Source organism: Arthrobacter sp. ISL-95, assembly GCF_018613695.1.
Classification (GTDB): domain Bacteria; phylum Actinomycetota; class Actinomycetes; order Actinomycetales; family Micrococcaceae; genus Arthrobacter.
Map to the genome: position 1 here is coordinate 1 of NZ_JAGGPR010000001.1, position 112,781 is coordinate 112,781.

General features: G+C 61.3%; 107 protein-coding genes, 7 tRNA genes, 1 other RNA gene, 1 pseudogene and 1 riboswitch (1 of these 117 running past the window's edge). Of the genes and pseudogenes, 79 read left to right on the forward strand and 37 right to left on the reverse strand.

Translation table 11 applies throughout. The features are described from left to right. Window positions 1-420 precede the first annotated feature (420 nt). The 8 genes from J7I86_RS00005 (at window position 421) to J7I86_RS00040 (ending at window position 7,590) form a co-directional block, all read left to right on the forward strand. Complete coding sequence (locus tag J7I86_RS00005; RefSeq protein ID WP_214814685.1) at window positions 421-840, forward strand: DUF3052 domain-containing protein; 420 nt, start codon at window positions 421-423, stop codon at window positions 838-840. Beyond that, on the forward strand, window positions 837-1,334 hold the full coding sequence (locus J7I86_RS00010) for a peroxiredoxin (protein ID WP_214814687.1): 498 nt from the start codon (window positions 837-839) through the stop codon (window positions 1,332-1,334). Before J7I86_RS00005 ends, J7I86_RS00010 begins: the two co-directional genes overlap by 4 nt. 2 nt (window positions 1,335-1,336) lie before the next feature. Next, window positions 1,337-2,293: an NAD-dependent protein deacetylase gene (locus J7I86_RS00015; protein ID WP_309476636.1), complete on the forward strand. Its 957-nt coding sequence runs from the start codon at window positions 1,337-1,339 to the stop codon at window positions 2,291-2,293. Between the two features lie 67 nt (window positions 2,294-2,360). Then, window positions 2,361-2,433: transfer RNA gene (locus J7I86_RS00020), tRNA-Val, on the forward strand. A 112-nt stretch (window positions 2,434-2,545) separates the two neighbouring features. Beyond that, complete coding sequence (locus J7I86_RS00025) at window positions 2,546-2,836, forward strand: hypothetical protein (protein ID WP_214814689.1); 291 nt, start codon at window positions 2,546-2,548, stop codon at window positions 2,834-2,836. Between the two features lie 223 nt (window positions 2,837-3,059). Further along, entirely contained in the window at window positions 3,060-3,854 is a 795-nt protein-coding gene (locus tag J7I86_RS00030) for an IclR family transcriptional regulator (protein ID WP_214814691.1), read from the forward strand. A gap of 143 nt (window positions 3,855-3,997) precedes the next feature. Next, entirely contained in the window at window positions 3,998-5,356 is a 1,359-nt protein-coding gene (locus J7I86_RS00035) for an MFS transporter (RefSeq protein WP_214814693.1), read from the forward strand. Window positions 5,357-5,532: 176 nt separating this feature from the next. Next, entirely contained in the window at window positions 5,533-7,590 is a 2,058-nt protein-coding gene (locus J7I86_RS00040; RefSeq protein WP_214814695.1) for an acyltransferase family protein, read from the forward strand. Between the two features lie 8 nt (window positions 7,591-7,598). On the opposite strand, the gene J7I86_RS00045 is transcribed toward J7I86_RS00040, so the two are convergent. After that, window positions 7,599-8,666 (reverse strand): D-2-hydroxyacid dehydrogenase, encoded by a 1,068-nt coding sequence (locus J7I86_RS00045; protein WP_214814697.1) that lies wholly within the window; start codon window positions 8,664-8,666, stop codon window positions 7,599-7,601. A gap of 70 nt (window positions 8,667-8,736) precedes the next feature. On the opposite strand from J7I86_RS00045, the gene J7I86_RS00050 reads away from it, so the two are divergent. From J7I86_RS00050 to J7I86_RS00060, 3 genes are read left to right on the forward strand one after another with little or no spacing between them, the layout of a single operon-like run. Next, on the forward strand, window positions 8,737-9,645 hold the full coding sequence (locus J7I86_RS00050) for an NAD(P)-dependent oxidoreductase (protein ID WP_214814699.1): 909 nt from the start codon (window positions 8,737-8,739) through the stop codon (window positions 9,643-9,645). A gap of 53 nt (window positions 9,646-9,698) precedes the next feature. After that, the gene (locus J7I86_RS00055; protein WP_214814702.1) at window positions 9,699-10,469 is read left to right on the forward strand and encodes an SDR family NAD(P)-dependent oxidoreductase; all 771 of its coding nucleotides are present in this window, start codon (window positions 9,699-9,701) and stop codon (window positions 10,467-10,469) included. Further along, window positions 10,469-11,518, forward strand: coding sequence for an L-idonate 5-dehydrogenase (locus J7I86_RS00060; RefSeq protein WP_214814704.1), 1,050 nt, complete (start codon window positions 10,469-10,471; stop codon window positions 11,516-11,518). The genes J7I86_RS00055 and J7I86_RS00060 overlap by 1 nt, the downstream gene beginning before the upstream one ends. Before the next feature lie 4 nt (window positions 11,519-11,522). On the opposite strand, the gene J7I86_RS00065 is transcribed toward J7I86_RS00060, so the two are convergent. Further along, on the reverse strand, window positions 11,523-12,251 hold the full coding sequence (locus J7I86_RS00065; RefSeq protein ID WP_214814706.1) for a FadR/GntR family transcriptional regulator: 729 nt from the start codon (window positions 12,249-12,251) through the stop codon (window positions 11,523-11,525). A 221-nt stretch (window positions 12,252-12,472) separates the two neighbouring features. Here J7I86_RS00065 and gndA point away from each other — a divergent pair, with 221 nt between their 5' ends. After that, the gene (gndA, locus tag J7I86_RS00070; RefSeq protein ID WP_214814708.1) at window positions 12,473-13,909 is read left to right on the forward strand and encodes an NADP-dependent phosphogluconate dehydrogenase; all 1,437 of its coding nucleotides are present in this window, start codon (window positions 12,473-12,475) and stop codon (window positions 13,907-13,909) included. A gap of 102 nt (window positions 13,910-14,011) precedes the next feature. Next, the gene (locus J7I86_RS00075) at window positions 14,012-14,851 is read left to right on the forward strand and encodes an oxidoreductase (protein ID WP_214814710.1); all 840 of its coding nucleotides are present in this window, start codon (window positions 14,012-14,014) and stop codon (window positions 14,849-14,851) included. On the opposite strand, the gene epsC is transcribed toward J7I86_RS00075, so the two are convergent. The 3 genes from epsC to msrA form a co-directional block, all read right to left on the reverse strand. Further along, the gene (epsC, locus tag J7I86_RS00080; protein WP_024817122.1) at window positions 14,848-15,432 is read right to left on the reverse strand and encodes a serine O-acetyltransferase EpsC; all 585 of its coding nucleotides are present in this window, start codon (window positions 15,430-15,432) and stop codon (window positions 14,848-14,850) included. The genes J7I86_RS00075 and epsC overlap by 4 nt on opposite strands. Window positions 15,433-15,473: 41 nt before the next feature. Beyond that, on the reverse strand, window positions 15,474-16,409 hold the full coding sequence (cysK, locus tag J7I86_RS00085) for a cysteine synthase A (RefSeq protein WP_024817121.1): 936 nt from the start codon (window positions 16,407-16,409) through the stop codon (window positions 15,474-15,476). A 66-nt stretch (window positions 16,410-16,475) separates the two neighbouring features. Then, window positions 16,476-17,000 carry a peptide-methionine (S)-S-oxide reductase MsrA gene (gene msrA, locus J7I86_RS00090; protein ID WP_214814712.1) on the reverse strand — a complete coding sequence of 175 codons (525 nt, stop codon included), beginning with the start codon at window positions 16,998-17,000 and terminating at the stop codon, window positions 16,476-16,478. Window positions 17,001-17,145: 145 nt separating this feature from the next. Between msrA and J7I86_RS00095 the strand changes: the two genes are divergently transcribed. Next, window positions 17,146-18,057 carry a Nif3-like dinuclear metal center hexameric protein gene (locus J7I86_RS00095; RefSeq protein ID WP_214814714.1) on the forward strand — a complete coding sequence of 304 codons (912 nt, stop codon included), beginning with the start codon at window positions 17,146-17,148 and terminating at the stop codon, window positions 18,055-18,057. A gap of 89 nt (window positions 18,058-18,146) precedes the next feature. Further along, window positions 18,147-18,884, forward strand: a complete 738-nt coding sequence (locus tag J7I86_RS00100; RefSeq protein ID WP_214814716.1) for a zinc ribbon domain-containing protein — start codon at window positions 18,147-18,149, stop codon at window positions 18,882-18,884. A 30-nt stretch (window positions 18,885-18,914) separates the two neighbouring features. On the opposite strand, the gene J7I86_RS00105 is transcribed toward J7I86_RS00100, so the two are convergent. After that, entirely contained in the window at window positions 18,915-19,679 is a 765-nt protein-coding gene (locus J7I86_RS00105; protein WP_214814718.1) for a YaaA family protein, read from the reverse strand. Window positions 19,680-19,737: 58 nt separating this feature from the next. On the opposite strand from J7I86_RS00105, the gene rnpB reads away from it, so the two are divergent. The 4 genes from rnpB (at window position 19,738) to J7I86_RS00125 (ending at window position 23,160) form a co-directional block, all read left to right on the forward strand. Then, window positions 19,738-20,129, forward strand: an RNA gene (gene rnpB, locus J7I86_RS00110) — RNase P RNA component class A. A gap of 263 nt (window positions 20,130-20,392) precedes the next feature. Beyond that, on the forward strand, window positions 20,393-21,880 hold the full coding sequence (locus J7I86_RS00115; RefSeq protein ID WP_214814720.1) for a glyceraldehyde-3-phosphate dehydrogenase: 1,488 nt from the start codon (window positions 20,393-20,395) through the stop codon (window positions 21,878-21,880). A 73-nt stretch (window positions 21,881-21,953) separates the two neighbouring features. Next, window positions 21,954-22,163 (forward strand): hypothetical protein, encoded by a 210-nt coding sequence (locus tag J7I86_RS00120; RefSeq protein ID WP_214814722.1) that lies wholly within the window; start codon window positions 21,954-21,956, stop codon window positions 22,161-22,163. 196 nt (window positions 22,164-22,359) lie between these two features. Next, window positions 22,360-23,160 carry an HNH endonuclease family protein gene (locus J7I86_RS00125; RefSeq protein ID WP_214814724.1) on the forward strand — a complete coding sequence of 267 codons (801 nt, stop codon included), beginning with the start codon at window positions 22,360-22,362 and terminating at the stop codon, window positions 23,158-23,160. Here the strand turns inward: J7I86_RS00125 and J7I86_RS00130 are convergent. The 4 genes from J7I86_RS00130 to orn all read right to left on the reverse strand — a co-directional run bounded on the left by J7I86_RS00130 (window position 23,145) and on the right by orn (window position 25,553). Continuing rightward, the gene (locus J7I86_RS00130) at window positions 23,145-23,975 is read right to left on the reverse strand and encodes an acyltransferase domain-containing protein (RefSeq protein WP_214814726.1); all 831 of its coding nucleotides are present in this window, start codon (window positions 23,973-23,975) and stop codon (window positions 23,145-23,147) included. The two genes, J7I86_RS00125 and J7I86_RS00130, sit on opposite strands and share 16 nt — an antisense overlap. 3 nt (window positions 23,976-23,978) lie before the next feature. Further along, window positions 23,979-24,551, reverse strand: coding sequence for a peptide deformylase (gene def, locus J7I86_RS00135; protein ID WP_214814728.1), 573 nt, complete (start codon window positions 24,549-24,551; stop codon window positions 23,979-23,981). Window positions 24,552-24,709: 158 nt separating this feature from the next. After that, window positions 24,710-24,785: transfer RNA gene (locus J7I86_RS00140), tRNA-His, on the reverse strand. A gap of 132 nt (window positions 24,786-24,917) precedes the next feature. Continuing rightward, window positions 24,918-25,553, reverse strand: a complete 636-nt coding sequence (orn, locus tag J7I86_RS00145) for an oligoribonuclease (protein WP_214814730.1) — start codon at window positions 25,551-25,553, stop codon at window positions 24,918-24,920. 147 nt (window positions 25,554-25,700) lie between these two features. Here orn and mptB point away from each other — a divergent pair, with 147 nt between their 5' ends. Then, complete coding sequence (mptB, locus tag J7I86_RS00150) at window positions 25,701-27,257, forward strand: polyprenol phosphomannose-dependent alpha 1,6 mannosyltransferase MptB (RefSeq protein WP_214814943.1); 1,557 nt, start codon at window positions 25,701-25,703, stop codon at window positions 27,255-27,257. A 51-nt stretch (window positions 27,258-27,308) separates the two neighbouring features. On the opposite strand, the gene J7I86_RS00155 is transcribed toward mptB, so the two are convergent. Continuing rightward, window positions 27,309-27,995: a DNA alkylation repair protein gene (locus J7I86_RS00155; protein WP_214814732.1), complete on the reverse strand. Its 687-nt coding sequence runs from the start codon at window positions 27,993-27,995 to the stop codon at window positions 27,309-27,311. A 183-nt stretch (window positions 27,996-28,178) separates the two neighbouring features. Here J7I86_RS00155 and map point away from each other — a divergent pair, with 183 nt between their 5' ends. Further along, on the forward strand, window positions 28,179-28,946 hold the full coding sequence (map, locus tag J7I86_RS00160; RefSeq protein ID WP_214814734.1) for a type I methionyl aminopeptidase: 768 nt from the start codon (window positions 28,179-28,181) through the stop codon (window positions 28,944-28,946). On the opposite strand, the gene J7I86_RS00165 is transcribed toward map, so the two are convergent. Continuing rightward, window positions 28,863-29,372 carry a GNAT family N-acetyltransferase gene (locus J7I86_RS00165; RefSeq protein ID WP_214814736.1) on the reverse strand — a complete coding sequence of 170 codons (510 nt, stop codon included), beginning with the start codon at window positions 29,370-29,372 and terminating at the stop codon, window positions 28,863-28,865. The two genes, map and J7I86_RS00165, sit on opposite strands and share 84 nt — an antisense overlap. Before the next feature lie 63 nt (window positions 29,373-29,435). Next, window positions 29,436-29,990: a single-stranded DNA-binding protein gene (locus J7I86_RS00170; RefSeq protein WP_214814738.1), complete on the reverse strand. Its 555-nt coding sequence runs from the start codon at window positions 29,988-29,990 to the stop codon at window positions 29,436-29,438. 221 nt (window positions 29,991-30,211) lie between these two features. Between J7I86_RS00170 and J7I86_RS00175 the strand changes: the two genes are divergently transcribed. Next, window positions 30,212-30,284 (forward strand) — tRNA-Arg (locus tag J7I86_RS00175). Window positions 30,285-30,327: 43 nt separating this feature from the next. Here J7I86_RS00175 and J7I86_RS00180 read toward each other — a convergent pair. Next, window positions 30,328-30,765, reverse strand: coding sequence for an SRPBCC domain-containing protein (locus J7I86_RS00180; protein WP_214814740.1), 438 nt, complete (start codon window positions 30,763-30,765; stop codon window positions 30,328-30,330). 111 nt (window positions 30,766-30,876) lie between these two features. On the opposite strand from J7I86_RS00180, the gene J7I86_RS22565 reads away from it, so the two are divergent. Together J7I86_RS22565 and ettA are read left to right on the forward strand one after the other, a co-directional pair. Continuing rightward, entirely contained in the window at window positions 30,877-31,365 is a 489-nt protein-coding gene (locus tag J7I86_RS22565) for a DUF6993 domain-containing protein (RefSeq protein WP_286179072.1), read from the forward strand. 56 nt (window positions 31,366-31,421) lie between these two features. Then, window positions 31,422-33,104, forward strand: coding sequence for an energy-dependent translational throttle protein EttA (ettA, locus tag J7I86_RS00190; RefSeq protein ID WP_105693031.1), 1,683 nt, complete (start codon window positions 31,422-31,424; stop codon window positions 33,102-33,104). A 76-nt stretch (window positions 33,105-33,180) separates the two neighbouring features. Here the strand turns inward: ettA and J7I86_RS00195 are convergent, their stop codons facing one another. Beyond that, window positions 33,181-34,086, reverse strand: coding sequence for an acyl-CoA thioesterase II (locus J7I86_RS00195; protein ID WP_214814742.1), 906 nt, complete (start codon window positions 34,084-34,086; stop codon window positions 33,181-33,183). Between the two features lie 63 nt (window positions 34,087-34,149). Between J7I86_RS00195 and J7I86_RS00200 the strand changes: the two genes are divergently transcribed. Further along, on the forward strand, window positions 34,150-34,821 hold the full coding sequence (locus J7I86_RS00200; RefSeq protein WP_214814744.1) for a hypothetical protein: 672 nt from the start codon (window positions 34,150-34,152) through the stop codon (window positions 34,819-34,821). 3 nt (window positions 34,822-34,824) lie between these two features. Here J7I86_RS00200 and J7I86_RS00205 read toward each other — a convergent pair whose 3' ends face one another. Then, window positions 34,825-35,301, reverse strand: coding sequence for a globin (locus J7I86_RS00205; protein WP_286179074.1), 477 nt, complete (start codon window positions 35,299-35,301; stop codon window positions 34,825-34,827). Next, entirely contained in the window at window positions 35,294-35,992 is a 699-nt protein-coding gene (locus tag J7I86_RS00210) for a mechanosensitive ion channel family protein (protein WP_214814746.1), read from the reverse strand. Before J7I86_RS00210 ends, J7I86_RS00205 begins: the two co-directional genes overlap by 8 nt. An 87-nt stretch (window positions 35,993-36,079) precedes the next feature. On the opposite strand from J7I86_RS00210, the gene J7I86_RS00215 reads away from it, so the two are divergent. Continuing rightward, window positions 36,080-37,093 (forward strand): NAD-dependent epimerase/dehydratase family protein, encoded by a 1,014-nt coding sequence (locus J7I86_RS00215; RefSeq protein WP_214814748.1) that lies wholly within the window; start codon window positions 36,080-36,082, stop codon window positions 37,091-37,093. On the opposite strand, the gene J7I86_RS00220 is transcribed toward J7I86_RS00215, so the two are convergent. Together J7I86_RS00220 and pepN are read right to left on the reverse strand one after the other, a co-directional pair. Next, window positions 37,090-37,569, reverse strand: a complete 480-nt coding sequence (locus J7I86_RS00220; RefSeq protein WP_214814750.1) for an OsmC family protein — start codon at window positions 37,567-37,569, stop codon at window positions 37,090-37,092. The two genes, J7I86_RS00215 and J7I86_RS00220, sit on opposite strands and share 4 nt — an antisense overlap. Before the next feature lie 58 nt (window positions 37,570-37,627). Beyond that, window positions 37,628-40,189 carry an aminopeptidase N gene (gene pepN / locus J7I86_RS00225; protein WP_214814752.1) on the reverse strand — a complete coding sequence of 854 codons (2,562 nt, stop codon included), beginning with the start codon at window positions 40,187-40,189 and terminating at the stop codon, window positions 37,628-37,630. Window positions 40,190-40,319: 130 nt separating this feature from the next. Between pepN and J7I86_RS00230 the strand changes: the two genes are divergently transcribed. From J7I86_RS00230 to J7I86_RS00240, 3 genes are read left to right on the forward strand one after another with little or no spacing between them, the layout of a single operon-like run. Then, window positions 40,320-41,324, forward strand: coding sequence for a hypothetical protein (locus J7I86_RS00230; RefSeq protein WP_214814754.1), 1,005 nt, complete (start codon window positions 40,320-40,322; stop codon window positions 41,322-41,324). 43 nt (window positions 41,325-41,367) lie between these two features. Continuing rightward, a complete protein-coding gene (locus J7I86_RS00235; protein ID WP_214814756.1) occupies window positions 41,368-41,889 on the forward strand; it encodes a ribose-5-phosphate isomerase in 522 nt (173 codons plus the stop codon). After that, complete coding sequence (locus tag J7I86_RS00240; protein ID WP_214814758.1) at window positions 41,889-42,776, forward strand: Fpg/Nei family DNA glycosylase; 888 nt, start codon at window positions 41,889-41,891, stop codon at window positions 42,774-42,776. Before J7I86_RS00235 ends, J7I86_RS00240 begins: the two co-directional genes overlap by 1 nt. 73 nt (window positions 42,777-42,849) lie before the next feature. Here J7I86_RS00240 and J7I86_RS00245 read toward each other — a convergent pair. Then, window positions 42,850-42,920 (reverse strand) — tRNA-Gly (locus J7I86_RS00245). A 128-nt stretch (window positions 42,921-43,048) separates the two neighbouring features. On the opposite strand from J7I86_RS00245, the gene J7I86_RS00250 reads away from it, so the two are divergent. The 6 genes from J7I86_RS00250 to J7I86_RS00275 all read left to right on the forward strand — a co-directional run bounded on the left by J7I86_RS00250 (window position 43,049) and on the right by J7I86_RS00275 (window position 48,276). Continuing rightward, window positions 43,049-43,123: transfer RNA gene (locus tag J7I86_RS00250), tRNA-Pro, on the forward strand. A 69-nt stretch (window positions 43,124-43,192) separates the two neighbouring features. Continuing rightward, window positions 43,193-44,575 (forward strand): trigger factor, encoded by a 1,383-nt coding sequence (gene tig / locus J7I86_RS00255; protein WP_214814760.1) that lies wholly within the window; start codon window positions 43,193-43,195, stop codon window positions 44,573-44,575. A gap of 208 nt (window positions 44,576-44,783) precedes the next feature. Continuing rightward, window positions 44,784-45,395 (forward strand): ATP-dependent Clp protease proteolytic subunit, encoded by a 612-nt coding sequence (locus tag J7I86_RS00260; protein WP_017200592.1) that lies wholly within the window; start codon window positions 44,784-44,786, stop codon window positions 45,393-45,395. A gap of 39 nt (window positions 45,396-45,434) precedes the next feature. Next, window positions 45,435-46,094: an ATP-dependent Clp protease proteolytic subunit gene (locus tag J7I86_RS00265; protein WP_024816918.1), complete on the forward strand. Its 660-nt coding sequence runs from the start codon at window positions 45,435-45,437 to the stop codon at window positions 46,092-46,094. A 182-nt stretch (window positions 46,095-46,276) separates the two neighbouring features. Further along, window positions 46,277-47,566, forward strand: coding sequence for an ATP-dependent Clp protease ATP-binding subunit ClpX (gene clpX / locus J7I86_RS00270; protein ID WP_062069254.1), 1,290 nt, complete (start codon window positions 46,277-46,279; stop codon window positions 47,564-47,566). Window positions 47,567-47,613: 47 nt separating this feature from the next. Then, complete coding sequence (locus tag J7I86_RS00275) at window positions 47,614-48,276, forward strand: DsbA family protein (protein WP_396019833.1); 663 nt, start codon at window positions 47,614-47,616, stop codon at window positions 48,274-48,276. 10 nt (window positions 48,277-48,286) lie between these two features. Here the strand turns inward: J7I86_RS00275 and J7I86_RS00280 are convergent, their stop codons facing one another. Together J7I86_RS00280 and valS are read right to left on the reverse strand one after the other, a co-directional pair. Continuing rightward, window positions 48,287-49,162: an Fpg/Nei family DNA glycosylase gene (locus J7I86_RS00280; RefSeq protein ID WP_214814762.1), complete on the reverse strand. Its 876-nt coding sequence runs from the start codon at window positions 49,160-49,162 to the stop codon at window positions 48,287-48,289. A 347-nt stretch (window positions 49,163-49,509) separates the two neighbouring features. Next, entirely contained in the window at window positions 49,510-52,137 is a 2,628-nt protein-coding gene (valS, locus tag J7I86_RS00285) for a valine--tRNA ligase (protein ID WP_214814764.1), read from the reverse strand. A gap of 73 nt (window positions 52,138-52,210) precedes the next feature. Between valS and J7I86_RS00290 the strand changes: the two genes are divergently transcribed. Continuing rightward, window positions 52,211-53,002, forward strand: a complete 792-nt coding sequence (locus tag J7I86_RS00290) for an SDR family oxidoreductase (protein WP_214814766.1) — start codon at window positions 52,211-52,213, stop codon at window positions 53,000-53,002. Here J7I86_RS00290 and J7I86_RS00295 read toward each other — a convergent pair. Further along, window positions 52,999-54,063, reverse strand: a complete 1,065-nt coding sequence (locus J7I86_RS00295) for an endonuclease/exonuclease/phosphatase family protein (protein ID WP_214814768.1) — start codon at window positions 54,061-54,063, stop codon at window positions 52,999-53,001. The genes J7I86_RS00290 and J7I86_RS00295 overlap by 4 nt on opposite strands. 352 nt (window positions 54,064-54,415) lie before the next feature. On the opposite strand from J7I86_RS00295, the gene ileS reads away from it, so the two are divergent. Genes ileS through ndk form a run of 4 tightly spaced genes read left to right on the forward strand, consistent with a single transcriptional unit; the run spans window position 54,416 to window position 59,983 of the window. Next, the gene (ileS, locus tag J7I86_RS00300) at window positions 54,416-57,703 is read left to right on the forward strand and encodes an isoleucine--tRNA ligase (RefSeq protein ID WP_214814770.1); all 3,288 of its coding nucleotides are present in this window, start codon (window positions 54,416-54,418) and stop codon (window positions 57,701-57,703) included. 3 nt (window positions 57,704-57,706) lie between these two features. Further along, window positions 57,707-59,068 (forward strand): folylpolyglutamate synthase/dihydrofolate synthase family protein, encoded by a 1,362-nt coding sequence (locus tag J7I86_RS00305; RefSeq protein WP_214814772.1) that lies wholly within the window; start codon window positions 57,707-57,709, stop codon window positions 59,066-59,068. Window position 59,069: 1 nt separating this feature from the next. Then, entirely contained in the window at window positions 59,070-59,522 is a 453-nt protein-coding gene (locus J7I86_RS00310) for a DUF4233 domain-containing protein (RefSeq protein WP_214814774.1), read from the forward strand. Window positions 59,523-59,563: 41 nt separating this feature from the next. Beyond that, entirely contained in the window at window positions 59,564-59,983 is a 420-nt protein-coding gene (ndk, locus tag J7I86_RS00315) for a nucleoside-diphosphate kinase (RefSeq protein ID WP_214814776.1), read from the forward strand. A gap of 80 nt (window positions 59,984-60,063) precedes the next feature. Here ndk and J7I86_RS00320 read toward each other — a convergent pair whose 3' ends face one another. Beyond that, complete coding sequence (locus tag J7I86_RS00320) at window positions 60,064-60,732, reverse strand: vitamin K epoxide reductase family protein (RefSeq protein ID WP_214814778.1); 669 nt, start codon at window positions 60,730-60,732, stop codon at window positions 60,064-60,066. A gap of 471 nt (window positions 60,733-61,203) precedes the next feature. Between J7I86_RS00320 and J7I86_RS00325 the strand changes: the two genes are divergently transcribed. The 12 genes from J7I86_RS00325 to J7I86_RS00380 all read left to right on the forward strand — a co-directional run bounded on the left by J7I86_RS00325 (window position 61,204) and on the right by J7I86_RS00380 (window position 74,450). Continuing rightward, complete coding sequence (locus J7I86_RS00325) at window positions 61,204-64,323, forward strand: Rne/Rng family ribonuclease (RefSeq protein ID WP_214814780.1); 3,120 nt, start codon at window positions 61,204-61,206, stop codon at window positions 64,321-64,323. A 204-nt stretch (window positions 64,324-64,527) separates the two neighbouring features. Further along, a riboswitch (TPP riboswitch) is annotated at window positions 64,528-64,626 on the forward strand. Next, window positions 64,617-66,152, forward strand: coding sequence for a bifunctional hydroxymethylpyrimidine kinase/phosphomethylpyrimidine kinase (locus J7I86_RS00330; RefSeq protein ID WP_214814782.1), 1,536 nt, complete (start codon window positions 64,617-64,619; stop codon window positions 66,150-66,152). Its footprint overlaps the riboswitch before it by 10 nt. A 399-nt stretch (window positions 66,153-66,551) precedes the next feature. Continuing rightward, the gene (gene rplU, locus J7I86_RS00335) at window positions 66,552-66,860 is read left to right on the forward strand and encodes a 50S ribosomal protein L21 (protein WP_024816904.1); all 309 of its coding nucleotides are present in this window, start codon (window positions 66,552-66,554) and stop codon (window positions 66,858-66,860) included. 63 nt (window positions 66,861-66,923) lie between these two features. Continuing rightward, complete coding sequence (rpmA, locus tag J7I86_RS00340; RefSeq protein WP_003803426.1) at window positions 66,924-67,187, forward strand: 50S ribosomal protein L27; 264 nt, start codon at window positions 66,924-66,926, stop codon at window positions 67,185-67,187. A gap of 153 nt (window positions 67,188-67,340) precedes the next feature. After that, window positions 67,341-68,927 (forward strand): GTPase ObgE, encoded by a 1,587-nt coding sequence (gene obgE, locus J7I86_RS00345; protein WP_214814784.1) that lies wholly within the window; start codon window positions 67,341-67,343, stop codon window positions 68,925-68,927. Further along, window positions 68,917-70,098, forward strand: coding sequence for a glutamate 5-kinase (gene proB, locus J7I86_RS00350; protein ID WP_214814786.1), 1,182 nt, complete (start codon window positions 68,917-68,919; stop codon window positions 70,096-70,098). The genes obgE and proB overlap by 11 nt, the downstream gene beginning before the upstream one ends. Then, window positions 70,095-71,459, forward strand: coding sequence for a glutamate-5-semialdehyde dehydrogenase (locus J7I86_RS00355; protein ID WP_214814788.1), 1,365 nt, complete (start codon window positions 70,095-70,097; stop codon window positions 71,457-71,459). The genes proB and J7I86_RS00355 overlap by 4 nt, the downstream gene beginning before the upstream one ends. A gap of 82 nt (window positions 71,460-71,541) precedes the next feature. After that, window positions 71,542-71,781, forward strand: coding sequence for a hypothetical protein (locus J7I86_RS00360; protein ID WP_214814790.1), 240 nt, complete (start codon window positions 71,542-71,544; stop codon window positions 71,779-71,781). Continuing rightward, window positions 71,708-72,457: a nicotinate-nucleotide adenylyltransferase gene (gene nadD / locus J7I86_RS00365; RefSeq protein WP_309476637.1), complete on the forward strand. Its 750-nt coding sequence runs from the start codon at window positions 71,708-71,710 to the stop codon at window positions 72,455-72,457. The genes J7I86_RS00360 and nadD overlap by 74 nt, the downstream gene beginning before the upstream one ends. A 7-nt stretch (window positions 72,458-72,464) precedes the next feature. Then, a complete protein-coding gene (locus tag J7I86_RS00370) occupies window positions 72,465-73,775 on the forward strand; it encodes a hypothetical protein (protein ID WP_214814792.1) in 1,311 nt (436 codons plus the stop codon). Between the two features lie 78 nt (window positions 73,776-73,853). Beyond that, window positions 73,854-74,258, forward strand: a complete 405-nt coding sequence (gene rsfS, locus J7I86_RS00375) for a ribosome silencing factor (RefSeq protein WP_024816897.1) — start codon at window positions 73,854-73,856, stop codon at window positions 74,256-74,258. 116 nt (window positions 74,259-74,374) lie between these two features. Next, window positions 74,375-74,450, forward strand: a tRNA-Ala gene (locus J7I86_RS00380). A gap of 106 nt (window positions 74,451-74,556) precedes the next feature. Here the strand turns inward: J7I86_RS00380 and J7I86_RS00385 are convergent. Further along, window positions 74,557-75,147 carry a ScbR family autoregulator-binding transcription factor gene (locus J7I86_RS00385; protein ID WP_214814794.1) on the reverse strand — a complete coding sequence of 197 codons (591 nt, stop codon included), beginning with the start codon at window positions 75,145-75,147 and terminating at the stop codon, window positions 74,557-74,559. A 385-nt stretch (window positions 75,148-75,532) separates the two neighbouring features. Here J7I86_RS00385 and J7I86_RS00390 point away from each other — a divergent pair. Then, a tRNA-Ala gene (locus tag J7I86_RS00390) sits at window positions 75,533-75,605 on the forward strand. Window positions 75,606-75,669: 64 nt separating this feature from the next. Here the strand turns inward: J7I86_RS00390 and J7I86_RS00395 are convergent. Then, complete coding sequence (locus tag J7I86_RS00395; protein ID WP_214814796.1) at window positions 75,670-76,047, reverse strand: cupin domain-containing protein; 378 nt, start codon at window positions 76,045-76,047, stop codon at window positions 75,670-75,672. 176 nt (window positions 76,048-76,223) lie between these two features. On the opposite strand from J7I86_RS00395, the gene J7I86_RS00400 reads away from it, so the two are divergent. From J7I86_RS00400 to J7I86_RS00420, 5 genes are all read left to right on the forward strand, one after another. Then, complete coding sequence (locus J7I86_RS00400; RefSeq protein WP_214814798.1) at window positions 76,224-77,378, forward strand: methyltransferase; 1,155 nt, start codon at window positions 76,224-76,226, stop codon at window positions 77,376-77,378. A gap of 222 nt (window positions 77,379-77,600) precedes the next feature. After that, window positions 77,601-78,800, forward strand: a complete 1,200-nt coding sequence (locus J7I86_RS00405) for an ROK family transcriptional regulator (protein ID WP_286179075.1) — start codon at window positions 77,601-77,603, stop codon at window positions 78,798-78,800. Between the two features lie 101 nt (window positions 78,801-78,901). Next, on the forward strand, window positions 78,902-80,275 hold the full coding sequence (locus tag J7I86_RS00410; RefSeq protein WP_214814802.1) for an extracellular solute-binding protein: 1,374 nt from the start codon (window positions 78,902-78,904) through the stop codon (window positions 80,273-80,275). Next, entirely contained in the window at window positions 80,272-81,141 is an 870-nt protein-coding gene (locus J7I86_RS00415; protein WP_214814805.1) for a carbohydrate ABC transporter permease, read from the forward strand. The genes J7I86_RS00410 and J7I86_RS00415 overlap by 4 nt, the downstream gene beginning before the upstream one ends. Beyond that, window positions 81,138-82,016, forward strand: coding sequence for a carbohydrate ABC transporter permease (locus tag J7I86_RS00420; protein ID WP_214814807.1), 879 nt, complete (start codon window positions 81,138-81,140; stop codon window positions 82,014-82,016). Before J7I86_RS00415 ends, J7I86_RS00420 begins: the two co-directional genes overlap by 4 nt. Before the next feature lie 7 nt (window positions 82,017-82,023). On the opposite strand, the gene J7I86_RS00425 is transcribed toward J7I86_RS00420, so the two are convergent. After that, a complete protein-coding gene (locus tag J7I86_RS00425; protein WP_214814809.1) occupies window positions 82,024-82,257 on the reverse strand; it encodes a hypothetical protein in 234 nt (77 codons plus the stop codon). Window positions 82,258-82,342: 85 nt separating this feature from the next. Between J7I86_RS00425 and J7I86_RS00430 the strand changes: the two genes are divergently transcribed. The 8 genes from J7I86_RS00430 to metE all read left to right on the forward strand — a co-directional run bounded on the left by J7I86_RS00430 (window position 82,343) and on the right by metE (window position 91,205). Next, window positions 82,343-83,350: a MoxR family ATPase gene (locus J7I86_RS00430; RefSeq protein WP_214814811.1), complete on the forward strand. Its 1,008-nt coding sequence runs from the start codon at window positions 82,343-82,345 to the stop codon at window positions 83,348-83,350. A gap of 12 nt (window positions 83,351-83,362) precedes the next feature. Further along, window positions 83,363-84,316, forward strand: a complete 954-nt coding sequence (locus J7I86_RS00435; RefSeq protein ID WP_214814813.1) for a DUF58 domain-containing protein — start codon at window positions 83,363-83,365, stop codon at window positions 84,314-84,316. Beyond that, entirely contained in the window at window positions 84,306-84,776 is a 471-nt protein-coding gene (locus J7I86_RS00440) for a hypothetical protein (RefSeq protein WP_214814815.1), read from the forward strand. The genes J7I86_RS00435 and J7I86_RS00440 overlap by 11 nt, the downstream gene beginning before the upstream one ends. Then, entirely contained in the window at window positions 84,767-85,738 is a 972-nt protein-coding gene (locus tag J7I86_RS00445; RefSeq protein WP_214814817.1) for a VWA domain-containing protein, read from the forward strand. The genes J7I86_RS00440 and J7I86_RS00445 overlap by 10 nt, the downstream gene beginning before the upstream one ends. Then, window positions 85,720-86,757 carry a VWA domain-containing protein gene (locus J7I86_RS00450; protein ID WP_214814819.1) on the forward strand — a complete coding sequence of 346 codons (1,038 nt, stop codon included), beginning with the start codon at window positions 85,720-85,722 and terminating at the stop codon, window positions 86,755-86,757. The genes J7I86_RS00445 and J7I86_RS00450 overlap by 19 nt, the downstream gene beginning before the upstream one ends. Next, the gene (locus J7I86_RS00455; RefSeq protein ID WP_214814821.1) at window positions 86,754-87,461 is read left to right on the forward strand and encodes a hypothetical protein; all 708 of its coding nucleotides are present in this window, start codon (window positions 86,754-86,756) and stop codon (window positions 87,459-87,461) included. The genes J7I86_RS00450 and J7I86_RS00455 overlap by 4 nt, the downstream gene beginning before the upstream one ends. Window positions 87,462-87,818: 357 nt before the next feature. After that, a complete protein-coding gene (locus J7I86_RS00460; RefSeq protein WP_214814823.1) occupies window positions 87,819-88,787 on the forward strand; it encodes a methylenetetrahydrofolate reductase in 969 nt (322 codons plus the stop codon). An 81-nt stretch (window positions 88,788-88,868) separates the two neighbouring features. Further along, window positions 88,869-91,205 (forward strand): 5-methyltetrahydropteroyltriglutamate--homocysteine S-methyltransferase, encoded by a 2,337-nt coding sequence (gene metE, locus J7I86_RS00465; RefSeq protein WP_214814825.1) that lies wholly within the window; start codon window positions 88,869-88,871, stop codon window positions 91,203-91,205. Window positions 91,206-91,272: 67 nt separating this feature from the next. Here metE and J7I86_RS00470 read toward each other — a convergent pair whose 3' ends face one another. After that, the gene (locus tag J7I86_RS00470) at window positions 91,273-91,779 is read right to left on the reverse strand and encodes a DUF2004 domain-containing protein (protein ID WP_214814827.1); all 507 of its coding nucleotides are present in this window, start codon (window positions 91,777-91,779) and stop codon (window positions 91,273-91,275) included. A 50-nt stretch (window positions 91,780-91,829) separates the two neighbouring features. Beyond that, window positions 91,830-92,795 (reverse strand): LysR family transcriptional regulator, encoded by a 966-nt coding sequence (locus J7I86_RS00475; protein ID WP_214814829.1) that lies wholly within the window; start codon window positions 92,793-92,795, stop codon window positions 91,830-91,832. Between the two features lie 396 nt (window positions 92,796-93,191). On the opposite strand from J7I86_RS00475, the gene nrdH reads away from it, so the two are divergent. From nrdH to nrdF, 4 genes are all read left to right on the forward strand, one after another. Continuing rightward, entirely contained in the window at window positions 93,192-93,434 is a 243-nt protein-coding gene (gene nrdH / locus J7I86_RS00480; RefSeq protein WP_011775022.1) for a glutaredoxin-like protein NrdH, read from the forward strand. Between the two features lie 62 nt (window positions 93,435-93,496). Continuing rightward, the gene (gene nrdI, locus J7I86_RS00485) at window positions 93,497-93,967 is read left to right on the forward strand and encodes a class Ib ribonucleoside-diphosphate reductase assembly flavoprotein NrdI (RefSeq protein WP_159734007.1); all 471 of its coding nucleotides are present in this window, start codon (window positions 93,497-93,499) and stop codon (window positions 93,965-93,967) included. A gap of 11 nt (window positions 93,968-93,978) precedes the next feature. Beyond that, on the forward strand, window positions 93,979-96,120 hold the full coding sequence (nrdE, locus tag J7I86_RS00490) for a class 1b ribonucleoside-diphosphate reductase subunit alpha (protein WP_309476638.1): 2,142 nt from the start codon (window positions 93,979-93,981) through the stop codon (window positions 96,118-96,120). Window positions 96,121-96,241: 121 nt separating this feature from the next. Further along, on the forward strand, window positions 96,242-97,216 hold the full coding sequence (gene nrdF / locus J7I86_RS00495) for a class 1b ribonucleoside-diphosphate reductase subunit beta (RefSeq protein ID WP_011775019.1): 975 nt from the start codon (window positions 96,242-96,244) through the stop codon (window positions 97,214-97,216). Window positions 97,217-97,278: 62 nt separating this feature from the next. Here the strand turns inward: nrdF and J7I86_RS00500 are convergent. Beyond that, window positions 97,279-98,686, reverse strand: a pseudogene (locus J7I86_RS00500) (HNH endonuclease). A gap of 126 nt (window positions 98,687-98,812) precedes the next feature. On the opposite strand from J7I86_RS00500, the gene J7I86_RS00505 reads away from it, so the two are divergent. After that, a complete protein-coding gene (locus J7I86_RS00505) occupies window positions 98,813-99,787 on the forward strand; it encodes a dienelactone hydrolase family protein (RefSeq protein WP_214814831.1) in 975 nt (324 codons plus the stop codon). An 18-nt stretch (window positions 99,788-99,805) separates the two neighbouring features. Here J7I86_RS00505 and J7I86_RS00510 read toward each other — a convergent pair whose 3' ends face one another. Continuing rightward, window positions 99,806-100,894 (reverse strand): YhcG family protein, encoded by a 1,089-nt coding sequence (locus J7I86_RS00510; RefSeq protein WP_214814833.1) that lies wholly within the window; start codon window positions 100,892-100,894, stop codon window positions 99,806-99,808. Between the two features lie 60 nt (window positions 100,895-100,954). On the opposite strand from J7I86_RS00510, the gene J7I86_RS00515 reads away from it, so the two are divergent. Next, window positions 100,955-101,446, forward strand: coding sequence for a DNA alkylation repair protein (locus J7I86_RS00515; protein WP_214814835.1), 492 nt, complete (start codon window positions 100,955-100,957; stop codon window positions 101,444-101,446). A 67-nt stretch (window positions 101,447-101,513) separates the two neighbouring features. Next, the gene (locus J7I86_RS00520) at window positions 101,514-103,022 is read left to right on the forward strand and encodes an FAD-dependent oxidoreductase (RefSeq protein WP_214814837.1); all 1,509 of its coding nucleotides are present in this window, start codon (window positions 101,514-101,516) and stop codon (window positions 103,020-103,022) included. Here the strand turns inward: J7I86_RS00520 and J7I86_RS00525 are convergent. After that, window positions 103,019-103,996 (reverse strand): hypothetical protein, encoded by a 978-nt coding sequence (locus J7I86_RS00525; protein ID WP_214814839.1) that lies wholly within the window; start codon window positions 103,994-103,996, stop codon window positions 103,019-103,021. The two genes, J7I86_RS00520 and J7I86_RS00525, sit on opposite strands and share 4 nt — an antisense overlap. An 80-nt stretch (window positions 103,997-104,076) precedes the next feature. Between J7I86_RS00525 and J7I86_RS00530 the strand changes: the two genes are divergently transcribed. The 4 genes from J7I86_RS00530 (at window position 104,077) to J7I86_RS00545 (ending at window position 108,559) form a co-directional block, all read left to right on the forward strand. Continuing rightward, on the forward strand, window positions 104,077-104,565 hold the full coding sequence (locus J7I86_RS00530; RefSeq protein WP_214814840.1) for a VTT domain-containing protein: 489 nt from the start codon (window positions 104,077-104,079) through the stop codon (window positions 104,563-104,565). A gap of 31 nt (window positions 104,566-104,596) precedes the next feature. Then, window positions 104,597-105,400, forward strand: coding sequence for a thioesterase family protein (locus J7I86_RS00535; protein ID WP_214814842.1), 804 nt, complete (start codon window positions 104,597-104,599; stop codon window positions 105,398-105,400). After that, window positions 105,400-106,146 carry a lipoyl protein ligase domain-containing protein gene (locus J7I86_RS00540; protein ID WP_214814844.1) on the forward strand — a complete coding sequence of 249 codons (747 nt, stop codon included), beginning with the start codon at window positions 105,400-105,402 and terminating at the stop codon, window positions 106,144-106,146. Before J7I86_RS00535 ends, J7I86_RS00540 begins: the two co-directional genes overlap by 1 nt. A gap of 85 nt (window positions 106,147-106,231) precedes the next feature. Further along, a complete protein-coding gene (locus J7I86_RS00545; protein WP_214814846.1) occupies window positions 106,232-108,559 on the forward strand; it encodes an FdhF/YdeP family oxidoreductase in 2,328 nt (775 codons plus the stop codon). 6 nt (window positions 108,560-108,565) lie between these two features. On the opposite strand, the gene J7I86_RS00550 is transcribed toward J7I86_RS00545, so the two are convergent. The 3 genes from J7I86_RS00550 to J7I86_RS00560 all read right to left on the reverse strand — a co-directional run bounded on the left by J7I86_RS00550 (window position 108,566) and on the right by J7I86_RS00560 (window position 110,678). After that, window positions 108,566-109,198, reverse strand: coding sequence for an MBL fold metallo-hydrolase (locus J7I86_RS00550; protein WP_214814848.1), 633 nt, complete (start codon window positions 109,196-109,198; stop codon window positions 108,566-108,568). Beyond that, complete coding sequence (locus J7I86_RS00555) at window positions 109,195-110,280, reverse strand: S-(hydroxymethyl)mycothiol dehydrogenase (protein WP_214814850.1); 1,086 nt, start codon at window positions 110,278-110,280, stop codon at window positions 109,195-109,197. Before J7I86_RS00555 ends, J7I86_RS00550 begins: the two co-directional genes overlap by 4 nt. 140 nt (window positions 110,281-110,420) lie before the next feature. After that, entirely contained in the window at window positions 110,421-110,678 is a 258-nt protein-coding gene (locus tag J7I86_RS00560) for a mycoredoxin (RefSeq protein ID WP_018777778.1), read from the reverse strand. Window positions 110,679-110,845: 167 nt separating this feature from the next. On the opposite strand from J7I86_RS00560, the gene J7I86_RS00565 reads away from it, so the two are divergent. After that, window positions 110,846-111,592, forward strand: coding sequence for an SOS response-associated peptidase (locus J7I86_RS00565; RefSeq protein WP_286179119.1), 747 nt, complete (start codon window positions 110,846-110,848; stop codon window positions 111,590-111,592). A gap of 3 nt (window positions 111,593-111,595) precedes the next feature. Here J7I86_RS00565 and J7I86_RS00570 read toward each other — a convergent pair whose 3' ends face one another. Together J7I86_RS00570 and J7I86_RS00575 are read right to left on the reverse strand one after the other, a co-directional pair. Next, window positions 111,596-111,985 (reverse strand): hypothetical protein, encoded by a 390-nt coding sequence (locus tag J7I86_RS00570; protein WP_214814854.1) that lies wholly within the window; start codon window positions 111,983-111,985, stop codon window positions 111,596-111,598. Between the two features lie 46 nt (window positions 111,986-112,031). Beyond that, window positions 112,032-112,568 carry a TetR/AcrR family transcriptional regulator gene (locus J7I86_RS00575; protein ID WP_214814856.1) on the reverse strand — a complete coding sequence of 179 codons (537 nt, stop codon included), beginning with the start codon at window positions 112,566-112,568 and terminating at the stop codon, window positions 112,032-112,034. Between the two features lie 59 nt (window positions 112,569-112,627). Here J7I86_RS00575 and J7I86_RS00580 point away from each other — a divergent pair, with 59 nt between their 5' ends. Continuing rightward, window positions 112,628-112,781 carry the start of an FAD-dependent monooxygenase gene (locus J7I86_RS00580; RefSeq protein WP_214814857.1) on the forward strand. 902 nt of this gene lie beyond the right edge of the window, so only the first 154 of its 1,056 coding nucleotides appear in the window; its start codon is at window positions 112,628-112,630; the stop codon falls past the right edge of the window.

Consider the following 112,781-nt stretch of genomic DNA (forward strand, 5'->3'; position numbering starts at 1 on the left):
CTCCTGCAGCCACGTCCAACCTTCCTTTAGGCGCATGCATCGGCGCCTCAAGTCCGGCAGGGTAACTGCCCGTCGTGAACGCGTCGTGTGCGACATCTCTGTTTCAACAGCCCGGTCGGATGCGCCGGGCAGGTCTTGTGAGCGCTTGGCTGCCTGTGGAACTTCACGGGGCGATCGCCCTGCAGCCGTAGCGCTCATGGCCACTCTAGCTTTCTCGGCGTCGCGATGCGTAGCCGTGGGGCCCGAGGGGCGTTGTATGTCACACTCCCGCCGCCTCCGTGACGCAAAGCACGCAATCCTTGTGGACTCGAAACACCGTGTGGAATGCGGAATATGGCCGCTGGCTGGGACAATGGCTTGAAGCACACGCCCAAAGGGTGTTGGCTGTTAGTAATGGAAGTCACTGCAAAAGGAGGAAACGTGAGCGAGGCCGACGCCGCCACATCGGTAAAAGTGGCGGAAAGAATGGGTTTCAAAGATGGGGATCTGATTCAGGAACGCGGCTACGACGACGACGTCGATTTCGACTTGCGTGACGACATCGAAGATGTCACAGGCTCCGAGTTGTTGGATGAAGATGATCATGACGTCGTAGATGCTGTTGTTTTCTGGTGGCGGGACGGCGACGGTGACCTTGTTGATGCCCTCATGGATTCGCTCACCAACCTGAAGGAAGGCGGAGTTGTTTGGGTGCTGACCCCAAAGTCAGGCCGTGACAACTACGTATCTCCGGCGGATATCCAGGATGCCGCACCCACCTCCGGGCTGCACCTCACCACCTCGGCAGGCGTTTCAAAGGACTGGAGCGCCACTCGTTTGGTGCCCAAGAAGAACAAGTGACCGAAGTCCAGCAGGCACCTGCCTCTGTGCTCGCTCCCAAAACAGGGCAGCTTGCACCGGATTTTGAACTGCTGAATCAGTACGGCGAGCCTGTTCGCTTGGCCGACTTTCGGGGCCGAAACGTTGTTGTCGTGTTCTTTCCCTTTGCCTTCTCCGGCATTTGTACAGGGGAGCTCTGTGAGATTCGCGACAACATCGCTGCCTTCAAGGATACGAACGCCACGGTATTGGCTATTTCCGTAGACAGTAAGTTCGCCCAGCGGGCATACGCTGAGCACGAGCAGTTCGGCTTTGACCTGCTGGCAGACTTTTGGCCACATGGAGCGGTAGCAAGAAGCTACGGCGTCTTCGACGGGGCGAGTGGCATGGCGTTGAGGGGGACGTTCATCATCGACGCTGCGGGAGTTGTCCGCTATGTGGTTGTCAATCCACGAGGCCAGGCGCGGGACTTTGCCGAATATCGTCGGGCGTTGTCGTCCTTGGCGGAGCAGTAGTCGTGAGCCATCACAGCCCCGGAGTGGGAATGACCGGGTTCGCCAGCATGGCGCCCGCGCCGGTGGCACAGCTGACTCCGCGGGAACTGGACGAACTGAGGGCTGCCTTGGATCTTCTTGGGGGTAAGCGCTTGACTGTTCTCACGGGCGCCGGGTTGAGTACCGATTCCGGGATTCCTGACTACCGTGGCCCGGGCTCTGCGCCTCGGAACCCCATGACCTACCAGGAGTTCATTGGGAGTGAGGCCAGCCGTCGCCGCTATTGGGCACGGAACCACATTGGGTGGTCCCATCTCAGGCACGCCGATCCCAACGCCGGCCATGTTGCGGTGGCGCTCCTGGAGCGGCGCGGTTTGCTGACTGGTCTCATCACCCAAAATGTTGACAGGCTCCATGAGGACGCCGGAAGTGTCAACGTGGTGGATCTGCACGGCCGCTTTGACCAGGTGGTTTGTCTTGAAAACGGCCACACCTTCAGTAGGCGTTTGATTGCAGCGATCCTTGAAGAAATCAATCCCGGTTTCCTCGAAGCCGCGTTGGAGTCCGGAGTGGTGGAAATGGCACCCGATGCTGACGCTACAGTTGAGGATTCTGAGCTCATTACCTCGTTCGTTATGGCTGTTTGTCCCATATGCGGCGGAACGCTGAAGCCGGACTTTGTCTACTTCGGCGAGAACGTCCCCAAGGATCGTGTGGCCCGGGCTTACGAGATGGTGGACAACGCGGACGCCCTCTTGGTAGCGGGATCGTCGCTGACGGTTCAGAGTGGACTGCGCTTCGTCCGTCATTCAGCAAAAGCAGGAAAACCAGTGGTGATCATTAACCGGGGAACTACACGTGGGGATGAGTTTGCAGAGCTGAAACTGGATTTGGGAGTCAGCGGCGCGTTGGGCTACCTTGCACGCTCTTTGCCGGATCTTCCCCGGGCTCCTGAGCCGATTGGTGTTTCCCCTGGTTGATCATGTAGAGTCATTGTTCGTTGGTTGAAGCGCTGAGGAAGTTACGAAGCGCGGAGGCAGCGGTTTTGGGTCTTTAGCTCAGCTGGTAGAGCGCCACGTTTACACCGTGGATGTCATCGGTTCGATCCCGGTAGGACCCACCGAATAAACCCCGTCATTCAAGTCGTAAGGCTTGGACGGCGGGGTTTTTTGTGTCTCCGTTTCCCGTCCATGACTCTTTTAATGTCGGAGCATCGCCCTACGGTTCATTCCATGGAGCAGATATACATCCCCGCGGTTGAGCAAGGCGCACCGGCGGTAGTAGTGCGTGGAGGCCGGGAGTGGCGCATGGTGGTGGAACCTGTTCGATGGTTTGAGCGGGTTGCCTGGTGGGAGAAGTCCCGGCGGATGCCGCGAGGGCAGGGGCGGGTTGACGTTGAAGTCTGGCAGGTCCAGGTTCGCTTGGGAAACAACCTTGCGTCCGGCATCGCCACGTGGGAATTGGTGCGGGACGGTTCCGGTGGTGGCTGGTCCATCCGGGGCGAGGAACTCGCTGCGGCGTAGCCCTGGGCCGGGAAATGGATGAGCTCTCCACCGCGACTATTGGGGGATGCCGCGGTGGAGAGCTCGAAGATGAATATACAGAGAACTTTTGGCTTTGAAAAGTATGGCCCCCTCCCAGGTCGGAAGTGCTGTCGGTTACCGCCCTGCTCCGCCTTCTTCATTCCACTATGATGAGTAGTGTTCAGTAGATTGAACACTCTAATTGCGATGTTGAAGGAGAATCATGGCTGATTCCCGCTCTCCCCGTTCCGAAGGGCTGGGTGCCTCATCGCCGGCGCCTGCCGTCACCCGTGCCGCTGCGGTGCTGGAGGCACTTGCAGCGTCGCCTTCAGGCCGCTTGACGCTCAGCGATCTTTCTCGTGAACTTGGCATCCCCAAGTCGTCTACCTCGAACCTATTATTGGCCCTGGAAGAAGCTCGCCTCATCACCAGGCAGGGGGCGGACTTTGCCTTGGGCAGAAAGCTCGTTGAACTTGGAGCTGCCTATCTCAGCCGCCTCGACGAGGTCCAGGAGTTCTACAAATATTGCGAGCAGGCGCCCACACTCTCCGGGGAGACTGTGAGGATCGCGATGCTCGACGGCGACCACGTCATCTACCTAGCGAGATATGAGGGGCACCCTGCGGTCAGGTTGACGTCGAACATCGGCGACAAGATGCCTGTCTCGCTCTGCAGTGTGGGTAAAGCTCTGATTGCCCAGTTGCACGATCACGATATCGACTCAATGTTCCCGGATGGCATGGAGCTCCCAACCATGACTGCCAACTCCCTTAAGTCCGCCGAGGAGCTCAAAGCGCAGATTTCTGTCATTCGTCAGCGGGGATATGCCTTCGAGGACGAAGAATCCACGGTGGGTGTGGTGTGTCTGGCTGTGCCGGTCCCCACTCATGGAGCCCATGGCCCCAGCCTTGGCCTCTCCGTGACGGCGCTCAAGGCCACCTACTCCGAAGAACAAGGTGCGCTCATGGTCAAGGAATTGAAGGAGTTGGCGCGTTCCCTGGGCAACCCGATGGGCTAGCCTTGCGATCTCCTGCTAAATAAATCTGATTACAACCTTGGCACTGAGTTCAACACGCTGTACGCTGTTCATCATAGTGATCTTGGCGGTGATGCCATCACTATCTCGCTGGGCCAACGGGGGCCCGGGGTGATTTTGAGGGAGTGCTTGTGATAACTCGTGCAAATGAAAAGCTCGCAGCCGAGGCTGACGACGCTGTAGTTGAGCCGGAACAGCTCCGCAGGGCTACGTTGGCCAGCTCTGTAGGTTCCGCGCTGGAATACTACGACTTCTATATCTACGGCCTTGCGTCGGCGCTGATCTTCGGCCCGCTGTTCTTTTCACCGCTGGGCCCCGATGGTGCTCTCATTGCATCCTTCGCCACCTATGGTGTTGGCTTCGCTGCACGTCCCTTCGGTGGTTTGATCTTCGGCTACATCGGTGACCGCTTCGGCAGGAAGATGGTTCTCATCATGACCATCGCACTGATGGGAACAGCGAGCTTTGCCATTGGGCTGCTACCCACGTTCGAACAAGCTGGAATGCTCGGCGCTGTTCTGCTGGTCACCCTTAGGATCATCCAGGGACTGGGAGCAGGGGCGGAGCAGGCCGGCGCAACAACCCTGATTTCGGAAGTTGCACCGCGCCGCCGTCGTGGGTTCTACGCTTCGCTGCCGTTCGTCGGCATCCAGCTGGGCACGCTCCTCGGTGCTGGAACTTTTGCGCTCATCGCGATGGCAGACAAGTCGGTCCTCCAAGGCTGGCTGTGGCGTGTGCCTTTCCTGGCCAGCTTCATTCTGATCGCAGTGGCCATCTTCATCCGTCTCAAGCTCAAGGAAACCCCTGCGTTCCAAGAGCTCGAGAAGCACAAGAACGTGGTCAAGAACCCTATTGGCGCTCTCTGGAAGCACTCAAAGAAGAATGTGTTGCTTGGCATCGGTCTTCGCATGGGAGAGAACGGAAACTCTTCGATCTACTCCGCGCTGCTGGTCTCCTTCATGAGCATGCCGGCAGGTGTCTTTGCAGGCAACAACTCAATCGGTCCTGTCGGTTTGCTGATTGCCGCCGGCTTCGCCGCCGTCTTGGTGGTCACGTTCGGTGCACTGTCCGATAGGTTCGGTCGCGTTCCTGTCTACCGCTACGGTGCACTGTTCCAAGCGATCATCGCGGTCCCAGCCTTCTACCTGGTCACCTTGGGCAACGTCACATTGGTCTGGATTGTCATGGCGGTAGGCATCGCAATCGGTGTTCAGTCAATGCTCGGCCCCCAATGTCCGCTGCTGCCCGAACTTTTTGGATCGCAATACCGCTTCACCGGTGTCGCCATGAGCCGGGAGATCTCAGCGGTTCTGGCCGGTGGCCTGGCGCCGTTGCTGGGCGCGCTGATGTTGGCCGCCACCCATCACTCGTGGCTGGTCCTTGCCATCTATTCACTGGTCCTGGCGCTCATCTCCTTCGTGACCACGTTCTTCACGCCGGAGACTGCAGGCAGGGACCTGGTCAGCACCGAAGACGCGAAATAGCTTCCCCAGGAGCAGCCAAGCGAAGCAACGCCTGACAACCAATACCAACAGAGCGGCGCCCTCCATGCGGAGGGTGCCGCTCTTCCATGTCCGGGGACACAAAATGGGCGTGAAGAGCGTGATGGCAAAAGACGCGTGACAGTGCAGAATTGGTGCAGTGAATGAGGAGCGTGTGCATGACGGCTACCAAGGGCCTCGCATCACCGGAAAGTCCTGGGCGGGTCCGGGCAGGCGGCCGGGGTACTAATTTCCGGCCCGAGATTCAGGGCCTGCGTTCGCTGGCCGTGCTCATGGTTGTTTCGTACCACATCTGGTTCGGCCGGGTCTCTGGTGGGGTGGATGTTTTCCTGCTGATTTCGGCGTTCCTGATGACCCTGCAATTCGTGAGTCGCTACGAGGATGCCCGGCCGGTATCACTGGTGCGGCACTGGTTGCACCTGTTCTGGCGGCTGCTGCCTGCCGTCGTCGTGGTGTTGCTTGGAACGTTGGCGTCCACTTATGTGATCATTCCGCGCACGCGCTGGATTGAGATAGTCAGCCAAGGCTGGGCATCCCTGTTCTACGTTCAAAATTGGCTGCTTCAGCGGCAGGTAGTCAACTACTACGCGGCAGACCACAGCGTAGCGAGCCCTTTTCAGCATTTCTGGTCGCTGTCCATCCAAGGACAGGTGTTCATCATGTGGCCGGCCATCTTTGTTGCCACAGCCTGGCTGTGTCGGCGCCTCGGACTGCGGTATCGGGCTGTGCTGTTGGGAGTGTTCGGACTGGTTTTTGCCGTATCTCTGGCGTACTCGGTCTACTTCACGGCCGCCCATCAGGAACTGGCTTACTTCGATACCTTTGCCCGGCTGTGGGAGTTCGCCTTGGGCACCCTTGTGGCGCTGCTACTTCCGTATCTTCAGCCCGGCCGCGGTATGAGGAGCGTGCTGGGGTGGGTAGGAGTGGCGGCCATGTTGAGTTGCGGCGCTCTCCTTCAGGTCCAGACCGCCTTTCCCGGTTACGTAGCCCTGTGGCCGACGCTCGCAGCTGTAGCCGTCATCATTGCAGGACAATCGGGAAGCCGCTTCGGAGTTGACCGCATCCTTTCGTCCAAACTGTTGGTGGGGCTGGGATCTACCTCGTATGCCCTGTACCTGTGGCATTGGCCCCTGTTGGTGACCACTCTGGTATGGATGGGCAGGGATCATGCCGATGCTTTGACCGGTGCCTTGATTGTTGGTGCGTCCCTTTTGTTGGCGTTTCTCACCACGCGGTTTGTGGAGCAGCCACTGCGTGCATGGAGGTGGCCGGAAGCGAAACGACGTCGCCTGGCTTTGGCTGTGTTGGTTTGCCTGGCAGTGGCTGCGGCCCCGATGGCGCAGTTTGGATTTCAACAGCAGGCGGAGAAGGACCTCATTGCCAAGCAGGGCGCCGAGGATAACCCCGGGGCGCGGGCTTTGCTGCCCGGCTACCTTGACCGGGTTGGCGAAGGCGCGCGAACACTGCCTACCCCTGAGCAGCTCCCGGAGGATTGGGGAAAACTGGATGGCCCATGTACCGGTGACCTCCGGCCCTCGGATCCAGCGCTCTTTGCAGAGTGCCAGCAGAACGACGTCGGCGCTGACGCAGAGAAGACCGTTTTGGTCGTGGGTCAGTCCCATTCGCTGCAATGGCTCGGAGCAATCGGTCCGTTGGCAAAGGAACACCGCTGGCGTGTCCAATCCATCACGTTCGGCGCCTGCCCGTTCATGACCGAAACCGATGAGGTGGGGGACGAATGCAATGCCTTCAACAGGAACGTCCGGGAACACATCCGTGTCCATCGGCCGGATGCCGTCTTCCTGGTAGGCACGGCTGCTGTTCCCGACTCACCCGACGAGGACCTCACCTGGGGCCTTGACGAGTTGGTGGGTGAAATTACTGATCAAGGTGTGGAAGTTATCGCCATGCGGGACAATCCACGTTTCTCCTTCAGCCCCAGTGAATGTGCCATGGCTTCCGGAGTGGATGATCCGCATTGCCGCCCTGCCCTGTCCTCGGTGCTCGCAGAAACCAATCCGCTAAACCAGTTGGAGGGCACGTTCACGGGGTTGTCGATCCTGGATATGACGGACCTGATCTGTGACGGGAGATCCTGCCCGGGCATCGTGGGCAACGTGTACGTCTACCTCGACGACAACCACCTCTCGAGCACGTACGTCAGGACGATGACCGAGACGTTGTCCGAGAGGTGGTTTGACGCCACTGGATGGTAGCTGCCGGCCTAGTAGAAATGGACCGGATCAACGAGGTGGGGAAGTTCCCCGCCATCCAAGAATGTTCGCAGGTTGCTGCAAAAGCGTTCTGCGATGAGTCGGTTTTCTGCAGCGCTCAAGGCCGAGGTGTGTGGTGACACAAGGACTTTGGGGTGGTTCCACAGGGGGCTGCCCTGGGGGAGGGGTTCCACCGCGAAAACGTCGAGGCAGGCGTAGGAAACCTGACCGTTGTTCAGCGCCTCCAGTAAGGCTTCTTCGTCCACTACGGTCCCGCGGCCAACGTTGACGAATACGGTTCCTGGTTTCATGGCGGAGAAAAGCTGGCTGTTGAACAGCTTCTCCGTATACGGCGTGCCGGGCAGTGTGTTGACCACTGCGTCCGCCTCGGCCAGCAGGCCAGGCAGGCCTTCGTTGTCAGTGACCTGGTCGATCCCTTCAATGGCTTCGACGTTGCGCTTGGTTCCGCTGACCTTCATTCCCAGGGCCTGCGCGATTCGGGCGGTTTCCATGCCGATCTCACCGAGGCCCGTGATCACCACCCTTGATCCGTTGGCCAGCTTGGTGGGCGTCCTCAGTTCAGGCCAGACTTTGCCGGCTTGGTCTTGTGCCATTTCTGCGCTGCGCTTGAAGCCGTTGAGGATGCCGAAGGCTGAAAACTCTGCCAGGGGCAGCGCGTGGACGCCCGCGGACGTTGTCACGCGGAACTTCTGCAAGGTTTCGGTGTCGAGTCCGGAGGCCTTGACGGCGCCACCGGCTCCGGCTGCCATGGCGTGGATCCATTGCAGGTGGGGGTTGCTGCCGGCGATACGTGCCAGTCCGGCAGGGCTTTCGTTGGGGAATCCATACAGGATCTGCGCCCGGTTCAGCATGTCCCAGTAGCGTTCCTCCTGCTCCGGTGCGCGCTTGAAGGCGGGATCACCGGCGTGATCGGCCGGGAAGCGTTCCGGCGGTAGGAGCTCGGGTTCGTAGAGAACTGTTACGGAGGGATCTACGGCGCGGATCAGCTCTACATGCTCGGCTTCGAGGGGTACAGCGATGGCGATGGTAAGTTCATCAGTCGTCATAGTGTTCATCATACTGAATGGAGGCTAGGATATTGAACAGAATTCTGCAAGATGACCACAAAGAAGTGAGGGATTACCTGCTATGACAAGCAAACGGGTTGGCTTCGTCGGTTTGGGACTCATGGGGGCGCCCATGGCCTCAAACATCGCTAAGGCCGGTTGGAAAGTCACCGCTTGGAACCGCTCCGGCGCCGCCTTTGACCACCTCACCGTCCAGCGCGCGGCCAGTGTCGCTGAACTGCGCAATGAGGAAGTCATCATTTTCATGCTCCCCGACCTTCCCTACATCGAAGAAGCCGCGGCTGACTTGTTTGAGTCCTGGCGGAGCAATCCGCCGCGGCCGGGCACCACCGTCGTTATCATGAGCAGCGTTTCCCCTACCGCGGTCCAGCAGTTCGGCGAAACTGTTCAGCAGGCCTCCGGTGGAAATGCGGTGGTAGTGGATGCGCCGGTCAGCGGCGGCACCGCGGGTGCGCAAAGCGGAACCCTTGCCATCATGGTGGGCGCCACCCAAAGCCAGTTCGAAGAGCTCAAGCCCCTTCTCGAAACCATGGGAACCACGGTCCGGCTCATGGGGCCACTGGGATCGGGGTCGCTCGCCAAAGCCTGCAACCAACTCATCGTAGGAACCACGACGGCGGCCCTCGCCGAAGCAGCCGAACTCGCCGAACGCTCCGGTATGGATGTGGAGGCCCTCTACGAGGTCCTCTCCGGAGGGCTAGCCGGAAGCAAGGTCCTGGACAATGTTGGTCCCCGGCTGTCCGCCAAGAACTATGCCCCCACCGGACCGGCCAAGTTCATGCACAAGGACCTGGGGTTCGTGCTGACCAGTGCGGATGCCGTCGGTTCCGCGGTTCCCATGGCATCGGCGGCAATCGACCTGTACGCCGAACTCAAGCGCCAAGGACTCGGGGATCAGGACCTCGCCGTCGTCCGGCAAACCATCGCAAACCTCAGCCAAATCTCAAGCGCGTCGGCCGGCACCAATTAAACGGCCTGCACCAGCTGAATCGGTCAAACCCAAGAAGGAATGATGAATAAACCATGAGTGGACTTTTTGATCTGACCGGGCGGGTTGCCTTGGTCACCGGTTCCAGCCGCGGCATTGGCAACGCCCTTGCGAGGGGGCTGGCAGATGCAGGCGCCACGGTGGTGTTGAACGGCATCAGTCCGGAGCGTCTCGAAACAGCCCTCCAAGCCATGGACGTTGACTACCCGCAAGGGAGGATCCACAGCCGCGCGTTCGACGTCACCGATGCCACGGCCGCGGCTGTTGGAGTGGCATGGATTGAGGAGAACGTAGGACCGCTGGACATCCTGGTAAATAACGCAGGAGTTCAGCACCGTGTTCCCATGCTGGACCTTGACGTCAAGGACTGGGACCGGGTCATCACCACCAACCTGACAAGCGCCTTCCTTGTAGGGCGTGAAGTGGCCAGGCACATGATCCCCCGGGGACAAGGCAAGATCATCAATATCTGCTCAGTCCAGACAGACCTGGCCCGCCCCACCATCGCACCCTATGTGGCGGCGAAGGGTGGGCTCCGCAACCTCACCCGCGCCATGACCGCAGAATGGGCAGGCAGTGGACTGCAGATCAACGGCATCGCGCCAGGGTACATCCACACCGAGATGACCCAAAACCTGGTGGACGATCCCGATTTCAACTCTTGGATCCTGGGCCGGACGCCGGCCAACCGGTGGGGGACAGTGGCCGATCTTGCCGGGCCAACGGTATGGCTCGCCTCGCAAGCGTCCAACTTTGTTAATGGCCAGACGATCTTCGTCGACGGTGGAATGACGGTGGTGGTCTGATGAGCATCATTCTCCCGGTCTCCGGACCCGCCGTAGTTGCCCATGGCAAGGGCGATCTCAGGATCGAGGACATCCCACTGACCGCACCAGCCACTGATGAAGTGATTGTAGAGATTGCCTACGGCGGGATCTGCGGTTCCGACCTTCATTACTGGCTCCATGGTGCAGCAGGGGAGTCGATCCTCAAAGAACCCATGGTCCTGGGACACGAGATTGTAGGTGTGGTGGTCCAGCAGGCATCTGATGGCACCGGCCCTGCCGTAGGAACGCCGGTGGCTGTTCACCCTGCGACTCCTGCAGCCGGGAATGTCAGGTACCCCGAGGACCGGCCCAACCTTTCCCCGGGATGCACCTATCTGGGCAGTGCTGCCCGGTACCCGCACACTGACGGTGCGTTCAGTCGCTACGCCAACCTGCCATCAAGGATGCTTCGGCCGCTCCCGGAGAGCCTGGAGCTGCGGACAGCCGCGCTTGTGGAGCCTGCCAGTGTTGCTTGGCACGCTGTTGGCCGGGCAGGTGACGTCAAAGGAACGACCGCCCTGGTGATCGGCAGCGGCCCCATCGGTGCACTCGCCGTCGCCGTTCTGAAGCGTGCCGGCGCGGCCCGGATCGTCGCCGTCGACATGCATGACAAGCCCTTGGAAATAGCCCGGGCTGTTGGCGCCCATGAGGTCCTCAAGGGCGACGAAGCTGAGGCAATCGCGGCTGTGGACGCCGACGTCGTTATTGAATCCTCGGGAAGCCATTACGGTCTCGCTTCGGCCATCAAAGGTGCCACCCGCGGAGGCAAAGTGGTGATGGTGGGGCTTCTGCCCTCGGGACCCCAGCCAGTATTCATCTCTTTGGCCATCACCCGGGAGCTGGAACTGCTTGGCTCATTCCGCTTCAACGACGAAATTGACCATGTCATTGCTGCTTTGGCCGACGGTTCGCTGTTTGTGGACCCCGTGGTGACCCACGAATTTGACCTCTCCCGCGGACTTGAAGCCTTTGAGGTGGCAAAGAACTCAGCCGAATCCGGGAAGGTACTGCTGAACTTCCAGCAGTAGCTGTCTAGTTTTTGGTGACGGGGACGAACACGCGGGGCTGGTCATTCCAACTGGGTGCCAGCTCCGCAATGGTTTGCCGCATGATTTTGGCGGCAGCGTCGCGCGCCAAGGAACCGTCGCCTGCATCGATCGCATGGGCGACGTCCATGTGCCACTGCAGCGCCTGCTTTTGGGGATGTTCAGGCATAAGGCCGTGGACGGTTCTGCCGGTGAGGGTCTCCGTGACCTGGCCAATCAGGTTGGCGAACATTTCGTTGCCGGAGCCGGAGAGGACCAGCGCATGGAACCGGATATCGAGGTCCAGGAACCGGGCCATGTCGCCGGCATCGCCGGCTTCCTTCATGGCAAGTGAAATGTCCACCAACTCCTGCCGAAGACTTTCGGGTGCATTTCCTGCTGCCAGTTCTGCCGCTACAGGCTCGACGGCGGAGCGCAGTTCGGCAAGCGACCTCAATTGGGCGCCGCGCCCCTCGCCGGCAAGCCGCCAACGAATCACCAAAGGATCGAAAGGATTCCAGCGATGTGCCGGTAAAACCCGGATACCCACTCGTTTGATGGTCTCCACAAGTCCCAGGGACTGCAGAACACGGACAGCTTCACGAACCACGGAGCGCGAGACGTTGAGCTCGTCTTCCAAATGTTCGGCCAGCATGACATGGCCCGTGGGAAGGGCGCCACCGACGATTCTGGTGCCCAAGTGCTCTACGGCGCGGTGGTGGAGGCTGGTTGACATAGAGGTAAGCATAGTGGCGCGGCGACGTCCGGTGCGCCGGGGAATCCGGGGCAGCATCATAGACTGTTTATGACGCGGCACCGTTCCAAAACGTGGGCGCCGCTTTCCCGCACATGGCTGAAATACGTATGGTTTATTACAGCCCCTGGTTTTGAAATCGCTTCCTGCGTGCCCCATAGGGGAACGGGCGACTGTTTGTACACGAACGAATTGGAGTTTTGATGTCAGCACACATCGGTGTCACCGGCCTTGCGGTGATGGGCGCCAACCTGGCCCGAAACCTTGCCCGTAATGGCTTCACCGTGGCTCTCCACAACCGCTCCGTGGAAAAGACTGACGCCCTGCTTGAAAAGCACGGCACGGACGGCGACTTCATCCGCACGGAAACGCTGCAGGAACTTGTAGACTCCCTCGAAAAGCCCCGCCGTGTACTGATCATGGTTAAGGCAGGCGCTCCCGTTGACAACGTCATCGAGCAGCTCGAGCCCTTGCTGGAGGCCGGTGACATCATCATCGACGCCGGTAACTCGCACTACGAGGACACCCGCCGCCGCGAAGCCGCGCTGGCCAAGAAGGACCTCCACTTCGTCGGCGTCGGGGTATCCGGTGGCGAAGAGGGCGCCCTGAACGGCCCGTCCATCATGCCCGGTGGCTCCCGTGAGTCCTACGACGCCCTGGGCCCACTGCTGGAGAAGATTTCGGCAAAGGTCGACGGCGAACCGTGCTGCGCATGGATCGGCACCGACGGCGCCGGCCACTTCGTCAAGATGGTCCACAACGGCATTGAGTACGCCGACATGCAGGTCATCGGTGAAGCGTTCGACCTCCTCCGTTCCGGCGCCGGCATTGAGCCCGCTGAGCAGTCCAAAATCTTCGCTGAGTGGAACAAGGGCGACCTGTCCTCCTTCCTGATCGAAATCTCCGCCGAGGTCCTGGGACACGTCGACGCCAAGACGGGCAAGCCGTTCGTGGACGTCGTGGTTGATGCCGCAGGTCAGAAGGGCACTGGCCGCTGGACGGTCATCTCCGCCCTGGAACTAGGCTCCCCGGTGTCCGGCATCGCCGAGTCCGTATTCGCTCGTGCGCTGTCTTCCCAGACCGAGCAGCGCAAGCTTGGCCAGGAATTGCTTGCCGGTGAAGAAGCCACGGTGGAGATCCCCGAGACGTTCGTCGAGGATGTCCGGCAGGCACTGTACGCCTCCAAGCTGGTCTCCTACGCCCAGGGCCTGGACATGCTGACCTCCGCTGCCAAGGAGTACGGCTGGGACCTGAAGCTGGACGAAATCGCTTCGCTGTGGCGTGCAGGCTGCATCATTCGTGCCGAGCTGCTCAAGGACATCACCAAGGCTTACGCCGCTGAGGAAAGACCCGCAAACCTGCTGTTCGCGCCGGCCTTCACCAAGGCTATTGCCGAGGCACTTCCGGCTTGGCGCCGCGTAGTAGCCACAGCTGTCCAGCTGGGCATCCCGGTACCGGTGTTCTCTTCCTCGCTGGCCTACTACGACGGTCTGCGCCGCAAGCGCGTTGCCGCTGCCCTGATCCAAGGCCAGCGCGACCTCTTCGGCGCCCACACCTACGGTCGCGTGGACACCGAAGGAACGTTCCACACCCTCTGGGGCGAAGACAAGTCCGAAATCTCGGCAGTCGACACCCACTAGCAGCAGCTTCCCGCCAAAGGCCGGTTCCACCCAGTTACGCTGGGGTGGGCCGGCCTTTGCTGTGTCTCACTGTTTGCCGTACTTCACTGAAGGAGACCAGCCATGGCATCCCGCATTGCGCTTGTCACCGGGGCCTCCACCGGAATCGGATTTGACACTGCCCTTGCGCTCAGTGCGGTTGGCTTTACGGTCTACGCGGGCGCGCGCCGTGTGGAGAGAATGGAACCGCTGAAGCACCATGGCGTCACCATCCTGCCCTTGGATGTCACCTCGGAGGAATCTATGACTTCCGCGGTGTCGCTGGTTGAAGCGGCCCATGGGCGGATCGATGTCCTGGTCAACAATGCGGGCTATGGTTCCTACGGCTCACTGGAGGAAGTACCGCTGGCCGAGGGCAGGCGCCAGTTTGACGTCAATGTCATGGGCCTGGCAAGGATGACCCAACTGGTAATTCCGGGGATGCGCAGCCTCCGCTCCGGACGGATTATCAATGTCACCTCCATAGGTGGCAAAATCCATGAGCCGCTGGGCGCTTGGTATCACGGAACGAAGTTCGCGGTGGAGGGAATGAGCGATTCACTGCGGCTGGAGTTGAGGCCACATGGAATAGACGTGGTCATTATTGAACCGTCGGGAACAGATAGTGAGTGGGGCACCATAGCGGGGGAGGGCCTCTTGCTTACCTCGGGCAATGGACCGTACAAGGATCAAGCACACATTGTGGCCGCCGCGCTGGCTTCGACATCCGCAACCGGCCACATGGTATCTACGCCTGCGACGGTTGTAGCAAAAACCATTGTTCGAGCCGCAACGGCAAAACGCCCCAGGACCCGCTACCCGGTGGGTAGGGGCGCCTGGAGCGTCTTGGCAATGCGCAGAATTCTTCCGGACCGCGCCTTCGATGCTGTCTTTTGGAACTTCTACCGAAGGCTGGCCGGCTAGATCCGGTATTCGATGTAGTACTCCGCCGGATCCACGGCTGGTTTGGTTTCGGATCGTGCATCACGGTGTCGCCACGTTGCGGGGATGCCGGTGATGATGGATTCCGCTGGGGCGTCCTTGACCACCACGGCATTGGCGCCAATAGCACTGCCGGCACCGATAGTGATGGGACCCAGGACCTTCGCACCGGCGCCTATGGTGACGCGGTCGCCGATGGTTGGGTGACGCTTGACCTTGGCCAACGAACGGCCGCCCAGGGTTACTCCGTGATAGATCATCACGTCCTCACCGATCTCGGCAGTCTCACCAATCACCACACCCATGCCGTGATCAATGAAGAACCGCCGGCCGATAGTTGCGCCGGGATGGATTTCGATGCCGGTAAGGAATCTTGCCAACTGGGAAATGAGGCGCGCAGGAAAACGGAGCGCCGGATTTTGCCAGAGCCGATGCGTTATCCGGTGTGCCCAAATGGCGTGCAGGCCGGAGTAGGCGAAAAAGTTCTCAAAAGAGCCTCGAGCCGCCGGGTCGTGGGACCGGGCGGCGTCGAGGTCTTCCTTAAGCCTTGCGAAGAAGCTCACAAAGACCTTTCTACAGGAAATGAAGGCGTGCCGGCGTTGTGTTAGCCGCGGATGTCGTCGAACAGCACAGTGGAGATGTAACGCTCTCCGAAGTCACACACGACGGCAACGATCAGCTTGCCTGCGTTCTCAGGACGCTTGGCCAACTCCAAAGCACCCCACACAATGGCGCCGGACGAAATGCCGCCCAGGATACCTTCACGAGCGCCGAGTTCACGGGCTACGCGGACCGAATCTTCCAAGGTGGCGTCCAGAACTTCGTCGTAGACGTTGGTGTCCAGGATTTCCGGAACAAAGTTGGCGCCGATGCCCTGGATCTTGTGCGGGCCTGGGGCTCCACCGTTGAGGATCGCGGAGTCCTTGGGCTCAATGGCCACAATCTGCACGCCGGGCTTGCGTTCCTTGAGGACCTGGCCAACACCGGTGATGGTTCCGCCGGTACCTACCCCGGCAACAAAGATGTCTACTTCACCGTCGGTGTCTTCCCAGACTTCCTCGGCTGTGGTGGCACGGTGGATCGCAGGGTTGGCCTCGTTGGCGAACTGCTGCGCCCAAATGGAGTTCTCGGTGTTGGCAACAATTTCCTGCGCCTTTTCGACGGCGCCGCGCATGCCTTCGGATCCGGGCGTCAGGACGATCTCGGCGCCGTAAGCGCGCAGCATGACGCGGCGCTCAGTGGACATGGTCTCAGGCATGGTCAGGATGACCTTGTAGCCGCGCGCTGCACCCACCAAGGCCAGGGCGATGCCGGTGTTGCCCGAGGTACCTTCGACGATGGTACCGCCTGGCTTCAGGGCGCCGGACTTCTCGGCAGCATCAATGATGGCCACGCCGATGCGGTCCTTGACGCTGTTGGCCGGGTTGTAGAACTCGAGCTTGACTGCAACGGTAGCGTCGAGGCCCTCGGTGAGCCGGTTCAGGCGAACCAGCGGAGTGCGGCCGACCAGCTGCGTGACGTCGTCGTAGATCCTTGCCATGAAAATTACGCCTATCTCTGAAGAGGGAATGCTGAGGTCAGCCTAACCAGCGGGATCGAAACCCCGCTAAGCAGTAAGCCACGCAGAGTAATATTTCCTGGCCTTTGCCAACTTGGGGTTGATGATCACCTGGCAATACCCCTGATAAGGGAACTTTGCATAGTAATTCTGGTGGACTTCCTCGGCTTCATGAAACTCGGGAAGGCGGCTGACCTCGGTCACAATGGGATCGGACCAGAGGGACTGGGCGCGCTCGACTGCTTCCTCGAACAACACCTTTTCTTCCGTGGTTGTGTAGAACATTGATGAACGGTACTGGGTTCCGACGTCATAACCCTGGCGGTTCAACGTTGTGGGGTCGTGGAGGGCGAAGAACATGTCCAGGATGACTTCTTCGGGAACTACGGTTTCATCGAATGTCACCGCCACGACTTCCGCGTGACCAGTGGTTCCGGAGCATACTTCGTAGTAATCGGGATTGCGGACGTGGCCGCCGGTGTAGCCGGACACTACCGAGCTGACGCCGCGGGTCTTTTGATAAACGGCATCAAGGCACCAGAAGCAGCCGCCGCCAAGTACGAAAGTTTTCATGTTCTCTTCAATGGATCGGAGGGCCTGATGATTCCCGCTTCACCTTACGGGAGAATTACGGTACCGGGGAGGTACCACGGAGTGGAGGCAACCTGTTGGGGGCTCAGTAGGGAAGAAATCCGGCTCAGTAGGGAAGAATAAGAGCATGGAAGCAGTAAACACCCACATTTCCGATGTGGATTCCGTCGAAGAGGACGAAACAGCGGACGCCGGCGGTGATCCGACGCTCGGTCAGGTTTTGCTGGCTGTTGAGGAACTCTGGCCGGAGTCCCTGGCTGAAGACTGGGATGAGGTGGGCCTCGTTGTTGGCCGCCCGAATGCTCCCGTCACCAAAGTTCTCTTTGCAGTGGATCCCACGCTGGCCGTGATCGATGAGGCCGTGGAATGGGGAGCGGACCTGCTGATCACCCATCACCCACTGCTGCTCAAAGGGGTGAATTCTGTGGCAGCCACGTCAGCGAAGGGCCTTGCCGTGCACCGGTTGATAGAGGCCGGAACAGGGCTTTTGACCGTTCATACCAATGGAGATTCAGCCGTTGGTGGCGTTTCCGATGTCCTGGCTGACGCCTTCGGCCTGGAGAATGTCACTCCCTTGACGCCGGCGAGCAACGGCTTGCCGGAGGAAGGCATTGGCCGGGTCGGGGACCTCCCGGACCTCGAGACGCTCGGTGATTTCGCTGCCCGCGTCTTTGAAATGCTGCCCGCTGTGGCAGGGGGAGTCCGGGTAGCCGGAGATAAAGATGGCCTGGTCCGGCGCGTTGCCGTTTGTGGTGGAGCCGGAGACAGCTTGTTCGACGCCGTTCGGGCCAGTAACGCTGACGTTTACGTCACAGCAGACATGCGTCATCACCCTGCTTCCGAAGCCCGTGAAGGCGCCACCAATGGCCGGCCCTACTTGATCGACGTTTCGCATTTTGCCAGCGAGTGGCTATGGCTGCCTACTGCCGCTGAAGCATTGGGCAACGTGCTCGCGGACCAGGGCTACGACGTCGAGATCCGTGTCAGCGGCACCAACAGCGATCCTTGGGACTTCATACTCACTCCCGGCGGGGACTAGAGTCTAGAAGGACATGGACAGCCCTGACGGATAGTGGCGGTTCGGCCGGACCTGATCCCCAGGCCCGGTGGCTAACAGCGGAGGTAAGCGTGGCGAAAGCAGCACCGGCAGAACAATTGAAATTGCTTGAACTGCAGGGTCTGGATGCCAAGCTCAGGTCGCTTGCCGGCCGCCGGAAAGTTCTGGAGACCGATCCACGCATCACCGACCTCACGGATGCGCTGAGTGTGGCCAACGGTGAGCTTGGCGCGGCCAAGGTTGCCGTCCATGACGCCGAAGCCGAACTCAAGCGCGCGGAAGCCGATGTGGAGCAGGTAGCAACCCGTATTGAACGCGACGAGACCCGGCTCAACAGCGGCAGCGGCCTGTCCAAAGACCTTGTTGCCTTGCAGAGTGACATTGCCTCCCTCAACAAGCGTCGCTCGGACCTGGAAGACGTTGAGCTCGAAATCCTGGAACGCTTGGACACGTTGCGCGAGCGTCAGGCCGCCCAGCAGGCGATCGTTGACGACATCCAGGGTTCCTTTGGCAGCATCCGGGCTGAACTCGATGAAGCCATCGCCGAGATCGCGGCAGAAGAAACAGTAGTTCGCGGGCAGCGAGCCGTCTTCGCAGAATCCCTGGACGCGGGAATTCTTGCCATCTATGAAAAGACCATTGCCAAGCGGGGCGTCGGCGCAGCCCGGCTGTTCCACGGCAAGTCCGAAGGCTCCGGCATGATGCTCAGCCCCGGCGACCTCGCAGAGGTCAAAGCCGCAGCTGAGGACGATATTGTCTTTTGCCCGGATTCAGGTGTCATCCTGGTTCGCTCGGCGGAGTGGAACTGACTCAGCCCGGCTTCAGTTGCAGCGGCTAAGTCAACTGGACAGGATGATGTTCAGCGCGTGCGGCTTGCGGGCCGTGCCCTGAACGAGTTCCGTCGTCCAGATTTCGCGCGCAGCCTTCAGGAGCTGCTCCGGGGACGCCGGCGCCTTGCCGCGCCGGGTCAACAAGTGTCGTGCCAGTTCGCCGCGAGTGTGCTTGGCGAAGTGACTGACCACCGTCCGCTTACCGTTCGCCTCGTTGAAGACGTTGACGCTCACTGTCTGCGACGCCGGGGGAGTCCAAGCTGCGGCATAGGTGCTGGAGCGGCAGTCCACCAACAGTTCACCTTCGGCGCGTGAGGCGAGGGCAGCGTCAAGCTGCGGCTTCCAGTAGGTGGCGAGGCGGCCGACGTCGGGCAGTGCGGTTCCCATGGACAGCCGATAGGCGGGCACGTGGTCGCCAAAGCCGATTGCACCCCATAGGGCGGAGACCACCAGGATGGACTCGTTGGCCTTGCGGCGTTGCGCCGGTGTCATGCTGTTGTAGCACAGGGCGTCGTAGAGGACCCCTGAATAGACTTGATGCGCGGGTGCGGCCGGCTCGGCATGCAGCCGCGTATTGCGGTCGACGTCGTCCCGCAAGGAGGCCCCGACCCCCAGAAGCGCGAGTGCATCCTTATGCGCGCTCACCGTCCCCAGCGCTTCGAGCACCGTGGCCCGGTAGGGGTTCAGTTCAGGAAAGCTGAGCGAATCCCAGTTGATGGACGGGCCCGTGGCAGCGGGGGTCTTGCCTTCGGAAGGCGGCAGCAGAATCAGCACCAGTCGATATTACCGCCGGACTTTGGCACGTCCCGACGCCGGTAGACTGGACAACGGATGGGTCGACCAGGCGGTCGCGCGTCACGAAAGTGGCTCGAGGAACGTCCGGGCTCCGCAGAGCAGGGTGGTGGGTAACGCCCACTCGGGGTAACCCGCAGGCCAGTGCCACAGAGAACAGACCGCCTGCACGTTGTGATGTTTTGCATCACAGGGCAGCAGGTAAGGGTGAAACGGTGGTGTAAGAGACCACCAGCTCCCTGGGTGACCGGGGAGGCTAGGTAAACCCCACCCGGAGCAAGGCCAGACAGGACACGTTTGAGGGCTGCTCGCCCGAGTGTCCGGGTAGGCTGCTGGAGGGCGTCGGCAACGGCGTTCGTAGATGGATGGCCGCCACTCCCTTTCCGGTAACGGAAGGGATGACAGAACCCGGCGTATCGGTCGACCCATCCATTTATGACTCCCGCAAAACCGGCGTGTGAGTGATTTCACGCCGCCGGGCGTCTTCTACCCCCTCCTTCCGCCCTAGAATGGTTAGTGAACGTAGATGTTCTGCCGCCGGGACTGCGTTCGCAGCCGGCGGATTTTCTTTGCTCTCGTTCAAGGCGCTGTGGGTGGACCGAAGCCCGCCGGCGCATGTGCCGCAGGACTACTCCGGGCGGCCGCTGCCATCTGCATACGAGGACGTATGTGGTTGACCCAAGGAAGGTAGTTCTGTGAGCCAGACGTCAGATTCTTGTCTTGATAAGTGGATGGGCCGGGAGGCTCTCGCCGAGGCCATGATTCCGGTAATCGGCCGGTTGTACCGGGAAAACAATGTGGTCACGAGCATCCACGGCCGGAGCCTGATCAACAAGTCCACCATGAACATCCTGAAGGCCCACCGTTTCGCGCGCCGGATGAGCAACCATGAGCTGTTCCTGGAAGAGACTGCTCCGCTGCTGAACGCCCTCTCTGAATTGGAACTGGGCGCAGCAGCCATTGATATTGCACGCTTGACCGAGAAGTTCCGGGCCGAAGGCAACGGCGCCTCGCTGGATGAATACTTGCGGGCCGAGCTTGCAGAGATCGTGGGAAAGCGTGGCGCTGACGATCGCACCAGCACCGACGTCGTGCTCTACGGCTTTGGCCGCATCGGCCGCCTCCTTGCCCGCATCCTGATTGAGAAGGCCGGCGGCGGACACGGGCTGCGCCTTCGTGCGATCGTCGTCCGCAAGGGCGCTGAGAACGACCTCGTCAAGCGTGCTTCCCTGCTCCGCCGTGACTCCGTGCACGGTTCTTTCGAGGGCACCATCCGGGTGGATGAGGAAGCCAACACCATCACCGCCAATGGCGTGCAGATCCAGATCATCTACTCGGACAACCCGGCCACTGTGGACTACACCGCTTATGGCATCAAGGATGCCTTGGTAGTGGACAACACCGGCCGCTGGCGCGACGCCGATGGGCTTTCCCAGCACCTGCAGAGCAAGGGCGCAGCCCGCGTTCTGCTCACCGCGCCGGGCAAGGGCGAACTCAAGAACATTGTTCACGGCATCAACCACCGTGACATCTCCGATGACGACAAGATCGTCACCGCAGCATCCTGTACCACCAACGCCATTACGCCGGTGCTGAAGGCCATCAATGACAAATTCGGCATCATTCACGGCCACGTGGAGACGGTTCACTCCTTCACCAATGACCAGAACCTCATTGACAATTTCCACAAGGGTGATCGCCGCGGACGTTCCGCAGCATTGAACATGGTCATCACTGAAACCGGTGCCGCGAAGGCCGTAGCCAAGGCTCTCCCGGAACTTCAGGGCAAACTCACGGGCAATGCCATCCGTGTACCCACTCCGGATGTCTCCATGGCCATCCTGAACCTCAACCTTGAGAAGGGCACCACGCGGGATGAAGTCAACGACTTCCTCCGCGAAATGTCCTTGCACTCGGATCTCCGCAAGCAGATCGATTACATCGACTCCCCGGATGTTGTCTCCACCGACTTCGTTGGCTCGCGCCGCGCGGGCATTGTTGACGGCCTCGCAACGATTGCCAACGACAAGAACCTCGTTCTGTATGTCTGGTACGACAACGAATTCGGCTACTCCTGCCAGGTAGTTCGCGTCATGGAGGAAATGGCCGGTGTGAACCCGCCGTCGTTCCCGGCACGTGACGTGATAGCTCCCATCGCCGTGCTTGAAACAGCTGGAGCCTAAGAACTCTGAAGTATCCCCAGGTTTCCCGGCTGCGTCACTGGTATCAGCCGGGAAACCTGACCAAAATGGGTTCATGGAAAACGAATCAACGCTGGAACATGAAACCGCGCTTGAACACGCCTTGGACGTAGCAAAGGCCAACCACAAGCAAGCCCAAAAGCTCTTGGATCACGCCGTCGCAGCCAATGCGGCCGGTGACGTCACCGATCAGCGCGTAGAACAGCTGCGAAGCCTTCTCGCGGTGGCTACAGAGGACCTGCAGCGCGTAACCCGCGAGCAATAAGCCAACGGAGCACAACGCGGCCACCAAAGTACCCCACGGTAAGGGTGTGCCTACATTTGCACACCGTTACTTGTCCTCAACACCGTGACTGGTCCTCAACACTGTGACTTGTCCCCAACTCTGTGGACATCGGCTCTGAATGTCGGAGCTGTGTCCTACGCTCGTAGGACATTGCTTTCCCTCTGGATGGAGTCTCTTGAGTACCACTTGGTCTGCCTACAAACGCGCCCGCAGGAGGTCACGTCAAGCGTGGGCCATTCTTGGATTGGGCGCCGCAACCGTCGTCGCGGGCCTCTCCTGGTACTTCACCACCGGACAGTTCAATGCCGCTGAGCCCTGGGCGACCGGACCCAGCCAAGCTCCCGTCTTCAATCCTGACTGGATGAAGCCACTTCGGGGCGCGGCAGCTGTTACCCCTGAGAAGGCAAGCGATGCCTTGGAACGGCTCCCGGTAAAGGGGCGGGCGGCGAAGTCGGACTACGACAGGGCCGCGTTCGGCCAGGCCTGGGCAGACGCTGACCGCAATGGGTGTGATACCCGCAATGACATTCTGAGGAGGGACCTCGCTGGAGTTGAATTTTCGGAGGGTTCGTCCTGCAAGGTCTCCGGTGGTAGCTTCCGCGAACCCTACACAGGGGCGCAGGTAACTTTTCAAAGAGGTCAGAACACCAGCTCTGCTGTTCAAATCGATCACGTGGTGGCCCTCGCCGACGCTTGGCAGAAGGGCGCCCAGCAGCTCACTGTTCAGCAACGGCAAATGTTCGCGAACGACCCCCTGAATTTGATCGCTGCGGACGGCCCCGCCAATGTGAAGAAGGGCGCGGGTGACGCGGCGACCTGGCTGCCGGCCAATAAAAATTTCCGCTGTCACTATGTTGCACGGCAAGTCTCCGTAAAAGCGGCCTATCAGCTCTGGGTTACGCAGGCCGAAAAGGACGCCATGAAGAGGGTCCTGTCTTCCTGCCCGGAACAGCAGACCATTTACAGCGCCAGGTGACCGTGCCCGAGCTGCCAGGTGCCGCCGTCGTCGATCCGCTCCAGGACCACGCGCTGCAGTGAGGTTTCCCGTGGGAGCTTATCCAGGTCCTGGAGTCCCCGCTGCCTGAAGGTGAAGTAGATGGCGTCGGTAGGAGCATCAGTACAGCGATCCAGCGTGAAGCGACGGGCGAATGACGCGATGTTGCTTTCAGGCAGCCGCTTTACCAGGTACGGGTCCAACATCCATGAATCGCAGGTAGCTGTGCGAGCAGGCTTCTCAGGAAAATACTGTGGGAAGAAAGATCTGGCCTCCGTGAAACTGGCATCCACCAGGTCAGGGGAGAGGCCGCCGTCTTCGGGGATATGGACGCCAAGAACCCAGTCTAAGTCCTGGCTTTCGGCAGGCACCAGGTGGAACTGCAGACGGCCCAGCCGGAACAGATTTCCGGCCATATGCAACGTCAGCCAGGCCCAGGTATCCAGGCCAAACTGACCGTGGACCCGCCGGTTGAGCCGGAGCTGCAGACCCAGATCTGCCAAGGAAGCCGCCGACACCGCCGAGTCGATTCCAAGATCCAGATGGTATGCGTGAACTGACGGGGCAAACCGGAGGAGTGCCTCGATCCAGACACTCTCCACGGCGCTTTCATCCTGCCCGGCGCCGTCTGCCCGAATACTGTCTACCGGAAAGGTCCCTAGCCTCCCCTGCATTGCGGTGATCGCGCGCAGTACAGGCTCATCCGGAGGCGTGTCCAGAAGATGCGCACACTCAACCGCGTCTTCGCCGGTGATATCCAGGAGGTTGAAGAGCTTCGCGTGAGGGCTGGCGGCCATGGCTCAGTGTCCGAACGGATCGGGATCGACTCCAGGCATCCAGGTCAGGCCGGGCACGCCCCATCCGTTCCTCTTGGCCTGCTTGAGTGCCTTTTTCGAGTACCGGTCCACAAGGCGGTTGACATATAACTTGCCGTCCAGGTGGTCAAACTCGTGCTGTAGGATCCTGGCGAACCAGCCTGTCGCCTCGAAATCCAAAGGGTTACCGTCTCCGTCGAAGCCCTGAACCCGCGTCCATTCAGCACGCTGCAACGGATAGTATTCGCCTGGAAAGGAAAGGCATCCTTCAACGTGTTCATCGGGGTCGGGAAGTGCCCCTGAAACCTTGGAAAGCGTCAGCACCGGGTTGACCACCACGCCCTGCTCCGGAACGTCGTCATCGTTGGCATACTTATAGACAAAGAGCCGCTTGCCCACGCCGATCTGCGGAGCGGCGAGCCCAACCCCGTTGGCGGCGTCATTGGTCTCGAACATGTCTGCGATCAAGGTGCGGAGTTCGTCGTCGAATGCCTCCACCTCGCTTGCCCGGCGGTGCAGCACAGGTTCGCCCCAGATGGTGACTGGCAGGACGGTCATCTCAGTAATTCCTTCGTCTAGCGCTGTAGTGCGGTGGCGGCCCGGCCCGGTCGCGGCCTTGGCCAGGCGCGGCTCTAGCCCGCCCCGGGTTAAAAGCAAAGGCCGCACCGGATAACCGGTGCGGCCTTTGTGGAAACCGGCTCTGGAGCCAATCTCGGTGGGGTGAGCTACGGGGGTTGAACCCGCGACCTCCTGGACCACAACCAGGCGCTCTGCCAACTGAGCTAAGCCCACCATGTGCCTTTTGGGGCTGAACCGTTTGACCGGCTTTCCTTCAAGGCAACGACAAATAGCTTACCTGCTGTTTTGGGGTGCAAAGTCCACTTTTGCCGGTTTTGGCTAAAAAACCTCGAAAAATGGTGCAGATCACACCCTTTCGCTGGATTCCAAGGTCTCCGCGGTGGCAATGATGTCCTTGGAAATACGCTGTGCCGTGGCGGTGTCCGGTCCCGGCGCCGGCACGAAGACTGCCTGGCGGTAGTAACGAAGTTCGTCGATTGAGTCCTTGATATCGCCCAGCGCACGGTGGCCACCATGCTTGGAGGGAGACTGGAAGTAAGCACGCGGGAACCAACGGCGTGAGAGCTCCTTGATGGTGCTGACGTCGATGACACGGTAGTGAAGGTGTTCCACAATGTTGGGCATGTCCCTGGCCAGGAACATCCTGTCCGTTCCTACGGAGTTTCCGCCCAACGGAGCCTTGCGGGGATCCGGAACCCACTTTTCGATGTACTCAAGAACCTGTGCTTCGGCCTCGGCCAGGGTCTTTCCCTGCGGGAGCTCATCCAGGAGCTTGGAGCGGGTGTGCATGTCCCGCACGAAGTCGTTCATTTGCTCCAGTGCGGCATCATCGGGCTTGATGACGACGTCTACGCCGTCGCCCAGAATATTGAGTTCGGAATCTGTTACCAACGCTGCGACCTCGATCAAGGCGTCGTTGATGAGGTCCAAGCCGGTCATTTCGCAGTCGATCCAGACGATGCGTTCATTAGTAATAGGCACGCGCCCAGCCTATCGCTCAGTGGCTTCCAAGTGCTCCGATGGTACGATTTTTGAGCGCGGCAGTGTCGTTCATTCCTGTTGCCGAAAGCCCCCATGACGCAGAATTTTGACCCGAACACAGCGGGTGAACGATTGGATGACGACCACATGACGGTGCCAATACCCGCCGCCCAGTTGGCAGGGGCAGCAACGCCGTCAGCCGACGCCGTAGCCGGCGAGGTAGATAACGCACGTTCGCCATTAATCGCCGGTTTCATAGGTTCCATATTCATGGTGTTCGGTTCGTTGGGCGTTGGCTGGCTTGCACCGGTTTCCGAACTGCGTCGGTTGCCGCTCTTTATCTGGATGCGCACCGAGGGTGTGGGCGTTGGTCTATCCATTGTGCTGTTGGCCATCGGTGGCATGTTGCTGGTCCGCGCCTGGCTGCGACTGGGCCAACGCGTCCGGGTGTGGGGGCTGGAAGCCCGAAAGGCCACGCTGCAGGCCATAGTGGCCTGGGGCCTGCCCATGATGTTCACCGTCCCCCTCTTCAGTAGGGACGTTTACGCTTACATCGGCCAGGGCCGGTTGATGGTGGAAGGCATCAACCCGTATGAAAACGGTATATCCGCGTTGCCCAACTACTTCCAATTGGGTGCCGACAAGCAGTGGACAGAGGCGCCGGTACCCTACGGGCAACTGTTTCTCTGGATTGAACAGTTTGTAGTGTGGGTGACCAACGTTCAACCGGAAGCAAGCGTCATGCTCTTCCGTCTTGTCGCCGTCGTGGGGGTGGTCCTTTGCATTGTGTACGTGCCGAAGCTCGCGAAACTCCACGGCGTGAATCCTCACAGGGCACTGTGGCTCACAGCGGCCAACCCGCTCTTCCTTACTAACTTTATTGCCAGTGTCCACAACGATGCGTTGATGATTGGGCTGGCACTGGCAGGCCTTTATTACTGCGCAACCCGTCGCATCATTCCCGGACTGGTGCTGGTCACGCTGTCCATTTCGGTCAAGCCGATCACGGTGATATTCCTCCCCTTCATCGGACTTCTGTGGGCAGGCAAACACGCCTCCTGGCCGCGCAAATTCCTTTATTGGTTCCTGACAGCGGCGTTGAGCTTCGGACTTCTTTACGCATTGAGCTTGGTCAACGGCTTCGGATTTGGTTGGATCAACGGGTTGTCAGCGCCTGGAAGCGTAGCGATCTGGTATGCGCCCGTTGGTCTTCTCGGGTTGGCTGTCGCTTCGATTTCCAACGTTTTGGGGTTGGACGGCGACGTCATGGCCAAGGTTGTTTACGATGCCGGAAAGATCCTTATGGTTGCGGCCGCTGCATGGCTGATCTTCCGGGGGGACTACGACCGACTTATGCGGCGCCTTACGCTGGCATTTGCGGCCATTGTCCTGCTGGCGCCCATGATTCAGTCGTGGTACGTGGTGTGGTTGATCCCACTGTTTGCTGTGACCGGTATTCGCAACGACTGGCAGGTCAAGGCCCTGTACTTTGTTGTGTCATTCTTCATGGTCTACGCCATCTCGGACCAGTTGGATGTGTTCCCATACCTTCAGAGTGAAGACCTGGGCTTGGCGCTGTTGCTGGCCCGGATCGGCGCGGCCATCATTGCGCTGTTCTTCGCTATTTACCTGATCTTCATGGATCCGAAGACCAAGAGCTTGTTCCGGGTGCGGGACGAAGTAGGTTTGCGCCCTATTATCTGAGGCACGTCGTAGCTCAGTGCCTGCTGTTCCTCGCTCCTGCGATTCCTTGTTTTAGGTGGACTGCAACAGCCGTAAGGCCTCGCGGGTGGACAGCGGGCTCATGGTGGCCGCGTTGCTGGAAACGAAAGCCTTGACCCACGCAGGCTCTGTTTTGCTGTACTCGCGAAGCGCCCATCCGATGGCCTTGCGAATGAAGAACTCATTATCTGAGAGGTTCGAGGAGATAACCGCTTCCAGGAGGCCGGAATCAGTTTCCGACTTCGCCCCCAACTGTGCAGTGATAGCTGCCCGCCGGATCCACATGTCATCATCCCTGGACCATTGAAGAAGCGTCGGCGTCATGGTGGATCTGTGGGCGAGCAGGAGCCCACAGATCCGGTGCGCCACTCCGTCTACGAGGTCCCACCAAGCACCCGTCCGAATGATCTCTTCGTAGACGGGCAGCATCTGAAGGTCTTTCGTAACCATGCGCAGGCCCGTCAGGTCGATGGCTGCGTAACGCTCTTCACGGGCTTCAGCGTTGCGCCACAGCTCAAGAACGGCTTGTCGCAGGTCATCCGGCGATGTCGCGGGAAACTGCTTTGCTGCCGCTTTCACGATTTTGCGTACCTCGGGAACCCGGACACCCAAAGAAGGCATATCGGACTTCATATAGGCCTGCGCACCACGTCCGCGCTCAGCGTCAGCGGCCGAATGGAGAGCAGACCGAATGGAGTGCACCAGGACATTGTTGGTCATGCCACAACTCTAGGACGGGTGATGGATCAACAGGGTTCGAATGGTGGCCGAGGGAACCAAGGGCCTCGCTCCCACTGTGGGCCAGCCGTAGAGTGGGGCATATTCGGAAGCGCAGGTCCGCGTACGGTCAGTTGCTCCATTCACTCACCGCTGGCTCACGTCGGCAAAACCGGAGGAATCTCGATGTCAATACTGAAATCACCGGACCAGATTGCGTTGATGCGTGAAGCGGGGCGCGTTGTGGCTCATGCACTGTCCGCCGTGCGGGAGCACGCTGCCGTGGGTGTTTCACTTGAGGAGCTCGACGACGTCGCAGCCGCCGTGATCTCCGACGCCGGCGCAAAGCCCGCCTTCCTCGATTACCACCCGCGGTGGGCGGCAGTGCCGTTCCCCGGCGTGATTTGTACCAGCGTTAACGATGCCGTGGTGCACGGGATCCCGAATGGATATGTACTTGAGGACGGCGATTTGCTCAGCGTGGACTGCGGTGCCTTCCTGGAAGGTTGGTGCGGTGATGCTGCAGTCAGCTTTGTTGTGGGCACCGCAGTCCCGGAGGATCAGGGTTTGGTGGAAGCGACAGAAGCAGCACTTGCGCGCGGTATCGACGCAGCCCGCGTCGGCAACAAGATGGGCGACCTGGCCTATGCAATCGGCGGTGAGGCCAAACGTGCCGGCTTCGGGCTGTTGGCTGATCATGGTGGCCATGGCATCGGCCGGACAATGCACGCCGAACCTCCCGTTCCCAACCTTGGCCGGCCTGGCCGGGGCATGAAGCTCGAAGAAGGCCTGGTCATTGCCATTGAACCCATGCTGATCTTGGGCGGCAAGGACGACTACTACCACGACGAGGACGAATGGACTCTTCGTTCAGCAAACGGCCGGCGCTCCGCCCACAGTGAGCACACGATAGCTATCACGGCTGAGGGCCCGGTCATCCTGACGCTGCCATAGGCAACGCTTCCGGACCGCTGCGGCCAGCAACGCGGAGGATACGCCCGTGCGCCTGTGCTGAGGTGCCACGACGAAGCAACTAACCGCCCAGAGACTAGCGGGGTCTTCCGTGGGTGTAGCCGCCGTTGCCCCGAGTACCTGCGACCTTTTCAATCGCGGGTAACTTCGCCGGGGTTCTACTGCGCACCAACCGACTCGGCGTCCACCCCGGAACGCCAGGACGCCGGGCGCCGGACCTGTCCGGAACGCTGACTTCAGCAATACCCTACGGTCACCCGGCGATGAGCTGGCCCAGTCTTTGGCGGTAAGGGCGAACCACCGGCACCAGCACCGGGAGGGTTCGCCCTTGGTTCCGAACAGTTCCTCAACGGCCGCCCAGGTAGCCGGAGCCGTTTCGATCCTCGAAGCAGCATGGTTCTGTGCCATGGACCCAGAATAGGCCCGGCGTGCAGGGCTGGTCCCGCAGGCACCTGAGCCGTGGCGCGACGGTCAAACTCCGGCACCCACCAGTTCCCCGGTTGTGGTGTTGACCAGTAGCGGGCCGGTGCCGTCAGGGTTGTCCAGGTTGCTTGGGATGGACTCGTCTTCGGGCGGTACTGGCTGGTGGTCTTCGGAGTCCCACTCGTTGCTGCTGTCAGGAGTGCCGGGCGCTTCCACAGCAGGGGCCGAATCGGCAGGGGTTGAGGTGCCGTTCATTCGGGTGAAGTTGGCAGAGCCCCACATGAGGTCATGCCCTACTGATTCGGCATCGATTTCGGCCACATGGTAGACGCGGCCCTCATGTTCCCATTGCCGCAGGCGGAGCTTCCCAACCACGAGCACCCGTTGTCCCTTTTTGATGCTGCATCCAATGTGCCCGGCGAGGTAACGGAATGACTGGACTGTGTACCAGTTGGTGTTTCCATCCACCCAGGTGTTGGTAGTGCGATCGTAGCGGCGCTCCGTGGTTCCGAGGCGGAATGATGCAGTAGCCGTGCCCCGCGTTGTGGTGGAACTCTTGACCTCCGAGGCCACGAAGCCCCGGACGGTGATCATGTCATTCATTTGGTGGTCCTTCTCGGTGTAGGGAAGTGCCTGTCCGGCTCTTCCAGCTTCATCCAACGAAGACCGGCGGGGGAGTGCCTCATACGCGTATGTGAATAACCCCGGCCATACGACAGTTGTGGAGGAATAGAGGCAGTTGGGAGGGTGTGGCAAGTAGCTCACCGATCGCACTGTAAACTCTTTGTGGCGCCAGCGGCCCATGTTGGTAATGGCGCGAGTGCGCCCCAGTAGCTCAGGGGATAGAGCAGCGGCCTTCTAATCCGCCGGTCGGGGGTTCGATTCCCTCCTGGGGCACAGAAACATCCCCCTCGGAACAGCGTCCGAGGGGGATGTCACTTTAAGGCCTTGATTCAAGAAATTCCTTGAGATTCTGGAGTACCAACTCCCACATCCCAGTGGACTGCTCCACTTCCCTTTCACTCGAATTGTTGCCCTGCCTGATGGTCACTGTTGTTCCCTCAGACTCTTCGGTCACGTTGTAGGCCACAGTGTGGTAGTTCTCGGGAACGTCGGGGAGCCCCGACGCTGGACTGTAATGCGTGGTCTTCAGTAACTTCGGGGGATCGAAAGCAAGGATGACGCCTCTGTCCTGGTACGGCTTGCCGTCGTACTCGCCCGAGTACGTGATGGGATCGCCCACCCGCCATGTCGTGGTGACATTGGTTCCCAGGAAGTACTGCTGAATGAGCGTGGGGTCAGTCAACGCCTCCCAAACCTTTTCAGGCGGGGCAGCCACACTGGTCGATGCGACAGCATCCTGGATTTGTCCACTCATTGTGCAGCTCCACCTTCTGTCCGGCCCTGCGAAACCCATCTGAGGAAACGCTACGCCCGTCAGCACGCCAAGTGAATGGCACTCGTGTGCGAATGGCAGAATAGCTAGGTGATGAGCAGGCGAACCGCACAGGCAAACGGCAGGGCAGCAGAGGCAACGAAAGTTGGCGTGGCCGGAATGATGCTGATGATCGTTGCAGCCTTGGCGATGACGGCTTGCACGGCAGGGCCCGCGTCTTCAACCGTTCAGCCCACGGTTTCCCCCTCGAAGTCCGCCAGTCCGCAGGCCACCTCCACTGTTGATCCCGCTGTTGCGGCAACCACCTCGGCCGTGGAGTCCACGCTGAGAAGCTTGGTTGCCGGTAACCAACAGCCCGACCGGGAGACGTTGCGGGCAGCTTTGGTTTCTGCGGGCATCCCCAAAGACAATGTGGAGGTGTCCGTGAGCCGCACGCCCACCGGACTGGACGTCGACGCCATGGAAGCCGCAGCCCGGACGGGCGATAGTTGCATCATGGGGCAAATCCGCGATGGCGGGGTGGCGGTCACTGTGCTGCCCGTGTTGGCCTCGGGAAAATGCTTCGTGGGAGACGCCCGCTAGTTCCACCCCAGTGCTCGAATGTGAGTTATGTCCGCCTACCCATTAGATTTAAGGGCATGGCGGAATTCATTTACACGATGACCAAGGCTCGCAAGGCCGTTGGCGACAAACTTATTCTGGACGATGTCAGCATGTCGTTCTACCCTGGCGCGAAGATCGGCGTCGTGGGCCCGAACGGTGCTGGTAAGTCCACCATCCTGAAGATCATGGCCGGACTGGACACCCCTTCAAACGGCGAGGCCCGCCTGAGCCCCGGCTACACCGTGGGCATCCTCCTGCAGGAACCGCCGCTGAACGAGGAAAAGACCGTCCTGGGCAACGTCCAGGAAGGTGTTGGCGAGATCTATGGCAAGATCCAGCGCTTCAATGAGATCTCCGAAGAAATGGCCAACCCGGATGCGGACTATGAGACGCTCCTGGATGAGATGGGCAAGCTTCAGGAAGCCATTGACGCCGCGGATGCCTGGGATATTGATTCCCAGCTTGAGCAGGCCATGGATGCGCTGCGCTGCCCGCCGGCTGACTCCGATGTCACCGTCCTCTCCGGTGGTGAACGCCGCCGCGTAGCGCTGTGCAAGCTTCTCCTGCAGAAGCCTGACCTTCTGCTCCTTGACGAGCCCACCAACCACTTGGACGCTGAGAGCGTTCTTTGGCTGGAGCAGCACCTCTCCCAGTACCCCGGTGCAGTTCTTGCCGTGACCCACGACCGCTACTTCCTGGATCATGTGGCTGAGTGGATTGCAGAAGTCGACCGCGGGCACCTCTACCCGTACGAGGGCAACTACTCCACCTACTTGGAGAAGAAGAAGGCTCGCCTGGAGGTCCAAGGCAAAAAGGACGCCAAGCTGTCCAAGCGCCTTACCGAGGAACTGGAGTGGGTGCGCTCCAACGCCAAGGGCCGCCAGACCAAGTCCAAGGCCCGTCTTGCCCGCTACGAGGAAATGGCTGCAGAGGCCGATCGCACCCGTAAGCTGGACTTCGAAGAGATCCAGATCCCGCCGGGACCGCGCCTGGGTTCCCTGGTCATCGAGGCCAAGAACCTGAAGAAGGGTTTCGATGATCGAGTCCTGATCGATGGCCTCTCCTTCTCGCTGCCCCGCAACGGCATCGTTGGCGTCATCGGACCCAATGGTGTGGGTAAGTCCACGCTTTTCAAGACGATCGTCGGCATGGAGCCCTTGGACGATGGTGAGCTCAAGATCGGCGAGTCCGTGAAGATCTCTTACGTGGACCAGTCCCGTGGCGGCATCGATCCCAACAAATCCCTCTGGGAAGTTGTCTCGGAAGGCCATGACTTCCTCCAGGTCGGTCACGTCGAAATGCCTTCGCGTGCCTACGTGTCGGCGTTCGGCTTCAAGGGCCCGGACCAGCAGAAGAAGGCTGGTGTTCTGTCCGGTGGCGAGCGCAACCGCCTCAACCTTGCATTGACGCTCAAGCAGGGTGGCAACCTCCTGCTCCTTGACGAACCCACTAACGACCTCGACGTCGAAACCCTGGGTAGTCTTGAAAACGCTCTTCTCGAATTCCCGGGCTGCGCAGTGGTGGTTTCGCACGATCGTTGGTTCCTGGACCGGGTAGCTACCCACATCCTCGCCTACGAAGGTGACGACGAGAACCCCTCCAAGTGGTACTGGTTCGAAGGCAACTTCGACTCCTACGAAGAGAACAAGGTGGAGCGCCTTGGCCCCGATGCTGCCAAGCCGCACCGCGTCACGCACCGCCGCTTGACCCGCGACTAATTCATGTCGCTTGACAGGTAAAAACCAAGAAAGGCCGGTCCCGCTGGGACCGGCCTTTCTGCGTCATGGCCGCAGGCTACGGAATCCGGACCATGCCTTCCTGGGCCACGGTGGCAACATGCTGCCCTTCCCGGTTGAAGATACGTCCCGTGGCGAGTCCCCGGGCGCCCTGGGCGCTGGGGGATTCCTGGACGTAGAGCATCCACTCATCCACACGCACGGGACGATGCCACCACATGGCGTGATCGAGGCTGGCAACGCTCATCCCGGGCGTCATCCACGCCAGGCCGTGCTTACGGAGTATCGACTCCAGCAACGTGTAGTCGCTCGCATACGCCAGCGCTGCCCGGTGAAGGTTGGGGTCATCAGGCAGGGGACCTATGGTCTTCATCCACACTGCGTTGGTGGCTACGTGATCGGCGGGCGGTGACACGTACAGCGCCGGGTCGATGTGTCGGACGTCGAATGGCCGCTCCGAAGACATGTGCCGCGCCATGGGATGGTCGTAGTGGGATAGCAGCTCGGCCGTGCTGGGCAGGGATTCAGGATCGGGGATGCCTTCGGGCATCTGCGCCTGATGGTCCAAGCCGCTGTCCTCTACCTGGAAGGAAGCGATCATGGAGAGAATGGGCACACCGTCCTGGTAGGCGTGTACGCGGCGGGCGGAGAAAGACCGGCCGTCCCGAAGCCTCTCCACCCCGAAGGTGATGGGCTTGTTGGCGTCACCTGGACGCAGGAAGTAGCCGTGCATGGAGTGTGCCACCCGGTCCGGCTCCACGGTCCGCATGCCTGCAACCATGGACTGCGCCAGCACCTGGCCGCCGAAAACACGATGCCGGGGCTGCTTTTGGGACGGGCCCAGGAAGATGTCCTCATTGGTCCGGGCTCCGTCAAAATCACCAAGGTCCAGCAGGCTGATCAGCACTTCCATGGGGTCTTCTACGGGTGCTTCCACCTCGAGGCCAGCATTCGTCTCAGTCATGGTTCGACTTTAGACGCCGCCCCGACCCCTCTCAACCGGGGACATGCCGGTAGAGTCGATGATGTGACAGACGTCTTGACCCAGTCCTTCCGCTTCGCCGATCCCCGTGACCTCGCAGACCTGCGAACCTTTGTCACCAGGGCAAAAAGCATCGACGACGGCGCCATCCGCCTCCAGGCCGCGGGCACCGTCCTTGCCGCTTATGTGTGCGTGCTGAGGCCTCGCATCCTGGGCGAATCGACCCCCACCATCCTTGGCCTGAGGACCATGGCCCTCGCTGAGCCTGCCCACGCCGATGTCACCGTTACGCTCGCGTCCGTCCTGGACCGGTTGGCCCGGTCAGGGGTCGACGATGTGGAACTGCCCATCCCGCCGTCGACCGTTTCTGAGTCCTGGGCGGGGGTCGGCGCGCCCCGGACCGGGTGGGTACCCCAAGGATCAGTTTTGGACGCAGGCCTCAAGGCAGCTGCAGAGGCCGGCATCGCGGAGGTAGCCGGTGTCATTCCGGCGCTGGCGGGAGCTGCGGTGGTAAACACGGCCAGGGCGGCAGTGTGGGGCCGGGAGCTGCCCGGCCTGGACGAGCTGCCGGCAGGCGCTGCCTTCGCTGCCTTCGCGTTGGGTTTCCTGGGCGACGCCGAGCAGAAGGTCTTCCGCAATGGCCGCTGGTTCCGCCTGAGCGGACCCCGCGGCCATGTACTGGTCAGGACCGGGGCAGGCCTGGGACTCGGCTTCTAGAGACTAGGCGCCGGCTGAAGGGCTGTTGACCATGGTCAGCGCTGCCCGCTCCATGTAGTCCCACAGGGTGCCCTCATGCAGCGGCGAGAGCTCCAAAGAGTCCACGGCCGTCCGCATGTGGAACAACCAACGGTCCTTGGCTTCCGGGGTCACCCTGAATGGCATGTGGCGCATTCGCAGCCGTGGGTGGCCGCGTTCCTCGCCGTAAGTGGTGGGGCCGCCCCAATATTGCTCCAGGAACATGAGGAAGCGGCGCTTGGCCGGCCCGAGGTCTTCCTCGGGGTACATGGGCCGAAGCAAGGGGTCCGTGGCAACGCCGTCGTAAAAGGCGTCGATCAGCTTGACGAATGTCTCGTGCCCGCCAACTGCGGCGTAGAAGCTGTCCGTGTAGGCGGGCTGACTGAACGGATCGTTCTGCATCAGCTGGCGTCGGGGGCCGGTCTGCGGCGCCGGTGGCGGCCCACCTGCAGTGTTACTCATTGGACTTCTCCTCGGCTTTGGTGACGCGCGGTGCGCCTGCTGTGACGGGTGCAGCTACAGCGCCGTTTTGGTCGCTGGGGTCAGGTGTCTCCACCGGCACGTAGTCGCCTTGTGATCGGTTGCCCACGCGGAGGATTTCGCCGTTGCGCAGGTACCAGATGGCTCCGTCCTCAGCGCGGACCCTGGTAATGCGCAGGCCCACTGATTCAACGGTACCAATCACTTCGCTGGTTACAATTACGTCACCAATTCCATACTGGTCCTCAATGGTGATGAAGATTCCTGCGAGGAAGTCGCGAATCAATTGTTGGGCGCCGAAACCGATGGCAACACCAAGGATTCCTACGCTGGTCAGGAGCGGCGCGACGTCCACATTCATGTATTTGAGGACGTAGATGATGACGATCACCACTACCACGACGCTCACAAGGCTGGTCAGCAGTGTGCCGATGGTTTCGGCGCGCTGGGAGCGGCGTTCGTGATCCAGTGCGCGGATTGCGGGCTGCACCCATTTGAAGTGTGGCTTCTTGAAGAAAGAACTTCCCGCGGATACCCGCCGCGTGATGCGCAGGATGGTGAACCGTGCCACGATCCACACGGCCAGGCCTACGCCTACTGTGATGAGGATCGACATGAGGTCGATTTTTTCGGGTTCGATGTTGATCGTTTCCGCCAAGGGGATGGAGGTCAAGGTGGAATAGCTCCTTGTCGTCGGCCCGTGTTCGCCGGGCGCGGAACACTCTGTCCACCTATAACCCTAGCGCCGTAGCGTGACGGTATGCGCATCCTGGTCTTGGGCGGTACCGCCTTCCTGTCGGCAGAAATCGCACGGCAGGCCGTTGCTGCCGGACATGATGTCACCTGTTTGGCGCGGGGTACCTCAGCTGGCCCGCCCGACGGCGTCACCTGGGTGAGGGGCGACCGAGCCTTGGGTGCTGCGGCCTTCACGGACGTTGCCGGCGGTTGGGATGAGGTTGTGGACGTCTCCCGGGATCCCGTGCAGGCACGTGTGGCACTGGACGTGTTGGGGCCGGCGGCAGCTCATTGGACTTTCGTCTCCAGTTGCTCCGTGTATGCGGACCATTCGGTGCCCGGTGCGGACGAAAGCGCGGCACTTTTGGAGCCCTTGCCGGTTGGTCAGGCAGGCACCCCGGCAACCTATGGAGAGTCCAAGTCCGCGATTGAGCACATGACGCTTACAACCGTGGGGAATAAGGCCCACATCGTCCGCGCCGGCCTCATCGGCGGACCCGGGGATGGTACCGACAGATACGGCTACTGGCCGGCGCGATTCGCTGCGAACGCTGGCCCCGTGCTCGTTCCGGATATTCCGGATGACGCTACACAGATCATCGATGTCCGGGATCTCGCGGCCTGGATCCTGCAGTCCGCCGAAAAAGGACTCTCAGGTACCTTTAACGCCCTCGGAGATGTGGTTCGATTCGAGGACTACCTCGCGGAGTCACAGCGCGCGGCCGGAACACCAAAAGGAAACACGGACGCTGAGGACCTTGTCCGCGTTGATGAAGATTGGCTTGTGGGACACGGCATCGAATACTGGTCAGGACCGGATTCGCTGCCCCTCTGGCTGCCGGAAGGCCACGATGGCTTTCAGGCGCGGACCAACCGAGCGGCACGGGAGCGTGGCATGGCCCTGCGTCCATGGCAGGAGACTTTGGCGGCCACACTCGAGGATGAACGTCAGCGGGGCCTGGACAGGGACCGTAAAGCGGGACTGCGTCGTGAGACAGAACAGAGGCTTGTGGCACTCTGGCGGCTCGAACAGCGTTAGGCTGCGGCCGCCGTCGTCAGTGGTTCGTGGAGGACCGGGAAGTTGACGCTGCGGGCAATGAAGCACACTTGATTGGCTTCATGGTGAAGCTGTGGGACCAAATCTGCATGGGCGGGATCGGCAATGGTGACGTGCGGCTTCAGAGTGACGCTTTCGAACTGCCCGCTGCCGTCCCGGTTTAGCTTCATAAGGCCTTCGGCGTTGTCCTCATAGCCGGTTACTACCACCCCGTGCTTGACGGCCACATGGAGGAAGGACAACATGTGGCACTGCGAGAGGGCTGCCAGTAGCAATTGTTCCGGGTTGTACCGTGTCCGGTCCCCATGGAATGTGGGATCTGCGGAACCTTTCAACGTGGGAAGGCCACTGATCTCAACGTCATGATCCCGGGAGTACGCCCGATATCCGGCCGTGCCTTCGCCAAGGTTTCCGGTCCAGCGAACGGTCAGCGCGTAGTGGTGTTCGTTGAGGCCCATGCGGACAGTCTAGCCATGGAATGCCGGCTGCCCGCAGGGGCCTCAGGTGCTGCAGGGCTTAGGCGTCCGCTGCCCGTGCACGCAGGGCCCGGGCTACGCCGTCGCGGTTTTCCAGCATCATGCGGCGCAGTGCTGCGCTCTTCTGTGGAAGTCCGGCCAGGAATTCATCGGTGCGGTCCACCGTGGCTTGTGTCGTGAGTTGTGCCGGGTAGAGCCCTACCACGATCTGCTGGGCCAAGGCGTGTGTTCGTTCCTCGACGATTCCCGGGACGGCAGCGAAGTATTTCTCCGCGAAAGGCTCCAACAGGGCGGTGTCCGGAACTCGCATGAACCCGGCCACGGCTGAGGCTTGCAGGGCATTGGAGAGGTCTCCCTTGACCACGATTGCGTCCCAGGCTGCTGCCTTGGCAACAGGGGTGGGGATGGCTGCTTTGGCCAATGCTGCTGCATTTTGGCCTGTGGAAGTGTTGTCGCGTGTGAGCTCCTCATCAATACGGGCCTGGTCCTGCCGTCCACCGGCGACGAGTGCTGTAAGCAACTCCCAGCGCATGTCTTGATCGATGCTGAGGCCTTCGAGTGTTTCCGTGCCGTTCAGGAGGGCCTGAATACGGTCCATCTGCCCGCCGCTGCGTGCCAGCTGGGCATAGGACTTGGCGAATTGCAGTTGGGCATCCGAGCCCGCAGCAGCAGCGGATGCGAGCTCCCACAGCTTGTCTGCGGCTGCGATGGTGGTCTCGAGCTTGTGTTCTGCGGCTACGTAGTACGTCAGGGTGGTTGCGAGCTGACGCAGCTGGACCAGGATGACTGAAGAATCTGTTTCCGAAGCAATGTTCGCCAGAATCAGTTCCACGTAGCCGCGGGCAGGGGTTTCACCGTCGCGGGCAGCGTCCCAGGCCGAACCCCACACCAAGGTACGGGGCAGGCTGGTGGCGAAGTCCTTCAGGTGGGCTTTGGCAGTTGCCAGTGAGTGTTCATCAAGGCGGACCTTGGCGTAGGCGAGGTCGTCGTCGTTGAGCAGGATCAGGTCCGGCCGGGCCTTTCCAACCAAGGCGGCTACCTCGGTGCGGGGGCCATCGACGTCGAGTTCCTCGCGGTGGGTCCGTTCCAGCTTGCCGTCACCGGAGAGTGAGTAGAAGCCGACGGCGAGGCGGTGCGGGCGGAGGGTGGGCTGTTCATCGATTGCGGTCTGCAGGATCGCGAAACCGGTGATGGTGCCCTCGGCATCTACTGTCAGCTCCGGAGCCAGGGTGTTCACTCCGGCAGTTTCGAGCCACTGCTTTCCCCATGCGTCCAGGTCGCGGCCACTGGCTGCCTCGAGCTCCACCATGAGGTCGGCGAGCTCGGTGTTCTTCCAGGCATGCTTGGCGAAGTACGTGCGGACGCCGGCCATGAACTGTTCCGGGCCTACCCAAGCCACCAATTGGCGCAAGACCGAGGCGCCCTTGGCGTAGGTGATGCCGTCGAAGTTCACCTCAACGTCTTCGAGGTTGTTGATCTCGGCGAAGATCGGGTGGGTGGTGGGAAGCTGGTCCTGCTTGTACGCCCACGACTTTTCCACGGAAGCGAACGTTGTCCAGGCCTGGTGGAACTCCGTGTTCTCCACGGCGGCCAGGTGTGACATGTATTCGGCGAAGGATTCGTTGAGCCAGAGGTCGTTCCACCAGCGCATGGTCACCAGGTCCCCGAACCACATGTGCGCCAGTTCATGCAGGACCGTGATGGCACGGCGTTCAATCTGGGCGCCGGTGACCTTTCCCCGGAAGACATAGCCTTCCAGAATGGTCACGGCACCGGCGTTTTCCATGGCCCCGGCGTTGAACTCCGGAACAAACAGCTGATCGTATTTCTCGAACGGGTAGGGGAATCCGAATTGTTCCTCGAAGAACTCGAAGCCTTGGCGGGTCAGTTCGAAGATGTTGTCCGCGTCGAGGTACTGCATGAGTGACTTGCGGGCAAAAACTCCAAGCGGAATAACGCGGCCGTCGGAGCTGGTGACTTCGGAGCGGGTCGACTGGTACGGCCCGGCAATCAATGCCGTGATGTAGGAGGACAGACGAGGAGTGGAGTCGAACTTCCAAACCGAACGCGCCGTGCCGTCATCTGCAGCAGGCGCTTCAACCGGGACCGGCGTGGGGGAGTTGGAGGTCACGTCCCAATGCGACGGCGCCGTAACGGTGAACGTGAAGCTTGCCTTCAGGTCGGGCTGCTCAAAGACGGCGAACATGCGCCGGGAGTCGGGTACTTCGAACTGCGTGTAGAGGTAAACCTCGCTGTCAACAGGGTCAACAAAGCGGTGGAGGCCTTCGCCGGTGTTCATGTACGGAGCATCGGCCACCACCACCAGTTCGTTGTCCGCCGCCAGGTCCGGGAGCTGAATGCGGACGCCGTCGGAAACTTCCGAGGGGTCCAGTTCGCTGCCATTAAGGGTCACGCTGTGGACTGCCGCCGTGATGGCATCGATGAATGTGGACGAACCCGGCTCCGCAGAAAACCTGACAACGGTGGTGGAGCCGAAGGTTTCTGCTCCCTGGGTCAGGTCCAGGGTGACGTTGTACGAATCGACGTTGAGCAGTTCGGCGCGTTTCGCGGCTTCGTCGCGCGTAAGGTTCAGGCCTGGCAAGTGGTGCCTCCGAAGATTGGGATGGCCGGCCAGTCATGGCCGGACGCTGGTGTGAAGCCATTCTTTCACTGCGGGCCGGGAAGGCAAGGAGCGGGCACCACAGTGTCGCCCTAGGGAGTAGCGTTGGATCATGGCATCGTTCCGGGAAACCATCGATTTCCGTGCACTGAGGTTTGCGCTTGCCTTTCCGCTGCTGCTCGCCGTGGGGTTTGTGGTGTGCGCTCAGATGCTGCGCAACGACCTCCCCAATCCTGTTGCGGTGATGTGGAACGCCGACGGCGGCACCTCGTTCGCGCCGTTCGGCGCGTATGTAGCCGGAGGCGCTGCCCTCATCATCTTCTGCGGCTGGGCAGTCTTCCTCCAAGCGGTGTCATTAACCAGGCCGGTTGTTATGCGGCGCGTCATGATGGGCCTTGGCCTGACAGTGAGCCTCTTCATCACCTCGGTGGTGGCGGCCGGACTGGTGGGCCAATCCGGCCTGGCGGACGCGCGCGACTCCCACGTGGACCCGATTGTGCTGGCCATGGGCAGCGGCGCCGCCGTGGCTTTGGGTGTGGTGATGATGTTCGCGTTCAAGCCGGACCCGCGCTGGACCCGGGAGGATGACGTTGCACTCGAAGAAGAGTTGCGGCTTCTCGAGGATCCCGATCTCGCCCACGACACGCTCCGGCTGTGGGTGCATGCCCGGAGTTCCGTTTTCATCATGATCGTAGTCTCGGCGCTGTTCCCCGCCGCACTGATAGCGGTGGCTGTTCCTTGGCTCGGCGCTCTGGTTGCAGCGGCTGCGTTGGTCGGCGCTGGCTTCCTGTTCGCCAGGGTGCGGGCGGACAGGGGAGGGCTTCAAGTGTTCGCCGGCGGGATCGTGCGCGTCCTGACCGTCCCCGCCGTTGACATCGCTGCAGCAGCCCCCGCGGAGGTCAAGGCCGCAGATTATGGCGGGTGGGGCTGGCGGCACCACGACGACGCAACCGCGATGCTCGTTGGAAGCGGCCCGGCCGTCGTCGTAAGGAAACTTAATGGAGGCCGGGTGGCGCTCAGCGCAGGGACCCAGGCTTCGGCAGACAAACTCGCCGGAGTTCTCAACCGGGCGGCGCATCGGGCCCAGGGCGACGGGCAGGCCCAACACCCCGGGTAGCGGTACCCTAGGTAGCGCATCCCTCATCGTCGCGCCCGGCCACATGCCGTACCCGCCGCGCGCCAGAAAGAATGGACTTCCTGTGACTACACCCCGCGTCCACATCGCTACGGACCACGCCGGCATGGAACTCAGTGCCCACCTGGTCGGCCACCTCACGGCCAAGGGCTACGAAGTGGTGGATCACGGGCCCAAGGAGTACGACGCACTGGATGACTACCCTTCCTTCTGCATCAATGCCGGCCTTGCTGTAGTGGCGGACCAGAAAGCCGGCGTCCACGCTTTGGGCATCGTGCTGGGCGGCTCGGGCAACGGTGAACAGATTGCTGCGAACAAGGTCAACGGCGTTCGCGCCGCACTGGCTTGGAACCTCTCCACGGCAAAGTTGGCCCGCGAGCACAATGATGCCAACGTGGTAGCTGTTGGCGGACGCCAGCACACGGTCGAAGAAGCTACTGAACTCATTGAGGCCTTCCTGCAGGAACCGTTCAGCAACGATGAACGCCACGTTCGCCGCATCGGAAAAATTGCGGTGTATGAAACCACCGGCGAGATCGTTGAGTAGTGCCTGAGGGGCATTCTGTCCATAGGCTGGCCCGCCAATTCCAGGATGTTTTTGGGGGCCGGCGCTTGGACGTTTCCAGCCCGCAAGGCAGGTTTACTGCCGGCGCGGAGCTCCTCACCGGGCACATCATGGAGGACTCCATGGCCCACGGAAAGCAGCTCTTTCTCAGGTTTGACCATGAGCTCTTCCTTCACGTCCACTTGGGCCTCTACGGTGCCTGGAGTTTCGGTGGCGATGGTTCCTTTACGGGCGCGTCCAGCATCGGTGCTCCGCGTCGGATCGGCGAACGGGAAGCGGGACCTTCTTCCGACGCCGGTGAGTACACCGGCCCGCCCGCGCCCGTAGGTGCTGTGCGCGTCCGCTTGGTCTCAGACCATGGTTGGGCGGACCTCCGCGGTGCCACCACCTGTGCGGCAATAACGGCAGCGGAGGCCGCTGCCGTCTTGGCGCGTCTGGGCCCCGATCCGCTGCACAATCGTCAAGGCGACCGCAAGGAATTCATCCGCCGCCTGCGTCGCCGTAAGACAGCCGTGGCCCTGCTGCTGATGGACCAGTCCGTCCTGGCCGGCGTCGGCAACATCTACAGGGCCGAGGTACTGTTCCGGCAAGCAGTAGATCCTTGGACGCCGGGGAGCAGCATAGACGCCGAGACTGCTGGTCGCCTCTGGGATGACACCGTGGACAGCATGTCCGACGGCGTCCGGGATGGACGCATTGTTACAACGCCATCCGCGCTGTGGACAGGCGGCGGTGGTGTAGCGCCCGACGCCGATGCACACTTTGTTTATAAGCGGAACGGCCTGCCCTGCCGCACCTGCGGGACGCTCGTGGGGATGACGGAAATCGGTGCCCGCAAACTGTATTGGTGTCCGGGCTGCCAGGTGTAGGAATCCGTTCCTGGACAACGAGCTTCCAGACAAAAAAGGGCCCCGATCCGTGGATCGGGGCCCTTCTTATCGGAGGGGACGACGGGAATCGAACCCGCGTAATCAGTTTGGAAGACTGAGGCTTTACCATTAAGCTACGTCCCCAGGACGGATATCCTTGTTTCGGACATCTTCCCGGTGGCTGTTGAAGCCGGGTACAACTAAACCTAATTCCGGCGGCAGTGTCAAATGTGCATTCTTGGCTCACTTCCCCGTAGACTGTCCTGTGCGTTCGGGGTGTAGCTCAGCTTGGCTAGAGCGCCTGCTTTGGGAGCAGGAAGTCGCAGGTTCAAATCCTGTCACCCCGACTCTGTGTTTGTGTCCGCTTCAGGGACACGACAGAACCCCATACCCACAAATTCAGGAGTACTTAGACTGTGAAGAGCGCTGTCGAGAACCTCACCGCAACGCGGGTCAAGCTCAACGTCGAGGTTCCCTATGAGGAACTCAAGCCGAGCATCGATGCCGCGTACAAGACCGTTGCTTCGCAGATCCAGGTTCCCGGATTCCGCAAGGGCAAAGTTCCCTCCAAGCTGATCGACCAGCGCGTTGGCCGTGGCTATGTTCTGGAGACCGCCATCAACGATGGCCTCAACGGCTGGTACCAGGCCGCAGTTCAGGAAACGGGCGTTCGCCCCCTGAGCCGTCCCGAAGTTGAAATCACCGAGGTTCCGGACCCGTCCGCAACCGATGGCGAGCTCAAGTTCCAAGTGGAGATCGATGTCCGCCCCGAGATCGAGCTGCCCGACTACGCCGGCATCAAGGTTGAGGTTGCCGCTGCTGAGTCTTCCGAAACCGACGTCGACAAAGCGCTGGACGAATTGCGGGGCCGTTTCGGCACGCTGAAGTCCGTTGAGCGTCCTGCCAAGAACGACGACTTCCTGACCATCGACATCACCGCCACGATTGATGGCGAAGACATCGATTCCGCTTCCGGCCTTTCTTACCAGGTTGGTGCAGGCACCATGCTTGAAGGCCTCGATGAAGCCGTGACCGGCCTCTCTGCCGACGAGGAAGCTATCTTCGAGACCACGCTGGTTGGCGGCGACCACGCCGGCGAATCCGCACAGGTGAAGGTTGGTGTCAAGGCGGTCAAGGAGCGCGAGCTTCCCGAGGCAGATGACGACTTCGCGCAGCTTGCCTCCGAGTTCGACACCCTTGCCGAACTCCGTGAGGACCTCGCCAAGCAGGCAGCCGACTCCAAGGTAGTGGAGCAGGGCGTCGAAGCCCGCGACAAGGTTCTGGACAAGCTCGTTGAGCTTGTTGAGGTTCCGGTCCCGGACTCCGTAGTTGAAGAGCAGATCGAAGCTCACTTCAACCCGGAGAACGCACACGGTGAAGGTGACCACGACACCGAGGAACACCGCGCCGAGGTCAAGGCCAACTCTGAGCGCGCCTTCCAGAACGAGATCATCCTTGACGCCATCGCTGACAAGGAAGAAGTGGACGTCAGCCAGAACGAGCTGATCGACTACATCGTCACCACTGCCAGCCAGTACGGCATGGACCCCAACCAGTTCGCCCAGATCATTGATCAGAGCGGCCAGGTTCCCATGATGGTTTCCGAGGTTCGCCGCCGGAAGGCCCTGGCCGTTGTGCTGGGCCAGGCCGAGGTAGTGGACTCCGAGGGCAACAAGGTTGACCTCACCGACTTCGTCCGCCCTGCAGGCGAAGCAGCGACCGAAGAGGCTGCAGCTGTTGAAGCAACCGAAGATGCTGAAGTTGCTGCAAGCGACGACCCCGCAGCAGTGAAGTTCTAGTCAACGACTCCAACCGGCCCCGGATCACATGATCCGGGGCCGGTTTGCTTTAAGCCCTGAACGGACACGTGCGCCGTCAGCGAACAGTGCGATTTCGGCGAACAAATCGCCCGTGAAAACGGTTAGTGTCCAAGTAGTGAAGTTCAGTGAGGTCACTGGCACCAGCGAGAGGTAAGTACTTATGTCACAGCAATCAGAGGCTCCCCGGATGGCAACTGTCGATCCCGCAGCCCAGGACAACTACATCTACAACCGCCTGCTGAAAGAGCGCATCATCTGGCTCGGCTCTGAAGTCCGTGACGAGAACGCCAACGCCATTTGCTCTCAGCTCCTCCTCCTCTCGGCCGAAGACCCGGAGAAGGACATCTACCTGTACATCAACTCCCCGGGTGGCTCCGTAACGGCCGGCATGGCCATTTACGACACCATGCAGTTCATCCCGAACGATGTGGTCACCGTGGCAACCGGCCTGGCAGCATCCATGGGCCAGTTCCTCCTGTCCTCCGGCACCAAGGGCAAGCGTTATGCAACGCCCAACGCCCGCATCCTGATGCACCAGCCCTCGGGCGGCATCGGCGGTACGGCCTCGGACATCAAGATCCAGGCTGAACTGATCCTGCACATGAAGAAGGTCATGGCCGAACTCACGGCAGAGCAGACCGGGCAGTCCGTGGAAACCATCCTCAAGGACAACGACCGCGACAAGTGGTTCACGGCCGCTGAAGCCCTGGAGTACGGCTTCTTCGACAAGATCTCGGCGCACGCCGGTTCTGTTGCAGGTGGCGGCGGAACGGCCAACCAGTCGAACTCCGAAAACTAACCGGCACAAAGAACCACTGAAACCCCAGGAGTAAAGAACATGAACTACAACTTCGGATGGTCTGCCGGTAATCTCCCGTCCAGCCGTTACGTCCTGCCCCAGTTCGAGGAGCGCACGCCCTACGGCTTCAAGCGCCAGGACCCGTACACCAAGCTGTTCGAGGACCGCATCATCTTCCTCGGCGTCCAGGTGGACGATGCTTCCGCTGACGACATCATGGCCCAGCTGCTGGTCCTCGAATCCACGGATCCGGACCGCGACATCACCCTGTACATCAATTCGCCGGGTGGCTCGTTCACGGCCATGACGGCCATTTATGACACCATGCAGTACATTCGTCCGGAAATTCAGACGGTGTGCCTTGGACAGGCAGCCAGTGCAGCTGCAGTCCTGCTTGCCGCTGGTACGCCCGGTAAGCGACTGGCCCTGCCGAACGCCCGCGTCTTGATCCACCAACCGGCGCTTTCCGGTGGCCAGGGCGGACAGGCGTCTGACCTGGAGATCCAGGCCGCGGAAGTCATGCGCATGCGCACCTGGCTTGAAGACACGTTGGCGCACCACTCGGGCCGTACGTCCGAGCAGGTCAACAACGACATCGAGCGAGACAAGATCCTCACCGCTGCGGATGCCCTGAGCTACGGTCTCATCGACCAGGTTCTGGACTCCCGGAAGATCAAGCCCCAGGCAATCACCCGGTAGTGCACGGATTTGAACGCCGGTGCGGTTCACGAAATATGGACCGCACCGGCGTTCTGTTTCCACCCAAGCAGCCCATTGTGACCTAGAGTGGATGTTGTCACGGTGGCGCCAACCGCGGCGCAGCCGCACACTTGAGTACGGCGCGGAGCCGCATCACCCGCATGCAACGAAGGGATTCACACATGGCTCGGATTGGCGAGAGCACGGATCTGCTGAAGTGTTCTTTCTGCGGAAAGAGCCAGAAGCAGGTACGGAAGCTGATTGCCGGGCCCGGTGTCTACATCTGCGATGAGTGCATCGAGCTTTGCAACGAGATCATCGAGGAAGAACTCGCTGAAGTTTCCGATCTCGGTAGTTTTGAACTGCCCAAGCCTCGTGAGATCTTCGACTTCCTGCAGGAATACGTGATCGGCCAGGAACCGGCAAAACGTTCGCTGGCGGTAGCTGTCTACAACCACTACAAGCGTATCCAAGCAGGTCACGCACCCAAGGCCGGCAGCCTCGGCGAGGGATCGCACCACGAGGATGTGGAGATCGCCAAGTCCAACATCCTTCTGATCGGCCCTACAGGCTGCGGAAAGACTTACCTCGCCCAGACACTGGCCCGCCGGCTCAACGTGCCGTTCGCCGTAGCTGACGCCACTGCCCTGACGGAGGCCGGCTATGTTGGCGAGGATGTAGAGAACATCCTGCTCAAGCTCATCCAGGCCGCTGACTATGATGTCAAAAAGGCCGAGCAAGGCATCATCTACATCGATGAGATCGATAAGATCTCCCGTAAGAGTGAAAACCCGTCCATCACGCGCGATGTATCAGGCGAAGGTGTGCAGCAGGCACTCCTGAAGATCCTCGAAGGTACTGTGGCCTCCGTTCCACCCCAGGGCGGCCGGAAGCACCCCCACCAGGAATTTATCCAGATCGACACCACCAACGTTCTCTTCATTGTGGCTGGTGCCTTCGCCGGGCTGGAAGACATCATTGGTTCGCGGTCCGGGCGTAAGGGCATCGGCTTCGGTGCGCCGCTCAACGAGGCCCGGGACAACGTTGACACTTACGGCGAAGTCATGCCGGAGGACTTGCTCAAGTTCGGCCTCATCCCGGAATTCATCGGACGGCTCCCCGTGATCACCACAGTCTCCAGCCTGGACCGGCCAGCGTTGATTCAGATCCTTTCCACGCCAAAGAACGCGTTGGTCAAGCAATACCAGAAGATGTTCCAGCTCGATGGCGTGGAGTTGCAGTTCGAGGACGACGCCTTGGACGCCATTGCGGACCAAGCCCTTGAGCGTGGCACGGGCGCACGTGGCCTCCGGGCCATCATGGAAGATGTACTGCTGCCCGTCATGTTTGATCTTCCCAGCAGGGATGACATCGCAACTGTGGTAATCACGGCCGACGTCGTGGCAAAGACAGCACAGCCCACCATGATCGCCCACGACGTGGTGGCCAAGCGCCGGAATAAGTCGGCCTAGCCTCCTGTTGGCCTAAACAGGACGTGGTTCCCTTTGGGGCCGCCGTCATGTCGCTTTCACACCCTTCAGAGGAGTTACCTGTGCCCGAACAGATCGTGTCCGAAGAGAACGTCAACAAGGCCGATTTCTGGTTCGACCCCGTCTGCCCGTTTGCATGGATCACCTCGCGCTGGATTGGTGAAGTGGAGCAGGTTCGGGGCATAGGGACCGAGTGGCACGTCATGAGCCTCTCAGTGCTCAATGAGGGCCGCGACCTTGCCGAGGACTACCGGGCCATGATGGATGACAGCTGGGGCCCCGTTCGCGTGATCATCGCTGCCCGGGAACTCCACGGCAGCAGCTACGTAAAGCCGTTGTACGACGCCATGGGGGAGCAGATCCACCACGAGGGCAACAAGGACCGTGCTTCGGTGATCCGGAAGGCCCTCGCCGAGACCGGACTTCCAGCTGACCTGGCACGGTTCGCAGACTCGGACGAATACGATGCCCAGTTGCGAGCCAGCCACGAGGCCGGTATTTCGTTGGTTGGCCAGGACGTTGGAACGCCCGTAGTAGCTGTCAACGGCACGGCGTTCTTCGGTCCGGTCCTGACTCGTATTCCCCGGGGTGAGGAAGCCGGAAAGGTTTGGGACGCCACGGTGACGCTTGCCGGCTACCCCCATTTCTTCGAGCTCAAGCGCAGCCGGACTGAAAGCCCCGAATTCAACTAGCGGTGAACCTCTACTTGAGGAACCGCGAAGTACGCCGGTCGGCGAGGATCTTCCCGTTGGTCTGGCATGTGGCGCAATACTGAAGTGACGTGTCCGCGAAGGACACCTCACGGACGGTATCCCCGCACACCGGGCAGGGCTGGCCGGTTCTGGCATGCACCCTGAAGTTGCTGCGCTTAGTGTCCTTAAGCTCGCTGGAGGGTTTGCCGGCTGCCGCGTTGACGGCACCCACCAGGACTTCCTGCATGGCTTCATAAAGCCGGGCCACTGTTGCTTGGTCAAGGGACTTGGCGGTGGCAAAGGGTGAAATCCTGGCGGCGTGGAGAATCTCATCACTGTAGGCGTTGCCGATTCCGGCGATCACGCTCTGGCTGCGCAGGAGGCCTTTGATCTGCTGAGAGCTAGACCCGACGATGGCTGCAAGTGCATCGAGATCAAAATCGGGGCTGAGGGGCTCCGGTCCCAGCGTGGCTATGCCCGGAACATCCTGCGGATCCTTCACCACGTAGATCGCAAGGCTTTTCTTGGTTCCCGCTTCGGTCAGGTCCACGCCGATGTGGACGTCGTCGGCCGGCCGGTGGAGCAAAAGCCGTGCCGAGATGTTGCTTTTGCCCATGCGCAGCCCGGCAGAGGACGGGTGTTCGGTGTATCTGACCCAGCCGGCTTTGGCCAGGTGGAAAACAAAGAACAGGCCATCGGCGTCGAGGCACACGAACTTGCCGATGCGTTGTGCACCAAGAATGGTCCGGCCTTCGAGCGCCGTGAAGGGGGGATCCGCCGTCTTGAGTGCAGAGAAGGAGTTGATGCGGACCTCGGTCAGCACGGCTCCATGGAGTTGGTTGTCCAAGTACATGCACAGGCCGTGCACTTCGGGGAGTTCCGGCATGGTCAATACTCTGCCACAGGTGGCCGTTCAAAGGCACGGGAACTACAAGTTTGTAGTTCGTTCGAAGGCCTTGTGCATCATCGTCGACGGGACAACAATGGTTCTTACCCACTTCGAAAGAAGAGGGACACGGAAACCAAAGATTCAGTGATTGCAACCAACGCAGCCTTTGGCAAAGTTGGAAGCAACCTACCAGTGATGAGGTAGGAAGACCTGAAATTCCAAGGATTCCGCCAGACTGTCCAGTCATCACCAGACAGCCGAAAAGTCGAAGCCCCACCAACGGCAAAACGCTGATGGGGCTTCCCCTTTTGCCCAAAATCTTTCGCCCAAAAAAGGGCCGTGGGCTACGTCTGGGACGCAGGCAGTTCCTCGACGGGTGCCAGCTCCACATCGCTGACTGTCAGCTCGCCATCACCGGATTGGAGAGTGATCTCCTTTGCGTTGGCGGCGGCCTTGAGGTCACCAAGGCCGGCCTTCAACTGAGCCACCAATACGTCCGAAGCGGTAATGGATGCAGACAAAACCTCGGTGCGCTGCTTGACCTTTGCCTCGGACTTGGCCTTGCGGATACCGCTGAGTGCAATGCCCACGGTGCCGAGCATGGTGGTGTCACCATCGGTGATCTCCAAGGCTGCGGGCCACGCGGCACGGTGAACTGATCCGGTCCGCCACCAACCCCAGACCTCTTCGGTTGCGAAGGGCAGGAACGGCGCGAACAGGCGCAAGAGCGAGTCCAGGGTTGTGGCCAAAGCGGCCAGGACGGAGGCCTGCTCGGAGTCACCGGCGGCACCGTACGCGCGGTCCTTGACGAGTTCCACGTAGTCATCGGTGAACTGCCAGAAGAACGACTCGGTGATCTGGAGAGCGCGGGCGTAGTCGTAGTTCTCGAACGCCTTGGTGGACTGGGCAACGACGTCGGACAGTTGGGCCAGAAGTGCCCGGTCCAGCGGGTTGGTCAGCACGGACAGGTCAGAGGTCACCACTGAGTTCTCGGTGGCGCCGAGGTTCAGCACAAACTTCGAAGCGTTCAGCAATTTGATGGCCAGGCGGCGGCCGATCTTCATCTGGGCGATCTCGTAGGCCGTGTCAGCACCTAGCTTCGCTGATGCTGCCCAATAGCGGACGGCGTCCGAACCGTACTCGTTCAGCACATCAGTGGGAACAACAACGTTGCCCTTGGACTTGGACATCTTTTTGCGGTCCGGGTCAAGGATCCAGCCGGAGATGGCCGCATGCTTCCACGGGGCGCTGTTCTGCAGGGCGTCCGCGCGAACGGCAGAGGAGAACAGCCAAGTGCGGATGATGTCGTGTCCCTGCGGGCGGAGATCGAACGGGTAGACCTTGGAGAACAGTTCCTCGTCGCGGCTCCAGCCACCCACAATCTGGGGGGTCAGAGATGACGTTGCCCAGGTGTCCAGCACATCGGCGTCGCCGGTGAAGCCGTTGGCCTGGTCGCGCTCCGATTCCTCGAATCCGGGAGCAGCATCCGCGGCAGGGTCAACGGGAAGCATCTCGTCCGAAGGCAGGATGGGGTTGTCGTAGTCCGGGTTGCCTTGGGCGTCCAGCGGGTACCAGACGGGGATGGGCACGCCGAAGAAGCGCTGGCGGGATACGAGCCAGTCACCGTTGAGGCCGGCGATCCAGTTCTCGTAGCGGGAACGCATGAACGCGGGGTGGAAGGTGATTTCCTGTCCGCGGCCGATCAGGCGTTCGCGGCGTTCCTCGTCGCGGCCACCGTTGCGGATGTACCACTGCCGGGAGGTAACAACTTCCAGGGGCTTGTCACCCTTTTCGAAGAAGTTCACCGGGTGGGTGATCTTCTTCGGCTCGCCGTCCAGCAGATCCGCTGCCTTGAGCAGTTCAACCACTGCCTCCTTGGCGGAGAAGGCGGTCTTTCCGGCGATCGCGGCGTAAGCTTCCTTGCCGGCGTCGGTGGTGATCCATTCAGGGGTATCGGCAATGATGCGGCCGTCGCGGCCCATGATGGCGCGGGTGGGAAGCTGCAGTTCGCGCCACCAAGTGACATCGGTCAGGTCACCGAAAGTACACACCATTGCAATGCCGGAGCCTTTGTCCGCTTTGGCGAGGGGGTGTGCCTTGACTTCAAGCTCCACATCGAAGAGCGGAGACTTCACCGTCTTGCCAAAGAGCGGTTGGTACCGTTCGTCGTCGGGGTTTGCCACCAGTGCAGCGCAGGCAGCGAGCAGTTCCGGGCGGGTGGTCTCGATGAAAATCTTCCCGCCGTCTTCGGTTAAGAAGGGGTAGCGGTAGTAGGCGCCGGCGACTTCGCGGTCCTCAAGCTCAGCCTGGGCAACAGCGGTACGGAACGTCACATCCCACAGAGTGGGTGCCTCGGCCATGTAGGCATCACCGGCAGAGAGGTTCGCGAGGAAGGCACGCTGGGAAACCGCACGTGAGGTGTCGTCAATGGTGCGGTAGGTAAGGTCCCAGTCCACGGACAAGCCAAGGGTTTGGAACAGGTTCTCGAAGACCTTTTCGTCCTCAACGGCGAGTTCTTCACACAGTTCGATGAAGTTCTGGCGCGAAACGACGTCGAAATCGCGCTGGTTCTTGGCTGGCTGTGCGGGAGGCGTGTAGTCGGCTTTGTAGGGGATGGCGGGATCGCAACGCACACCGTAGTAGTTCTGGACGCGGCGCTCGGTGGGCAAGCCGTTGTCATCCCATCCCATGGGGTAGAAGACGTTCTTGCCGGTCATGCGCATGTAGCGGGCCTGGACATCAGTCTGGGTGAAGGAGAACATGTGGCCCACGTGGAGCGAGCCGGATGCCGTGGGCGGGGGAGTGTCGATCGAGTAGACCTGCTCCCGGGTGGTGTCCGGGTTGAACTTGTAGGTTCCTTCATTCAGCCAGCGCTGCGTCAGGGCAGCCTCAAGGCCTTCAAGGGCCGGCTTGTCGGGAACGTTGATGGGGGCGGTGGCGGGCGTGTCTGTACCCTGCGTTGATTCAGCCATGGGTCAATTGTTTCATGGCCTGGCGTTACAGCCCGCCCGTCAGGGGACCCGGCACCCCGGATAAGGTAGTTCCATGACTTTGGCAGCGCACAACACACCTTCCGGACAGAATGCAGGGAACAACAAGTCGGCGGTGGTCACTGGTGCCAGCACCGGTATTGGTGAGGCCACGGTGAAGGCGCTGGTCTCCGCCGGGTGGAAGGTCTTTGCCGTAGCGCGTCGGGCAGACAGGCTCAATGCCTTGGAAGCGACTACCGGTGCGGTGCCGTTCCCGGCTGACATCACGGCCGACGACGACGTCGCGGCCTTGCTCGCGGCGGTCACCGAAGCCGGAGGTGCCGACACCCTCATCAACATCGCCGGCGGCGCACGCGGGGCGGACACCATCGCCAATGCTGACACTGAAGATTGGGATTGGATGTACCAGGTCAACGTCCTGGGCACCATGAAGATCACCCGGGCCTTCCTGCCCATGCTGCGGGAACACGGCGAAGGAACCGTCCTGAACCTGACATCCACGGCTGGGCTGTCAGCCTACGAAGGCGGCGCGGGCTACAACGCAGCAAAGTTTGCCCAGCACGCCATGACCAACGCCCTGCGCCTGGAAGAGGTGGGCAACAACGTCCGCGTCATTGAAGTGGCTCCCGGGCTGGTGCAGACCGAAGAGTTCGCACTGAACCGCCTCGGCGACAAAGACGCAGCGGCGAAGGTTTACGCCGGGGTGGAGAAGCCATTGACCGCCGAGGACGTGGCAGGTGTAGTGGCTTACTCAGTCTCGTTGCCGCACCACATCAACCTGGACCAGATTGTGATCCGCCCCGTGGCGCAGGCGGCAAACCACAAATTGATCCGAAAAGACAGCTAGCCGGCCGGGACGCTCAGAGTGGCCATGATGGCCGCGTGGTCTGAACCCCGCACCTTGTGGACCGCGTAGTCACTGCTGCCGATACCGGGCGAAGTGACCATATGGTCGAGCACTACGCCCGGAAGGGGTAGCCCTTCCATGGGCCAGGTGGGTGAGAAACGTGCTCCGGACGCTGTCCCGACGTCGACGAGCTTCCTGCCTTCCTGCTGACCGGTCCGGGTTTCCTGCCGGCTCAGGGCAGTATCAAGCATTGCCCGGAACTCTGAGTGATCGTAGGTGGCGTTGTAGTCGCCCATCAGCAACTGATTTCCCGACCGGGACCCTTGGCGGGCCACTTTGTCCACGTCACTTCGCCACTGATCGATTCGCTCATCGACGGGTGGAAGGGCATGGACGTTGGTTAGGTTCAGCGCCGCCGTGGACCCGACCCCAGGGTCCGTGATCAGTACCCGCGTGACGTCCATACGGAACGGGGTATCCGGGAGAAGTCCAACGGCCTCGAGGGGGAACACCGAGTACACGGCTCCACCGGACGCGTCGTCATTGGGGGCACTGATCCGGTTGGGCAACAACTCATCCAAACCCTCGGACGTCAAATGATCCTCCAGCCCTTGGGTATGTTCCTGAATGGCCAAGAGCTGTATTCCGTTGGACCGGACCATCTCCACCACAGAGGCGGCGTCCGCTTCCCCGTATTCAGAGTTCAGGCTCATCACTTTCAGCGGCACCGTTGCTGTGCCGGCGGGTATTGCTTCCGGCTTTCCGGCGTCCAGGGGGAACAGCCAAAACAGCTGCACTGCCAACAGCGCCGCCGTCGTGATAATGACCCAAAGCCTCCGCCCCACCACAGCAAGCACCAGGGCAAGCGCTGCCGGAAGCACCAACCACGGGGTGAAGGACAGCAACTGCACCACGATTAGGGGCCATTCCACCGGAATCGCCCGGAAGATCGAAACCCCGGACACGGGCAGTGCGGCAAGCAGCGCCAACACCGACCACCCCAGGGAAGCGCGGCGAGGCGCAGGGCGGGTTTCCGTCACGGCAGGCGCGGGGTGTGTCATGGCCTGAGTCTATGCAACCCTGCGCGCACCCGTACTCCATCCATAGGATGAACCCCCGGGTAGAGCAGGCGCCCCACTGCCGCTAGACTTGGGGGACCAGCTTTGACCCGGCCATCACCGGTGAGCTTCCGGAAGAACAGCACCAACCATCTGCAAGGTGGCCAGCGCCCAGTAGAACCGGACGGGTAAGCCCGTCACAGCAGTAATGAGAGGCCGGCGCCGGCAGTCATCCCTTTACCCGGGGAGGCCATGGTTCCGGTAAGTGAGGTGGTACCGCGGTACCGGTGTGATGCAGATCAGACCGAAGCCGTCCTCGCATCCTGACAGTCAACCAGCTATCACAGGATATGAGATGACCCACTACCCCAAGGCCTCAGCGTCTTCTTCCGGCACGCACGGCGTGTCCGCTTCCGTGAAGTTCCCGGAAATCGAAGAGCGCATCCTCAAATACTGGGATGAAGACGGCACCTTCCAGGCCAGCATCGACCAACGGGATGCCGGCAAGGACGGCAGCAACGAGTTCGTCTTTTACGATGGCCCTCCCTTCGCCAACGGCCTCCCGCACTACGGCCACCTCCTGACCGGCTACGCCAAGGACCTCGTAGGCCGCTACCAGACCCAACGCGGCAAGCGGGTGGAGCGGCGCTTCGGCTGGGACACGCATGGCCTCCCCGCTGAACTCGAAGCCATGAAGCAGCTGGGCATGACCGACAAGACCCAGATCGAAGCTATGGGCATCGACAAATTCAACGATGCCTGCCGCGCCTCCGTCATGAAGTACGCCAACGAGTGGAAGGCCTACGTCACGCGCCAGGCCCGCTGGGTGGACTTCGAGAACGACTACAAGACGCTCAATGTCGAGTACATGGAGTCCGTGCTCTGGGCCTTCAAGCAGCTGCACCAGAAGGGTCTTACTTACAACGGTTACCGCGTCCTCCCGTACTGCTGGAAGGACGAGACCCCGCTGTCCAACCATGAACTCCGCATGGACGACGACGTCTACAAGAACCGTCAGGACCAGACGGTCACTGTCACGTTCCCCGTCAAAGCAGGGGACTCCGAACTCTCCAAGGCGCTTGCCGGAGTCCAGGCGCTCGCCTGGACCACCACGCCCTGGACGTTGCCCACCAACCTGGCGCTCGCCGTCGGGCCTGAGATCTCCTATGCCGTTCTGCCCGCCGGCCCCAACGGCGTCAAGGCCGCTTCCGCTGAAGCGCCGGTGACCGGCAGCTTCCTGCTGGCAACTGACCTCGTGGGGTCCTATGCCAAGGATCTGGGGTACGACGACGACGCTGCCGCCGCTGCCGCTGTGGTGTCCACCCACACAGGCACCGAGTTGGCGGGCCTCGAGTATGAACCGCTCTGGGATGACTTTGCCGATGCCGAGAAGTACGGCACCCAGAATGCGTGGCGTTTCCTGGTGGCCGACTACGTCACCACCACCGACGGTACGGGCATCGTTCACCAGGCTCCGGCCTACGGTGAGGATGACCAGAAGGTCTGTGAAGACGCCGGCATCCCTGTGGTCCTGTCCGTTGACGAGGGTGCCAAATTCCTGCCCCTGTTTACTCACGGCGAGCTTGCCTCGATCGTTGGCCTTCAGGTTTTCGAAGCCAACAAGCCCATCACCCAGGTGCTCCGCGCCGACGGACGCCTGGTCCGCCAAGCCAGCTACGAGCACAGCTACCCGCACTGCTGGCGTTGCCGGAACCCCTTGATCTACCGCGCCGTGTCCTCCTGGTACGTGGAAGTCACCAAGTTCAAGGACCGCATGTCCGAGTTGAACCAGGAGATCAACTGGATCCCGGGCAACGTTAAGGACGGCCAGTTCGGAAAGTGGCTGGACAACGCCCGCGACTGGTCCATCAGCCGCAACCGGTACTGGGGTTCGCCCATCCCCGTGTGGCAGTCTGACGACCCCGAGTACCCGCGCACCGATGTCTACGGATCCCTGGCCGATCTCGAAGCCGACTTCGGCCGGCTCCCGATGAACAATGAAGGTCAGGTTGACCTGCACCGGCCGTTCATTGATGAGCTGACACGTCCCAATCCGGACGACCCCACAGGCAAGTCCACCATGCGCCGTGTGGAAGACGTTCTTGATGTTTGGTTCGACTCCGGATCCATGCCGTACGGCCAGGTTCACTACCCGTTCCAGAACGAGGAGTGGTTCGACACCCACAACCCGGCGGACTTCATCGTGGAGTACATCGGACAGACACGCGGCTGGTTCTACATGCTGCACATTCTCTCTACCGCGCTGTTTGACCGCCCGGCGTTCCGCAATGTGATCAGCCACGGCATCGTGCTCGGTTCCGACGGCCAGAAGATGTCCAAGAGCCTGCGCAACTACCCGGATGTCTCCGAGGTCCTGGATCGCGACGGCTCTGACGCCATGCGCTGGTTCCTCATGTCCAGCCCCATCCTTCGCGGCGGCAACCTTGTGGTCACTGAACAGGGCATACGCGACGGCGTCCGCCAGGTCATCCTGCCGCTGTGGAATGTGTACAGCTTCTTCACGCTCTATACGAACGCTGCAAACGGCGGTTCGGGGTACGAAGCAAAGCTCCGCTATGACGGCTACGCCGACACCTTGGATCAGTACCTGCTGGCCAATACCGGGGACCTGGTCCGAAATGTCACCGCAAGCCTGGACAGCTACGACATTTCCGGAGCCTGCGATGAACTGCGCAGCTACCTGGACATGCTCACCAACTGGTACGTCCGCCGCAGCCGTCAGCGCTTCTTCGATGAGAACGTTGACGCCTTCGATGCCCTTTACACGGCCCTCGAAGCGGTGTGCCGTGTATCTGCCTCCTTGCTGCCGTTGGTCACCGAGGAGATCTGGCGTGGGCTGACGGGTGGCCGTTCCGTCCACCTGGCGGACTGGCCAGACGCTTCGCTGTTCCCGTCAAACCCGCAACTGGTTGAAGCAATGGATCGCGTCCAGCAGATCTGCTCCACCGGCTCCAGCCTTCGGAAGGCCGCGAACCTGCGCGTGCGCTTGCCGTTGCAGGAACTGACTGTGGTGGCACCTGGTGCAGATGCGCTCGAAGGCTTTGCCGCCGTCGTCGCCGATGAACTGAACCTCCGTTCGGTCCGCCTCCTGGACGCTGCGACTGCCTCGCCTGAGGAGTTCGGCATCGAGCAGAAACTTGTGGTCAACGCCCGTGCTGCTGGTCCGCGCCTTGGCAAGAACGTGCAGCAGGCCATCAAGGGTTCCAAGTCCGGCGATTGGTCCGTCAGTGACGCCGGTGTGGTGGTGGCCGGCGGCCTCGAGCTCGAACCGCAGGAATACACGCTTGAGACGGTGGTGGCGGACTCAGCCGACGGCGGTAGCTCGGCTGTTGCTGTTCTGCCCGGCGGCGGTTTCGTGGTCCTGAACACCGAGGTTACTCCGGAACTTGCGGCCGAGGGGTTGGCTCGTGACATGGTCCGCGCCATCCAGCAGGCCCGCAAGGACGCCGGACTCAAGGTGAGCGACCGCATCCGTACTTCCGTTGAGGCCGCGCAGGACGTGGTGGATGCCCTGGAAGCCAACTCTGAGCTCGTCAAGACCGAAACTCTGACGTTGGAACTGGAGGTTCTGCTGGCTGGCGTCGACGAACCGCAGGTCACCGTCGCAAAGGCAGGGGCCTGATCCATGACTGATGAATTCTCGGTTGAAAGCGTGTACGCCGAACTTCTGGGGCGTGCCCCGGAAAACAAGATGGAACCGCGCCTTGCTCCGTTGTTCCGTGCCATGGACGTACTGGGGGAGCCGAACAAGGCATACCCGATCATCCACATCACGGGTACCAACGGAAAAACGTCCACGGCCCGCATGATCGAGGCCGGACTGCGGGCTCATGGGCTGAGCACTGGCCGTTACACCAGCCCGCACCTGTCCAAGGTGACCGAGCGGATCAGCATTGACGGCGAACCTGTACCGGACGCAACGTTCGTCCGCATCTGGGATGAGATCCGTCCCTACCTGGAAATAGTGGACAGCGAGCTTGTTGCCGAGGACCAGCCGCGGCTGACCTATTTCGAATGCCTGACCATTCTGGGGTTCGCGGTGTTCGCGGACCAGCCTGTTGATGTTGCCGTCATGGAAGTCGGCCTGGGGGGCATCACCGATGCCACCAACGTGGGGGATGGCCAAGTCTCCGTGATCACGCCGATTTCGCTGGACCACACGGATCTTCTGGGTGACACCACTGAGGACATTGCCTACGAGAAGTCCGGCATCATCAAACCCGGCGGCTTCCTGGTCAGCGCGGCTCAACCGGTGGACGCTGCCCAGGTCCTGTTGGAGAAAGCCCGCGAAGTGGACGTGCCGTTCCGTTTCGAAGGCGTCGAATTTGGTGTCGAGTCCCGCAGCGTTGCCGTTGGTGGACAGGTCCTGACCATTCAGGGACTCGCCGGACGCTACGAAGACCTGCTGCTGCCGCTACATGGTGCGCACCAGGCCGAAAACGCAGCTGTCGCCGTCGCCGCCTTGGAAGCATTCTTCGGTGGGGGAGAGAAGGAACTCGACGCCGAGGTTCTCAAGGAAGCCTTTGGCTCGGTAACTTCGCCCGGCCGGCTCGAAGTAGTTCGCACTGCGCCCACCGTGGTGGTGGACGCTGCGCACAATCCGGACGGCATCCGCGTCTCCTCCGAAGCGATCCTGGAGGCCTTCAGCTTCAGCAAGCTGGTAGTGGTGGTTGGCGTTCTGCGGGAGAAGGATGCCGAGGAGATCCTCAAGACCCTGAAAGAGTCCTTGGGCGGACTGGCTGAGGAGTTCTGCTTCACCCAATCCAACTCCGCCCGCGCCGTTCCGGCAGCGGAACTGGCCGAACTCGCCGTCGATCTCGGCTTCGGCGAGGACAACGTCCACATCGCCGAGAAATTGGACGATGCCCTGGAGTGGGCCGTGGAGCGTGCCGAATCCAATGATGACCTTTCAGGCGGCGTCCTGGTGACGGGTTCCATTACGGTGGTGGCCGAGGCACGGATCCTTCTCGGAAAGGCGAGTGCCTAGCATGGCAAAAATGACCAAGGCCCAGCGCGAATGGCGGCCGGGTATGCCCAAAAAGCGCCGGTCCACCAAAGTGATGTTCGCTTCCACCGTGCTGCTGCTCGAAGCGTTCGTCGCCTTCTTCGGCACGCTGGCCGTCTTCGGCTTGAGGCGCGGGGAAGTTGACCCAGGCATTATCCTGGGGGTCGGAATCGCACTGACGGTGGTGCTGGTTCTGGCATGTGCCGTGCTGTCCAAGCCATGGGGCATCGCCCTGGGGTGGGGGCTGCAGCTGGTGCTGGTCCTTACGGGCTTCGCCGAACCCACCATGTTCATCGTGGGGATCCTGTTTGCCATCTGCTGGTGGTACGGGATCAGGGCCGGTATGCGGATTGACCGCGAGGTGGCCCAACGCGACCGTGAACAGGCCGAATGGAACGCAGCCCATGATGACCAAGCTGGCACCCAAACCCCGTAAACTGGCTGGGAAAATCACCTACCAACCGCATTGGAGCAACTGTGAGCATTGAACGGACCCTTGTCCTGGTCAAGCCCGACGGCGTCGCCCGCAACCTGGCCGGAACCATCCTCGCCCGGATCGAAGCCAAGGGCTACACCCTGGCGGAGCTGAAGAAGGTCAACGCCACCCGCGAACTGCTGGAGCAGCACTACGAGGAACACGTGGGCAAGCCGTTCTACGAGCCATTGGTTGAGTTCATGCTCAGCGGACCGGTCATCGCTGCGGTTTTCGAAGGCCACCGTGTGATTGAAGGCTTCCGCTCGCTGGCCGGAACCACGGATCCGACGACGGCGGCACCGGGCACCATCCGCGGCGACTTCGGCCGCGACTGGGGCCTGGCAGTCCAGCAGAACCTTGTTCATGGCTCCGACTCGGTTGACTCCGCGGAACGTGAAATCAAGATCTGGTTCGAGGGCTAAACAACCTCCACCGCAATAACAGTTAAGGCCAATGTTCTTGATGAACATTGGCCTTAACTGTTATCCCGCGAGCGGTGGTTCTACGCTGTCGACGGTACGAAGAGGTGGATGAAGGAAAAGAAGATCGTGGCGATCACTGCGACATACAGCAGGGCGACGATGATCCAGCCGTACCCGGACAACAGCTTGACCACCGCGGGTGGCGCCTTGATGACCCCGGTGGTGACGTTGCGGATTGTCACCCAGACGAAAAGCGGGATCATGGCGGCCCACACCACCATGCAGAACGGGCAGAGCACGTGGATGACGTAAAGGGCCTGCGACCACAGCCACACAACAAAGGCGAAGCCAAGGGTCACGCCGGCTTGGAGACCCAGCCAGTAACCCCGTGAATACTTCGCTCCGGCAAGAATGCCCATGGCCGTAGTGATGATCACGGCAAAAGCGACGATCCCGATGAACATGTTGGGGAACCCGAACACCGAGCTCTGTGGTGTCTGCATCACGGCACCGCAGGAGACAAAGGGATTCACATCGCACACGGTCACATGGTTGGGATCTTTGAGTACCTCAAGTTTCTCCAATACCAGGGCGCCGGACGCCAACCAGCCAATAACGCCGGTGATCAACAGCAGCCAGGCGAAAGGCTTGTCGCGGACCGTTGCAGGGAGGTAATCCTGGTGGACGGACGTTTCCTCCGCATGGCTTGTGGCTTGATTGGCCAGGTTTTCCCTGGCGGTGCTTGGCATCGCGGATGTGATCCTTTTCGACATATGGCCCGGCAAGCCGGGAAGGGCTCTTGGGAGGATTGTAACTCCGAAGACTGGACGGCGGCCCCAGCAAGAGGGGGGAGTTCCGCGACACAGCGGCCTTCGCGGGGAATGTGCAGGGGTGTGAGAGAATGAACATGGCCGGAAGTCGATCCACATTCGACGCCCGGTCCGGTGACTTTGTTCCCAAGACCGCCAGTATGAGCCGGGCATGCCTGGATCACGTGATCCCCGGTAGGCCCGCCATGACAATGGACGGCACCTGGTTGTGGCAGCAGAACAACGGGTTTCAGAATAAAGCCGCCGGCCTTCCAGGGCTGCCGCACCCCAATGCTGGTGCGAACCGGAAGGCATACTGCCGACTTCTGTCAACGCCTGAGGGTTTTGACAATATTTGCTCCACTGGGCGCCGGATGTGGCGGTGTCGCTGGGGCAGGAGTGTTGCCACATATGGATAATGACCAGGTTGTAGCCGTTAATGACGAGGCAGCTCCCGCGGAAACTGCGGAAGCGCCCAAGAAAGCCACCAGGACCCGGCGCAAGGCTGCGCCCAAGGTTGCTGCTGACGTGGAGGCACCTGCCGCAGAGGTGTCCGCCCCGGATGCAGCCGCCGAGGCCACCGCAGCACCGGCGCGCCGCACCCGTTCCCGTAAAAAGGTGGAGCCCGCCGAGCCGCTGCCGGGTTTGGGAGACGAAGGTACTGCAGAGGCCAGCCCCGAATCAGCCGCCGAGCCTGCCCCCGAAAAGCCGGTCCGCCGTCGTCGTACTACCAAACCCAAAGCTGAGGCCGTAGAGGTGCCCGCTGCTGCGGCAGCCATCGAAGAAAGCACGACGCCGGGCGAGGCCTCCCAGCCGGAAGAGCCTGCCGCTGAAGAGGCGGCCCCGGCCGCAGCAGGGGAAGCCGCCTCCGAGGAGCCGGCCTCGGCAGCATCCACTTCCCTGTTCATGGAGCCTGTTTCCATCACCTCCATGATCTTCCAAGCCCCGGACCTCACCACGGTTCCCCGTGTTGCCGCGGTGGAAGAGAAGGCCGAGGAGCCCGAAGAAGAAACCGAAGCCGGTGCTGAGGGCGAGCTTGAAGATGCGGGAAGCCGTCGTCGCCGCAGGAGCCGTGGCCGCCGTGGACGCCGCGGAACCGAACGCGACGAGAATGAGACTGAAGACGGCACCGAGTCCGAGTCCGAGGACGAGGAAGCGCCGGCAGCTGAGGCTCTTGAAGAAGGTGTGACGTCGCGTCGTCGTCGCCGCCGCCGTCGTGGAGACCAGGATCTTGAACTGACCGGCGGCACGGATGATGATCCGCCCAACACCGTCACCCGTGTGCGCGCCCCCCGCCCCGTGACCGAAACTGCTCCGTCCAACCGCGTGACGGCCGTCAAGGGCTCCACCAGGCTGGAGGCCAAGAAGCAGCGACGCCGCGAGTCCCGGGAGACCGGACGCCGCCGCCAGGTCATCACCGAGGCCGAGTTCCTTGCCCGGCGCGAGTCGGTGGACCGCCAAATGATTGTCCGTCAGCGCGACGACAGAATTCAGATTGGTGTCCTGGAAGACGGCGTGCTCGCCGAGCACTTCGTGTCCAAGACCCAGCAGGACTCCCTGATCGGCAACGTGTACCTGGGCAAGGTCCAGAATGTGCTGCCTTCCATGGAAGCCGCTTTCGTGGACATCGGACGTGGCCGCAACGCCGTCCTGTACGCCGGTGAAGTCAACTGGGACGCGGTCAACCTCGAAGGCCAGCCGCGCCGGATCGAGAACGCCCTGAAATCCGGCGACTCCGTCCTGGTCCAGGTCACCAAAGACCCCGTAGGTCATAAGGGCGCCCGCCTCACCAGCCAGATCTCCTTGCCGGGCCGCTACCTGGTGTACGTGCCCGGTGGTTCCATGACCGGCATCTCACGCAAGCTGCCCGACGTCGAACGCAACCGCCTCAAGCGCATCCTGAAGGATCGCTTGCCCGAAAACGCGGGCGTTATTGTCCGTACTGCCGCTGAGGGTGCGTCGGAGGAAGAACTGACGCACGACATCAACCGTCTGCGCGCACAGTGGGAAGGCATCGAAGGGCAGGCCTCGTCCACCAAGGTCCTGGCTCCTGAACTCCTGTACGGCGAACCCGACCTCACCATCAAGGTGGTTCGCGACGTCTTCAATGAGGACTTCTCCAAGCTGATCGTCTCCGGTGACGACGCCTGGGACACCATTGAGGCCTACGTGACGTACGTTGCCCCTGACCTGGTGGGCCGCCTTGAAAAGTGGACCAAGGATCAGGACATCTTTGCTGCCTGGCGCATCGATGAGCAGATCCACAAGGCACTGGAACGGAAGGTCTTCCTGCCCTCCGGTGGTTCCTTGGTCATCGACCGCACCGAGGCCATGACCGTGGTGGACGTCAACACAGGCAAGTTCACCGGCAGCGGTGGAAACCTCGAAGAAACAGTCACCAAGAACAACCTTGAAGCGGCCGAGGAAGTGGTTCGCCAGCTCCGTTTGCGGGATATCGGCGGCATTATTGTCATCGACTTTATCGACATGGTCCTGGAATCCAACCGCGACCTCGTGCTGCGACGCATGGTGGAGTGCCTTGGCCGTGACCGCACCAAGCACCAGGTGGCCGAGGTGACGTCTCTGGGCTTGGTCCAGATGACACGCAAGCGCATGGGCACTGGCCTCCTTGAGGTTTTCGGCGAGCAGTGCGAGCACTGTGCCGGCCGTGGCGTCGTGACGCACGACGAACCCGTTGAGCACCGCCGCGCCAACGTTGTAGCTGCCGAACATCACCGGCCGCACACCGAGGTGCAGCAGCCTGCTGCTGCACGGACCGAACGCAAGCGCCGCCGCGGGAAGGGTGGGGGACAGGCCATTGCCGAAGCCCCCGCTCAGGTCCATACGCCTGCGTCCGCCCCGGTTGCCCCCGCGACCACGGCTGAACCGCAGGATCCTGCCCGGCAAGCCAAGGCTGAGGCCACCAGGGCTGCTTTGGCGACCATCGCAGCTGCAGCGCATGCCGCACACCTGCATGACGACGAAGTTCACCGCGCAGAAGAGCAAGCACGGGCCGCCGGGCAGCACGAGCCAACCAGCACCGCATCCGGAATTGCGGCCAGCGGTGAAGCAGCAGCGACTGCCCACGAAGCAGCAGTCCAGGAAGCGAGGTCTACTCCGGTCCTTCGCTTCGGCGGAGAAGAAGTTGCCTTGCCGTTCGTGGAGCACCACGAGGAACCGCAGGCAGCCCAGCCTGCCATGAGCCTGGATCTCCTGGCAGAAGCGTTCTCCCACCTGGGCGCTGCTCCGGCATCTGAGGAAGAAGCCGTATCGGTTGCGGCCCCGAGTTCGCCTGCAGAGGAAGATCCCGAGGCTGCTTCAGTTCCGCGGGGTCGTCGTGGTCGTCGCAACCGCAGTGCCAGCAGGGCCCAGGGCGCGGCCAATGAAACCAGCGTGGAGCACCATGACGTGACGGTATCGGCCACCCAAGGCTCAGCCCATGAGGCCAAGGCGCCCGTGGAGCCGGCCAAGAAGGTGTCAGCCGACGAGCCCATCATCCTTGGAGTCGGGGTTCCGGCCTCGGAGCTCTAAGCAAGGATAGGCCGCTCTCATCGCGGCCAACAGCGACTGAGAGGGAGGGCCCCGCACTACCTGCCATTGGCGGTTAGTGCGGGGCCCTTTACGTCCCCGTCAATCCATGGCCCCGTCAATCCATGGCGCCGGCAGCGTGCTTGGTCATATCCGGGCTCCGGCGTGGTCCGGTACCCGCACCACATTGCTTCCCCGCTAGGCTTGGGGACTGACACGGGGTGCCGGGCGTTGGGCCAGGCTGAGATCCAGACCCGTTGAACCTGTCCGGTTAGCACCGGCGAAGGGATGTCCTCATGACTGCATCAACATACTCATCGGTGTACCCTCTTGGCGTTTCCGACGCTCACACGTTGGCCGACCGAATCCCACGCGTTCTGAGTATTGCCGGCTCGGACCCATCGGGGGGTGCCGGAATTCAGGCGGACCTGAAAAGCATTGCAGCACTGGGCGGGTACGGCATGGCTGCCATCACGGCTCTCACTGCGCAGAACACCGTAGGGGTCAGTGCCGTCCACGTCCCGCCCGCGCACTTCCTGCGTCAGCAACTGGAGGCCATAAGCGCTGACATCACCATTGATGCCGTGAAGATCGGGATGCTTGGCGACGCTGCCGTCATTGACCAGGTCCGCGGCTGGCTCGAAGCGGTGCGACCCGCCGTCGTGGTCCTCGATCCGGTGATGATGGCCACCAGTGGTGACCGTCTGTTGCGGGAGTCCGCCGAGCAGGCCCTGCGTTCACTGCTTCCCCTGGCCCACCTCATCACGCCTAACATCCCGGAGCTGGCCATGTTGTTGGGTGAACCTGAGGCAGGGGACTGGGCCTCGGCGCTGGACCAAGGAAAGCGTCTAGCCGCAGAGTACGGGAACACGGTCCTGGTGAAAGGCGGCCACCTGCCGGGCCCGGACTGCCCGGATGCCCTGGTGAACACCACCGGGCTGCTGTCCCGGGACGTGGTGGAGGTGACGGGACCCCGTGTGGCTACGCTCAACAGCCACGGAACGGGTTGCTCCCTATCGTCCGCCCTGGCCACAGTCCAAGCCCGCACAGGTGACTGGGAAGCTTCGCTGCGGGAGGTAAAACGGTGGCTGCTGGGGGCATTGACGGCCTCGGAGGACCTCCAAGTGGGCCAAGGGAACGGGCCGGTGAATCACTTCCACCACCTCAGGCGGGTGCCATCGCCGGGCGCCTTTGCTGCGACATTGTGGAAGGCTGCCGTTCCGGAACTCGAATCAATTTACGGACTTCGGTTTATTCAGCAACTCCAATCCGGCGAACTTCCGGAACGTGATTTCGCTTACTACCTCGCCCAGGACGCGATCTACCTCAACGGATACTCCAGGGTCTTGGCGCGCGCCGGCGGGCTGGCACCCACCGAAGAAGAACAACTGTTCTGGGCGAAGGCATCGCAGCAGTGCCTGGAGGTTGAGTCGGAGTTGCACAGGAACTGGCTGAGCACCCGCGACGCGTCCTCAGGAACGGGGCCGGTCACCAAGTCCTATGTGGACCACTTACTGGCAACGTCGGCTTCCGGCAGTTACGCCGTGGTCCTTGCGGCCATCCTGCCTTGTTACTGGTTGTACGCCGAAGTGGGTCAGCAGCTTCATGCTGCCTACGTAGACGCCGGCGCCCCCGCAGATCATGCCTATGCCGAGTGGCTGAAGACGTACGCCGACGAGGACTTCGCTGCGGCAACGCGGAAAGCGATCAATCTCACGGATGCTGCGGCGAGGGCGGCTTCTGACATGGAGAGGGCCGCCATGATGGAGGCTTTCACCCAGTCCTGCCGCTACGAGACGGCATTCTTCGATGCTCCCAGGCTGTTTGCTTGATCCCTCCCGGGCGGCGGCTCAGCCGCTTTCCCTTAGGCTTCGCCAGGGCAATCGCGGCGACACGTCCGCGCGTCGCCGGCTGAATCGCGTTAATCTCGTCCAAACACTGTAGGCTGTTTGGGCACGGTGCCGGGAGGGTCCGTTACAACTGGTGACGCAAGTCACGAGGTAGCCTCCGGACTCGGCCTCATTTGCAGCTGAAGGTCAAACTAGCGTAATCTTGATCTTCGGTGCTTACGCCAACACTTGGGTTATGCCCCTTGATATTGTTCATGGGATGACTCGCGGACTTCGATCAGAAGTCCACGGCGTTGAGGCACAGCGCGAACCAGGCCTGATTCCAGTTCAAGGTTCCGCACGCAAATTTTGTAATAAACGTCGAGAGAAGTGAGTACCCAAGTGGTGTACGCGATTGTCCGCGCAGGCGGCCGCCAAGAAAAAGTTTCCGTTGGAGACTACGTAACGCTGAACCGCGTCCCCGGTGGAGCCGGTAGCACGCTTGAGCTGCCCGCATTGCTCCTGGTTGACGGCGAGAAGGTCACCTCCGCAGCTGCGGAACTGGCCAACGTCAAGGTCACGGCTGAGATCCTCGAGGACCTCCGTGGTCCGAAGATCGTCATCCAGAAGTTCAAGAACAAGACCGGCTACCGGAAGCGTCAGGGTCACCGTCAGGAACTGACCAAGATCAAGATCACCAGCATCGCGTAACTTTACGTTACCCGCTGTTCAGGTTTTTCAGTTTCCCCAGAAATTTAGAGGCAGGCATTTCACATGGCACACAAAAAAGGCGCGAGTTCCACTCGCAACGGTCGTGACTCCAACGCTCAGTACCTGGGCGTCAAGCGTTTCGGTGGTCAGGTAGTTTCCGCTGGCGAGATCATCGTTCGCCAGCGTGGAACCCACTTCCACCCCGGTGCAGGCGTCGGTCGCGGTGGCGACGACACCCTGTTCGCACTGCAGGCCGGGGCGGTTGAGTTTGGTACTCGCCGCGGCCGTCGCGTAGTGAACATTGTTGCTGCTGCAGCTGCAGAGTAACAACAAGTTCTGAACCGGTGGAGCGGGCCAAACGGCCCGCTCCACCGTTCTTTTAACCGCATTACAATCGACTAGGGCGCTTAGCGCACTGGTTTTTGCAACAGCGCTGGCAACAGCAACAAACGCTGTAAGACAGCAACTGAGGAGATCCACGTGGCGAGCTTTGTAGACCGGGTAGTCCTGCACGTATCCGGCGGAACCGGCGGCCACGGCTGTGTCTCTGTTAAGCGGGAGAAGTTCAAGCCGCTCGGTGGCCCTGACGGCGGCAACGGCGGCAATGGTGGCGATGTCATCCTTCGGGTTTCCGCCCAGACCACAACCTTGCTTGATTACCACCACGCTCCCCACCGCCACGCCACCAACGGTGGCCCCGGCATGGGTGACTGGCGAGGCGGCAAGAACGGTGAAACCCTGATTCTGCCCGTGCCCGACGGCACCGTGGTCAAGACCAAGGACGGCGAAGTCCTGGCTGACCTCGTTGGCGAGGGCACCGAGTACATTGCAGCCGCCGGTGGCCAGGGCGGCCTTGGCAACGCATCCCTTTCATCCCAGAAGCGCCGGGCCCCGGGCTTTGCACTGCTGGGCATCGAAGGTGAATCCAGTGACATCGTCCTGGAACTGAAGTCCATCGCAGATATCGCCCTGGTTGGTTTCCCCTCTGCCGGTAAGTCGAGCCTCATTGCAGCCATGTCCGCTGCCCGGCCCAAGATTGCCGACTACCCCTTCACTACCCTCATTCCCAACCTTGGCGTGGTGCAGGCAGGCGAGGTCCGGTTCACTATTGCCGATGTTCCCGGCCTGATTGAAGGTGCCAGCGAAGGCAAGGGCTTGGGCCATAACTTCCTGCGTCACGTGGAGCGTTGTGCCGCCCTGGTGCACGTTCTCGACTGCGGAACCCTTGAATCGGACCGCGATCCTCTCTCCGACCTCGCCATCATCGAGGCCGAACTTGAGAAGTACGCAGTAGACATGAGCTACGCCGGCGTTGACGGTGAAGTGGTGCCCCTGAATGAGCGTCCCAAGCTGGTAGTCCTCAATAAGGTGGATCTTCCCGACGGCAAGGACATGGCCGAGTTCGTCCGCCCGGACCTCGAAGCCCGCGGCTACCGCGTCTTTGAAGTATCGGCAACAAGCCACGAAGGTTTGCGTCAGCTCGGCTTTGCCATGGCTGAGATTGTCAAGGCAGCACGGGATGCCGTTCAGACTGCCCCGCCTAAGGTGGCCCCTCCGGTCCTGCGTCCGCGCGCCGTCAACGAGTCCGGCTTCAAGATCCGCCGCGAGGAGAAGAACCTCGAGCCGCTGTTCCGCGTCTTGGGCGAGAAGCCCGTGCGCTGGGTCAAGCAGACTGACTTTACCAACGAGGAAGCCATTGGCTATCTTGCAGATCGCCTTGCCAAGCTTGGTGTTGAAACCGAGCTCTTCAAGGTTGGCGCAAAGCCCGGCGATACCGTGGTCATTGGTGAAGACGACGGCGTGGTGTTCGATTGGGAGCCCACCATGATGGCCGGTGCAGAACTCCTGGCAACGCCCCGCGGTACCGATATTCGCGTTGCGGACATCGGCGACCGTCCCACGCGTTCACAGAAGCGTGATGAGCAGACCGAGCGCCGCGAAGCCAAGGCTGCTGCGAGGGCCGAACTTGAAGCTGAGCGCAAGGCAGGTATTTGGACTGAGTCTGTCAGTGGTCGCCGTGCCCAGGCAGTGAAGGAAAGCCACCTGGATTCCGGTGATGACGACTAGGACCGTCGACGCTCCGGACATGGCTGAGGGCCTTGAACGCCAGGCCCTTGCCACCGCCAAACGGATTGTTGTCAAAGTGGGGTCATCCTCGCTGACCAGCATCAAGGGCGGCATCTCCGAAAAGTCCCTCACGGGGCTGGTCAATGCCCTGGCCGAAAAGCGCAATGCGGGTACTGAGATTATCCTGGTGTCTTCGGGTGCCATCGCTGCCGGTCTTGCGCCTTTGGGCCTGGCCAAGAGGCCCAAGGACCTGGCCACCCAGCAGGCTGCCGCCAGCGTTGGGCAGGGGCTTCTGATGGCACGGTATACACAAGCCTTCAGCGCGCACGGCGTAACAGTCAGCCAGGTCCTGCTGACCGCCGATGACCTCATGCGCCGGACGCAACACACCAATGCTTTCCGCGCCTTGGACCGGTTGCTGAACCTCGGTGTGGTGCCGGTAGTTAATGAGAATGACACCGTGGCCACTCATGAGATCCGCTTCGGCGACAACGATCGCCTGGCTGCCTTGGTGGCACACTTGGTCCGCGCCGATGCGCTGGTGCTGCTGTCCGACGTCGACGCCCTCTATGACGGCCCGCCGTCCCAGGGCGCGCAACGCATTCCGTTGGTCCGTGGTCCGCAGGACCTCGAGGACGTGACCATTGGCAAGGCAGGCAAGGCGGGCGTTGGAACCGGGGGCATGATGACCAAGGTGGAGGCAGCGTCCATTGCTGCCGGCTCGGGTATCCACGCACTGGTGACGTCAACGGCCAATGCTGCGGCGGCCTTGGCGGGCGAGGACGTGGGAACCTGGTTCGCCGTGAACGGCAACCGCAAGCCCGTCCGCCTTCTCTGGTTGGCGCACCTGGCGACGGTTCAGGGCCGGCTGATGCTCGACGACGGCGCGGTGAAAGCTGTGCGGGACCGGCACAGATCACTGCTTCCCGCAGGCATTTCAGACATCAGTGGTGACTTCGAAGCCGGGGACCCTGTAGAGATGGTCGCCCATGACGGGACGGTCTTGGCACGCGGCCTGGTGAACTACTCTTCGGAAGAACTCCCGCGCATGCTGGGCCGTACCACCCAGGAGCTGGGTCAGGCCATGGGCCGTGGCTATGACCGCGAAGTTGTTCATGTTGACGATCTGGTGCTCCTGAGGGCCTCACGCTCATCTAAACTTGGAGCATGACTGACGCGCTGACCCCTGACGCCCCTGCGATCTCCGACGTTTCCGGTACGCCCGGCGTGACGCCGGAGAACCCTGCGGCAGGCGGAGTGCCGTTGTCACCGGAAGATGTCCAAACTGCCGTCCATGCCATCGCGGACCGCTCCCGTAAGGCCGCCCGACGCATGGGACAGGCAAACCGGGCATGGAAGGACCGTGCGCTGCGTGCCATCGGAACTGCCTTGGTGGAGAACCGGAAGCACGTACTGGAGGCCAACTCCAAGGACGTGGCCGTGGGTCGCGCCAACGGCACTTCTGCCGCACTCCTGGACCGTCTGACCCTAACCCCGGCCCGTATTGACGGCTTGGTGGCTGCCTTGGAGAACCTGGCAGGTTTGCCCGATCCTGTGGGCAATGTGGTTCGTGGCCAGACGCTTCCCAATGGACTGCGCTTGCGCCAGGTGAATGTCCCCATGGGTGTTGTGGCAGCCATTTATGAGGCCCGGCCGAACGTCACGGTGGACATCGCCGGCCTGGCACTGAAGAGCGGAAATGCAGTGATCCTTCGTGGAGGTTCGGCCGCGGCCAACACCAACGAGGCACTGGTTCGGATCCTTCGCGAAGCGCTGGATTCCGTCGGCCTGCCTGCCGACGCTGTGCAGACCGTGGACCAGTATGGCCGCGAAGGGGCCAACGTGCTGATGCGCGCGCGTGGCCATGTGGACGTCCTCATTCCCCGCGGTGGGCGCGAGCTCATCCAGACTGTGGTGACCAACTCGGCCGTGCCCGTCATTGAAACCGGCGAAGGCAATGTCCATATCTTCATCGACGAATCCGCGAACGAAGAAATGGCCGTGGAGATTCTCCTCAATGCAAAGACGCAGCGTCCCAGCGTTTGCAACACCGTGGAGACCCTGCTGGTGCACTCCGGTACCACGGTGCTGCCTGCCGTTGCCAAAGCACTGCGTTCCGCCGGAGTCACGCTCCACGTGGACGAGCGGATCGCTGCGGCCTTGGGCAAGGACATTGAGACAGTTCCCGCTGATGACGAGGACTGGGCCACCGAATATATGGACCTCGACCTCGCCATTGCCATGGTGGACAGCCTGGATGAGGCAGTCAACCACATCCGCACCTGGACCACTGGCCACACGGAAGCGATCCTCACGAACAACCTGGCCAATGCTGAGAAGTTCATTGCCAACGTTGATTCTGCAGCTGTGATCGTCAATGCCTCCACCCGGTTCACTGACGGCGGCGAGTTGGGGCTAGGAGCCGAAGTGGGTATATCCACCCAAAAGTTGCACGCCCGCGGTCCCATGGGCCTCACCGAGCTGACCACCACCAAGTGGATCGTCCAGGGTGAGGGCCAGATCCGCGCCTAGCAACGCGGTAACATAGAACAGAAGTCCGGAACGGCGGGGAGTCCCGCCGTCGAAAATCCTTGAGAACCAACTAGGGGAGAAGATGCTGTTTCAGCAGATCGCCACGTCCATTGCCGCCCAAACTGAAGGCGGCCACGAGGAACTCGCTCCGCTGTGGGCCGAGCCGTGGGTCTTCGGCGTATCGATGTTTGCCCTGATGCTGGTTCTCTTGTTCGTCACCCTTTCCTACACCAACCTTGGCAACCGCCATGAGGCTGTGGAAGAGCACGCTGATCCGCACCGCCAGCACCCGAACAAGCACACCCACGGCCAAGGCCACTAACATTATCGCCGCAACACCGCGTGGGGAGGCGGGGCGCAGGCTCCGGCTGGGCGTGATGGGTGGAACGTTTGATCCCATTCATCACGGCCACCTTGTGGCTGCCAGCGAGGTGGCAGCCCAGTTCGGCCTTGATGAAGTGGTTTTCGTTCCTACAGGCCAGCCGTGGCAGAAGTCGCACAAGCTGGTCAGCAGGCCTGAGCACCGTTACCTCATGACGGTCATCGCCACAGCTTCCAATCCAAGGTTCACAGTGAGCCGGGTGGACGTTGATCGTCCCGGGCCGACCTTTACCATCGACACCCTCCGCGATCTCCGTGCTGAGCGTCCCGAAGCCGACCTTTTCTTCATTACGGGCGCAGACGCCTTGGCTCAGATTCTTTCGTGGAAGGATGTGGACGAGTTGTGGTCTTTGGCCCACTTCGTCGGCGTCACCCGTCCCGGCCATGAACTTCACGACATGGGCAGGGACGACGTCAGCCTGTTGGAAGTGCCTGCCATGGCGATCTCCTCCACGGATTGCAGGACCCGCGTGGGCGCAGGGAACCCGGTCTGGTACCTCGTTCCTGACGGGGTAGTGCAGTACATCGCAAAGTATGGACTGTACGCGGCGCCCTCCATCGCAGCGGATCTGACACCCGCACTGTCCGGATCAGACGACCAAGCACGTACTGAATGAGTTTTGAATGAGCAGCCAGGACCAGCGACCCATCCGCAGCAGGCGTGAGCTTCGGCGTGCCCGGGAAAAGCACCCCGATGAACAGCAAGTGGATACTTCCGCACCGGATGAGGTAGAGAACCCTCCTCACACCGAGCGTCCGAACGGCCGCAATCGCCGCGCCGCCGATGCCCCGGTGGACGCCGTGGGACCGGCAGCCCAGGAACGGTCGTCTCAAATCCGCGCTCGGGATCGTGCAGCTCTGCGCACCATCAAGGAGCTGGCGGACAAAGAAGAGCAGCTCTCCGGCGGGGGACCCCCCACGCGTCGTCAGCTGCGTCTCCAGCAACTTCAGGCCGAAGTTGCCACCTCCATGAATCCCATTGTTCCCGCGCCCGCGGCTTCAATTGCTGGGACCGCGCCTGCTGTTCGCACGCCGGCAAAGGACAGGCCTCAGCCCGCGGCCGCCAACAATACTCCCAAGCCCGGGGCAGCCAACAAGACCTCCACTGAGAAGTCTCCAAGCGCTCCTGTGCCCGCAACGGATGGTGCGGGGCGCGGCAATGCCCCCGCGGAATCCGAAATGTCCGTGGAGCAGGCGCTTGCAGTTCGGCAATTGATTGCCGCTCAGGTGGAAAACCAGACGGCAAAGCTGGAACATATTGCCGAGCAGGATCCCTTGGCCGTGGATCCTAATGTTCTTGCTCAGCAGATTGCCTTGGCGGAGCGTGCCGCTGTCCTGAACAAACGTGCTGCTGCCAAGCAGAAGCTTGCCGAAAAGACCCAAGCTGATTCTGGAAAAGCTGCCTTGGATTCTGGAAAGACGGCGGGCACCGGCAAGAGCACACCGGATTCGGTCAAAAACCCTTCGGAATCCGGGGGGAACGGTAAGTCGCCGTCGGCAACTGCCGGTCCGTCCACTGCCAACAACCTCGCGATGGTGACTCCGTTGGAGTTCGTCAAGGTGCCGGGGATTGAACGTCCTGTCATGAAGCGCCCCACCACGACGTTTGTCCCGCTGGTCACTTCAGCAGGGCCTAAGGTCGAAGCCGGGCAAGCTCCGGCCAAAAAGTCGGGGCCACGTGGCCGCGCCGGCGTGCTTGCCCGTGCAGAAGCGGTAGCGAAGTCGGCACGGAAACGTCCTGAGCCTGCGGCGGAGGCGTCCGAGGAAGGGCAGCGTCCTCCCGTTTCGGCCAGCGCAGCGTACGGCCTTGACCCTTTGGACGCCAACACTGCGGGTCTGGCCCGCGCGCAACGTAACAGGTTGCTGCAGTTCGGCGTCCTGGCGTTGGGCATCGTGGCCCTCATCGTCGGCATCATTATGATCACCAGCGGCTAATTCTGCTGAACCCTGAATTGCGTTGAAAAAAATGGCTCACGCCAAACATAGGCCACTGGCCACAACAAGGAGTACCCCGTGTCTGCACATGAACAATCCATCACCCTCGCCCGTCACGCCGCGCGTGCCGCCGCAGAGAAGCTTGCCGAGGACATTGTTGCCTTGGACGTCAGCGAGCGTTTGGCGCTCACTGATGTCTTCCTGATTGCATCGGCTCCCACCGAGCGTCAGGTCAACGCCATTGTTGACGGTATTGAGGAAGAACTGATGAAGCAGGACCTTCGTCCTGTCCGCCGCGAAGGACGATCGGAGGGCCGCTGGGTTCTCTTGGACTATGCGGACATCGTGATCCACGTCCAGCATTCCGAGGATCGCGTGTTCTATGCTCTGGAGCGTCTCTGGAAGGACTGCCCTGTGGTGGACCTGGAACTGGGCGATGACGCTTCTGCCAAGGCTGTTTCCGTGGAGGATTCGGAGCACTAGGGACAGCGCTCAGCCGAAATATGTCTGATTTGGAATTTTCGGAAACGCTGTTCTAAGATATTTGAGTTGCTTCGGCGCGGGTAGCCGAAAAGCTGAACGCGAAGCAGCAAGAATATGGGGCTGTGGCGCAGCTGGTAGCGCACCTGCATGGCATGCAGGGGGTCAGGGGTTCGAGTCCCCTCAGCTCCACCAACGAGGTTCTGTCTTCTTCATGAATCATATGAAGAGGGCAGGGCCTTTTTCGTTCCGGAAAATCTGCCGGGGCTTCTTGCCGGACAATCTCTCCGCTGAACTTTGGCTAGCTCGTTGATGTGGGGCACAACGCCGGCAACATGAACTCCCACATCTGTTCGATCCTTAACAGCACGTCTTCGCGTGATGCAAGGACGTCGGAAACCATCTGAACTCCGGTGAAGGACGCAACCAGGTATCTGGCAAAGGCCGCGGCATCCAGGTTGGCTCGAACGGTGCCATCTGCGGCTGCCTGCCGCAGCAGTTCCTCTGCTGTATTGATCCAGTCCAGGTAAGGGCCTGAGACATCAGCGTCGAAGGCGGAGGCTTCAAAAGTGAGCCGGATGCCTGCTTGAACCACTGGTTCGTCCAGAAGTTGTTGCCCGAACATCCTGCATAGCTCTATGAGCCTTTCCAAGGCGGGGGCATCCGAGGATGCTATGTCAGCCCCCGCCGCCAAGACGATGGCGTGCTGTTCCTCGATGACAGCCAACGCCAGCTCCCGTTTTGAGGTGAAGTGGAAGTACAGCGCACCCTTGGTGACGCCTGCGCGCTTGGTGATATCGGTCAAGCTGGCGTTCCCGTAGCCGACTTCCGCGAAAACCCGGGCGGCGCCTTCGATGACGGACAGCCGGGTGTCTTTCGCACGTTGTTGCATCTGTAGTGGGTGGCCTCTCAGGTGGGTCAGGAGACGGAGGGGCGGGCCGCCGTCGAGACTCCCCAACGCTACCACCGGCGGCTTGGCGGGTCACGTAGTGTAAAACCGACTGAACGGTTTGGTTTTGTTGGAAAGAAATTCTAGACTTCAGGGGGAGTCACGGCACTTTTGGGTGGCTCCGGCGCAGCTGGTTTTGGGGGGAGGTGCGGGGGAGTAATCCAACGCACCTCGGCTGCGGTTAGCCGCGGCAGGGCAGTCGGGCGGGGTGATGCAGCTCATGTTCCTGCGATTTTGCTTCTCACGTGAATGTGGTTAGTATTGACGAGTTGCTTCGACGGGAAGAGAAATCAAACCTCATGAAGGCAATGTACTTGCAGTAAAATCCGGGGCTGTGGCGCAGCTGGTAGCGCACCTGCATGGCATGCAGGGGGTCAGGGGTTCGAGTCCCCTCAGCTCCACTTCGGTAAAAAGACCCCGCTCACTGAGCGGGGTCTTTTTTGTTTGATTCGCGGGCGCTTCTGACTATCCAGCGGGGCGCGCGAATTCTGCACCGCTGACAAACTCGACGCCTTGGAAGGGCTGGTCGCCCACCACGTGGGCGTTGTGACCCGGCGGGATGGAATAGGAATCGCCGGCTGAAATACTGATTTTGCCGCCGTCGTTGGTTTCTACTTCCAAGTTGCCGGAAACGCAGAATCCCACGTGGCTTAACTCGCAGGAGTCAGTGCCAACTACCGGTTTTACGCAGTCGGCCCAGGTCCAGCCTGGTTCAAAGGTCATGCGGCCGATTGTGTATTCTCCCACGGTGACGAGGTCCAGCACCGTCTTGTCGGGGCGTCTCGTTTCGTCCGGGGAGTTGTGGGACTTTACTTCAAGGTTCGTGACAACATTGACACTCATGGCTTCTCACAGAGGGAGGGGAGCTTGATGATAGGTGGATCCCGGTGCCTGGCTCCAGGGGTCGCCGTGACCTATGCCTGCCACCGTTGGGGGCTCTCGCCAACCAAAGGCGTCGCAGGTGTTTGCGTCGTGCAAGCACTAGGTTCCTCCCAAGCCACCCTAAAGTCGAGACAGTTATGCATGAAAGCGAGAACCGCACCGTGACGGCAGTGGATGTTGAAGCGCTCTTGGTTAGCTTGAGCAGGCTACCTGACGTCGAAGCGGACAATCTGCAGGCATTTGATGCCACAGACAGGCTCCTGCTGGAAACGGCTGCAGATTTGCTTGGACCCGACACCAAAGTGGTTGTCATTGGCGACCGTTATGGCGCCCTGACCTTGGGCGCTTTGGCTGGGCTCGGCGTCGGGCATGTACGCGTCAACCAGGACCTTTTCACAGGGAGGCTGGCACTGAAAAACAACGCCGCTCCGGCCGGCTTGGAGGGTCGCTTCACCGAGCACCAACTGGGCCTGGATTTGCTGGACGGCGCCGGCGTGTTACTTCTGCAATTGCCCAAGTCGCTGGCTGAGTTGGAGGAAATCGCCGACGCCGTTGCCAGGTTTGCGGCCCCGCATGCCGTCCTGCTTGCCGGGGGTCGCGTCAAGCACATGACCCTTGGCATGAACGCAGTGCTGGAACGGTACTTCTCATCCGTCCAGCCTCAACTGGCCCGGCAGAAGTCCCGGGTACTGGTGGCGCGGGATCCCAAAGCGACGTCCACTGAGCTCCCCTTTCCGGTGGTGGAGTCCCTGCCGGAATTGGGTATCACGGTCTGTGCCCATGGGGCTGCGTTCTCCGGCGCCCGCCTGGATATAGGTACGCGCTATTTGCTGACGTTCATGGACCGCATGCCGGCCGCCCGGCAGGCTGTGGACCTCGGCTGCGGAACCGGTATTCTCGCCACGATGTACGCACTTCGCCACCTGGACGCCCGCGTGGTGGCCACCGACCAATCCGCAGCAGCCGTCGCTTCAGCCAAGGCCACGGCGAGGGCGAACGGGCTGGGTGAGAGAGTGGAAGTGATTCACGATGACGCCATGTCCACCCTGGAGCCGGGCAGCGCCGACCTTATCCTTTTGAACCCGCCGTTCCACCTGGGCGCAAGCGTGCACGCGGGCGCTGCGCTGAAGATGTTTCAGGCTGCTGCGCGGGTCCTGGCCCCTGGTGGAGAGCTGTGGACTGTTTACAACAGCCACTTGCAGTACCGGAGTGCCCTTGAACGGCACATTGGACCGACGGTGGAGGAAGGGCGAAATCCGAAATTCACGGTCACCCGCAGCCGGAAGTCCTGAGTCGGGCCCATCAAGGAGCTTCGAAAGGGCGGTCGCCCGCAATTCAGCGGCATCGTTACCAAGCCCTGATGCCGGTGTCAGCGTGTGCTCATACCCGTAACGGCGGCGGTATCGTACGATTCAGACAAAGACCAACTTTGACGAACTTCATCCCAATGACGAGGGGCATCAGTGACTGAGATCCGGCAGCCGACACCGAGGCGCGGAACCAACCTTCCCCGCATGGGGGACTTTAATCTAACCGTCATTCTGGAGGCGATCCGCCGATCATCGGGTGGCCTCAGCCGCGTTGAGTTGGCCCGGATCGTGGGACTTTCCCCGCAGACGATTTCCAATATTTCCAGGCGCTTGCTGGATCAGCAGTTGATTGTGGAGGCCGGCAAGGAAGGCTCAGGGCCTGGCAAGCCCAGGACCATCCTGCGCCTGAACCCGGCAGGCATGTACGCTGTGGGCGTCCATCTGGACCCGGCTGTCATCACCTTTGTTGTTCTGGACTTGCTGGGTGACGTCGTTAAGCATTCCCGGATGGCCACCCCTGGTGGCGATCCTGCCGGGGTGATCACCAGCATTGCCCAACAGATCAATATCCTCATTGAGGAATCAGGGGTGGACGCGTCCAAAATCGCCGGACTGGGCGTTGCCGTCCCCGGTCCGATCGACCTCGACGAAGGTTCCGTGGTGGAACCGCCGCTGCTGACGCGATGGAACCGTGTGCGCATCAGGGAGGCACTGGCCGAGGCCACAGGCATGGAAACGCTGGTGGACAAGGACGTGACCAGTGCTGCTGTGGCGGAAACGTGGGCTGGCGGTGCCAGCGGAGCCGGCAGCTTTGTGTTCATGTACATGGGAACCGGCATCGGCTGCGGCATTGTGCTCAATGACGAAGTAGTGCGCGGAACCTCGGGCAATGCCGGCGAAATCGGCCACATCGTGGTGGACCCCAACGGTCCCGAGTGTGATTGTGGATTGCATGGCTGCGTGAAGTCTTCCTGTATCCCGCAGGTGCTGGTGGCCGAGGCCGAAGCCGCTGGTGTGCTGGAAGGACACCGTGCCGGGGCGGACGGCCCCGAAGTCCAGGAACGGTATGCCCAGTTGTGCGACGCAGCCGACGCCGGTGACAGCAAGGCAATAGCCATCCTGGACAAGTCCGCAACCCTGGTGGCGCGCGCCGTTTCCGTAGTGACCAACACCCTGGACGTGGAGCGCGTCGTATTCGGTGGTCCGTTCTGGGGGCGGATGTCGCCCTACTTCATGGAACGCGTTCCGGAATTGTTGGACAAAAACAACGCAGCCCGCATGATCCACGATCTCGAAGTTGTGGGTTCCGGCGTAGGCGAAGACGTTGGGGCCATTGGTGCAGCCTGCTTGGTTTTGGAGCACATGCTGGCACCACGGGCGCAAAGGCTCCTGCTGGAAGGCTAGCTCGAGGCAGGACAACTGAATATCCGCAAGGCTCGGCCACGTCGCAGGTGTGTCACGGTGAAGCATGGGGGCTGTAGCCAACTTCGAGTGAATGGAGCACCATGCGCCGCCCAGTGATTAAAGCACCGGTGAAGTTCGCCGCCGCCCTTGTTTCCGTCGCTGCTGTCCTTGCGGCAGCGACGTCGTGTTCGCCTACGCCTGAGGCTGCGGTGAGCAAGACCCTGAAGATCGTGTACCAGAAGACCGATTCGTTCACGGCCTTGGATGCCGTGATGCAGGACGCCAAGAAGGAATTCGAAGCTTCCAACACCGGCGTCACAGTGGACCTACAGCCCATCCAGGCCAATGACGACGATTACGGTACCAAACTGGCCCTCGCTCAGCGGTCAAGTGACACGGCACCGGACGTCTTCTATGAGGACACTTTCAAGGTGCGTTCCGACGTCGACGCCGGTTACTTGCTCAAGTTGGACGGTTACCTTGAGAAGTGGGATGAGTGGTCGGCGTTCAACGAAGCGGCCAAGGAGGCTGGCCGCGCGGACGACGGCGGTATTTACGCGGTTCCGCTGGGCACCGATACCCGGGCAATCTGGTACAACAAGACCGTCCTGCAGAAGGCTGGAATTCCGGTGCCGTGGCAGCCGAAAACCTGGGACGAGATCCTGACGGCTGCCCGCGCCATGAAGGCTGCGGATCCCAATGTCATCCCTTTCAACATGTATGCAGGTAAAGGGACAGGCGAAGGCACGGTCATGCAGAGCTTTTATGAGCTGCTGTATGGCACTGACAGCAGCTTGTATGACGCGGATGAAAAGAAATGGGTAGTGGGGTCCCAGGGGTTCACGGATTCCCTGGCTTTCCTGAAGACCCTTTATGACGAGAAGCTTGCCGTGAGTCCTGCCGAAGCCTTGGACGCCAACGTCTGGAAGAAGGTTTTTGGCGAGTGGTTCCCGCAAGGAAAACTTGGCGCAACCGTGGAGGGATCCTACACGCCGTCGTTCTGGCAGAAGGGCGGCGCCTACGAGTGGGCCGGCTACGAGCAGGATATGGGCGTTGCGATGTTCCCCACCCAGAAGGGACAAGATCCCGGCGGCGTGAGCATGTCCGGCGGTTGGACGCTGGCTGTGGGGGCGAAGAGCAAGAACCCTGAGCTCGCCTTCAGCTTCCTCACCACGGCCTTGAACAAAAAGAATGCGCTTGCCTACGACATCAATAATTCCCAGATCGCGGTGCGAACGGACGTGGCATCGGAGCCTGAGTACTTGGCGGCCAACCCGTTTGTGAAGGACGTTTCAGACTTGGTGAAAGTGACGCATTACCGGCCCGCGACTGCTGATTACCCCAGGATTTCCACGGCTGTCCAGGTAGCTACAGAGTCCGTCATTACCGGTAAACAGGGTCCTGAGGAAGCAGCGGCTGAGTACGATGCCACCGTCCGTAAGTTGGTAGGTGAGGACAAGGTCCTGGAGAAATGAGAACTCGCCGCTTCCTGCGGCTGCTCCCGGTAGTTCCCTCCGTTCTTCTGCTCCTGGTGTTTCTGCTGGCCCCTGTGGCGTGGTCCTTTTACGCTTCGTTTACGGACGCCGCGTTGTCGGGGAAGGCGGCGAGGGATCCGCAGTGGGTGGGTGCGGACAATTATGTTCGAATGTTCAGCGATGATTCCTTCCCGTTGGCCGCGTGGCTCACGGTAGTGTTCGTCGCCGCGTCCGCTGTGTTGGGCCAGAATGTGTTGGGCTTGCTCATTGCCTTGCTGATGACGCGCTCGCGCAGGCTAGTGGCATCGTGGGTAGGAACCGCCGTGGTGGCGGCTTGGGTGCTCCCGGAGATTGTGGCTGCGTTTGCTGCGTACGCGTACTTTAATCGGGACGGGACGCTCAACCAAGTTCTGGGGGTCTTTGGGGGCGAGGGGCCGGATTGGTTGTACTCGTTCCCCTTGGTGGCGATCGTCCTGGCAAACACGTGGCGGGGAACTGCCTTCTCCATGTTGGTCTACCGCGCGGCGTTGGCTGATGTCCCGCGGGATGTGGCAGAAGCGGCCCTCATGGACGGCGCGCGCGGATGGCAACGGCTCGCCTTCATCACCCTTCCGCTGATCCGCAGCAGCATAGCCACCAACCTGATGCTGATCACCCTTCAGACGTTGGCGGTGTTCACCCTGATCTGGGTGATGACTGCAGGTGGTCCTGCCAGTGCCAGCACCACGTTGCCCGTATTGGCCTATCAAGAGGCCTTCAAGTTCGGTGACATTGGCTACGGTACCGCCGTCGCCTCTGTACTGATTCTGCTCGGGATGGTCTTCGGCGCGGTGTACGTGAAGCTGCTGCGGGAGCAACGGCCATGACCACCAGTCGACTGCGAGCGCAGCTGGGGAAGGAAAGCACGACGGCGGGTGGCAGCTCCAGGGCCAGGGCCAAACTGGGTGCGGATATTGCCCTGGCCGTGATCGGGGTGTGCTTTGTTGCGCCTTTGCTGTGGTTGCTGCTGGCCGCCGTTGATCCCCAGGCCGGTTACCAGACCAAGGTTCCGGCGGCAGCGTCCACTGAGAATTTCCGTGCTGTGATGACTCCTGAACTGCTGTTCCAGCCCTTGGCCAACAGTTTCCTGTTGTCGGCGGGTACGGCCGTGGTGAATGTCCTTGCTGCTGTGCTGGCCGCTTACCCGTTGTCCAGGTATCAGTCCAGGTTCAATAAGCCGTTCATGTATACGGTGCTGTTTGGGACCTCGTTGCCAGTGACGGCCATCATGGTGCCTGTCTATGGCTTGTTCGTTCAGCTGCAGTTTCTGGATTCCATGGCGGCGACGATCTTTTTCATGGCCACCACCACTTTGCCCATGGCGATTTGGATGACCAAGAACTTCATGGATTCGGTCCCTCTTGAACTGGAGGAAGCGGCGTGGGTGGACGGGGCTTCGACCCTGGCGGCGTTGCGGAGCGTTGTGCTGCCCCTGATGCGGCAGGGGCTGGGAGTGGTGTTCATCTTCGTTTTCATCCAGGCGTGGGGGAACTTCTTTGTTCCCTTCATCCTGTTGCTGTCCACCGGCAAGCAACCAGCCGCGGTGTCCATCTTCAGTTTCTTCGGCCAGCACGGCGCGATTGCTTACGGCCAGCTGGCCGCGTTCTCCATTCTCTATTCAGTCCCTGTGCTGGTGCTTTACGCGCTGGTATCCCGTGGCATGGGAAATTCATTCGCCCTCTCCGGTGCCATGAAGGGCTAGGCGTTTGTCAGTCGATGTCCTCGATGATTTCGCCGTAGGGTATGGATTCGTCCAGGTGGGCTTGGTGACCGGTGGACCCCGTGTTGTAGATGATTCGGACGCCGTGCCGTTGGTCTGCTGCTGATTGGAGCAGGACCGGCCGTATGGCGTCGATGACGTGCTGGTCCTGGGAGGCGAGGTAGTCCTGATAGGCGGCTGGTAGCTGATGCATGGCAAAAGGATAGACCTCCGAAGTCCACATGGGGAGGGGTCCCCATTGCGGCCTCGTTCCGGGAAGACTTGGATAGAGTGGCCGTTTGACATCAACGCCAGCGAGGGGACCACGAGTGCAACAGATCACAGCCATGGCCGGAATCGATGCACCGGATATGGCCCGTGCCCAGCAACTCGTTGGCAGCATCGTCCGTAGCTTCGAAAACAAGGTGGTAGGTCAGGCCAGGCTCCGCGAGACTTTGGTTATCGGCTTGTTGACCGGCGGCCATGTGCTGTTGGAAAGTGTGCCCGGCCTGGCCAAGACCACAGCTGCTCAAGCCATAGCTGAGTCGGTGAGTGCAGATTTCCGCCGGATACAGTGCACGCCGGACCTGCTGCCCAGCGACATCGCGGGTACGCAGATTTTTGACGCCGCCAAGGGTACGTTTGTCACGCAGCTGGGACCGGTTCACGCCAACATTGTGCTGTTGGACGAGATCAACCGTTCCAGTGCAAAGACGCAGAGCGCCATGCTCGAAGCCATGCAGGAACGGCAGACCTCCATTGGCGGCGAGTCCTATCCTTTGCCGCAGCCCTTCCTGGTGCTCGCTACACAGAACCCCATTGAGCAGGAAGGGACGTATCGTCTCCCAGAAGCACAGATGGACAGGTTCATGCTCAAGGACGTTCTGGACTATCCGAGCCCTGCGGAGGAAGCCGAAGTCATCCGGCGGATTGACGCCGGCGTGTTCAGTGCAGAGCAGAAGCCCCCGGCTGCTGCCTCCCTTGACGCCGTGGTTCAGGTTCAGGACTTGGTGCGCCGGGTCTATATAGATCCGGCAATCGTCCGGTACATCGTCGGGCTCGCCTACGTCACCCGCAACGCTTCACAGTATTTGGAGCCCCGGCTGGCCAACGTGGTGGAGTTCGGGGCCAGCCCGCGGGCGAGCATAGCCTTCAGCCAGGCAGCCCGGGCCATGGCACTGCTCAAGGGGCGCGACCACGTCATTCCTGAGGACGTCAAGAACCTTGCGCACAGGATACTGCGCCACCGGATCATTCTCGGATTCGATGCCGTGGTGGAGGAAATTTCCGTGGAGACCGTGATCGATGCCGTGTTGGCATCCGTGCAAACACCGTAGCGGGGACGCCACGTGCCCAGCCTCCTCCGACGCGTTAAGTCGAAGATGTTCATCTTCGCCCACCGCAGGACACTGACCCTTCTGGACGGCGAATACGGTTCGGTCTTCAAAGGCCGCAGCCTGGACTTTGATGAACTCCGCGCGTATGTCCCTGGTGACGAGGTCCGCGATATCGACTGGAAGGCCACAGCACGCCACGGATCACCCCTGGTTAAGCGCTATGTGGCAGTTCGCCGGCACACGGTCCTTCTCCTGGTGGATACCGGCAGGAACATGGCCGCACAAGCATTGTCCGGGGAGTCCAAGAAAGACATCGCCGTGCATGCGGCCGGCGTGCTGGGTTATCTGGCTTCCCGTCATGGTGACGACGTAGGTCTCCTGCACGGAAACGGCACTGAGTCCAGGTTCCTCGCGCCCCGCAGCGGTGAGGAACACCTGGAACGGCTGCTCCGCGAAGTGGATGCGAGCGCCTCGCTGGACGGTCCAGCCAGTGGCATCGCCGAACAACTGGACTACGCGTTGAGGTACCTGAAGGGGCGTTTGCTGATTGTCGCCGTCGCGGACGAGTTCCTGCCGGACACCCGCACCGAGACCCTGATGCGTCGGCTGCGCGGCCGGCACGAGGTGCTGTGGCTAACGGTCCGTGACGCCGAACTCGCTGCCGGGCCCGCCGCTGAAATCACTGCCAAACCAGGGAGCCGGGGGCAGGACAGCACGGATGTAGGCACCGGGCAAGGAATTCCCCTGCCCTTGGCCGTGGACGCCAAGGTACGTGCCGCATACAGGGCGGCAACGATCGAACGCGAACGGCGGCGGCAGGACGTGTTCTACCGGCTCGGAATCGCTGAGGAACAAACAACCGGTAGCGACGACGTCCTGACGTCAGTCTTCGCTCTCCTCGAAAAGCACCGCTCCCGAGCCTTCACTGCAAGGATCTCTACCAAGGGCGGTTCCCGTGCAGGATGAAGCGGGCTTCTATTCGCCCCTGCAGTATGAACCGCAATGGTTGTGGCTCGGACTCACGCTCGTGCTCCTCACAGGAGCCTGGTACGGGTGGATCCTCGTGTCGGGCCGCACGAAGGCGCCCGCCCGGCAGAACGCCCCGGCCCGCCAGGTACGCCACCTCGAGACACTTCGAGCCGCTTGCCTGTCTGCAATCGACGCCACAGCAACGGACGCCGACGCCGGCCGCTTGCCGGAGCGCGACGCCCACCAAAGGCTCAGCTTCCTCGTGCGGGAGTTCGCCGGAGCGGCCACGGGCCTGCCCATGACCTCCATGACCCTCGAAGACCTCCACCGCCACCAATTCAAGGATCTGGCGGCAGGAATAGCCGGCATCTATCCCAACGAATTCGCGCCCCTGCCGGTCCAGTCCGTCAGGAAATCCGCAGAAGCGGCACGTCAGGTGGTACGCGCATGGAACTGAGCTACTGGTGGATACTTCCCCTGGCCGCAGCCGCGGTGACCATCACCGCCTGGCTGTACCGCCCTCGCCGACCCCCAAAGACCAGGCCCATCGCCCACGGTGAGCGGCTCACCGCCCTCCCCGAATACCAGCAAGCCCTTCGCCGGCACCGCACACGCCTGACGCTCGCGGTAGCGCTGGGCGCCGTGTTCCTCGCTGCCACTGCCACGGCCGCTGCAAGACCCATCCACCGCACAACAGAGCAACCTGAAATCAGGAACAGGGACATTGTGCTGTGCCTTGACGTATCCGGATCCATGACCAGCACGGATGCCGCCATCGCAGCAGTATTCGAAGACCTGGCCAAGGAATTCGACGGCGAAAGAATCGGGATGGTCATCTTCGACAGCAGCAGCGTCCAACTCTTCCCGCTTACCGACGACTACCAGTTCGCCGCCGAACAGCTCACCCAAGCCAAGGAAGCCCTGGACAGCGGTGCGGGGTCCTTCTTTGACGGCACATGGAACGGGGAAGGCTCCTCACTCATAGGCGACGGGCTGGCATCCTGCGTGCAGAGCTTCCCCGGCACTGAGTCAGGGGAGCGCTCGCGGTCCGTGGTGCTCGCCACGGACAACTTCCTCTCAGGGAACCCGATCTTCACCTTGGAAGAAGCCGCAGCCCTGGCCGCCGACAAAAAGGTGAAAGTCCACGCTCTCAACCCCGGAGACATGGACTATGGCGGGCAACCCGACCAGCCAGGTGCGCTGCTCAAGGCAGCAGCAGAACGGACCGGCGGCACCTACTTCACCCTGGATAGCCCGGACGCCGTGCCCGGGATTGTCAAGGAAGTGCAGGAAACCGAAGCCACAAGCTACCTTGCAGCGCCCCGGGTAGTGATCGCCGATGCCCCTGACTGGCCATTGGGAGTTGCCCTGATTGCGGGTACGGGAATGCTGCTGCTCGGATGGCGGCTGGAGCCATGACCTTCGCCCCCATCATCCCCTGGCCCCTGCTGGCCTTGGCCTTCGCCGGCATACTGGGCTTTACTGCCTGGACCATGCTGCGCCATGGACGGACCATGCTGCGCCATGGACAAAGCCGGCCGCGGCGAACCTGGAAGCCCGCAGCCCTGCGGAGTGCCGCCGTCGTTCTTCTGCTCCTCGCAGCATTGCGACCCGGCTGGTCCGGAGGGCAAGCCCAAACCGGCACGGCAGACCTGGACGTGTTCTTCGTCGTAGACACCAGCACCAGCATGGCCGCAGAAGATTACAACGGAACCAGCACCCGGCTTTCAGGAGTCCAACACGACGTCATAGCGATCGCTAAAGAACTGGCCGGAGCCAAATTTTCGCTCATCACCTTCGACAACAAAGCCAACGTCCGCATGCCCCTCACGCAGGATGCAACAGCACTACAAACCGCCATGGCCACCCTGCAACCCCAAAACAGCAGGTACGCCAAAGGAAGCAGCGTGACCGGTGCGGCGCAACTCCTGAAAGAAAGGCTCGAAGCGGCCAAGCAGCAACACCCGGGCCGCCCAGCGCTGGTCTTCTACGCCGGCGACGGTGAAAACACCAGTGCAGAAGCGCCGGCCCCCATGGACGCCGGCAACGTGGCCGGGGGAGCGGTGCTCGGTTACGGAACCAGCCAAGGCGGCCGGATGAAGGAAACCTCCAGTGCCGACGCCGGCTATGTGAGGGACAAAACCTCCGACACCCCGCAGGACGCCATCTCACAAATCGACGAAGACCAGTTGCGCGCCATCGCAGAGCAGCTCCACGTCCCTTACACCCACAGGACAGGCACCCAGCCAACCTCAGACATGCTGAGCCAATCCCGCCCGGGCGCCATGACCGCGATGACCCACGACGGCCCGGGCCGCGTGGAACTTTACTGGTTGCTCGCCCTGGCCGCTTTCCTCTTGGCAATCCACGAGCCTCTGCGGCACTTCAGCTCTCTCCAATCGCTTCGGCCTGCCGTGCGGAAGGAGCCCACCCCATGAACCGCCACAACGAACGACGACGGCGGAGCCGACTTGCGCTCTGGTCAGCACCACCTGCGCTGCTCGCGCTCGCAGTTGCGGCGAAGCTCCTGAGCGTTGGTGTTTTGGGTGCATCTGCCGGGCAGTCGTTTGAAACCGGCGAACGGGAGGGGCTGGCCAACGCGGCGTCATGGCTGCAGGTGGCGAACATCCTGGAACCACATAAGGGACTCTTCGCCTCGGGAGATGCCCACGTTTTGGCGGGTGACTTTGCTTCTGCACGGAAGGACTTTGAGTCGGCGTTGGGGGCCGAGGCCGGCGTTGACGAATGCAAGGTGCGCGTCAACCTTGTGTTGAGCATTGAGAAGCTGGGGGATGGGGTTGGGGAACCGGATGCAGCAGCCCAATTGTTCAAGGAAGCCAAGGCCGCAGCTGAAAGTGCTCCGCCGCAATGCCATACGGCAGGTCCGGCAAACTCAGCCGGAGAGGGCGAGAGCCTGGATGCGGCTGAGGACCGTCTCAACGGCAAGATCTCCGCGGGTGAGTCGCCCGCCGAGAATCCACCCACATCCAACCAAGACACGCAGGCACCGCCCAACCAGGGGCAACTCCAGCAGCTTGAAGAGAACGCGCAGCAGGCCCAGCGTGAGCGTTCCGAGGGGCAGGAACGGGGCGAGTACCTGCGTGGGCCGGACAAGGCCCCGGGTGTGGACCGGCCATGGTGAACTTTTTCGGCGAACAATATTCACGCAATCGCTGACACAGAGCGTAAAACTGCGTCTTAATTCGGCGTTCGAGTTGAACCGCCCCTTGCCGCCGTCCTAGAGTCGTAAACAAGTTACCGCGGTAACGTGTCAGCGATCCTCCGTTGGATCCGCCCCGCAAGGGTGGTGAGGAGGGTGTGGGTGCCCCCATGTGGGCCTGACATTTGCACACGGACAACTTCATTCCCGGCGTAACAGTCGCTGCTGCGTCCTGCTGGAGTTCCTTCGTGTATCCCAAACTCAATTCATCGATCATGCATTCTCTTGATCCAGCGGATCCAGAGAATGACGTTCGATGACGCACAGCCAAGGACGCAAATGTCTCCACCAAGCCTTATTGACGTACATCCCAACCTTGCCGGAACAGCTCCCGTAGCACTGTCCTACGAACTGTTCCCGCCCCGTTCGGCCGCAGCCGCAGAAACCCTGTGGACCACCATTCGCGAACTCGAAGCCACTGAACCCGACTATGTGTCGGTGACTTACGGCGCCAGCGGGTCCAACCGGGATACTGCAGTTGACCTGATCAACCGGCTTCTGCTGGAAACCACCCTCCGTCCGTTGGCTCACTTGACGTGTGTTGGCAATACTCCGGCCGAGTTGGCGGAGATCATCGGTGAACTGCTGGATCACGGTGTTCGCGGCATCCTCGCACTGCGGGGTGACCTTCCCAAGGACGGGAGCCAGCCGGCCAGCGGTTCGCTCCGCTACGCCCAGGACCTGATCGAACTGATCCGCCGCGTGGAGCAGCGCCGTTCAGCACTCCTGTGCGCAGGCAAAATTGCGGTCGGTGTTGCGGCTTATCCCACCCGCCACCCTGAATCGCCCAGCGTGGGACATGACGTTGAGGTGCTCCTCGCCAAGCAACGTTCGGGTGCGGATTTCGCCATCACCCAGGTGTTCTTCCACGCCACCGAGTACGCGGACCTTGTGACCCGTGCCCGTCGGGCAGGAGTGACCATTCCGATCATCCCGGGAGTCATGCCACTGACCAGCCTCAGGCGACTGAAGCGGCTGGGTGAGTTGGCCGGCGTCGACCCCTCCGTGGAGCTGATGGAGCGCCTCGGCGCCGTGGACACCGAAGCTGAGCGCCGCCGCATCGGAGTCAACGCCACCGTGGACCTGGCCAACGCGGCGTTGGACGCCGGCGCGCCCGGCATCCACTTGTACACCTTCAACGAGCACGCCCATGCACTGGACGTACTGGACAAGTTGGCGCTGCCACGGGCCGCGCGGCCCACAAGCCGCCTCGGCGCGAACGCCCGCCGCCAGGAATTCGCCAGCTGATCCTTTCGCTGCAAAGCCGCCGGATCCTTCCGGCTCCCCAAAACTCCCCAGATTTAGCACCTACTTCATCAAGGACAATCCATGACTGAGAACACTCCCGCAACCCCATTTCCGGCAGCGTCGCTGCTCGGCTACCCGCGCATCGGCCGCCGTCGCGAGCTCAAGAAGGCTGTAGAAGCCTACTGGGCCGGCAAGATTGACGCCGCTGCCCTGGACGCAGCAGCCAAGAACATCCAGCTCACCGTCGCCAAGCGGCTCCAGGAACTCGGCTTGACCGAAGCGGCGGCCGTCCCCGGTACCTTCTCCTACTATGACCAGGTCCTGGACACCACCGCGCACCTCGGCGCAGTTCCGGCCCGTTTCGGCAAGCTCCTCAACGCTGAGGGACAACTGGACATTGATGGCTACTTCACCCTGGCCCGCGGCAACAAAGAACAGCAGCCGCTGGAAATGACCAAGTGGTTCGACACCAACTATCACTACCTGGTTCCGGAAATCGGCCCGGAGACCGAGTTCACCCTCGCCTCCACCGCCAAGGTGGACGAGTTCGCCTTCGCCCTGGACAACGGTGTTGAGACCCGCCCCTACGTCGTTGGCCCGGTCACGTACCTGCTGCTCTCCAAGGCATCCGACGACGCGCCGGCCGGCTTCGCGCCGCTGTCCCGCCTCGAAGACATCCTCCCGGTCTACGTTCAACTCCTTGAAAAGCTGGCCGAAGCCGGAGCCAGCTGGGTCCAGCTCGACGAGCCCGCACTGGTAGTGGACCAGGACACCCCCGCATCCGAGATCGAAGCCGCTGTTGCACGTGCTTACGAGGTCCTCACCTCCGCCGCCAAGCGCCCCCAAATCATGGTCTCCACCCCGTACGGTTCGCTCGATGGCCAGCTTGGCACGCTTGCGGCCACCAACATCGATGCCCTGCACGTGGACGTCTTCAAGGGCGCCCTTCCGCCGGCAGCAGCCCTTGCCGGCCTGGGCAACAAGACCCTGGTTGCCGGAGTAGTTGATGGCCACAACATCTGGCGCAACGACCTCGCCGTCTCTGCTGCAAAGCTTGATGAACTGAAGGCCGCTGCCGGCAAGCTCGCCGTCAGCACCTCCACCTCCACCCAGCACGTTCCCCACGACGTTGCCGAGGAAGCTCAGCTTTCCGAGCAGCTGCGCAGCTGGCTCGCGTTCTCGGACCAGAAGGCCGTGGAAGTCAAGACCCTTGCCGACTACTTGGCAGATCCCGCCTCCGCGCAGACCGCCATTGACAAGGCATCCGCTGTGATTGCCTCCCGCGCAACCGCTGAAGGCGTCCGCCGTAACGATGTCCGTGCCCGCACCGAAGCCCTGACCGCCGCTGACTTCAGCCGTTCGGAATACTCGGTCCGTGAAGCAGCCCAGGAAGAGGCCCTGAACCTCCCGCCCCTGCCCACCACCACCATCGGTTCATTCCCACAGACCTCGGAGATTCGCTCCGCCCGTGCCCGCAACAACAAGGGTGACCTCACCAATGAGCAGTACGAGAAGCTCATGAAGGACGAGATCAAGCGTGTGGTGGACTTGCAGGAAGAGCTTGGCTACGACGTCCTGGTCCACGGAGAGCCCGAGCGCAACGACATGGTCCAGTACTTTGCCGAGAACCTCGAAGGCTTCGATGTCACCGTTCACGGTTGGGTCCAGTCCTACGGCTCACGCTGCACCCGTCCGTCCATCCTCTGGGGCGATGTCACCCGCAGCGCCCCCATCACGGTTGCCTGGGCAGAGTACGCGCAGTCCCTCACCAGCAAGCCGATGAAAGGCATGCTCACCGGTCCGGTCACCATCCTGGCTTGGTCCTTCGTCCGCGATGACCAGCCGCTGGGGGAGACCGCCAACCAGGTTGGTCTGGCACTGCGCGACGAGATCGCTGACCTCGAAGCTGCCGGCATTAAGGTCATCCAGGTTGACGAGCCCGCACTGCGCGAACTCCTTCCGCTGCGCAAGGCAGACCACGCTGACTACCTCAAGTGGTCCGTTGACTCCTTCCGCCTGGCCACAGCCGGTGCCGCCGACGCCACCCAGATCCACACCCACCTCTGCTACTCGGAGTTCGGCGTGATCATCGACGCGATTGACGGCCTCGAGGCAGATGTCACCTCCATTGAAGCTGCGCGATCCCGCATGGAGGTAGTTCACGACCTCGAGTCCCACGGCTTCGGCCGCGGGGTGGGCCCGGGCGTCTACGACATCCACTCACCGCGCGTCCCGGGTGAAGCGGAAGTTACCGAACTGCTGGAAACCGCTGTCAAGCACGTTCCGTCCCGGCAGCTCTGGGTCAACCCGGACTGCGGCCTGAAGACCCGCGGCTACGTCGAGACTGAAGAGTCCCTGCGCAACCTCGTCAAGGCAACCCAGACGGTACGCGCCACGCTGCTCGAAACCGCTAAGTAACTCAGTAAAAACGACGGCGGCCGCTCACCTCGAAGGTGACCGGCCGCCGTCGACGTTTAAGGTTGTTTTAGGACTCCCAGAGAATTTCGTCGTCCACCACGCCGTCTTCGTCAGCGGCCGCCACCAGCAGTTCGTCCGTGAAGTGTGAGCCGAGGGTGAAGTCCAGCACGAAGTACCGCTCCGGCTGGCCCGGGTAGATGGCCACGTGGCCGAGTTTGAGGGCCTTCAGGAAGACGTCATTGGTGAGTTGGCCTTTGTCGCTGACACCGAACACGGATTCGAGCTGCTCTTCTTTGAGCTGGGAGCAATGGAAGTGCAGGAACTGTTGGGGGTTGGTTCCGTCCTGGTCGAGTTCGTCGGCGATCATTTCCCTGACCTGGTCCACGAGTTCGGGCAGGAAGCGCAACCTGTAGTCCACCTTGCGCATGGCCGCCTCATCGAAGTGGTCGTGCGCGGTGACGTTGAGGTCCAGCTCAAGCTGGTTGCCGCCGAGTTCGTGTCTGGCGACGAAGCAATGTTCACGCCCGTGGTTGAGCTCGATCTCCCCAAAATGTTTGCTCGCTACCTTGCCCATGTGATCAATCTAACCCCATCAACCGGCGGGTTCCAGCACTTCGAGCCAATTCACCTCTGGAGGTTCCGACCCTTGACAGGAGCGGATCTCAGGGGGTGAAGGCCGCTCTTTCCTGAGGTGTCCCTGAGGGTGTCTGCGAGCAGCTGTGTGAACAACTGCACTTGGGCTGTCCGCTTTTCATTGATGAGCAAAGCGAACACGTTCCGCGCCAGCCGGATGTCCGGTACGTCAAGGACCACGACGCCGGCCGGCCGGTTCCGCAGCGCCAGTTCCGGTACCAGCGAGGCGCCCAGGCCGGCGGCGGTCATCTCCAGGCTCGCATGGAAGTCGTCGCTGTAAGCCACCACGCGGGGGTGCAGGTTGCAGCTGGCGAAGAGGCGTTCGATCACCAAGGCATCGCTGGTGCCGGGGTGGTGGATAATCCATGGCATGTCCGAGAGGTGTGCGGCTTCGATCTCGGCGTCTTCACGGATTTTCCATGATGCAGGCAGCACCACCCGGAAGTCGTCGTCGCCAATCCACTGGCGTTCCAGGGAATGCGGCCATGCCAGGCCGGATTGACCCACTTGATAGACCAGCGCCACATCCAGCTCACCGCCGCTGCGCAGGCCCTGGATGGTTTGTGCGGGCTCGGCCACGGACACGCGTAGCTCAATGCCCAGCCCGCTCCACCGTTTGTTTCGCAGGATCTCCGGCAGTACGTAGGTAGCCAGGCTGGGGAAAATACCCAGCCGCAGCTCCTGCGCGGGGGAGTCGTTGGTCCTTGAGGCCGCTGCCATAAGGGCCTCGACGTCGGTCAGCACCTTGGACGCATGCCGGGTCATGGTCACCGCGGCCTCGGTTGGTATAACGCTGCGGGCCGACCTTTGGAAGAGCTCGACGCCGGTATCGCGTTCCAGCGCTGCCATCTGTTGGGAGACTGCCGAAGCTGTGTAGCCGAGTTGGGCGGCAGCGGCTGCGAAGGATCCCAGCCGGGTGACCTCCATCAAGGTGCGGAGATGGAGAAGGTTGACCATCAACCGATTTTAGCTGTTCGCCACGCCACATTTTCAAAGTGTCACGACACGCCGTATCCGGGCGACACGCTGAAGATTAAATGTGGCTAAGTAGTCCACAGGGTGTGGATGACATCTCCCAATGTGGCGGAATCACGGACATTTTGAGAGCCCTTGCCTGTGGACGAGCGGTGGATTGAATGACATACTTGTAATACATCATCTTGGGGTTCCAGTTCTTCTCTTGCACTACATGTAGTATCGATTTACGGATTGAGCGGGAAACCAGCACAAGACAAAATCAGAGCGTGTTGGCTGTCACGGCAGCCCGCGGGCCGGTATCGGATTCAGTATTTAGTTCCGGTTGAGCCCGCCAGATACGAAGAGCGACAGACTTCAACTAAGGGGACAGGGATCATGACCGTAACGGTTTACACGAAGCCGGCCTGTGTTCAGTGCAACGCAACCTACCGGGCACTCGACAAGAAGGGCATTGCCTACCAGAGTGTGGACATCTCCCAGGATGCCGAGGCCCTTGAGCGTCTCAAGGCACTGGGCTACATGCAGGCACCGGTTGTCGTAACCGAGCAGGACCACTGGTCTGGTTTCCGCCCGGACAAGATCGAGGAACTGGCCCAGGCCGTTTCCTCCGTGGCCTAAGTTTCATTCAAACTTCGCCACCACAGCACACTAAGAATTCCTATGTAGTCGAGGTGACTCCCATGGCACCGCTGGCAGCGGCACCCGTACGCGATGCTGCGGAAGCTGTGACCACGAGGAGTCACCTCATCTACTTTTCCTCGACCTCCGAGAACACCAAACGATTCGTCCAAAAATTGGGTACGGATGCAGCACGCATCCCGCTATATGCCCAGGATGCTCCGCTGAGAGCCCTCGAACCCTTCGTCCTGGTACTGCCCACTTACGGCGGAACAAACGGCGAAGGTTCCGTGCCGAAGCAGGTCATCAGATTTCTCAACGATCCCAGGAACAGGGAACTGATCCGCGGTGTTATTGGAGCAGGGAACACTAATTTCGCGGACAACTACTGCGCTGCGGGGGACATCATCTCCGTCAAGTGCAAGGTGCCGCATCTTTACAAATTTGAACTCATGGGAACGCCGGAAGACGTTCAGCGGGTCAACGAAGGGCTGGAAAAGTTTTGGACACAACTGTCGCAGAAACAGAAGTAACCGGGGGCGCTGTGGACACGGTCAAGAAGCCGCTGCCTGAGGCTTTCAAGGGCTTGGGTTATCACGAGCTCAACGCCATGCTGAACCTGTATGGCCCCAACGGCGAGATCCAGTTCGAAGCCGATCGTGAAGCTGCGCACCAGTACTTCCTGCAGCACGTGAACAACAACACGGTGTTCTTCCACGACCTGGAAGAGAAGCTCGATTACCTGGTGAAGAACCAGTACTACGAGCGCGAAACCCTCGACCAGTACACGATGAACTTCATCCGCGACCTCTTCAACCGCGCGTACAAGAAGAAGTTCCGCTTTGAGACCTTCCTTGGCGCCTTCAAGTTCTACACGTCCTACACGTTGAAGACTTTTGATGGCAAGCGTTTCCTGGAGCGCTACGAAGACCGCGTCTGCATGGTTGCCTTGCACCTGGCACGCGGCGACGAAGACCTCGCCAACCGGCTCGTCGATGAGATCATCGACGGCCGCTTCCAGCCGGCTACCCCTACGTTCCTCAATGCCGGTAAGGCACAGCGAGGCGAGCTCGTCTCCTGCTTCCTGCTCCGCATTGAAGACAACATGGAGTCGATTGCCCGCGCCATCAACTCCGCGCTCCAGCTCTCCAAGCGTGGCGGCGGTGTAGCCCTCTCGCTCACCAACATCCGCGAGCACGGGGCTCCGATCAAGCAGATCGAGAACCAGTCCTCCGGCGTTATCCCCGTCATGAAGCTTCTCGAAGACAGTTTCTCCTACGCCAACCAGCTCGGTGCCCGCCAGGGTGCAGGTGCCGTATACCTGCACGCTCACCACCCGGACATCCACCGCTTCCTGGACACCAAGCGTGAGAACGCTGACGAGAAGATCCGCATCAAGACGCTCTCCTTGGGCGTTGTGGTTCCGGACATCACCTTCGAGCTCGCCAAGAAGAACGAGGACATGTACCTCTTCTCCCCGTATGACGTGGAGAAGGTCTACGGTGTTCCGTTCTCCGATATTTCGGTGACCGAGAAGTACTACGAGATGGTTGACGATTCCCGGATCAAGAAGACCAAGATCAGCGCCCGCGAGTTCTTCCAGACCCTCGCGGAGATCCAGTTCGAGTCCGGCTACCCGTACATCATGTTCGAGGACACCGTGAACCGGGCCAACCCGATCGACGGCAAGATCACCATGAGCAACCTGTGCTCGGAGATCCTGCAGGTTTCCTCGCCGTCCATTTACGCCGAGGACCTCAGCTACGAGACCGTGGGTAAAGACATTTCCTGCAACCTCGGTTCCATGAACATCGCCAAGACCATGGACTCCCCGGACTTCGGCCGCTCCATCGAGACGTCCATCCGCGCCCTCAGCGCTGTGTCCGACATGTCCTATATCAACTCGGTGCCGTCCATCGCGCAGGGTAACGCCCAGAGCCACGCGATTGGCCTCGGCCAGATGAACCTCCACGGATACCTCGCCCGCGAGCACGTCCACTACGGTTCCGAAGAGGGCCTGGACTTCACCAACATCTACTTCTACACGGTGCTGTTCCACGCTCTGCGCGCCTCCAACCGCCTCGCCATCGAGACCGGCCAGAAGTTCGGCGGCTTCGAGAAGTCCACCTACGCATCCGGTGAGTTCTTCGACAAGTACACCGAGCAGGAATGGGTTCCGGCAACGGAGCGCGTCAACGAGCTCTTCGCCGGCCACCATATCCCCACCCAGGATGACTGGCGTGAGCTGAAGGCTTCCGTCATGGAGCACGGTATCTACAACCAGAACCTCCAGGCCGTGCCGCCTACCGGTTCCATCAGCTACATCAACAACTCCACGTCTTCCATCCACCCGGTGGCCGCCAAGATCGAAATCCGCAAGGAAGGCAAGATCGGCCGCGTCTACTACCCGGCTCCGTACCTGACCAACGACAACCTGGAGTACTACCAGGATGCCTACGAAATCGGCTACGAGAAGATCATCGACACCTACGCCGCTGCCACGCAGCACGTGGACCAGGGCTTGTCCCTGACGTTGTTCTTCAAGGACACCGCAACCACGCGCGACATCAACAAGGCGCAGATCTACGCATGGCGCAAGGGCATCAAGACCCTCTACTACATCCGTCTCCGTCAGCTCGCGCTGGAAGGGACCGAGGTGGAAGGCTGCGTCAGCTGCATGCTTTAGTCAACCGTTATTGGTTGATTACTTGCGGTCTGGGCCGTACTCAAAACTAAAGAGCACGACGGCGGGTTGCTACCCGCCGTCGTAGGCTTATCTCAAGAAACCATCGCTTAAAGGGGATGACATGACCGAAAAGGTCAAGCTGCTGACACACGTCGAGGCCATCAACTGGAATAAGATCCAGGACGACAAGGACGTGGAAGTCTGGAACCGGCTGGTCAACAACTTCTGGCTCCCGGAGAAGGTGCCGCTGTCCAACGACGTCCAGTCGTGGCACACCCTGACGCCGGATGAGCAGCAGCTCACCATGCGCGTTTTCACCGGCCTCACCCTGCTGGACACCATCCAGGGCACTGTCGGGGCTGTTTCGCTGATTCCGGATGCGATCACTCCGCACGAAGAAGCTGTGTACACCAACATCGCGTTCATGGAGTCTGTTCACGCCAAGTCCTACTCGTCCATCTTCTCCACCCTGTGCTCCACCAAGGAGATTGACGACGCCTTCCGCTGGTCGCTCGAAAACGAGAACCTGCAGAAGAAGGCGCAGATCGTCATGGATTACTACCAGGGCGACGATCCCCTGAAGCGCAAGGTTGCTTCCACCCTGCTGGAGAGCTTCCTGTTCTACTCGGGCTTCTACCTGCCCATGTACTGGTCCTCGCGTGCCAAGCTCACGAACACGGCAGACCTCATCCGCCTCATCATTCGTGACGAGGCCGTGCACGGTTACTACATCGGCTACAAGTTCCAGAAGGGCTTGGAGAAGGTTTCCGAGGCCCGCAAGCAGGAGATCAAGGACTACACCTTCGAGCTCCTCTTCGAGCTGTACGAAAACGAAGTCCAGTACACACACGACCTCTACGACGGAGTCGGCCTGGCGGAGGACGTCAAGAAGTTCCTGCACTACAACGCCAACAAGGCCCTCATGAACCTCGGCTACGAGGCCATGTTCCCGGCTTCCGTCACCGACGTAAACCCGGCCATCCTGTCCGCCTTGTCCCCGAACGCTGATGAGAACCACGACTTCTTCTCCGGCTCGGGCTCCTCCTACGTGATTGGCAAGGCTGTCAACACGGAAGATGAGGACTGGGAGTTCTAGGTAGTAGTACTTCCCTGAAAGGCGGGCAGCGAGCAGTCGCTGTTCGCCTTTCTTGTGTCTCATCACGTTCTGGAGGGCCTGTGCCCTGGAAGTGGTGGGGCTTTGGATTGGTAGTTGTGTCCTGCGGGTGTGCGGAGTTCGAGGGTGTGAGTGTCCGCGGTGACTGGTTTGGCGGTCCAACCGGGGTTTTCCTTGGTGTGGTTGCAGGCCTCGCAGAGGCCTGCGCCGTTGTCCAGGGTGGTGGAGCCTCCGGAGTTCCAGGGCACGATGTGGTCGATGTGCCGGATGGGCGCGTCGCAGTAGGGCGCCGGCAGCTGTGGTCGCGGGCTTCGATGAATCGCCGGTGTCCATGCGGGAAGAGTCGAGCTTTGGAGTCCATGGCCAACAGCTGGCCGGTGGCAGGGGGGTGTAGAGCCGGCGGAGCCAGACCGAGAACTCGCCATCGTGGTTAGGCGGGATCTCCTGGCCGGCAGCCTGCCCCGCGTCGGGTACTGCTCCCCGGTCGGCGGCAGTAGCTCGTCCGGGTATTGCTGCCTGCCCAGGGTTTCTCGCGATTCCTGCACTTTCGGCATTCTCTGCACCGAGGAGATTTCTGACCCATTCTGCGGGCACGATTCCGTAGCCCTGAAGCCTGGCTGGTTCGCTGTCGCCCTGGAACAGTGTCCTGTCCGTTATAACGACTTGAAGTCGGACGCCCGAGACCCCGCCGGGAGTGCCCGTGGTGCGTTCAACAAGCGTGTCGGCCATGACCTGCCCACGGTTTCGGGGATCGCCGCTGGAGCGCGCAGAATCGGCCGTCCGGGTCAGCGCGGCATACACCGCAACGCCCTGGGCTACAGGAAGCAGCGCGGTCAGATAGGTCATGGTGTCCGGTGCCGGACGCAGACTCACCGTTCGTTCGTTGGCGGCATGGCTGGCCCGTTCAGCCACCGACCGTGGATCACGACGGTATGCAGCAGCTTTCGCGGCGGCGATGATGGCCTTGTCGCCGGCCCCTTCGAAGGTCCCGGCGTCGGGGACGAGCTCCTCATCCACCGCGCTCCGGTCCTCCACCGACAGGCACGCTGTTTCCTTGACGAGCAGCGTGGCCCGCCACTCGTTCAACTGGCCCGAGTTCAATGCCGCCAGGGTCCGCGGCATCTCTGTGACAAGAGCTTTGGCAAGCCCCAACAGCCTTGATCCACGGTTCGGTGACTCCCGTCTCGCCAACGCCACCTGGGCCCCTACACCCTTGCCGCGTTCTGCGGCAGGCACCCCAGCCTCGGCCTGCTCGGCTCGCTGTGCCAAGTCAAAAGCCACAGCAATCTGTGCTTGGAGTCCTGCGATGGCCGACTTCATTTCCTCCAGCACTCGCAACTGACTGATCAGATCGCCACTGATAGTGCCAGGCTGAGCCGGCACTCGGGAAATTGCAGGGAGATTGGCGACGGACACTGTCGCCTTCGCTGGCATTTCCCGAACTTGCTTCATGTTCCCACTCTCGCAGGGGGGCACTGACATTATTTAAGGCCTCGTCCGGGACGTTGCTGAACCATCCCACCCCTTGTCCGCGTCTTCACATCAGGGGAAGATCATCACATCGTCGGGAGGTTTGCCATGGTGCAGCTGGAGAAGTTCGAGAAGTACTTGATTGAAGAGTTCTACGATGACTTCCGGTCGGGGGACATGTCGCACAAGACATTCACCCGGCGGGTGGCATTCGTCATGGGAAGCATGACGGCGGCAGCGGGCGCCATGACCTTGGTGGGCTGTAAGCCGGAGGAGGTGCCGCGAGCCACGGATCCGATGCCAACGCCCTCTCCAACATCCAAGGCAGGATCTCAAGGGCCAGCCACTACGGCAGTTCCCAACGCCAAGAGCCCTTTGTCCGTTCCTGAGGGCGCCGCAGGTCTGACAACGGCGACAGTGACCTTCGACTCCGGCGGGACTGAAATCAGTGGCTACTTGGCCCGGCCCGAGGGTGGCCAGCCTGGTCCAGCCGTTTTGATCTGCCACGAGAACCGCGGACTGACACCTCACGTTCAGGACGTTGCCCGTCGCTTCGCCAAGGAAGGTTACGCGGCGCTGGCCTTGGATCTCCTAAGCCGGGAAGGCGGCACGGCGAACATGGATCCCGACGCCGTTCCGGGAGCGCTGACCCAAGCAGGCGCCGCACGCCACGTGGGCGACTTCAAAGCCGCGTTCGACTACCTCAACAGCCAGGACTTTGTGGAGCAAGGCCGCATCGTCATGGTCGGATTCTGTTTCGGCGGCGGCATTACGTGGCAGGCGAGCACGGAGATCCAAGGTCTCAAAGCCACCTCCGCGTTCTATGGGCCAGCACCGGACCTGGCCAAGGTGCCGACCATCAAGCCCGCGGTCTTTGGTGTGTACGCCGAGAACGACGCACGTATCACCGGCGCCATGCCCCAGCTCAGAGATGCCTTGGCTGACACCCAGGTCAAGCATCAGCTGAAGGTGTACCCGGGAGTTGACCACGCATTCCACAACGACACCGGTGAGCGCTACGTGGAGGCCCAAGCAACGGCAGCGTGGAACGACACCCTGGCGTGGTTCAAGGACAACGTCTAAGCCGCCATACCCGAGAACTCAGCCCTGCAACCGCGCAGCCTCGCTGGCCAACTCAGCCTCCAGGGTCTCGATGCTCGGCAGGCTCGCCACCAACTCGTCGGGCAAGGAGTCCGCGAGGGACGTCTTCCACTCCGCGATGCCCACCGGTGCATTGAACCCTCGGAGCGCGTACTCAGCCACCACGCTGTTCTTCTCCTTGCATAGCAGCAAGCCGATGGTTGGTTTGTCGTCCGCGTGCGCCATGAGGTCGTCCACGGCAGCCATATACATCCCAAGCTGGCCCAGGAAACCGGGTTCGAACTTCACGGCCTTAAGCTCGATCACCATGTAGCAGCGCAGCTTGAGGTGGTAAAAGAGCAGGTCAGCAAAGAACTCGTCCCCGGCAATCTCCAACCGAACCTGCTCCCCAACGAAAGCAAAGCCCTGGCCCAGCTCGAGCAGGAACTTTTCCACATGCTTCACCAATTGCACCTCCAGATCGCGTTCGGTGTGCCGCTCAGACATGGCCAGGAAATCAAAGACGTACGGGTCTTTGGTCGCCTGCTGCGCGAGGTCAGAGTCCGCACGGACCATGGTGGAAGCGAAGTTGGTGATCGCCTGCCCTGAGCGCTCGTGCAAGCGGGTGGAAATCTGGTGTGTCAGCACGTTGCGCGACCATCCATGCTGGGCAGCCGCCGCTGCGTACCAAAGCCGCGTGGCGGCGTCGTCGAGCTTTTCCAGCAGTGCGATCTGGTGGTACCAAGGCAATGTTGCAAGCGGCGCTTGCAACATTGGGAAGTCAGGCCAGGCTTGGGCGAAGCTCTTCATGTACCTCAGGTTCCTGGGGGAGAAGCCCTTCGCTTCCGGGAAGCGGGTACGAATGTCAGCGGACAAGCGCGTGACTACTTTGGCTCCCCAGCCTTGCTCCGATTCGCGCTCTGCGAGTTGCCGTCCAATGCTCCAGTAGGAATTCAGCAACTCACCGTTGGCCGCAGCCATGGCACGGGTCCGGCCCACGCGGATTTCCTGTGCCACGGTGTTGAGCAAGGTGGGGTACCAGTCGGGCATGGACGAAGCAGCCGGGACACTCGGAAATGATGCCTCGGTGGCGAGCTCTTGGGATGGCATGTTGCTCCTGTCGGTTGCTGTTGTTGCCACGCTAGGGGGAGGCACTGACAAAATAGGCGGGTGAGTGAAGCCGGTGAATTCGTGGACTACACCCTGCAGATGGAATCGACCTGGGAGAAAGCCGCCGAGACCAATGAGCGTCTGAGCGGGAGCCTGAAGGTGTATGGCGCGTCAATTGGCGCGGTACGGGGAACGGTGCGGGACGCCTTGAAGAAGTTCAAGGATCTCGGGCATGACGACATCACTGCCTTGAGCTCGGAATTATGGGAGGAGCCCGTTTTCGAGCGTCGCCTCGCCGCCGTGGTTCTGCTGCAGACGAAAGTAAAGCTCCTGATCAACACAGACCTGACCCGCATGGAGGGTTTTATCAGGCATGCCGGAACCAGGGAGCTGGTGGATCCTCTCGCCAAGGATGTGGTGCGCGCGTTGGTTGCACGGTTGGAGGGGCTGGCAAGGGACCGCGCGAATCGCGTCCTGGAACGTTGGGCCGAAGACCCTGACCCTGAACTGCGCCGCGCTGCTGCCCTGGCGACAGGCGGCACCGACCCTTGATAAGCATCAGCGACCCGCCTAGCGTTTCCTTCACCACATGCCAGTGACGCGAAAGGCAGGTTGTTCGATGAAATCGCTATGGTTGGACCGCGAATCCCGCTTTACCTCCGATGCCATCCCTGACGAGAAGCACTTTGACACGATAGTGGTAGGGGCAGGGCTCACTGGAATGGTGGCGGCCTTGCTGCTGTCACGATCCGGCCAGCGTGTGGTGGTCCTCGAAGCACGGACACTCGGTGCGGTCACCACGGGAAACACCACCGGCAAGCTGAGCCTCCTCCAAGGTGGTGCGCTCTCTGCTCTGCGGAGCCAGTATGGCCTTAAAGTGGTGCAGGCCTACGTGGAGGCGAACAAAACCGGGCAGGCCTGGCTCACCCAGTACATGGAGCAGCAAAGCATTTCGTTTCAGCGCCGGACGGCCGTCACCTTCGCAACCACGGACGACGGCGGCCAGCGGCTCCGCAAGGAAGCGGCGGTTTCGCGGGACGCAGGACTGGACGTCCACTTCAGCCGGGATGCCCGACTGCCGTTCCAGGTGGTGGAGGCATTGGAGCTCGAGGATCAGGTGCAGATCCACCCTATGGATGTCCTGGAGAACCTGGCTGGCGACATCAGGGACCACGGCGGGCTCGTTGTTGAGGACGTACAAGTGCAGAACGTCAGTGGGGAAAGGCCGTTGGAGGTCGCTACCCGAAAGGGAGCCTTCACTGCAGACACGGTTGTTCTGGCGACAGGAATTCCGATTCTGGACCGCGGACTCTACTTCGCCAAGCTCGAACCCAACCGTTCCTACGCTGCCGCTCTTCGCGTTCCGGGCGACTCGACCATCCCGTCCGGCATGTACCTGTCCATCGATGCTCCAACCCGCTCCCAGCGAACCTACCCGACTCCTGATGGTGAACTGTTGCTGGTGGGCGGCTACGGGCACCCGGGCGGCCGGGCCGTTTCGCCGAAGCAGCACCTGGATGACCTGCTGGGATGGGCCCATCAGCACTACCCCGGGGCCGAGGTCACCCACACGTGGTCCGCCCAGGACTACCAGGCAACCAACCTCATGCCGTTCTTCGGGAAATTGCCCAGGGGACACGGCCGGATCTTCTTTGGCACCGGCTACAACAAGTGGGGGATGAGCAATGGCGTCGCCGCCGCTTTGTCCATCACCTCGGACATCCTGGGTGGTCAGTCCGACTGGGCCACTGCTATCCATCACCGCGTGACTTCGCCCAAGGGTGCAGCAGAAGCCATCCGACACAATGCAGACATTGCGCGCCGGATGATCGAGGACAAGGCGAAGGTCAGGAAGAACCCGGAAATCACCGACGAAACCCGCCCGCCCGAGGGGACGGGCGTCGTCGGACTCTACAAGGGTGAACCAGCCGCTGTGTCCACTGTCGAAGGCAAAGTCTGCATGGTGTCCGCAAGTTGCGCACACTTGGGCGGACTCCTGGGGTGGAACGACGCCGAGAAGTCGTGGGACTGTCCATTGCACGGCTCCCGCTTCACACCCGAGGGCAAGTACCTTGAGGGCCCTGCAACCCATCACCTGCAGAAGTCGCCAATTAAGAAAAAGGACTAGCTGAGCCGATCGACGCGCCGCTTGGCTTGGTCCGCGGCACGTCGTTGCTGCGTGGCTGCCCGAACCGCGATCTTCTTCCCGGACTCGGCTGTTTCTGCGTCACGGGTACCTCCAATCAGCTCCGCTTCCAGGGACGCCAAGCGCTTCTTGGCGTCCTCGATGTCCGACTTGAGGTTTGCTTGGCGGGTTGACAGTTCGTTGACGAGGTCCCACGCTTTGGACGCAGCTTCTTCGGCAATCCGAGCCTCTTTGTCGGCTGCTTCGAATTCGCTGCGGGCCTCTTTCAACGCTGCCTGCTGCTTGGCCGCGCGCCGGTCTGCCAGCGACGTGGCCTGTTCTTGTGGTGCTTTCTTTGACGCAGGCGCATCTTTGGTGGGGGACCCTGACGCCTTGGTGCCAGCGCTCTTGGCGCTGCTCCTGGCCGCCGGCTTCGCGGTGGGCTCTTGCCCGGGTGCAGCCTGGTCCGCGGGGCCAGCGGCAGCAACTGCACCTGTAAGGTCTACAGACTCAAAGCCGCTGCCGCTCAGCCCACGTACCAGTCGGCCGGTCGTTACGGCAGCAGCCGCCCCGGCATCGGCCATGGCTGCCCTGAACGTCTGCTCAACGTCCGCTCCAGCCGCTGGGCTCAGCGGCGCTCCCAGTTCGCCGGCCAGGTCCTTGGCTGCATGCACGGCTGCTGACAGCTGCCCCTGCCGTTGCTGACCGAGCTCGCGGAAAGCCTCCGCATCGCCCTCTTCCTGGGCGGCTCTGAGCGAAACGCCAAAACGCACGACGCCGTCAATCACCTCGGGCTTGTGAGCGGACAGCATGTTGATGGCCCAGGCGGCGGCAGCAGGTTTGGGCAGACCGCCGATATCCTTCGCCAAGTCCTTATCGCCGGCGTCCTTGGCTTTGCGCGCCAGCGCAGATCGCTCAGCTGTAAAGTCGCGGGGCACTACGGCGTACAGCTCCTGGGCAGCATCGCGGAGGTCCATGGACTCATCCTAGGGTTTCAATCGGTAAGCCCTCGGGAACGAATCCACGATGCTCCGATGCTTAGGGTAGCCTAAGTCGAGTGGACCAGATCATGAGCTTGCCTTTCGGTGTTGCCCTCGCGGCGCTCTTCGCGATTGTCATGATCCGGGTCAACGCTACGTATTGGATTGGACGGGGCGCCGTGGCTGGCTTCGCCCACACCCGCTTCGGAAAATCCTTGGAGCGTCCCAAAGCAGCCCGGGCCCAAGCCCTGATCCAGCGATGGGGGCCATACGCCGTCGTACTTTCTTTCCTGACCATCGGTCTTCAGACGGCCATCAACCTTGCCGCAGGCGCCGCGCGGATGCCCCTGCGGCGATACCTGCCGGCAGCAATTGCCGGTTCGGTCCTCTGGGCGCTGCTTTATGCGACCATTGGCCTCGCCGCGCTGGAAGCGTGGCTTGCGGTTGCAGCGGCGTCGCCCGTCGGGGCCGGGCTGGGAGCTGTGGCCCTTGCGGTCATCGTCGTCTGGGTGGTGGTGGCCCGCAAGCGTCGTTCTGCGGCCAAATCAGCGGATACAGTGGTCTGAGTTCTACTGCTGGATCGGCGAAAGGCTCGGGTTGACTACTGCATTACCGGAACTGGCGGACGGCGATTTCTACTACGAATCGTTGGGCAAAGGCCGTTACAGGTCCACGATCCACGCCCAGGGTGCGTGGAATCCGCACGAGCAACACATGGCCCCCGCCTCGGGCATCATGGCCGATGCCCTTGTCAGGCACAAGCCCCGCGACGACGTCCGAATGGCACGGATCAGCTACGAAATTCTTGGACTGATCCCGGGCGGCGAGTTCCAGGTCACCACCTCAACGCTGAGGCCGGGACGAACCATTGAACTTATCCAGGCCGAACTCTCAGCCGGAGGCCGGGTGGCCATCCGGGCCGCGGCGTGGCGCATGGTCACCAGCGATACCAGTGCCGTAGCCGCGGTGGAAGACGAGTCGATGCCGGCCCCTGACGAATGCAAGCCGTGGGAGGGTGCAAGTGTGTGGCCCGGTGGCTACATCCGCTCCCTGGAAATGCGCTTGGCGGAGGGCCACCGCCCTGGATCAGGCAAAGTGTGGATCCGTACCTCGCATCCGCTGACCGACCAGGAGGACAGTTCGGATCTCGCGCGTTTGATGGGCTTGGTGGACACAGCCAACGGCATTGCAGCCAGGGTCGCTCCGGGTGAGGACAGCTACATCTTCCCCAACGTGGACTTGCAGATCCACATGTACCGTGAACCGTCCGGTGAATGGCTGGGGCTGGACAACAAGGTCTCGTTCGGCGCCGACGGCATCGGCTTGACATCCACCGTGCTTCATGACGTCAACGGACCGTTCGGCAGGGCCGAGCAGATCCTGACGCTGAGGAAGAGCTGATGCGGGCCGAAACGGCCACGGCGCAGCTCACTGCGTACCGCCAGCCGGAGTCCCTGGGTGCCGCAGAAGACCTGGACTTTGCCCTGGAGCTGTTGCAGCGTGCCCGCAGCGGGCAGTTGGGCCCCATGCTTCGCCTTTACCGTCCGCAGCCCACAGTGGCGTTCGGACAACGGGATGCGAATCTCCCTGGTTTCCCGGCGGCGGCCGAAGCCTGCCGGGAGCTTGGGTTCGAACCCTTGATCCGGAAAGCGGGCGGACGCGCTGCCGCCTATCACCAGGGGACGTTGGTGATTGACCACATTGAGCCGCATCCGGACGCGATTGTGCGGGCCAAGGCCCGGTTTTCGGAGTTCGGTGAGTTGCTGGCCGGTGCTCTTCGCAGCGTCGGTGTTCATGCCGCCGTCGGCGAGATCCCGGGGGAGTACTGCCCCGGCGAGTTCAGCGTCCATGGCGAGGATCCCGACTTTCCCGCTCACAGCATTAAACTGATCGGCACCGCCCAGCGCGTGGTTTCCGGTGGTTGGCTTTTCAGCTCCGTGATCGTTGTGGAGAACTCCCAGCCCATCCGTGACGTGATGACCGCCAGTTACTCAGCGCTTGGTCTGGAGTGGGATCCAGCCACTGCGGGCGCTGCGAACGATTTGCTGCCGCACCTGGATGTCCAGACAGTTGAGGACGCTGTCATTGAGGCGTACCGGGGGTACGCGGACGTCTTCGACGGCGACTTCCGCAGCCTGGTGAGCTAGCGGCGCCCAAGCCGTTGAGCGTGTTTGACCCCGGGTTTAGGCTGAGGTAAGCACGTTAACCAACACGCGGATCGCGGTGGAAATCATGGGCCGGAAGAGACACCCTCTTGAGGATTCTGATGTGGATATCAGCGTCAGTCCACCGAAGCGGTCCGCTGCCGGTTTACCCAGCCTGAGCGAGACGCTTCGGCACGCCGTGGCGTACATGGGCCCCTCCAGGGCGTGGAAAACGCTGACGGCTGTCAACCAAAAAGACGGCTTCGACTGCATGAGTTGCGCGTGGCCCGACCCGCCAGAGCGCAAGGCTGCCGAGTTCTGCGAGAACGGTGCGAAGGCCATCGGCTGGGAAGCGGAACCGTTGAAGATCCCCCGGGACTTTTGGGCGGACAACTCCCTCAGTTCCCTCGAGCATCGTTCGGAATATTGGCTGGGTCAGCAAGGCAGGTTGGTGGAGCCTGTCCACAAAGCCGCGGGTTCAGACCACTATGTGCCCATCAGTTGGGATGATGCCTTCGAGGTCGTGGCTGGGGAACTGAACAAGCTCGACAATCCGGATCAGGCCACTTTCTACACCAGCGGGCGGACAAGCAACGAAGCCGCGTTCCTGTATCAGCTGTTCGTGCGGGCGTTTGGAACCAACAATCTCCCCGACTGCTCCAATATGTGCCACGAGTCCACGGGTGTGGCCATGGGGGAGACCATCGGCGTAGGGAAGTCGGCGGTCACCTACACCGACTTCGCCGCGGCGGATCTAATCATCATCATGGGACAGAACCCTGGAACCTGCCACCCACGGATGCTGACGGCCTTGGAAGAGGCAAAACAGGCGGGCGCGGAGATCGTCGCCGTGAACCCACTGCCCGAGGCCGGGCTCATCAATTTCCGCAATCCGCAACGTCCCAGCGGACTCATCGGCAAGGGCACCGATCTTGCCGACCAGTTCCTGCAGATCCGCATCGCAGGAGACATGGCACTGCTGCAGGCGCTCTCCAAGCGCGTCCTCGATGCCGAACGGGCCTCTCCTGGAACGGTGCTGGACCGCACGTTCATCGAGGAACACTGTCAAGGATTCGTTGGCTTCGCAGCCCACCTCGCCACGTTGAACGAACATGATGTCCTTGCTGCCACGGGGCTGACCAGCGCGGAAATCGATGAACTTGCCGGGAGGTATCTCCGCGCAGAAAAGGTCATCATCGCTTGGGCCATGGGGCTGACGCAGCACAAGAAGGCTGTGCCCACGATTAAGGAGATCATCAACCTGCTCCTGCTTCGCGGCAACATCGGCAAGCCCGGGGCGGGCCCGTGCCCGATCCGCGGACACAGCAATGTCCAAGGTGACCGGACCATGGGTATCTGGGAGAAGATGCCGCCACGTTTCCTGGATGCGCTCCGGCGGGAGTTCGGCTTTGACCCGCCAAGGCATGCTGGTGTGGATGCCGTAGACAGCATCAGGGGGATGCGCGAGGAGCGGATCAAAGTGTTGGTGGCGTTGGGCGGCAATCTGGTCCACGCGATGTCAGACACCGGCGTAGCGGAAGCGGCAGTGCGGAGAACCCGCCTCTCCGTGCAGGTTTCCACCAAGTTGAACCGTTCGCACGTGGTGGTGGGGGAGCAGGCGTTGATCCTGCCCACGTTGGGCAGGACCGAGATCGACAGGCAAGGCAGCGTGGAGCAGTTTGTGACCGTGGAGGACACTGTGTGTGCTGTGCACCGCTCGTCGGGTCCGTTGGAACCGATTGCACCGGAGGTCTTGTCCGAGGTGGCGATCATCAGCAATATTGCCCAGGCTGTCCTTGGGATCAAAGTACCGGTGGATTGGGCCGGACTCGGCAGCGATTACGACGCCATCAGGGACCACATCTCCCACGTAGTGCCGGGTTTCGAGGACTTCAACAACCGCATCCGGGAGAAGGACGGCTTCGTCCTGCCCCATGGTCCCAGGGACAGCAGGACCTTTCCCACGGCAACGGGCAAAGCGGGCTTCTCGGTCAATGACCTTGAGACCATTGCGATTCCAAGGGGCCGCCTGCTGTTGCAGACCCTCCGGTCCCATGACCAGTTCAACACCACCATCTACTCGTTGAATGATCGTTACCGGGGTATCAAGAAGGGCCGCATGGTGTTGTTCGTCAATCCGCAGGACCTGGCCGAGTTGGGATACGCGGACGGCGAATATGTGGACGTTCACAGCGAGGCCGACGACGGCGTGGACCGCGTTCTGCCGCAGTTGCGTTTGGTGTCGTACCCCACTGCGCGTGGTTGCGCCGCTGCCTATTATCCGGAGGCCAACGTGCTGGTGCCGCTGGATTCGACGGCGGACGAGAGCAACACGCCGGCGTCGAAGTCTGTGATCATCCGGCTAGAGCCGGCTGCCGCACCGGTTTACGGAACGGCAGCCGGCCAGCGGAACTGAAGGGCGTCAGTGTCCGCGGGCGATCCACTCGTCCACGTGCGGTTTCTCTGCTCCGATGGTGGTGGAGTCCCCGTGGCCGGTGCGGACCACTGTTTCCTCCGGCAGAATCAGCAGCTTTGTCTGGATGGACTCGATGATGGTGGGGAAGTCGCTGTAGGCGCGTCCTGTGGCCCCGGGGCCGCCTTGGAAGAGCGTGTCTCCGCTGAAGAGTGTCCCTTCGACGGGTAGGTGGAACGACACCGAGCCTGGTGAGTGCCCGGGGGTGTGGATTGCCTTTAGTGTGGCCCCGGCAACGGTGAACTCCGCTCCGTCAGCGATCGCTGCGTCGGGCTCGACGTCGGGGAACACTGCCCGCCACAGCATCCAGTCGTCCTGGTGGAGGTGGATGGGTGCTTTGGCGAGTTCCCTGAAGTCACCGGCTGATCGGATGTGGTCGTCGTGGCCGTGTGTGAGCAGGATGGCTTTGACCGTGCGGCCATTGACAGCCTGCAGGATGGCTTCGGGGTTGTGGGCGGGGTCGATGACGATGCATTCGGAGTCGTCGCCCACGATCCAGACATTGTTGTCTACGTCCCAGGTTCCGCCGTCGAGAGAGAAAGTCCCGGACGTGACGACGTGGTCGATGGTGAGGGTATTCACAGTTCAACCACCGATCGGAGGACGGCGCCTTCATGCATTTTGTCGAACGCTTCTTCCACCTGGTTGATGGTGATCCGCTCCGTCACGAAGGCGTCCAGGTCCAGCTTGCCTTGCTTGTACAGGTCCACCAGCATGGGGAAGTCCCGGGAGGGCAGGCAGTCGCCGTACCAGGATGATTTGAGTGATCCGCCGCGGCCGAAGACATCCAGCAGCGGCAGTTCCAAGGTCATTTCCGGCGTGGGGACACCAACCAGGACAACGGTGCCTGCGAGGTCGCGGGCGTAGAAGGCCTGCTTGTAGGTCTCGGGACGTCCGACGGCGTCAATTACTACGTCGGCGCCGAAGCCACCTGTCAGCGCCCTGATTTCTTCGATGGGGTCGCTTGCAGATGAGTCCACGGTGTGGGTTGCGCCGAGGTCTTTGGCGCGCTCGAGCTTCTTTGCGTCGATGTCGACGGCAATGATGGTGGTGGCCCCTGCGAGCGCAGCGCCGGCGATGGCTGCTACGCCTACTCCGCCGCAGCCGATCACGGCAACGGAGTCGCCTCGCTTGACGTTGCCGGTGTTGAGCGCTGCGCCCAAACCTGCCATGACGCCGCAGCCGAGGAGTCCCACCGCGGCCGCATCGGCGTCGGGGTCTACCTTGGTGCATTGACCGGCGGCGACGAGGGTCTTTTCGATGAACGCGCCGATGCCGAGGGCGGGTGAGAGTTCCGTGCCGTCTTCGAGTGTCATCTTTTGGGTGGCGTTGTGGGTGTTGAAGCAGTACTGGGCCTGTCCACGGTTACAGGCGCGGCAGTTGCCGCAGACTGCCCGCCAGTTGAGGACGACGCGGTCTCCTGGGGCAACGTCGGTGACATCGGGGCCGACTGCGCTGACGACGCCGGTGGCTTCATGGCCGAGGAGGAACGGAAAATCGTCGCTGATGCCACCGAGTTTGTAGTGGAGGTCAGTGTGGCAGACGCCGCTGGTGAGGATGTCCACCAATGCTTCGCCGGGGCCGGGTTCTGGAACCAGAATGGTTTCCAGGTTTGCGGGTGCGCCTTTGGAGCGAACGACGACACCTTTGACTGCGTGGACCATGGAGATGTTCCCTTCGGGCTTTCGGGGAGCGGGTCCTTTTTAAGGCAAAAGGCCCGCTACGGATTCCCATTCTGTCTATCACAGGTGGCAGACAGAGTGTGGATTGTTCCGTGCGGGCCCAGCGGCAGCTGTGTGAGAGCCTATGCGGCCAGGCGGCTTTCAACCTCGGAGGCGGACGGGTTGGTGGCCGCGGTTCCGTCAGGGAAGAGCACGGTGGGAACGGTGCGGTTGCCTCCGTTGAGCTGCTCGACGAGTTCGGCAGTACCATCCACTTCTTCGATGTTGATCTCGGTGTAGCCGATGCCTTTGGCGTCCAGCTGCTTCTTCAGGCGGTTGCAGTAGCCGCACCAGGTGGTCGAGAACATGGTGATGGTGCCGGAGTCGGGAGTGAAGTCCACAGAGCTCTCCTCAATATTGTTCGGTATACGGGATGATTCGTTGTTATCAACGGTAACCCGCGTCCGAAAAATTCCCCTTTTGCGGCGAAGCCGGGTTACGTCACGTGCCGGCGCTGGTGCGTTGTCCGATGAGAAGGCAGACTGTTGCCATGTGTGGACGCTATGTGATGGCTCGTGCGGTGGGGGACCTGCTCGCCGATTTCGACGCCGAACTTGAGAACGAGATTGCGCTGGAGAAGTCGTGGAATGTGGCACCGACCGATGCCGTTCCCATTGTGCTGGAGAGGCTGCTTGACGATGACGTGAAACGTCAGCTCCATGTGGCGAAGTGGGGGTTGGTTCCCTCGTGGGCCAAGGACCCCAAGGGTGGTGCGAGGCTTATTAATGCCCGGAGTGAAACGCTGCTGGAGAAGCCGTCCTTCAAGAAGGCTGCTGTTGCCAGGCGTTGCGCGGTTCCGGCGGATGGTTATTACGAATGGAAAAAGGGCGAGGGCAAGAACAAGCAACCGTATTATGTCCACCCGGGGGACGGCCACGGTCTGGTTTTTGCTGGCTTGTATGAGTGGTGGCGTGACCAGTCGGCATCCGATGATGACCCGGGGCGGTGGTTGCTGTCCATGTCCATCCTGACGGCCGATACCCCAACGGTGGATGAGGCGAAGACCCGGCGCAGTGCCTCGGTTTTTGACGAGCTGACTTCACTTCATGACCGCGTTCCGTTGCCCATGAGCACTGAGACGATGGAAGCGTGGTTGGATCCGCGGGAGAAAGACGCCCAAGGTTTGGTGGATCTGGTCCGTTCCAGGGCACACGACGCCGCGGCCGGATGGACGTTGGACGCGGTGGGGGCCGCGGTGGGAAATGTCCGCAATAACTCACCGGAACTTATCGAACCGGTGGAAGCGCTCTTCTAGGGGTCAGAGAGCTTCGGTGACCGGCACGCCGGATTGAAACTCCCGGCCATCGGCTTCGCTGAAGCCTGTCATAACGTGGCCTTTGCTGAGCCCGTGAATGGCCGACATCGGAAAGTTCCCCGTGATGACGTTCCCGGAATGCTCCACGCCTTTGATGTCGTAGTTCTCCTCGGCACTGAGTGAGTGGTTGAACGAATAGAACGAGATCGCCTCGCCGTTCATGAACTCGATGCCGAGCCTGCGTTGTGAGGAATAGTCCTCGCTGGCAGCAACAAGGCCCACGACGTAAGCGCCGGAGCCTGGTATGTTGCCATCGATTTCGAACCTTGCTATGAGGTTGTCGTCTTCGGCGGAGATATTGACCTGCTTCAGGAGTGCGTCATTGGTGCTCATGCCACAATCCTGCTCTGTGGACCGGCTGGCGTCCACCCCTTGGGGGTCATCCCTCCAAGAGTCGCCGGATGCTCCGCGCCACGGTGGCATTGTCTATATCCTGCCCTTTGCGGGCGGTCAGCAGGTGCATGGCCAGGCCGTCGCTGTAGTCGGATACGGCCTCCGCCCGGTCCCTTGCCTCAGGTATGCCCATGGCGTCGAGCAGTTGGGTCAAGGCCGATACCAGCCGCTCATGCCCGGCGGCCACAACGCCGGGCTGGTCAAGGGCGAAGGCGAATCTGGCGCGGGTCAGTTCGGCGTTCTCCCGCGCGAGTCCCATGACCGCTCTGGCGATCTGCTCCGCCAAGGCGGCTACCGACGTCGGGATCTCCATCCCACCCTGCTGTAGCAGGAGGCGGTCGCGTTCTTCAACGCGGTCGACGGCGGCACCCATCAGTGCGGCGCGGTTGCGGAAATAGTTCGAGGTAGTTCCGACGGCGACACCGGCCTGGGCGTCGACGGCCCGATGGGTGAGTCCCTTCAATCCCTTGGCAGCAACGACGGCCAGGGCGGCGTCGGCGAGTTCTGTTCGGCGGTCCGGCATGGCGAAAGTCTAGCTTCAACCCCTATTACTACTACAAATGTAGTAGTACAGTGAGGCCCATGGAAAAGGTGGACATCATTGGTGGAGGAATCGCCGGACTGGCGCTCGCGGGAATACTTGACCCCGGAAGGTTCGACGTCACCATCCACGAGCAGAGGCCTGAACTCCCCACGGTTGGAACAACTCTGGCCATGTGGCCGGCAGCCCAACAGG

What these genes read in the sequence shown, in the direction of transcription:
- J7I86_RS00395 (WP_214814796.1), bottom strand. Translation starts at nt 76,047, where the DNA reads ATGAGTGTCAATGTTGTCACGAACCTTGAAGTAAAGTCCCACAACTCC.
- cysK (WP_024817121.1), bottom strand. Translation starts at nt 16,409, where the DNA reads ATGGCAAGGATCTACGACGACGTCACGCAGCTGGTCGGCCGCACTCCG.
- J7I86_RS00415 (WP_214814805.1), top strand. Translation starts at nt 80,272, where the DNA reads ATGAGAACTCGCCGCTTCCTGCGGCTGCTCCCGGTAGTTCCCTCCGTT.
- J7I86_RS00450 (WP_214814819.1), top strand. Translation starts at nt 85,720, where the DNA reads ATGGCGGCTGGAGCCATGACCTTCGCCCCCATCATCCCCTGGCCCCTG.
- clpX (WP_062069254.1), top strand. Translation starts at nt 46,277, where the DNA reads ATGGCTCGGATTGGCGAGAGCACGGATCTGCTGAAGTGTTCTTTCTGC.
- J7I86_RS00170 (WP_214814738.1), bottom strand. Translation starts at nt 29,990, where the DNA reads ATGAATGACATGATCACCGTCCGGGGCTTCGTGGCCTCGGAGGTCAAG.
- J7I86_RS00055 (WP_214814702.1), top strand. Translation starts at nt 9,699, where the DNA reads ATGAGTGGACTTTTTGATCTGACCGGGCGGGTTGCCTTGGTCACCGGT.
- J7I86_RS00370 (WP_214814792.1), top strand. Translation starts at nt 72,465, where the DNA reads ATGAGCAGCCAGGACCAGCGACCCATCCGCAGCAGGCGTGAGCTTCGG.
- J7I86_RS00050 (WP_214814699.1), top strand. Translation starts at nt 8,737, where the DNA reads ATGACAAGCAAACGGGTTGGCTTCGTCGGTTTGGGACTCATGGGGGCG.
- J7I86_RS00205 (WP_286179074.1), bottom strand. Translation starts at nt 35,301, where the DNA reads ATGAGTAACACTGCAGGTGGGCCGCCACCGGCGCCGCAGACCGGCCCC.
- nadD (WP_309476637.1), top strand. Translation starts at nt 71,708, where the DNA reads ATGAGGCTGTGGAAGAGCACGCTGATCCGCACCGCCAGCACCCGAACA.
- J7I86_RS00305 (WP_214814772.1), top strand. Translation starts at nt 57,707, where the DNA reads ATGACTGATGAATTCTCGGTTGAAAGCGTGTACGCCGAACTTCTGGGG.
- nrdF (WP_011775019.1), top strand. Translation starts at nt 96,242, where the DNA reads ATGACCGAAAAGGTCAAGCTGCTGACACACGTCGAGGCCATCAACTGG.
- J7I86_RS00355 (WP_214814788.1), top strand. Translation starts at nt 70,095, where the DNA reads ATGACTGACGCGCTGACCCCTGACGCCCCTGCGATCTCCGACGTTTCC.
- J7I86_RS00195 (WP_214814742.1), bottom strand. Translation starts at nt 34,086, where the DNA reads ATGACTGAGACGAATGCTGGCCTCGAGGTGGAAGCACCCGTAGAAGAC.
- J7I86_RS00400 (WP_214814798.1), top strand. Translation starts at nt 76,224, where the DNA reads ATGCATGAAAGCGAGAACCGCACCGTGACGGCAGTGGATGTTGAAGCG.
- J7I86_RS00475 (WP_214814829.1), bottom strand. Translation starts at nt 92,795, where the DNA reads ATGGTCAACCTTCTCCATCTCCGCACCTTGATGGAGGTCACCCGGCTG.
- J7I86_RS00155 (WP_214814732.1), bottom strand. Translation starts at nt 27,995, where the DNA reads ATGACCAACAATGTCCTGGTGCACTCCATTCGGTCTGCTCTCCATTCG.
- ileS (WP_214814770.1), top strand. Translation starts at nt 54,416, where the DNA reads ATGACCCACTACCCCAAGGCCTCAGCGTCTTCTTCCGGCACGCACGGC.
- ettA (WP_105693031.1), top strand. Translation starts at nt 31,422, where the DNA reads ATGGCGGAATTCATTTACACGATGACCAAGGCTCGCAAGGCCGTTGGC.
- J7I86_RS00290 (WP_214814766.1), top strand. Translation starts at nt 52,211, where the DNA reads ATGACTTTGGCAGCGCACAACACACCTTCCGGACAGAATGCAGGGAAC.
- J7I86_RS00520 (WP_214814837.1), top strand. Translation starts at nt 101,514, where the DNA reads ATGAAATCGCTATGGTTGGACCGCGAATCCCGCTTTACCTCCGATGCC.
- J7I86_RS00045 (WP_214814697.1), bottom strand. Translation starts at nt 8,666, where the DNA reads ATGATGAACACTATGACGACTGATGAACTTACCATCGCCATCGCTGTA.
- J7I86_RS00060 (WP_214814704.1), top strand. Translation starts at nt 10,469, where the DNA reads ATGAGCATCATTCTCCCGGTCTCCGGACCCGCCGTAGTTGCCCATGGC.
- J7I86_RS00040 (WP_214814695.1), top strand. Translation starts at nt 5,533, where the DNA reads ATGACGGCTACCAAGGGCCTCGCATCACCGGAAAGTCCTGGGCGGGTC.
- J7I86_RS00065 (WP_214814706.1), bottom strand. Translation starts at nt 12,251, where the DNA reads ATGTCAACCAGCCTCCACCACCGCGCCGTAGAGCACTTGGGCACCAGA.
- valS (WP_214814764.1), bottom strand. Translation starts at nt 52,137, where the DNA reads ATGGCTGAATCAACGCAGGGTACAGACACGCCCGCCACCGCCCCCATC.
- proB (WP_214814786.1), top strand. Translation starts at nt 68,917, where the DNA reads ATGACGACTAGGACCGTCGACGCTCCGGACATGGCTGAGGGCCTTGAA.
- J7I86_RS00360 (WP_214814790.1), top strand. Translation starts at nt 71,542, where the DNA reads ATGCTGTTTCAGCAGATCGCCACGTCCATTGCCGCCCAAACTGAAGGC.
- J7I86_RS00180 (WP_214814740.1), bottom strand. Translation starts at nt 30,765, where the DNA reads ATGAGTGGACAAATCCAGGATGCTGTCGCATCGACCAGTGTGGCTGCC.
- J7I86_RS00260 (WP_017200592.1), top strand. Translation starts at nt 44,784, where the DNA reads ATGGCAACTGTCGATCCCGCAGCCCAGGACAACTACATCTACAACCGC.
- J7I86_RS00310 (WP_214814774.1), top strand. Translation starts at nt 59,070, where the DNA reads ATGGCAAAAATGACCAAGGCCCAGCGCGAATGGCGGCCGGGTATGCCC.
- mptB (WP_214814943.1), top strand. Translation starts at nt 25,701, where the DNA reads ATGACGGTGCCAATACCCGCCGCCCAGTTGGCAGGGGCAGCAACGCCG.
- nrdI (WP_159734007.1), top strand. Translation starts at nt 93,497, where the DNA reads ATGGCACCGCTGGCAGCGGCACCCGTACGCGATGCTGCGGAAGCTGTG.
- J7I86_RS00025 (WP_214814689.1), top strand. Translation starts at nt 2,546, where the DNA reads ATGGAGCAGATATACATCCCCGCGGTTGAGCAAGGCGCACCGGCGGTA.
- J7I86_RS00570 (WP_214814854.1), bottom strand. Translation starts at nt 111,985, where the DNA reads ATGAGCACCAATGACGCACTCCTGAAGCAGGTCAATATCTCCGCCGAA.
- J7I86_RS00565 (WP_286179119.1), top strand. Translation starts at nt 110,846, where the DNA reads ATGGCTCGTGCGGTGGGGGACCTGCTCGCCGATTTCGACGCCGAACTT.
- J7I86_RS00265 (WP_024816918.1), top strand. Translation starts at nt 45,435, where the DNA reads ATGAACTACAACTTCGGATGGTCTGCCGGTAATCTCCCGTCCAGCCGT.
- J7I86_RS00545 (WP_214814846.1), top strand. Translation starts at nt 106,232, where the DNA reads ATGGGCCGGAAGAGACACCCTCTTGAGGATTCTGATGTGGATATCAGC.
- nrdH (WP_011775022.1), top strand. Translation starts at nt 93,192, where the DNA reads ATGACCGTAACGGTTTACACGAAGCCGGCCTGTGTTCAGTGCAACGCA.
- J7I86_RS00235 (WP_214814756.1), top strand. Translation starts at nt 41,368, where the DNA reads ATGCCGTACCCGCCGCGCGCCAGAAAGAATGGACTTCCTGTGACTACA.
- J7I86_RS00460 (WP_214814823.1), top strand. Translation starts at nt 87,819, where the DNA reads ATGTCTCCACCAAGCCTTATTGACGTACATCCCAACCTTGCCGGAACA.
- J7I86_RS00130 (WP_214814726.1), bottom strand. Translation starts at nt 23,975, where the DNA reads ATGGCCGCCAGCCCTCACGCGAAGCTCTTCAACCTCCTGGATATCACC.
- J7I86_RS22565 (WP_286179072.1), top strand. Translation starts at nt 30,877, where the DNA reads ATGAGCAGGCGAACCGCACAGGCAAACGGCAGGGCAGCAGAGGCAACG.
- msrA (WP_214814712.1), bottom strand. Translation starts at nt 17,000, where the DNA reads ATGAAAACTTTCGTACTTGGCGGCGGCTGCTTCTGGTGCCTTGATGCC.
- J7I86_RS00575 (WP_214814856.1), bottom strand. Translation starts at nt 112,568, where the DNA reads ATGCCGGACCGCCGAACAGAACTCGCCGACGCCGCCCTGGCCGTCGTT.
- J7I86_RS00030 (WP_214814691.1), top strand. Translation starts at nt 3,060, where the DNA reads ATGGCTGATTCCCGCTCTCCCCGTTCCGAAGGGCTGGGTGCCTCATCG.
- J7I86_RS00455 (WP_214814821.1), top strand. Translation starts at nt 86,754, where the DNA reads ATGAACCGCCACAACGAACGACGACGGCGGAGCCGACTTGCGCTCTGG.
- J7I86_RS00505 (WP_214814831.1), top strand. Translation starts at nt 98,813, where the DNA reads ATGGTGCAGCTGGAGAAGTTCGAGAAGTACTTGATTGAAGAGTTCTAC.
- metE (WP_214814825.1), top strand. Translation starts at nt 88,869, where the DNA reads ATGACTGAGAACACTCCCGCAACCCCATTTCCGGCAGCGTCGCTGCTC.
- J7I86_RS00280 (WP_214814762.1), bottom strand. Translation starts at nt 49,162, where the DNA reads ATGCCGGAACTCCCCGAAGTGCACGGCCTGTGCATGTACTTGGACAAC.
- J7I86_RS00405 (WP_286179075.1), top strand. Translation starts at nt 77,601, where the DNA reads ATGGGGGACTTTAATCTAACCGTCATTCTGGAGGCGATCCGCCGATCA.
- J7I86_RS00330 (WP_214814782.1), top strand. Translation starts at nt 64,617, where the DNA reads ATGACTGCATCAACATACTCATCGGTGTACCCTCTTGGCGTTTCCGAC.
- J7I86_RS00295 (WP_214814768.1), bottom strand. Translation starts at nt 54,063, where the DNA reads ATGACACACCCCGCGCCTGCCGTGACGGAAACCCGCCCTGCGCCTCGC.
- def (WP_214814728.1), bottom strand. Translation starts at nt 24,551, where the DNA reads ATGACCGTCCTGCCAGTCACCATCTGGGGCGAACCTGTGCTGCACCGC.
- J7I86_RS00470 (WP_214814827.1), bottom strand. Translation starts at nt 91,779, where the DNA reads ATGGGCAAGGTAGCGAGCAAACATTTTGGGGAGATCGAGCTCAACCAC.
- J7I86_RS00425 (WP_214814809.1), bottom strand. Translation starts at nt 82,257, where the DNA reads ATGTGGACTTCGGAGGTCTATCCTTTTGCCATGCATCAGCTACCAGCC.
- J7I86_RS00095 (WP_214814714.1), top strand. Translation starts at nt 17,146, where the DNA reads ATGGAAGCAGTAAACACCCACATTTCCGATGTGGATTCCGTCGAAGAG.
- J7I86_RS00165 (WP_214814736.1), bottom strand. Translation starts at nt 29,372, where the DNA reads ATGGCACAGAACCATGCTGCTTCGAGGATCGAAACGGCTCCGGCTACC.
- J7I86_RS00275 (WP_396019833.1), top strand. Translation starts at nt 47,614, where the DNA reads ATGTCGCTTTCACACCCTTCAGAGGAGTTACCTGTGCCCGAACAGATC.
- J7I86_RS00320 (WP_214814778.1), bottom strand. Translation starts at nt 60,732, where the DNA reads ATGCCAAGCACCGCCAGGGAAAACCTGGCCAATCAAGCCACAAGCCAT.
- J7I86_RS00525 (WP_214814839.1), bottom strand. Translation starts at nt 103,996, where the DNA reads ATGGACCTCCGCGATGCTGCCCAGGAGCTGTACGCCGTAGTGCCCCGC.
- J7I86_RS00215 (WP_214814748.1), top strand. Translation starts at nt 36,080, where the DNA reads ATGCGCATCCTGGTCTTGGGCGGTACCGCCTTCCTGTCGGCAGAAATC.
- J7I86_RS00410 (WP_214814802.1), top strand. Translation starts at nt 78,902, where the DNA reads ATGCGCCGCCCAGTGATTAAAGCACCGGTGAAGTTCGCCGCCGCCCTT.
- J7I86_RS00555 (WP_214814850.1), bottom strand. Translation starts at nt 110,280, where the DNA reads ATGGTCCACGCAGTCAAAGGTGTCGTCGTTCGCTCCAAAGGCGCACCC.
- J7I86_RS00325 (WP_214814780.1), top strand. Translation starts at nt 61,204, where the DNA reads ATGGATAATGACCAGGTTGTAGCCGTTAATGACGAGGCAGCTCCCGCG.
- J7I86_RS00075 (WP_214814710.1), top strand. Translation starts at nt 14,012, where the DNA reads ATGGCATCCCGCATTGCGCTTGTCACCGGGGCCTCCACCGGAATCGGA.
- J7I86_RS00510 (WP_214814833.1), bottom strand. Translation starts at nt 100,894, where the DNA reads ATGCCATCCCAAGAGCTCGCCACCGAGGCATCATTTCCGAGTGTCCCG.
- map (WP_214814734.1), top strand. Translation starts at nt 28,179, where the DNA reads ATGTCAATACTGAAATCACCGGACCAGATTGCGTTGATGCGTGAAGCG.
- J7I86_RS00445 (WP_214814817.1), top strand. Translation starts at nt 84,767, where the DNA reads ATGGAACTGAGCTACTGGTGGATACTTCCCCTGGCCGCAGCCGCGGTG.
- J7I86_RS00420 (WP_214814807.1), top strand. Translation starts at nt 81,138, where the DNA reads ATGACCACCAGTCGACTGCGAGCGCAGCTGGGGAAGGAAAGCACGACG.
- J7I86_RS00120 (WP_214814722.1), top strand. Translation starts at nt 21,954, where the DNA reads ATGGAAAACGAATCAACGCTGGAACATGAAACCGCGCTTGAACACGCC.
- J7I86_RS00540 (WP_214814844.1), top strand. Translation starts at nt 105,400, where the DNA reads ATGCGGGCCGAAACGGCCACGGCGCAGCTCACTGCGTACCGCCAGCCG.
- J7I86_RS00230 (WP_214814754.1), top strand. Translation starts at nt 40,320, where the DNA reads ATGGCATCGTTCCGGGAAACCATCGATTTCCGTGCACTGAGGTTTGCG.
- gndA (WP_214814708.1), top strand. Translation starts at nt 12,473, where the DNA reads ATGTCAGCACACATCGGTGTCACCGGCCTTGCGGTGATGGGCGCCAAC.
- rpmA (WP_003803426.1), top strand. Translation starts at nt 66,924, where the DNA reads ATGGCACACAAAAAAGGCGCGAGTTCCACTCGCAACGGTCGTGACTCC.
- J7I86_RS00385 (WP_214814794.1), bottom strand. Translation starts at nt 75,147, where the DNA reads ATGCAACAACGTGCGAAAGACACCCGGCTGTCCGTCATCGAAGGCGCC.
- J7I86_RS00220 (WP_214814750.1), bottom strand. Translation starts at nt 37,569, where the DNA reads ATGGGCCTCAACGAACACCACTACGCGCTGACCGTTCGCTGGACCGGA.